The organism is Imperialibacter sp. EC-SDR9, from assembly GCF_902498805.1.
In the GTDB taxonomy this organism is placed as follows: Bacteria; Bacteroidota; Bacteroidia; order Cytophagales; family Cyclobacteriaceae; genus Imperialibacter.
The window spans coordinates 171,552-286,894 of record NZ_LR701573.1 but is presented as its reverse complement, the minus strand read 5'-3'; the positions used below and the strand labels follow the sequence as shown (position 1 = coordinate 286,894).

Below are 115,343 nucleotides of genomic sequence, written 5' to 3'. Positions count from 1 at the left end.
GTATTTATAGAAATAATTTTTGATCTCAGTAATGGACGGATTCTTAAGGTGGTCAATAGTACCAATCACTGTTTGGGTACCGTAGGGATGCTCTTTGAACAAAGCACTCAGCATCGCCTCAAATCCCTTCCAGATATCGCTGTCGAGGCTGCGGTTTTTCTCTTCATACACTGCTTCTAATTCTGTATGAAACAGGCGATTGACAATCATCTGAAACCTGTTAGATTCAATTTTCAGCCAGTTTTCCAGCTGGTTAGCTGGAATGTCGTTGATATAAACCGTGCGATCATTGGTGGTGTAAGCATTGGTGCCCTTGGCTCCGATGCCGGAAACCATCTTATCATACTCATTGGCTATCGCATATTTGGATGCTTCAATCGACACCTGATCGATAATGCGATAGTGTTTTTTGCGCTCCTCCGGATCGGAAATTTCTTTATATTGATTAAAAAGTGCCTCCACACTGTCGACCAGCACGCTTTCGGTTTTCCAGTCTTGCGTGCCGAAAGTGGCGGTACCCTTAAACATCATATGCTCCAAGTAGTGGGCCAGGCCCGTATTGTCGGCCGGGTCATTTTTACCACCAGCTTTCACTGCTATGGCTGTTTGAATGCGGGGCTCATTTTTGTAATCACTCAAATAGACTTTGAGCCCGTTGCTCAGGGTATAAATCCTGGTTTTTAAAGGATCGCCATCAACGTATTCATACGTGAAGCCGCCGCTTTCCGCCTTTTTTAATTCGTAATTTGTTTCCTTGTTTTGCGTGCAAGCCGCCAGGGCCAACAGGCAAATAATAATTCCAAGCTTGGTTTTCATGGATTTTTGTTTGGTTAATGAATGAGTATTTGAGTGTAGAGTCTTCTGAAAAAAGTAATTTTTGCTACGTGTTAAACCATGAAGATAATATTTTCCGAACTATTATTAGCCAATTAATGTCCCGTATGGATCAGTTCGCTCTGGCTCAAATGTGCCGTGTTAACAATCAAAAGGTTTTACACAGGCTATGGTTTATTTTCTATATTTGCAGTCACTTTTTGATCAGAGTATCAAATGAGAATAATAATAGCAGGGGCAGGAGACGTAGGATTTCACTTAGCAAAGCTGCTCGCCTACGAAGAACAAGACATCATTCTGATTGATCTTGACCAGGAAAAACTAAAGTATGCTGCCAACCATCTGGACGTGGCAACAATCAGGGGAAGTTCGACATCCTACAGTGTTTTACTGGATGCCAACATAAGCAAGGCAGACCTTTTGATTTCGGTTACTTCCAATGAGGAAACCAATATTGCCACATGCATTATTGGCAAAAACCTCGGTGCCAAGCGCACTGTTGCCAGGATCAGCAACATAGAGTTTCTTCTTGGCAAAGATATCCTCGACCTCAAAACAATAGGCATTGACGAAATCATTTCCCCTGAATCGTTAGCTGCAAAAGAAATTAAACGACTCCTTCGTGAGTCAGCCCTCACCGACACATTCGACTTCGACAACGGCCTCCTTTCACTGGTTGGTATTACCATCGATGACAATGGGGAACTGGCTGAGAAAACGCTCAGCGAAACCGCCTACCTCAACCCCGACAATAGCTTCACCACGGTGGCCATTTTGAGGAACAACGAGACCATCATTCCTCATGGCGAAAATTCGTTCAAGGCCAATGACCACGCCTATTTCATTGCTCAACCCGACGGCGTCGACAGAGTGATGGATCTTTCGGGCAAAAAGAGGACAGACATCAAGAATATCATGATACTTGGCGGCTCCAAAGTAGGCATCAACACGGCCAGGCGCCTTTCTAAAAAGTACAATATCAAGCTGATTGAGCAAGACAAGGAGAAGTGCTTTGAGCTCGCCGACATGCTACCAGACACGCTGATCATCAATGGCGACGGGCGTGATATCGATCTGCTGATGGAAGAAGGCATCACCGATATGGACGCCTTTATTGCCGTGACCGGGAACTCCGAAACCAATATTATTTCTTGCCTTGTGGCCAAAAACCATGGTGTGGCTAAAACAATTGCCCTGGTAGAAAACATCGACTATATCCACCTTTCACAGAATATCGGTGTGGATACGATGATCAACAAAAAATTAATCGCTGCCAACTTCATTTTCCGGTACATCAGAAAAGGAGAAGTACTCAACCTAACGAGTATTCATGGTGTGGATGCGGAAATCCTGGAGTTTGAAGTAAAGCCAGAAAGCAAGATATTGGCAGATGAATTGCGCAATCTTGACTTTCCTAAATCTGCCGTTGTGGGTGGTGTGATCAGGAGAGGAAGAGGACACACCGTGAGAGGTTCTTTCCGTTTCGAGCCCAAAGATCGGGTTGTTGTGTTGATTCGTCCCGAATGTCTTCATAAAGTAGAAAGCTTCTTTAAATGAGATTCAATGTACCGGTGATGGCGAATATCCTGAGCGTTTTGCTCATTATGAATGGGATATTGATGCTGCTCTGTATACCAATTTCTCTTCACTACAATGAGGGGGATCTCGCAGGCATCTCCCTGTCGAGCGCCATCACACTAGGCAGCGGCTTTTTAATGTGGTTTTCGACCCGGAAGATCAAAGACAAAGAACTAAAAAAACGAGATGGGTATCTCATAGTAACGCTGGGTTGGCTATTAATGTCGTTTTTTGGTTCCCTTCCCTACACCCTTAGTGGCGCCATTCCCAATTTCACCAATGCCTTTTTTGAAACGATTTCGGGCTACTCTACCACAGGCGCCTCCATTCTCACTGACATTGAGTCGGTACACAAAGGCATTCTTTTCTGGCGAAGCCTCACTCAGTGGATTGGTGGCATGGGAATTATTGTGCTGGCCGTAGCCGTTTTGCCAATATTGGGTATTGGTGGCATGCAGCTGTTCGTAGCGGAAGCTCCGGGCATTTCTCCTGACAAGCTGCAACCCCGAATTAAGGAAACTGCCAAACGTCTTTGGCTGATTTACATCGGCCTCACTGGCATTGAAACAATGCTGCTTTGGATAGGTGGCATGACCTTCTACGATGCTATCAACCACGCCCTGACAACCATGGCCACTGGTGGATTTTCTACCAAAAACGCCAGCATCGCCTACTACACTTCACCTTTTATACAGTATGTGATCATTGTGTTCATGTTTTTGGCAGGTACCAATTTCACCATGACATACTTTATTTTTAAAGGATACTTCAAAAAGGTTTTTTCCAACGAAGAGTTTAAATACTACGTGCTATTTTGCTCTTTCAATGCACTCCTGGTGGCTACGACTATTTACTTTGTAAGTGACACATCCTTTGAAAAATCCTTTCGTGACGGGCTCTTTCAAGTGGTGTCGGTGGTGACAACCACTGGCTATGTATCAGCGGACTATACCTCATGGACACCGTTTCTCACCGTGCTCTTCTTTGTGCTCATGTTCTTTGGTGCTTCGGCCGGTTCCACAGCTGGCGGAGTGAAAATTGTGCGCCATGTGATTCTTTTCAAGAACAGTGTTCTTGAGCTAAAAAGACAGATCCACCCGTCGGCAGTTATTCCGGTGCGATTCAATAAAAAGGCTATAACCAGGGACATCACCTTTAACATCCTTGCCTTTATCATGATCTATATCAGCGTGTTTGGCGTTGGGTCGGTGGTGATTGCCGCCACCGGGGTTGACTTCATGACCGCCATTGGCTCGGTGGCTACATGCCTGGGTAATATCGGCCCGGGTCTGGGCACCGTGGGGCCGGTCGACAATTTCGCTCATCTGCCCGTCGTTGCTAAGTGGATACTTTCCTTTTTAATGCTTGTAGGCAGGTTGGAATTGTTTACTGTTCTTATGTTATTTACGCCCTACTTCTGGAGAAAACACAGTTAAATCAACGTCAAAAGAATGCTATCATACCTTATTTGGAATCCCGATCCCGCAATTTTTAATATTGGAAGTTTTGATGTGCGCTGGTACGGATTGCTTTTCGCACTCGGCTTCATTGTAAGCCAGCAGGTGATGTACAAAGTGTTCAAGGCTGACGGCCGGGACGAGAAGGAAGTTGATACGCTTACCCTTTACATGGTGGTGGCGACGATAGTTGGTGCCAGACTGGGCCATGTGTTCTTTTATGACCCGATTGAGTATTTAAGTGACCCCATCAGAATTTTATATATCAGAGAAGGCGGACTTGCCAGCCACGGCGGGGCTATTGGTATTTTCATCGCCTTGTGGCTGTTTGCCAGAAAAATGAAGGGCATGTCGTACTATTGGATCCTCGATAGAGTGGCCATTGTAACGGCATTAACAGGTGCCTTTATCCGGTTCGGCAACTTTACCAATTCCGAAATTCTTGGCGAGCCAACAGAGTCCAATTACGGGGTTGTGTTTGCCACGCCGGCAGCAGATTTCCTCAAACAATACATCGTGCGGTCTGAGGAAATAGACATCAGTCGCACGACAAAGATCACCAGCGACGTGCCTGGCAGAGCGCCCATCGACGTGCTGGTGAAATACAACGAAGTGCCGGTAGACGAAGAGGTAACCCATAGCTTCTACCAAACTAAAATGCCGACCATTCTCGGCAACTCCGCTTATCTGGGCGAATACATTTGGCACAATCCCGGCGACGGCCTGAAATACGAACTCTACAAAGCCAATGGCACCACTTATGCTGAATTCTACACCTATGGCATTGTGCGGCATCCGGCTCAGCTTTATGAGTCCATTTTCTGCGTGTTTCTCACCATATTCCTCTACTATCTCTGGAGTAAGAAGAGAGCTAAAATGCCTGAAGGACTCCTTTTCGGCATATTCATGACACTACTCTTCACGTCCCGCTTTCTCATCGAATTCGTAAAAGTGTGGCAGGAAGAATTCAACAATCCGCTCCCCATCAACATGGGACAGATTCTCTCTATCCCCATGATAATGGCAGGACTTATAATTATTTGGAGCGTGACCAGGAAGAAGAAACTGACCTAGTATCCTCATCCTGAACCAAGGTCTGATTTTCCGATCCGCCTGACTATCGTCCGGCGGTGTATAATGCTTTTCGGGTGCGCACATATGCGCAATAGTCTTAGTATATTCACCTACCTAAGCAATACCCTGACTACTATGAAAATGAAAACCCATCTTCCCAAGGCACTGTTTGTCCCATTTTTTTCGCTCCTATGCGTGTATTCCTGCTCTTTCCCTGACCCTATCCAAAAAGAAAAACTTGAAATTGCTGATGCAATGGAGAAGTCGCTCACTACCGAGCTGCTCGACAAATGGTACCCCATGGATGTCGACAACGAAGACGGCGGGTTCTTGAGTAGCCTTACCTATGACTTCAAGCCGGGAGAAAACCAGGACAAAATGATTGTAACGCAGGCCAGGCATGTATGGACCAACGCCAAGGCTTTTCAGCGCTATCCTGAGAAGGCCTATTATAAAACGGGCGCTGAGCACGGCTTCAAATTCCTCCGGGACAAGATGTGGGACAAAGAAATGGGCGGCTTCTACCAGCTGGTAGACAAGCAGGGCAACCCCAAAACCATGGACAAAACGGCCTATGGCAATGCGTTTGGAATCTACGGCCTGGCCGCCTACTACATGGCCACCAAAGACGAAGAAGGCCTGGAGTTGGCGAAGAAAGCTTTCTACTGGCTGGAAGAGCACAGCCACGACCCCGATAAGCTCGGCTACTTCCAGCATCTGGAGCGTGATGGAACGCCGGTAGTTCGACCCGACACCATCGCTTCCACTTCCGACCTGGGCTACAAAGACCAGAACAGCAGCATTCATTTGCTGGAAGCAATGACAGAGCTCTACCAGGTGTGGCCCGATCCGCTGGTAAAAGAACGACTGGCGGAGCTGCTCTACCTGATTCGGGACACCATCACCAACCCCAAAGGCTATCTGGTGCTTTTCCTCACGCCGGACTGGCAGCCCGTTTCTTTCAAGGATTCTACGGAAGAGGTAATCCTTCGCCACCACAACCTCGACCATGTGTCGTTTGGTCACGATGTGGAAACAGCCTTCCTGATGCTGGAAGCAGAACATGTGCTGGGAGAGCACGACGATCCAAAAACCATGGCCATGGCTAAAACCATGGTGGATCATGCACTGAGCATTGGCTGGGACAATGAGGTCGGCGGCTTTTACGACGAAGGTTACTACTTCAAAGATGGCTTCCGCATTATCAGAGACACCAAAAACTGGTGGGCGCAAGCTGAAGGGCTTAATGCGCTGCTCATGATGTCACAGCTATTTCCTGAGGACGAGCACCAGTACTATGAAAAATTCAAGCTGTTGTGGTCATACGTTGATACCTACCTGATCGATCATGAAAATGGTGGCTGGTATTCTGGTGGCCTCGACAAGCAGCCCGACATGAAACCACGGGGCAAGGGAAATATCTGGAAATCTGCCTACCACAACTTCAGGGGAATGTCGAATTCAGTGGATATGCTGAGGGGGAGGAACTTGCTGGAATCAACGCAGCATTGAGATCAAACGGGCGCTTTTTCTAATAGCCCGGGGTTTAAACCCTGGGCTATTAGAAAAAGCTATCCATCATCATTTCAAACTCTCCAGTTTCTCATTCTCTATCCTGGACAGCTCTTTAAGCAAGCCCTTTTCAAGCTGGTCGTCCGTTTGGTGAACAGTAATTGTTGAATCGATCGGTGCGTAATTGATGTAATCCTGGAAAAGAATGCCGTCGACCGTCTGGCGGTTGTACGCCTCCCGGAAGCGGATGCCGGTTTCGTCGGTATTGTAGTAGTAAGCCAGGTAATCCAGCTGATAGGTGTCCTTGTCGAACCAGTAAATGAAGACATCTTCGAAGTCTTTCCCACCACCCTCCTGCTGAAATGTGATTTGCACTTTGTGGTAAGGCTTGCCTTTGATAGCCACCTGTCCAAGATATTTTTTTATCACTGCGGCGTCGTTGAGGCCGTAGGGCAGGAGAGCGAAATAGAGTACTGAGTTTACCGAGTTGGCATATTTGAACGCCCACTCGTCGGTAAGCTCCACGGTATCGCCATCTACCGTGCGGGTAAGCTGGGTGCTGTTGACGAGAATATCTTCCACATAGCCAATGGAGTCCTGCCACGACCGGGTGTAGACATACCGGTCAGGAAATCGTTCTACTGTATAGTGCTTTTCCCGAAAGTCGAAACCCACCGCAACAGATTCATAGGCAGTACCTCCATGCTTTGCGATAGCATTGTCCACGACCTCCTGGGCCTTTGGATCGGCGTTGGACTGCGCTTGTTCAACTTTGGTGGAACATGAGGTGACATATAATGTGATGATCAGGCTGACGGTTAGTATGTTTCTTGACATTCTTTTTTCTTTCTTAACGGAAACGTTCTGGGTCAAATTTAGTTAAGTAGTTATAGTCTTGCAGCAGACAAACAGTATTTCTTCCAATGGACGAACGACTTGAAATCATCGACTTTAGCCAAGCCAACGAGGTAATAAGTTTCACGCTATTATTATTCCTGATCGTTTTTATCCGCTATGTGATCGTCTCTGCTATCTTTTTTGGAGTCTTCTACCGATTGGGTGGGCAGAAGTTTGCCACCAGAAAAATTTCCACTGGCACCTGGAAGAAAGGTCAGTTCAAAAAAGAAATATTTTATTCGGCCCTCACCTCGTTTGTGTTTGCCCTCTCTGGCGTGGGCATGCTGTGGGCATGGCAAGCAGGGAAAACTACCATTTACACTGAGCTGTCGACCTACGGTTATTGGTATTTGCCAGTTAGTTTGGTCATCGCCCTGTTTGTACATGAAACCTACTACTACTGGGCGCACCGGCTTATGCACCTGCCCGGGCTGTTCAAAGCCGTTCACAAAACGCATCACGAAAGCCTGATTTCCTCTCCGTGGACTGCGTTCTCTTTTCATCCGTGGGAAAGTCTGCTGCAGGCCATCATTGTGCCGCTGATTGTGTGGTTTCTGCCCATGCACATCTATGTCATTCTTGCCATGTTGGTCATCATGACGGTGAGTGCAGTTGTGAACCATCTTGATATTGAGGTTTTTCCTGAGAATTTTGATGAGCATTGGCTGGGCAAATGGCTGATTGGCGCTACCCATCACAGCCTGCACCATTCGGAGTTCACCACCAATTATGGATTGTACTTCACCTTTTGGGACAAATGGATGAACACCGAAAGCGGCAAATACGAAAAGCTTTTCAGAGAAAAAACATCAAAAAAAACTAGCGTGGCCGCTCACCAATAAAGGTAACGCAGGGGAAGGAGTTCCACGAACACGGTTTGTGAAAAGTAACATTCAGTGGCTCATTGGCCTCCGCCAGCACCTCAAACACCAGGTTGGCTTCTGCCACCCATTTATCCAGGCAGGCCTTGTCGACAGCGGTATAATTCTCTGTCTTCTCAGCAAAATTGGACATCATGTAGTTGTACGAGGCTTTGTCCACTCTCTTCTCATCTACCATTACATAAAACCCTGGTTCCAGGCTAACCGAAAACTCCCCTCTTTCGTCCGCTGTCACCTCAGCCACCACTGGTGCCTCCGGGTTGTTGACCTTTCCGGACTTCAGGTAGATTACTTTCCCGGCAAGTGGTTTTGGTATTTTCATTTGGGCCAACCTGTCCTCGCTGGGCGCAGCTCCTCCGCAGTACGACTGCGTTTCGAATACTGTGCCGGTAACCACAACGGCATTTGATTGCTTTGCCGCTGGGCGTTTGCAACCAAAAACAGACAGCGCTAGCGCCAGGGAGAGAATTTTGAAGAATTGCATGGCCTCAAGATACTAAAATAGATCGCTTTACAACCACTTTTTGTGTTTCATGTACACCACCATCACCACGCTGCTCACAATCATAAAAGTCCACAGCATTGGGTAGCCATAGGGCGAATCAAGCTCAGGCATGTACTTAAAATTCATGCCGTACACCCCAGCGATAAAGGTGAGCGGAATGAAAATGGCGGCCACCACCGTCAGGGTTTTCATCACCTTGTTCATGTCGTTGCTGAGGTTGGACAGGTGCAGGTCCATGATGTCCTTCAGCATTTCACGGGAAGTTTCAAACGAGCTGATCAGGTAGTGGATGTGGTCGGCAACGTCCTGAAAATAATTCACAGAAGTTTTCTGGATGAAGTGAGAGCCCTCCACCCTCATCTTATTGAGTGCGTCCCGCAGCGGCAAGGTATATTTCCTCAGCGTGTTAATCTCCTTTTTGATTTCCATGATCTCCTCCACCACATGGAAAGAAGGGTCTTTGATAATTTCAGCTTCCAGCTTCTCTATTTTGTCACGCAACCGCTCCATAATGGTCATATAGTTGTCCACCACAGAGTCGATGATGTTGTAAAACAGGTAGTCGGCACCGTACTTTCTGATTCGCCCCTTAGCCAGTGCTATGCGGTTTCTTAGCTCATCAAACACGTCGCCGGGCAGCCCCTCCTGAAACGTGATGATGAGGTCTTCGCCCATCACAATGCTGAGGTGCTCCTGGGTTATTTTATTGGTCTCAGGGTTAAACACCAGCATTTTCAGAGTAAAGAAAAGGTACTTATCAAACACCTCGAACTTAGGCAGCTGTTCCAGGTTTTGAATATCTTCGGCCATCAGGTGGTGAATGCCGAAAAACTGGGCGGTGTCCTCTACCAGGATTTTATTAGTGATTTCCACATCAAACCAGTTGATGTGGTTGGGCTTCAAAAGCTTTGAAGCTTCGGCGGGACTAAGCCCGTCTCTCGTGGTGTAGCCCGGGTCGTTGTATTGTATAAGTGTGATCAAGGTTGGTGCAATTATGCTGTTAATTTACACCAACGTTTTGGAATCCGTGCTAGTCGCTACTCCCCCGGAAGGAATTTATTTTTGCGCACTTTGAAGAGGATGGCATTTATAGAATTGACTATCAGAAAAGTTGTCAAGTACCTCATCCTCATCTATATATATTTTCCATTCCCCGTCAACCCGTTTGAGGGTAGCATGAAACATACCGTAAAGCACCTGAGGGGGGCTTTGGGGCTTGTGCAGGCTGACACGATAATAACCGACCTCATAGGCTATGGCACCTTCCACCAGCCGGTCAATAAACCGAATCTCCAGGTTTCTCTCCCAGTCTTTCGATTGAGAAATAGAGTTACGTCGGTACTCATTTTTCCGGTAGGCAGTACCTACCATGATCTGACTACTTTCCCTTTTCACCCTGATTACGTCCGGTGTGTGCAAAGCCATGAAGGCCCGGGTGTTAAACTCATTGTAGGCCTTGATATAGGGTATCCACAACTGTTCATCAATTTGCTCAAATACTCTGTCCTGCTGCCCCCAAACCTCAACGGACAGCAAACACAGAAAGACCAATACCGTCCTCTTCATTCTTTCCTCCTTCTTCTGCCTGTGTGTTCTACAACACTTAAAGGACGTAAAGCCAGCACAATACAACCCATCGGACTGGGGTGAATTTTAGGGGGATATGTAGAAAAGAGGAGTTGAAAGCTGAGGAATTGAGGATTCGAATTGACGTTGGACTCCCGGGTCTCAACGCACCTTGTACGGATATAACAAAACGCCTTTTGGGGTCTCTCGCAGAGGACTCTGAAAGGGCGTTTTACCATGGTTTGGATGGGGCTTCACCACCATCCTGTTTTGATTACGCCCTTTCAGGGCTTGCTGCCTTAGGCACGCTGCAAGTGCCGTCAAACGCCGGGTTACCAACCTTCGTGTCTTCGTGGCTCCAGAAATGGTCGTGGTCGTTAAGGTGCCATGTCTTCACGCACCTTGTACGGATGGAACAAAACGCCTTTTGGGGTCTCTCGCAGAGGACCCTGAAAGAGCGTTTCACCCTTGTGCGGATGGGGCTCCACCGCCATCCTTTTGATATCACGCCCCTACAGGGGTGCCCGGCTCAGGGCTTGCAAGTGTCGGTACGGCCACTAGCCACTCCTGAAAGAGCCATCAAACACCGGGTTACCAACCTTTGCACCTTTAATTCTTCGTGGCCACCAAACTGATGGTTCAGGTGCCGTGTCTTCACGCACCTTTTTCTGGATGGGGCCTCACCGCCATCCTTTTGTTATCACGCCCCTTCAGGGCTGGCAGGTAGGGGTGCCCGTTTAACGGCGCCCGGCTTTAGGGGCTTCAGTCTCCAAAACGGGGATCGACCACCACAACGCTCATCAGACTCGACGACGGGACTTCATCGCCACTAAGACACAAAGAATGCACAAACCACTCACCTCCTTTTGGGGTCTCTCGCAGAGGACCCTGAAAGAGCGTTTTACCCTTGTCAGGATGGGGCTCCACCGCCATCCTGTTTTGATTACGCCCCTTCAGGGCTTGCTTGCAGGTGTCGGTACGGCCACTAGCCACGCTGCAAGTGCCGTCAGACACCGGGTCACCTTTGGGACTTCGTGGCCACCAAACTGATGGTTCAGGTGCCATGTCTTCACGCACCTTTTTCTGGATGGGGCCTCACCGCCATCCTTTTGTTATCATGGCTTGCAGGTGTCGGTACAGCCTCTAGCCAACAAAACTCCTTTTGAGGTCTCTCGCAGAGGACCCTGAAAAGGGCGTTTTACCCTTGTTCGGATGGGGTCTCTCGCAGAGGATCCTGAAAGAGCGTTTTACCCTTGTACGGGGCATCATTTTACCACCATCGCTCGCCCACCGTAACCCTCAGCGTAGGTGGGCGGCTGACGGCTCCAACGCTACTGGCCCCTTGCCGTACCGACGCCTCCTTCCAGCTCCTGTCTTCGGTCTTCCGCCTCCTATCCGAACGTCCGAACATCTGAGTGTCTGAATATCCGAACGTCTGATCGTCCACATACCTGCCTCCCACTTTCCCACCCCTCCCTTTCTTTTAAAACTAATTCCTCCCCATTTTTGTCTTAACCAAAAGCAAACTCACTCAAAACCCTTTTGCGCCTCAGCCTTCTCCATATCATACTCATTGCCATTTTAACCCTGGCAGAAACTGTCACCGCCCAGGACATCCCTGTATTCCGGTCGACGGAGGATCTCACGCTGTCCACCATTGGCATTCAGCTGCGCCAGCCCTTCGCTGGTGGCATGCACTCCGGGCAGTTTTTTATGTTTGATGCCAATGCCGATGGCGACGAAGACCTCGTCGTTTTCGACCGGGCCGGCGACGTTATTAAAGTGTTCACTACCGAAGCCGGGCAGCATGTGTACCAGCCCGACCTTGCTCAGTTTTTCCCATCCGACCTTGAGAACTGGATCATTCTGGTCGACTACAATTGCGACGGTCAAAAAGACCTGTTTACCTATTCCTCGTTCGGTGTGCGGATTTTCGTTAACACCTCCAACGCCGGCGAGTACCCTGCCTGGGAGCTCACCGAAGATCCGCTCTTCACAAAGTCGGGTAACAACACCGTGAACCTCCTGGTCAATCCGTCCGATATCCCTTCCATTCAGGACATCGATGGCGACGGTGATGTCGACATCCTTGCCTTCAACTTCAGCTCCGGGCAAACGGCCGAGCTGTATGAAAACCGTAGCGTAGACAACACAGGCAACTGCGGTCTCGACTACGTACGTACTAACCAGCGCTGGGGCGGCTTTTCTGAGTGCAACTGCGGCAACTATCAGTTCGATCCTTTTACCTGCGCCGACCCGTCCAGCAGGACGATGCACATCGAAGGAAAGGCCTTCCTTGTTGCCGATATCAACGGCGACGGGAAACTGGATGCGCTCATTGGCCAGGAGACCTGCGACGGATTGACCTACCTGATCAACCAGGGTACCGATGCCGACCCCAGCTTCGTGGAGCGGAACCTGTACCTCCCCGATTTCTCGCCAAGCCAGGGTGCCTTTTTCCCCTCTATTTTTCTCGCCGACTTCAACAAAGACGGCCAGGCCGACCTGATCCTCTCCTCGAATCACCGGGAAGACCTGACCGGCCTCGATTATAGGCAGTCGAGCTTTCTGCTTGCCAACAACGGCACCAGCGCAGCGCCTGACTTTGCCGCTCCGGAGCCTTTTTTGCAAAATGAAATGTTTGATGCGGGCGAAAATGCAGTGCCCGTTGCCTATGACGCCACCGGAGATGGGCGACCCGATCTGCTCATTGCGAACAAGGGGCTGCCAGCCCTGGACGGCAGTTTCCGGTCAACCATCACACTGCTCCAAAACAAAGGCAATGGCAGCTTTGAGCAAAGCACCTCCGATTGGATGGCCCTCAGCCAGCTGGGCGTCACCAACCTCAGCTTTCAGATGGTGGACATGAACGGTGATGGTAACGCCGACATGGTGCTCAAAGGATATGGCCTCAATACTTTCGGCCTCAAAATCTTCTGGATTCCCAATCAGGACAACACCTTCAGCGCTTCAGCAGCCCTGCCGCTCCCCATTGAAATCAACGCCACCGACTACCCCTATTTCTACGACATCAACGGCAATGGCAGACTGGACCTGCTCCTGGGCCAAAGCAACGGCCGTCTCTCGCTGTGGCTCAACAGCGGCACCAATACCGCCCCTGGCTTCAACACCAAAACCGACGCCTACCTGGGCATCGACCGCACCCCCGACCGCACCTTTCTCGTGCCCATGGTGGTCAATGAAGACGGCAACGGCTCGCCCGACCTCCTCCTGGCCGACAACTCAGGCGGACTGCGGCTAATTCACGACTTTACCTCGCCAAACACTTCTGCACCAGACGTTATCCAGCTCTACAATGCCACCCTCGACGCTACCCAGCCACTGAAAGCCGGACGCAGACTGTGGCCAGCCCTCGCCGACCTCACCGGCGACAATGCCAACGAATTGATCATCGGCACTGCCCAGGGCGGTCTCTTGGCCTTCATCGCCACCAACGAGCAGGGCAATCCCGGTGAGGAAGTAAAGCTTCAGGTCAACCTATACCCAAACCCGCTTGAAACACTCCGAACGCTCCGGGTAACCACCAACCTTGATGCTGTAGGTATACTTTACAATGTGTCGGGCCAGCGATTAAGTGGGGAGCTGTCATTCAGCCGCACTGCCACGGCGGAAATCGACCTGGGCAACTTTCCTACTGGCCTCTACTTCCTAAGGGTCCGATCCGGCAGCCAGGCCATTACCAAACGCATCATTGTAGGGCCATGACGAAAGCACTGTTTTACATTCAGCTGGGCACCAGGGAGCAAATCGGCTTCGGCCACCCCTTTGGCCCGTTGCCAGCATGGCAGGTGTACGACCTCGACAACCATGCTGACGCTACCACACTAAAATATGCCGACCGTTTACTCGGTCAAGCCGAAGAAGTAGTGCTGGTATTCAAACAACACGGGCCATACCAATCCCTGGGTGGCGTCACCGGTTTTCTCGAAAGCGTGATGCGAAGTAAGAAGGCAAACCCAACCGCCTACTCGTTGGGGCCGGTGATGTTGCCCGTTCTTGTCAATAAAAGGTTTGGGGTGCAGGAAAAGGATATTAAAAGCATAAAAGCACTGCTCAACAAACCTTTCCAACCGCCGCAAGACGCACCGCCCGCCCCTTAAAATAAAGGCTGCAGCGCTGATTTTTGCAATAAGTAAAAGAATGGTACATCTGTAGAAAGTACAGCACTTCTCCGAAAAAGGCCGGAACGAGGCGTGTTACCTTTGTCTAACACCAAAGTAAAGCACATGAAATCGGCCATTCTCTTATCCGTACTACTTATCTCTTCGCAGTTGTCATTCGGCCAGAACATGGCTGCCGAAGCAGTCCAACCCGATGCTCTACCCGTGGCTCCCCATACCAGCGACACTGCCGCCCGGGAAGATAACCAGAGCACAAACACTATCGCTTACAGCCCCACAAGCACGCCGGACAAGGCAACTGCCGAAGAAACCGTCACCCTAAGCCGCCAGGGAAAACGAAGGGCCATTCAAACACAGGAACGCTACGCCATCGCCCACCCTAAGACTTCAAAGAAAAAAAACAGGAAGAAGAAAAAGCAAGGAGCGATAAGATAACCCCTTTGCTGGTTGATCGATTACCCGTCGATTGCTGCTGCCCTTAAAAATAGCCGTCCATTATCACTCATTCGGAGCCTAATCCCTTCGAAGCTCTGACCACCACTCATCCAACAAATACCTCAATTGCTTTGGGCGTGCCCCCTTGCCGCCGGAGCGTTGCTACTCACCTGATAAACTACTTCGGCGGCAGGGGTCGGGCCTTCACCAGTCGCCGGCCAGCGCACAAAAACCCCACAGCGGGCTCCAACAATGGCTCTGTCCCTCACGCAAGGAGGCAACCGTCAATCGAAGCACCTATCACCACCCGAGTCGTCACTTCGCAGCGTAGCGGAGAAGTCTCCTGATTCCGAAGCCTAATCCTCCGAAGCAACCATTCCCACTCACCCGTCACTTTCCATACTAAGGCATTTAATAAGTATTGAGAATGCAGTAAAACGCAAACAAAGCAGTAATATCATAACAGAAATTCATTAATATTATGAACGTATAAATTACAGAAAGGGCATAAAACCGCTCAAATCGTAGAGATTCCCCTTAGAATACTTTTTCACCTTGAAAAACGAAAAGGCAACACGAATAGAAATAATCGACAACCGGCTTAAATCGGCTGGCTGGAATGTTGCTGATCGAACCCAGGTAGTTGAGGAGTTTGACATCATCGTCGACCCTAACCTGGTGGCAGAAGCCCCAACGCCTTACGGAGGCCGCCAATTCAGCGACTACGTTTTGCTTGGAAAAGACGGGAAAGCCCTCGCCGTGGTAGAAGCCAAAAAGACCTCTGCCGACGCAGCCATTGGCAGAGAGCAAGCCAAACAGTACTGCTACAACATCCAGGCTAATCAAGGAGGCGACTTGCCATTCTGCTTTTATACCAACGGGCACGAAATTCACTTCTGGGATCTGGAAAACTACCCGCCAAGAAAAGTGCATGGCTTTCCCACAAGGGAAGACCTCGAACGATACAGCTATGTGCGAAAAGCCAGAAAGCCGCTGTCGGGCGAGCTGATCAACACAAGGATCGCTGGCCGTGACTACCAAATCAGGGCCATCCGAGCGGTGATGGAAGACATCGAAAAGAAACGCAGAAAGTTCCTTCTGGTGATGGCCACAGGCACCGGCAAAACCCGAACCTGCATTGCCCTTGTTGAGGCACTTATGCGGGCAGGATGGGCCGAAAGAGTGCTGTTTTTGGTGGACAGAATTGCCCTAAGAGACCAGGCCCTGGAGGCCTTCAAAGAGCATTTGCCCAACGAACCCAGGTGGCCAAAGCAAGGAGAAAAGGACATGGTGAAGGATCGGCGGATTTATGTGGCTACTTATCCGACCATGTTGAACGTCATTCGTAACGAAGAAACAAGCCTGTCCCCACACTTCTTTGACCTGATTGTGATCGACGAAAGCCACCGAAGTATTTATAATACCTACCATGAGGTGCTCGACTACTTCAATACCATTACCCTCGGCCTGACAGCCACGCCCACAGACGTCATAGACCACAACACCTTCGACTTGCTCAATTGCGACGATGGCGTGCCCACCTTTGCCTATTCCTACGAAGAAGCGGTCAACAACATTCCTCCCTACCTGTCGAGTTTTCAGGTGATGAAAATTAAGACAAGGTTCCAGGAAGAAGGCATCAGCAAGCGTACGATTTCACTGGAAGACCAAAAACGGCTGATACTGGAAGGAAAAGAAATTGCGGAAATCAACTATGAAGGAACCGACCTCGAAAAGAGCGTCATCAACAAAGGCACCAATGCGCTGATTGTGAAGGAGTTTATGGAAGAGTGCATCAAAGACCCCAACGGTGTGCTCCCTGGCAAAACGATCTTCTTCTGCGCCAGCAAGGCCCACGCACGACGACTGGAACAAATCTTCGACTCGCTCTATCCTGAATACAATGGAGAGCTGGCAAAAGTGCTCGTGTCGGAAGACCCCAGGGTATATGGCAAAGGGGGGCTGCTGGCTCAGTTCACCCACAACGACATGCCGAGGGTGGCCATTAGTGTCGACATGCTCGACACGGGCATTGATGTGCGTGAGCTGGTGAACCTGGTTTTTGCGAAGCCTGTCTTTTCCTACACCAAATTCTGGCAAATGATTGGCCGGGGCACACGCTTGCTGGAGCCCTCCAAAATAAAGCCCTGGTGCCCGGAGAAAGACGTCTTTTTGATATTGGACTGCTGGGACAACTTTGAGTACTTCAAGCTCAACCCCAAGGGGAAAGAATTGCAAGCCCAGATTCCCGTGCCGGTAAAACTGTTTGGGCTGAGATTGGATAAAATTGAGAAGGCGGCAGAGGTGGGAAGAGAAGAAATTGCGAACGCTGAAATCGTGAAACTCAGGCGGCAGATTGAGTCGCTGCCTGCCAACTCAGTTGTCATTATGGAGGCCCGGCACGAGCTTCAGCGATTGGAAGATGAGAATTTCTGGGTAAAGCTGACAGAGGAAAAGATCGACTTCCTTAGAGCGGTAGTGAAACCCCTGATGCGCACCATTTCAGGTGAGGATTTTAAAGCCATGCGGTTCGAAAAAGATGTGGTCGAGGTTTCATTTGTAGGATTGACCGACGACAAACAAAAGTTCGACACGCTGAAAGCCAGCCTGATAGAAAAAATTTCGGAGCTGCCGCTGTCAGTCAACATTGTGGCCAGGGAAAGAGACATCATTACCCAGTCCCAAAGCAATAAATTCTGGTCGGCTATTTCGGAAGAAAAGTATGACCAGCTGATTGAGAAGCTCAGCCCGCTCATGAAGTTTATCGACTCCAGGATTTCGCCTTTGGGGCCAGCTAAGTTTGACTTTGCTGATATCACTGCCAAAAAAGAGTTTGTGGAGTTTGGCCCTCAAAATGAAGCGATCAGCATTGCAAAATACCGTGAGCTGGTGGAGGAAAAGATCAAAGAATTAATTTCCGTTAACCCCATCTTGCAGAAGATCCAAAATGGCGAACCTATCACGGAGGAAGAAGCCACCGAGCTCGCCACCGAACTGCACGAGGAAAACCCCCACATCACCATCGACCTGCTAAGGAGGGTGTACAATCACCGCAAGGCGCAATTCATTCAGTTTATCCGCCACATTCTCGGCATTGAGGTGCTCGAAAGCTTCCCTGAAACAGTGGCCAAGTCTTTCGATGCGTTCGTTCAAAACCACAGCTACCTTACCGGCAGACAACTGCAGTTTTTGGATTTATTAAAAGGGTTTATTCTGGAAAAGGGAGCGTTGAACAAAAGGAATCTGATCGAATCGCCCTTCACCATGATTCACCCCGAGGGGATCAGGGGTGTATTCAGCCCTCAGGAGATCAACGAGATACTGGTGTTAACCGAAAAAATATTGGCAGCATAATGGTAAAGACAACAACTTTTGACTTTATGCACCATGAAGCAACTCGACAATCCTGAATTTTAATTACACCGAATTCGGTGTAATTAAAATTCAGATGAGCATCTATTGATATGCCGAAGAATAAAACAATCGAAGTACAAAACATTAAAGTAGCAGTTACTTCCTTTAACGAAGAGGATTACATCTGCCTGACCGATATGGCCCAGGCAAAACTGGATGCTTCCCGTGCGGCTGACGTGATCAAGAACTGGATACGCACCCGCACCACGCTCGAGTTTTTGGGCACCTGGGAGAAGATTTACAATCCCAATTTTAAAGTGGTCGAATTTGACCACTTTAAATCGCAGGCAGGCTTACCTGCTTTTGTGTTGAGCCCTTCGCTATGGGTAGAAAAGACCAATGCTACAGGCATTTTTTCAAAAGCTGGTCGCTATGGAGGCACCTATGCGCACAAAGACATCGCTTTTGAGTTTGGCTCGGCTATTAGTGCAGAATTCAAGCTATATTTGATTAAAGAATTCCAGCGCCTCAAAGAAGAAGAAAGTGACAGGCTCAAGCTCCAATGGAACTTCCAGCGCACCCTGGCCAAAGTCAACTACCATATCCATACCGATGCGGTAAAGGAAAAGCTGATTCCAGAAAGCCTGTCGAAAGCCCAAATCAACTTTATTTACGCCAGCGAGGCCGACCTGCTCAATATGGCCCTCTTTGGCAAAACGGCCAGGCAGTGGAGAGAAGAAAATCCGGAGACAGAAGGTAATATCAGAGACCAGGCCACTATTGAACAATTGGTGGTACTTTCGAACCTCGAAAGTATCAACGCCATGCTCATTCACCAGCAGTTGCCGCCCACTGAGCGGCTTACCCAACTTAACCAAATAGCCATCACACAGATGACTTCACTCGTCAACGCCAAGCCCATTAAGCACCTGAAATAATGCTACAAAACAATTCGCAGCTCAAATCCCTCATCGACAAACTCTGGCAAAACTTCTGGGAAGGAGGCATTGCCAATCCCTTAACGGCCATTGAGCAAATCACCTACCTCATTTTCATGAAGCGGCTCGACGATTTGGAAGCCAAGCGTGAAAGAGATGCCGAGTTCACCGGTGAAACGTATACACCCCGCTTTGCAGGCACATTCAATATTCCAGGCAGCAACGACAGCATTGACAAGCAGGAGCTGCGCTGGTCGGTGTTCAAGCACAAGCCTGCCGACGAAATGCTGCTGCATGTGCAAACCAAAGTTTTCCCTTCCTGAAAACCATCCAGGGCGGTGCCTCGGGCGAGGGGCTTTTCACCAAACACATGGCCAATGCAGTGTTCATCATGCCCAAAGCCAGCTTGCTGGTGTCGGCCATCAATATTGTAGAAGACATTTTCAGGGAGATTGAAAAAGACGCCACCGAAGGCGGGCATTCCTTTCAGGACATACAGGGCGATGTGTATGAGATGCTGCTGAGTGAGATTGCCTCGGCAGGTAAAAACGGGCAGTTTCGCACGCCTCGCCACATCATCAAGCTCATGGCTGAGCTGGTGGCACCACAGCTAGGCCAGCGCATTGCCGACCCGGCTTGTGGCACAGGCGGCTTCCTGCTGGGGGCCTATCAATACATCCTCACCGACCTGGTGCGCAAGCAAGACCCTGACAAACTGAGCAAAGACGAAGACGGCTTTGAGCGGGCCGCCATTAGTGCTGTGCTCACCCAGCAGCTAAAAACCATGCTGGATAGCAGCTTTATTGGCTACGATATAGACACCACCATGGTGCGCCTGGGCCTCATGAACCTGATGATGCATGGCATAGACGAGCCGCAAATAGACTACAAAGACACGCTAAGCAAAACCTACAATGAAGACAGTCAGTTCGACATCATTATGGCGAACCCTCCTTTCACGGGCAATATCGATAAAGGCGACATTAACGAAGGACTGAAGCTGCCCACCACCAAAACCGAGCTGCTGTTTGTGGAGCGCATTTTCAATATGCTGAAAATGGGAGGCACTGCCGCTGTGATTGTGCCCAGTGGGGTGATACAAAACAGCGGCAAAGCATTTGAAGCCCTGCGAAAGCTGATCATAGAAAAAGCCGAACTCAAAGCCGTAATAGCCGTGCCCAGTGGGGTGTTTAAGCCTTACGCTGGGGTAAGCACAGCCATTTTGGTATTTACTAAAGGCGGCGAAACCGACCACGTTTGGTTTTACGACATGCAGGCCGATGGCTACACCCTGGACGACAAGCGCAACAAAATAGCCGACAGCGATTTGCCCGACATCGTGCAGCGCTACAAAGAACGTATCACCCTGAGCGCCGCCAAAGGGGACCGTACAGAAAAATACTTCATGGTGCCGAAAAAGGAGCTTGTAGAGAACAGCTACGACCTGAACCTGAGCACGTACAAAGAAGAAGTATATGAAGAGGAGGTGTATGAAAAGCCAGCTGTGATTTTTGGGAAATTAGAAATCATTGAAGCGAGTATTCAAAAGGGTTTGGCTGAATTAAAAGAGTTGGTGTGATGACTTTAGTTAAAATAGGAGACGTTTGTAATTTCCAAGGAGGAACCCAACCACCAAAAAATGAATGGAAAAGTGAGCCTGTTCCAGGTTACGTCCGAATGCTGCAAATCAGAGATTTCACACAAGGAAAGGATAAGCATATTGAATTTGTTAAGGATGGAAAAAAGCTAAATAAGTGTAAGGCTGATGATATCCTCATAGGCAGATACGGAGCCTCCGTTGGTAAAATATTAACAGGACTGGAAGGGGCGTATAATGTTGCAATAATTAAAACTGTTCCAGACGAGAGTAAAATTCATAAACGGTATCTTTATTATTTCCTTTTAAACCCAAGATTCAAAAATTTCATCACAAACATTGGTGGACGTGCTGCACAGCAAGGTTTTAACAAGGAAGACATCTCTGATTACAGATTATTTCTTCCCCCGCTACCCGACCAACTCCACATCGCCGATCTCTTAAGCAAAGCCGAAAACCTGATCGCTCAGCGCAAAGAGAGCATCCGCTTGCTCAATGAGTATTTGAAGAGCACTTTTTTCAACTTTTTCGACAATCCTGTAACAAATCGAAATAGCTACAAAGAAGTCAAACTAGGTGATCTAACCACTTTTTTAACAAGTGGTGGAAGAGGCTGGGGAAAATATTATTCAAAAACGGGTGAAAGATTTATAAGATCGTTGGACGTGCAAATGAACAATATCTTTTTCGAAGATGCTGCATTTGTTATTCCACCAGATAATCAAGAAGCTAATAGAACCAAGGTTGAACCGTTTGATGTACTCCTCACAATAACAGGCTCAAAAATTGGAAGAGTTGCTATGGTTCCCGAAAATTTCGGGACAGCTTATATAAGTCAACATGTCGCACTTATAAGGACTAATGGTATCAATCCTCTTTATTTATCCTACTATTTAAGCGATATAAATTGTGGGCAATACCTAATCAAAAAGAGCTTCTATGGCCAGACAAAACCTGGACTGAATTTCAAGCAAATTGAGAGTTTCGATATACTAGTTCCACCCATTGAACTCCAAACCCAATTTGCCCAAATCGTGAAAAAAACAGAAGCCCTCAAAATCCAATACCAACAAAGCTTGCAGGAGTTGGAGCATTTGTATGGCAGCCTGAGCCAGAAGGCCTTTCGGGGTGAGCTGGTGGCTAAAGAAACGGCGTAGCCTATGCCCGGATTGCAAACCAATGACGGCGGATTCAGACACCAGAAGCTTGCGGAGTTTCTGGAGCGCTGGCCTGTGGCCGCCCTTCGTTCCATGACCCTGGAGGAATATTCCAATGTTGGCAGCAAAGACACCTTCTGCTACTGGATCGAGTTCGAAACCGACTCACTTGGCAGAATACAGGGCAGGCCCTCCAATAAATTCGGCATTTGGAAACGGAAGTCGGACAAGCCTATCATCGGCATCGACTTTTTAACGGATGGGGAATACGCCTGGTACAAGAAATATGGTCAGAGTGCCGGAGAGTCATTTGAAACAATTAAAAGTCACGTAATCGCTGTTGCAGACAGTTCAGACCAAGGTGATTTCAAGGCTATTGACGGCATTGAACTAGATAATCTCACCAAATGGAAGATTGCTTTTCTATACTCGAATTATCGGTTGTTTCCCGTTTACAAAAAGGTGAGTGTGCGCACTATTGCACGGTATTTCGATCACCCTAACTACGAAAAGGGGCGCTTCTCAGACCTAAGTACTTTTCTCGTGGCTCAAAAGCCAGATGGTAAGGATTTCTTCGACTTTGCCTCCAGGCATTATGATCTCCTGACCATGAAAGCCGAGCGAAGCTACTACCTGATTGGCTCAAAATATGGCAATGGGGCAGATATGTTGCCACAGTTTTTGCAAAGAAGTGTTATTGCCACAGGGTTTTTCTGGAACGAGGAAGGTTTTGGAGACTTGTACGGGCATTCACGCCAGAAGATCAAAAACTGGTGTGACAAGCACCTCGACAACACCCAGGAAAAGTTCAACGCCGGTAGGCAGGCACTTTCATATTTCCTGGGGCTCAAAGAAGGGGACATCATCGCTATTAAAGCATTCGGCAGTTACGGCCGGCTGACCATAGCAGCCTATGCGCAGGTTAAAGCCGTCGACGGCAAGATCTACGAACATGACCCTGACGGGCTGGGCCACATTATCCATGTAGAGTTCCTGGAAACAGGCCTTTGGCGGGAATTGGGGCTTAACTATGCCAACACAATTCATGAAATCATCCCTGGATTAGAAAAGGGACACTTTGAACAGATATTCGGAAGCTATTCGCAGCTTGAATCATTTGACATTCAAGATGAGTCGGTCAGTGTGGTAGAAGACGAACTCCGCACCAGGATCAATGAGAAATCTGTAGAACCGCAGCAGCGAACAGTCTCCTATTCAACCATAGTAGGAAAGACCCACAATATCATTCAGGTCTCCTTTGCTCGTCACTTGCTTAAGCTATACCCTGAGGACGCTGTTATTACCGAATCAGGTTATGTTGACATAATAAGGGAGAGTAAAACAAGCATCTACCTGTATGAAGTGAAGCCATTCAATAGTGCCCATCAATGTGTTCGTGCGGGCATAGGTCAGCTGCTGGATTATTGCCACTCCAGCGCCAACAAATCCAAGGTCAAGCATTTGATCATCGTGGGCACCCCCAGTCCAACAGAGGCCGATTTGAAATTTATCGAGTTTATTAAGTCGAGCTTGAAGGTGTCTTTTGAGTACATCGCTTTTAATCCGGGTAAGGCCAATGTGTTGGAAAATCACCCATAGCTTGCGCAAGCGTTTGATCATTAGAGGTATACAACACAAAAGAAGTTATACACTATACTGTATATAGAATAGGAAGTTAGGAATAATTCCCTTATGTTTGTTTCTATATATAACATAGTGTATGATAACAAAGCTACATCTTCTCTCCGAAATACGCACGGGATATACCTTTCGGGGTCGGATTGCCTCGGAACATGGCATAGAAGACGTGGCAGTATTGCAGCCAAGAGACATAGAAAAAGGTGAGCTATTGGCGGAACCTACCATGATTGATGGCAGTCAAGTCCAATCTCTAAATAATCATCTCTTGCGCCCTGGAGATATCCTTCTCTCTAATAAAGGAACAAAATTCTCCTCGTTTTTAATTGACGGTGACGATGTTAAAAGAATAGCATCCGCTTCCTTTTTTGTCATCAAAGCCTATCCGAAAGCAATCTCTCCGAAATACCTTGCTTGGTTTCTAAGCCAAAAGCCTGCGCTCAATTACTTAAGCGCAAATGCCTCAGGTGTAACCATAACGTCATTAACAAAGAAAGCTTTGGAGGGGCTTCCAGTAGCTGTTCCTCCGGTTCATGTGCAGGAATCTATAGTTGCTATGGCCGATTTGGTGAAGAGGGAGCAAAGGGAATTACTAGAACTCATAGAGAAACGGGAGGAGTATAAAAACGCCTTCTGTTGGGAACTAATCAACCGGGCAAGTTGAATATTGTAAACAACCATATCAAGAACAACAAAGGGCAAGTCTGTCTAAATCAGCAGAGGGTAACTATCAATTTGAATATTTACATAAACTCTCCTCCGATAGAAAAGAAGAAGACATTTTTTCAAAGAATGAAGGAGATGATATCTGGAATTTTTAATTTATTAAAGTTGACCAAGGGAAACGTATGACATTTAGAGGAAGTTTTGACCATCTTTTAAAGACCACTGCTGATCTTTTAAGGTCAGCCGGAGCCAGAGAAGAGAGCTATGCAGAGTTTTTCCTTACAATGCTTTGCCTGAAATTTGCTCCGAAATTCAATTTGATACAAGATAGTTTCTTGGAGCCACCATTTGACCGAAACATTAGTCAAAGAGAACACATAGCTAATAGTATCAATGGCCTAACCGAGATTCACCCGGGGCTTTCTGTGGTGTTTGAAGACGGTAGAGGTCTTAAGGAAATTGACGATGAATTGCTCAATCGCATATTGTTTATATGGAATCATTTCTTCGAACAAAATGACAGAGGTTTAAACTGGAGTCCAGCAACTGTCGATTTATGTTTTGAGGCAATCACAGAGATTCTCATCCGAAATACTCGCCTTCCTCATCTCATTTCAACTCCGGTTGAGATCGTTTACCTAATGCGTTCCTTGATCGATATAGAAGGCAAGCATAGTATATATGACCCATATTGCCGATCCGGGCAATTCCTGAATAGTGCTATTGATAGTCTCGGTGAAGGTGCCAATGGAGCAGGTGAGGCTCGAGATAACCTTTCCTTAAAGATTTCGAAAGCCAGAAATTTTTTGTTGGCCCATGATAATATTAGTATTGAGTTCAGAAGCCCTGATGAGATCCAACAACGCAGTGAGAACTTCGACATCATTTTAACGAACCCGCCCTTCGGCGTATTTGCAAATCAAAGGAAGGCAGACCTCCGACACTTTAGTGCAAAGTTCAAAACCAATAGGCTGGAAGTTTCATATCTGACTCATGTTTTGGATCACCTTTCAGAATCTGGGCAAGCGGGTATAATTGTGCCTGACGGGCTTCTTACAAATGCTGCTATCGTTCAAGAGCTAAGGAAAGAAATAGTTGAGCGTAATATGCTGGACGCAGTTGTTCATTTACCCGCCAGAATTTTTTATGAAACTGGTGTATCATGTTCTATTTTATTACTAAATAGAAAGAGGGCCTTTGAAAATGTGTTGCTAATCGATTTGAGCAGCGATGGAGTAAAAGAAAGAGATAGGCACGTGTTGCCAGATGCGATTGTCAGAACGGCAGTCTCAAGTGTTAAGGAGTTTCGGAAATCCAGAGGAGCATCGAAAGGCGAACAACATTCAATATGCGTAAGCCCGTCAGAGTTCGCATCCAATGACTATAGTTTTAGGTTCGCTCGATACCAACCTCAATTGCTTCAGTTAGACAATACCTCAATTTCATCAGAAAAGCTTTGGAAGGAATGTATCGAAATAGAAGCTAAATTGATTTCGATAAGGAATGAATACAAATCAATCATTTAGTCTATGGAAGACCACGGTTTTCGAGTCTTTCGGAAGAATTTAAACATTTTGAGTGCGGTGATTCTGCTTTTGGCTATTTCAAATGCGGAAATGACGAAGCTTGGGCTATTCCGAATTGAACTTGAACTGGAAGGCTCCCTAGATGCAAAACATAGTAGTATAGGCTTGGAGTTTGAGAAAGCAAGAATTCGGTCAATGAAAGTAGCGCTGTTGCCAATTTCGGACGATGATGGGCTAAATTTTTCCGAAATTGTAATAGACAAACCCTTAAATACTAGTCACAATGAGTTCAGGACACACTAACCTTTTGAAACTTCACGAAGCAATAGCAGTCGTCTTACTATCATGCGAAAACCGTACAGCCAGCATCCAATATATTAGCGAAGAGATAGCCAGAAGAGGTCTCTATTTTCAAAAATCAGGTGGCATTGCACCGCCTGGCCAAATTAGGCTTAGGACACATCCCAAGACCAGGGCTGGCAAGACGTATGCGCATTTGTTTGTTTTTACCGAACCAGGCTTAGTTGGCCCTAGGCGTTAATGATGGAAGACACGAACAACCTCACCCCTCGTCAAAGCGAGTTTCTCCTCTACGTCTCTCAGAGCGGCGATGTAAAGGTGGATGTGCTGCTGCAAGACGAAACCGTTTGGTTGACTCAGAAAGCAATGCAGGAGCTTTTTGGCAAAGCCAAGCAAACCATTAGTGAACATATCAACAATGTGTTTAAAGAAGGGGAACTGCACGAACAACTGGTTGTCCGGAAATTCCGGACAACCAGTTCGCATGGGGCTATCAAAGGAAAAACTCAGGAAAATGAAGTCAACTTCTACAATCTTGATGTAATAATATCGGTAGGTTATAGGGTAAAATCCCACCAGGGTACACAGTTCCGTATCTGGGCTACCAAAGTGCTCAGGGAGTACATCATCAAGGGCTTTGCCATGGATGACCAACGCCTGAAGCAAGGCTCTACCCTTTTCGGCAAAGACTACTTTGATGAACTGCTGGAACGCATTCGTGAAATACGAGCCAGCGAAAGACGGTTCTATCAGAAAATAACGGACATCTATGCACAATGCAGCATAGATTATGACCCCAGGGCAGAAATCACCCAAACCTTCTATAAAACCGTACAGAACAAGCTCCACTGGGCCATCACCGGCCACACAGCGGCAGAAATCATAAAGGAAAGGGCTAATGCCGACAAGCCATACATGGGACTCACCACGTGGAAGAATGCCCCGCAGGGAAAAGTCCTGAAAACAGACGTGTCCGTAGCAAAGAATTATCTGAACGAAAAAGAACTCCGGGAACTCAACAGGATTGTGACCATGTACCTCGACTTTGCCGAGCTGCAGGCCGAAAGGCAAAACCCGATGAAAATGAATGATTGGGTAGGTAGGTTAGACGCTTTCCTGCAATTCAACGACTACCATGTACTGAAAGATGCAGGAAAAATTTCCGCCACCATAGCCAAACAACTGGCTGAACAGGAGTATAACAAGTTCAGGGTAGTTCAGGACAAGAATTTTGAATCAGACTTCGACAGAGAGATAAAGCGAATTGCCAAAAAGAAAAAAGACTAATCATGCAATCTGCCACTTGCTAAAAAAATAGCGCCCCAACTAGCTCTAATGAGCTCCTGCGTAGCACATAAGCCTTCAAGCTTATAAAGACGCTTCAATAATACAAACAAAAATGGCATCAGGTTTCAAAGAAGATTTTAACTGCGGCTAAAACACCCCCTACCTCACCAAGCCATTATACCGCCCTACCACTTTACGGGCATGTTTGATCGATCTTTTTTCCAGCCATATAGAAATGCCGGTGGTGATGATGGCCTGTGCCCAGCAGGGAGGACAAATCAAGTACTACGCCGGCATCGCCAGAGAGCGTGAAGTGTCACTGAGAGAAATGGTGCGGGAGATATCGTCTCGCAGCACCGTGACCACCGCCGATGCCATGGCAGTGATCGAGAACTTTCTCGAATTGGTACCCAAGTTTCTGCGCAATGGTCGCACAGTGAACCTGGGTCAGCTGGGAAGCTTTCGGGTGAATATCAGCAGCAAAGGCTACGACACGCCTGATGAAGTAGGTAACTACAGCATCAAGCGCAACAAGATCAGCTTTTTGCCCAGCGCAGAGATGAGGGAAAACATGGGTACAGTGAGGTATACCAAGTACACCGAGCTATCAAGCACCCTATTGTCGAACGAACCTGACGAAGAATGAGCAATCACCAGAGGTGTAAAAACCCAACCTAGAATCCCGCATGAGAGTGCGGGATTTTTTTTGTGGGTAATTAAAGAGGTTACTCTCTGCCAGACCTTCCATAACAACGTCATTTCGAAGTGTAGCGGAGAAATCCCCATGAGCCACAGCCGAGGCCTGATAAGGCACCTTTTCCTGTGCTGTGTAGGTAAGGGTTGTAGTCAAGCTAACTGCGCCTATGATCGTTGAACGATATATGCCGTACCTACGGCACTCGCTCTTCTTACTCTTCTGTTTCAGGCGTTACCGCCATGCCGTCCCTAACGGGACTGGTGCTGCTGCTATGGCAGGTCGAATTCGAGCCTTGTAAGGGGCCCGTACGGAGTGTGATACCCATGCGATGGGCCGTCACCCTTCGCACCAAAGCAGCCACGCCAAGGCGATACTTCATATACCGTACCTACGGCACTTGCTCTGCTTTACTCTTGGGCACAGTTGGCGTTACCGCCATGCCGTCCCTAACGGGACTGGTGGTGCCGCTGCGGCAGGTCGAATTCGAGCCCTGAAGAGGCCCGTACGGAGTGTGATACCCATGCGAAGGGTGCCAGCCCTTCGCACCGAACCAAACCGCCAAGGCGATACTCTATATACCGTACCTACGGCACTTGCTCTGCTTTACTCTTGGGCACAGTTGGCGTTACCGCCATGCCGTCCCTAACGGGACTGGTAATGCTGCTGCGGCTACCCACTTCCTAGCCCTGTAAGGGCGGCATATCCATGCGAAGGGTGCCAGCCCTTCGCACCAAAGCAAAGATCATTGTCCCAAACACTGCTGGCCGTTTCTATCGCTACTTTCTTCCTCAAAAACCAACCCCTATTTGCAAATAAAAAATAAGTACGTATTTTAATATCTCATTATATTATTTCAGCCTAGAACCTATTTTTAGCCGGATGGAGACAGTTTTACCAGGGGTTTTATATAAATCATTTTTTAAAATAGCGGGATACCATCTATTAATTTCATCTCCGCTGGCATGATATCGAAGGTATATAGCCCTGCATTTTACCTTATTTTATGGGTACTTCTGTTGGTAAATGTGCCTCAAAGCCATGCCCAGCAGGCTTCAGTCTCCCCACAGGAAGGCGACACCCTCGATAATGTCACCATATCGGAGGCCGAAGCCCGCAACATCATGAAGGGCCTGTTTGACCTGCCCCGGCTCACGCATTCCCTGGCCCTGGGCCGCATTGCTAAGGACGAGCGCCTCACCGCCTTCACTGACGGCTTCATGCAGCGCAATAATATCCAGGTGCTCACCATCGGCTATATCGAGAGCGACGAGTTCTGGCCCAGGATCTTCCGGCAGCAGCGTCTCAACAAAATCAATAAGGCTGATAACGACAACCTGCTGGCCGCCAAAATCATCTTTGTGCCTGTGGCCACCGATGGCCCTCCAACGGGCTACACCACCACCCTGGAGCTGACGGGCAAAACGTCACAGGTCTACGAGCTGCTCAGCATCAGCCAGGCCGAAGTCGATTCCATTGCCGCCTCCACCAGCCAGCAGCAGCTGGGCAGCGCCACCTTCGCCACCCCCAACGAGGCCAAAGAAACAGTGGTGAGTGCGCTAATAGCGGCGCTGGCTGATGTCGAGATCAGCCGAACTAAGAAACCATTGGTTCCAATTGACATGCTTGATAGTATTGTTATGGCAGTTATTACTGGAATGGTAGCAGATAGCCAGGCTGAAATTGATGAAAATCGAATTACTCTAGAAGAAAGATCTAACGAACTGAGAACAGAAATAGAATCTAGTGGAATGGATTATTTCATTATGGAGGGAGTTGATGGTGAATATGTCACGGAAGGGATGAGCAATCTATTTATCGTATCAGAAAGTGTTGATAATCCCAATGTTTTTGAAGAACTGTTTATCGAACTGTTCAAAAACGATAGAGCCATACAAATAATGTTGAAAAGAATAGATGCACTAACAAGTCTACTCAATCCGAAAATATTCTCGGAGGTTTTGACCGATCTTAGACCAACCCTAGAAGTTAACACTCTTTCTAATAATGATACTTTGAGCAATACTATTCGCATTGCATTAGAGAAAATAATAAAAGACACCGAAATTGATTAAAACTACCTATCCCTTCTTGGCTTTCTTTTTTCTGACTTCGCTAAATGGTTTCGCTGAGGACTCTAGTCTTTTGATTCATTTTAACAATAGCGAAGACGAGAAAGTGCTTACGAGTGCGATTATTTCTTCAGTAGATATCGACCGTTTTTTATCAGTCGCAACTCAAACTTCAGGTCAGGACACTGAAATCCAAATTGTACTCCAAGATCCAAAAGTCATTGGCAGGTTCTCTTTGATTGGAGAGCACAGTGTTGATCCAGATATTTATGTTTCAAAATGGGCACAATTGCATAACGGCAAAAGAAAACGAATTTTACTTCTTTTTCAAAAAGTTGATGGTGATTACCAATTTAGACATTTAGCAACAACTGATTTAGTGAAGCTTGCCCATATACCGGGGATTGTTAGCGACTTTATTTCTGAAAAGATCATAAAAAAGCAAGCTACGTTACTGATTTGCCTGTCGGAAGGAATGAATGCCATAATAAATGCTTATGACCAACAGTTTAAGGAAAGACTCATCCAAAATGCTCCCATTCTAATGGAGGATCAAAAATACTACAAAGGATATTCTAGTATTGATTTCAACTACTATTTCTTTGAGAGAGGTCTTTCCAACTACCCTAATGAAGGAGTAGGCTGCAATGACTTGTTTTTCGCTGACGGTTTTAGGTATTTTCCTGTAATTCCTATCATCCCACCAAAACTTAGTGTGAGCATTGAGAATCAGTATACCGTAGCTGATTATTTGAACGCAAAGCCTCTCGCATACAAGAGAATAAATTCTTTAAATGGACTTTCTGAGGATATTCAAATACTTGAATCTGACTTAGGCAAACTGTTTTATCTCGAAAATGAGGAATATGTTAATCTTCAGACAATAAGCATTGACTATGACTATTTAACTTTCAAATACCCGGAAACAACTTTTACCGGTCTATCGGATGCATCAATTGGAACGACTATGAGGCAAGATTTACATGATATTTACTGGCATCCTATGATGTTTAAAGAGTGGAAGTATAATAAAGCAAATGATAGCCCTCTAGTTTTTGAGAGTGACATCGAAGCATGCAATCTAAAGTATTCTGTTACCGTTCACAGTGGAAAGGTGACAACTCGATCCTCTCAAGTCAATGAAAAGGAAGGACTTTCGACATTCAGGTTGTCTGGTTTTAGAAATGCTCAACCCACTTGGTGCAACGTTTTTGCACGAGAGCTAAGCAACAAAGTTTTCGGGATAGACGCATTTCCTCCAAAAAGTTGTTCGGATCTCGTTAGAGAGACATTCACCGATGACACCAAGTTTATTCAATTAATTGGAAATGATAAAACCGAGGAGGCTATATGGAGTTTAATTAATAGTGGTTACACCGTCTATTTCGTTTCTTCATCTCATATTGAGACCGGCTTTCCAGATGATTTTGAGTCAACAAGTTACAGATTTAGACATGAGGGAGATAGTCGATATGACCCAGGCAAATTCAGCTCGAAGTTTGACGACAACTCTCTTCATATTTCGGATAATTCTAAAAGTATAGTTGTCGGGGCTGGAGCCTCTGTGGGGTTTAAGCAAGGTTACGATTCCTATGACTGGTTGAAGAATGAAGCATTAGTTTTTTTGTATCTTGGTTACTTATCGAATAAGTATTAGTGTATGAAGAATTCGTTGACTTTGTTACTCTTTCTATGCGTTCTTCAGAACGTAGATGGGCTCGCTCAAAGTTTTGTATATGACTTTACTAGAGTCGACTCTTTGGTTTTTCAGAAAGAGTTTGACAACTCTCATCAAATTTCTGCATATCAGAAGAACCCTTTATCAAAAGTTCAGCTAGTTTACGATGATAGTTTGATATTGGAAGCTCCTTCAATTGATTTCGACTTACTACAAGTGAATTCAAATAATGACTATTTTTTCTTTGCTGGCAGGGATAATAGCGCAATCGTGGTCAACAGGCTCAATTTACTTTCGGCGAGAATTGACACGATATTAGCAGTCTCTGATGCCGATCTTATTGGGGTCATCGATGATAGATTGATTGCGATTCAACGTGCTAATGAGGATGGTGCCGATGCTCGACCCAACGCAACTGGTGTGTCCGGCGGGGTAAAGGGCCAGAATCAATTGAGGCGAAAAGTAGTTTCTTACGATTTACAGAATTCCAAACAAGAAATTATTTTGGAACTTGATGCAGCAACTCTAAAGTATAGTGAAGATATTTTTTCAGTTTTTATCTTCCCTGGCACTAAGAAATTACTAATCCAAACTGGCGTGTATGAGAGTGGTGACTATGCACTTGAACAGCGCTTGGTTTTCGACATTGACTCAAAGTCAGTCAATTCAGTTGCACTACCTTCCTTCGTAACAGAGAGTGGCGATCCAAAATATAGGTGGGGAGAAGCGAGGAATGTTGTTTCTTATGACTCTAAAATGAGAGCTCTTTTTACTGACAGATTTATAATAAACCAAGACTTTGTAATTGAGGGGTTTTGCCTGGCTAAGAGCAGTTACAGGCTTATGGAATACTTTACAGTTGATGGAATGCCTCATGTTCCGTCAGTAATTGACGAGAAGAATGGAAATAAACAGGTGAGGGGAATAGTCCCTTTCAATGAAACAGTAGAACTTGAAACAGCCCTTTTTAAAGTATATTCTGATAGTATCCTTTTACAAAGAGATTTAGAAAAATTGAGCGAAAGCGACTTAGGAATATTGAAAAATTTAGTGTTCGCCAAACATAATTATAAATTTCAATCACTTTATTATCAGGCCATCTTTAATCTATTCGAATTCTATAATAGCGAACTGAAGAGAAAACGAAGGACAATTGACGTAAATGCACTACTCTCGGACATAGACAAGAAGAATCTAAACACCTTGCAAGTGGAACTTAAAAGGAGAGGAAAGTAGTCTCTGCTTTTGACGGCCGACTTATCAGGAGGTAATAGATAATTTTAAGCAAAAAGCATTAATAAGATTGCACGAAGTAGACTTACAGCTTTATAAAGACTTTTTTAAAACTCATTACCCTGCGGAACTTGAAAAAAAGTTTAATGACCAATTAACAAACGTGAGTTCGATATAGGAATGGAGCGAAAACATCAAATGAGGTGTCATTGCCAGCGTCATATCCATGCGACGGGCTTGCACCCTCAGCACCAAAGCAGCAATGTCACTCCCAGTCACTCCATCACCACACCAGTTTGTTACAAATGACACCTCAAGATTCCATCTATTAATGGTAAATTGAGAAACTTAAACACCCTCAATAATTGAAGATGAATCGAAGAACATTTGTTAAATCGGCTGGTGCGCTGTCGGCAGCTGCGCTGGTGCCACTCACCGGATTTTCAGCAGCCAGGAAGCCAAAATACAAAATGGGCTTGCAGCTCTTCACCATCAGAGATGCCATGGCCAAAGACCCGGTCAGCACCCTGAAGCAGGTGATGGCGCTGGGCTATCAGGACACGGAAATCTTTGGCTACGACGGCGCAAAAGGCACCTACTACGGCATGAAGGCCGCCGACTTCAAAAAGCTCCTGAACGACCTGCAACTCACCGCCACCAGCGGGCACTACGATTTTTCTTCGTATTTCAACCAGCCCATGGACACGCTGCTCGGCTACCTCGACCAGTGCATAGAAGGCGCCAAAGTGATCGACGCCAAATACATCACCTGGCCCTGGCTGGCACCAGACTACCGCACACCCGACAATTTCAAGTTGCTGGCCGACAAGCTCAACCAAATGGGTGAGCGGGTGCAGGCAGCCGGGCTCGGCTTTGCCTACCACAACCACGATTTCGAGTTTGCTCCGCACAATGGTGTTAAAGGGTATGACATCATTCTGAGCGAGACAGACCCCCAGCTTGTCAAATTACAAATGGACATGTACTGGGTGGTGCGCTCTTCCAACTCAACTCCCGCTGAACTTATTGCTGCCAACCCGGGCCGCTACGTGATGTGGCATATCAAAGACATGGACAAAGTGACCCAGGATTACTCCGAGCTGGGCAACGGCTCCATCGACTACATCAAAATGTTGTCGACCATCGACACCGATGCGCTGGAGTATTACTACCTGGAGCAGGGCGGCAACTTCGCCACCAATTCCATGCAGAGCATTGCCGACAGTGCGGCGTATTTCAAGAAGCATTTGCGGAAATACCTGTAATTCTCCACGTGTGATTCACTCCCCTTGGGGACGTCCTCCAGGAACTCTATGGGAGTCCATTACGATAAACCCTTTCAGCGTCCTCTTCGAGAGACACCAAAAGGATAATCGAAACTCACAAGTCTTCACCTCCCCCTGGGGTCTCCGTCAGGGACCCTGAGGGAGGTGCGGTTGGTGTTAAGAGGCCCTTTCTCAGGCAATAGGCCACCAACTGCGTGGTGTTTCTGCAATGGGATTTATTGAGCACATTGCGTTTGTGGGTGGTTACCGTGGTGTCGGCGATAAAAAGCTTTGCTGCGATTTCTTTTACAGCAAGGCCTTCTCCCAGTAACCTCACAATCTCAAGCTCTCTTTTGGTAAAAACCGGCTTGGTTGAACGAATGGCTGAAACCTCTCTTTCAAAAACGTCAATACTCAGGTAGGACGGCTCTCCATTGAGTCCAATGAGCGACAGCCGGTAATTGTTGGTGGAGGTAATATGCGAGATGTCGGTGTGCACGCCCATCACTTTCAATAGCGCTCCCTCTGTCGTAGTAGCCAGGGTAATAGTTTGCATATTGAACAGCTTGTAAGTGCCGTCTTTTACCCTTTCCCTGAAGCAGTAGCTGACCTTGTAATTCACCATTTTTTCAGGTGCCACCTTGTTTTTGAGGAAATAAGCCACATAATCCTCGCACTTCAAAAGAAAATCTAAATCGTCGGGGTGCACAATTTTGACCAGTTCGCTTATTGGCTTACCTGTTATATCAATGCCCAAAATGGCTGTGAGGGTGCTGCTTACCTTTTCGAAAGTGAGCGTGGGAGAATCCAAAATATAATAGTAAAAAGGCCCGGGGCAGAAAAAGGAAGCAACAAGCTCTTCTACAGGTACTTTTTGCAGGGAAGCTGACTCTTTAGCCAGGTAGTTGTCGTGTGATTCAAAAATCTGGTGAAGTATCTGGTTTTTGTCCATCCGTTTTGCTCGTTCTCAAGGGCTCAACCAGAACCCTCTTCTTTTACCGCCGTTGTTCAATACCCAGACCAGGCCAATGGTAACCTCGTGGCAGGGACAGGCAGTCGGAATAGCGGTTGCTACTTCACCTCAAACCCATCCGCCTCTTTGTAAAAAGGAAAGCGGTTTCTGAAAGCGGCCATTTCCTCGTAGTTGAGCCTGGCCTCCAGTATGCAGGACTTTCCTTCGTTGAAGACCAACTCATCACCTTTGTGATTGTACGCAGCCGAATGCCCGAGGTACTCGGCATCTACGCCGTCCACGCCAATACGGTTAACGCCTATGCAATAAGACAAGTTTTCAATGGCCCTGGCCTGGAGCAGGGTGTCCCAGGCATTGGTTCTGGGTGCTGGCCAGTTGGCCATGTACACCAGCAAGTCGAAGGCCGCCGTATCGTCCTCCCATTTGTTGCGGGCCCATACGGGGAAGCGCAGGTCGTAACAGATCATGGGGCAAATTTTCCAGCCCTTCCATTCAAAAATCAGCCGCTCAGTGCCCCGGGTAAATCCATCGGCTTCTCCAGCGAGCGCAAACAGGTGGCGCTTGTCGTACTGATGGTGGGTGCCATCGGGCAGCATGGCTATGAAGCGGTTGTAGTACTGGCCCTTTTCAGTCACTATGTAGCTGCCAAATATCGCCGCCTGAGTCTGCGCTGCCTGCTGCTTCATCCAGCGGAAGGTCTTGCTGTTCATAGGCTCAGCCAACTCCTTGGCTTTCATGCTGAAGCCGGTGGTGAACATTTCAGGCAGCACAATGATGTCCGGTTTGTTCCTGATCTTCCATATTTTTTCCTCAAACATGTGGAGGTTGGCTTCAATGCTTTCCCAGTGAAGATCGGCTTGTATGAGGGCTACTTTAAGATCCTGCATAGTTTTTCGGCTCCTTGAATGATGGTTTCGTCCTGCTTGGCAAAGCAGAATCGCAATACTTTGTGATCGGTGCGGTTGTGATAAAACACGGACACCGGGATGCTGGCCACTTTCATTTCTTTGGTCAGGCGCATGGCCAGATCGTAGTCATTCTCTTTTGTTATTTCGTCATACGACATCACCTGAAAATACGTGCCGTGGCTGGCCAGCGGTTTCCAGTCGGTGCCTTTGATACAATCGAGAAACAGGTCTCGCTTTTTCTGAAACATGGGGCCAATGCCCGAGTAATGATCGCCTGAGCTCAGGTAAGCAGCAATGCCAGCCTGCATAGGCGTGCTAACGCTAAACGTTAGGAACTGATGCACCTTTTTCATTTCCACCATCAGCTCAGGATGGGTGACCATGTAGCCTATCTTCCAGCCCGTCACATGAAAGGTTTTTCCGAAGGAAAACACGGCAATGGCCCATGGCTTCAGGTTGGGCCTTGAGAGCAGGCTGTGGTGCTTTTTTCCTTCAAAAATGATGTGTTCATAGGCCTCATCCCCCAGAATGTAAATCCCGTGCTTATGGGCCAGGCGTTCCAGCTGCTCCAGGTCACTCTCCGCCAGAATGGCGCCACTAGGGTTGTGCGGTGTATTCACCACAATCATACGGGTGCGGGGCGTAATGCTGTCTTCCACCTGGTCCCACGGAATGCTGTAATCCGGAAAATTGAGGGGAATGGGCACCATTGTGCCTCCAGCCAGGGCAATGCAGGGTTGGTACGAATCGTAAGCCGGCTCAAACACAATAACCTCGTCGCCTTCCTGTACCAGGGTAAGGATGGCACACACGATCGACTCGGTGGCGCCGGCCGTCACCATTACTTCCGTTGCCGGATCGGGCGTCCAGCCAAAGGTGTGCTGCACTTTTTCTGAAATGGCCTTCATCAGTGGCGGGTAGCCAGGCATGGGAGCGTACTGATTCAGACCGGCCTTCATGGCCTTCATCACTTCCTCTGCCAGCTCTTCCGAAATAGGGAAATCAGGGAACCCCTGCGAAAGGTTGACAGCCCCCTCATCCAGCGCCAGTTTCGACATCACTGTGAAAATACTGGTACCTACATCTGGCAGCTTCGAGGAAATGGGCGTCATGCAGTTATCTTTTCACGGGAATTTTTAAACGGTAGTCAGCAGACACCTTTCCTCTGCTGATATTCACAAGTTTATTCTTAATTATTCTCTTTTTGAAGGCCGTGAGGTGGTCGGTAAAAAGCACACCCTCAATGTGGTCGTACTCATGCTGAATAATACGGGCCTTCATGCCCTCGTACGTCTCGGTATATTCTTTCCAGTGCTCATCGTAGTAATTCACCGTTATGCTGTTGGGGCGTTGCACGTCGTCTCTCACACCGGGAATGCTCAGGCAGCCTTCCTCCATTACGATGGGCTTGCCATCTCTTTCTACAATCTTCGCATTGATGAACACCTTCCTGAATCCTGACACTTCGGGTTCTTCAAGCGGGGATCCATCCACCACAAACAGCCTGATAGACATGCCAATTTGTGGCGCCGCCAGGCCAATGCCGCTGGCACTGCGCATGGTTTCAAACATATCCAACACCAGCTGCTTCACGTCAGATCCCTTCTCTATATCAGCCGCCCTCTTCCTCAAAACGGGATCACCATATACTACTATAGGGTAAATCATAATCTATTACTCTCCATGTACGACTGCAGTATAATTACTGCACTTATTTTATCTACGTTTCCTTTAATTCTTCTGTCTTTTTTCTTCATCCCTCCGGCAATCATGGTATCCATGGCCATTTTGGAGGTGAAGCGCTCATCAATCAAATGAACGGGCATTTCCGCAAACTCTTTTTTGAGCTGCACCAGAAACCGGTTGACCAGCAGTGTGCCGTTGGTGTCGGTATTATCCAGCTTTTTTGGCATGCCTACCACGAAAGCGTCCACCGTTTCCTTTTGCAAATATTGCTTCAAAAAGGCGATAAGTTCATGCGATCGAACCATTTCGAGCGATGTGGCAATCAATTGTAAGGGATCGGTGACGGCTATACCAGTTCTTTTGCCTCCGTAGTCAATGGCAAGAATACGCCCCATGTGCTAGTTCCAGCGGATTTTTCTGTTGATCAATTCCTGCACACTCTTTTCAAGCATGAGCGCCTTGGGAAAAAGCACTTCATCCTCAATAGACGCATGTTGTATCAACTCTTTGTCAAATGCCTTGAATTCTTCATAAATAACCTTCAGGTGAAGGTCATTGTTCGGATTATGCTGGTAGTTGCTGGTTATTTCTCTTATGCCTTTCAATTCATCTTCCGTATGGTCATGATCGAGTGCCGCCTCCTGAATAGAGTACGACTCCAGCATATAGAACAATTTGCTTGAAGGCAGAGTGCCCTGCTGTACTTTATACAATGAATTAACGTAGGCGAAAAGAGTGTCCTCTTCCTCGTACACGTGGTGTATAAAGTCTTCCAGAAACAATGGAAACACAAACTTGAGGTCATCGGCCAATGTCTTGCTCACAGCAGATCGCTGATCCAGCCCATTGATAAGGCGAGCCAGATAGGGGAGTTTTTGCTTGATGAATATGTGGTGTGAATGCTTCAGGTATTCAATAATCAGATCAACCGGGTAGGTGGCAATGGTGTTTTTATCAAACTGGCTTTGCGGCTTGTAGCGTTCCATATTGCGGAGCACTTTGTCCAGAGGAAGGTTTTTTTCCTTGCAAAGGTCTTCCAGGGTATGCCCGGAGTATTTATAGAAAGCCACCCCAAAGTAGTCGAGCACTTTAGCGAACACGAAGTTCTCGTCGATGATAGAATTAATGGTTCTTTGGGCAAGCTTCACGCTACTGATTCTGATTAAGAAGCAAATATACACATTATGGTGGATGGTGTAAACGCTGAATATTAAAAACTTACCATTGCCATTGATCAACTAATCGCATAAATTTCAAGGCTATTAATAACCGAAGGCTATTAAGTTGCGTTTCAATCTAAACTGTTATCAATACGCAATACCTTTATTGAATACAGGCTGGAAAAAAGCAGAAGTCTTGATCAAATAAAAAATTATGAGCAACTCAAAGTGGGCGATCCGTTTGCCAATTATCATTACCTCAGCTGTAGCCATTGGCGTACTTCTGGGAGCTAACTTCACTACCAGCGACACCCCATCGGGCGATATGAACAAAAGCCTGTTCAAGTTCAGAGAGGTGCTGGGGTATATCGACAGAAATTATGTGGATGATGTAGACTCTGAAGAATTGGTAGAAACGGCGATTGTGAAAATGCTGGAGAAACTGGATCCGCACACGGTATACATTCCTAAAGAAGAAGCCGTGCTGGCCCAGTCTCAGCTGCAGGGCAACTTCGAGGGCATTGGTATTGAATTCAATATTTTCAAAGACACACTCTATGTTGTTACGCCACTCAGCGGCGGCCCATCCGAGAAAGTTGGACTCCAGGCCGGCGACAAGATTGTGAAGGTAGACGGGGAAAACATTGCCGGTATAGGTCTGAACAACCGAAAGGTGTTTGAAAAGCTGCGTGGACCAAAAGGCTCGGAAGCGAAATTGCAGATCATCAGAGATTCCAAAAAAGCACCCCTTGACTTCACGATCATCAGGGATAAAATACCTCAGTCATCAGTGGATGTGTCCTACATGGTCAATAAGGAGGTGGGTTATATCAAGGTGAGCCGCTTCACTGCCACTACCTACGATGAGTTTTATGCGGCCATGGAAAAACTGATTGACCAGGGCATGAAGAAGCTGGTGCTTGACCTGACCGGCAACCCTGGTGGTTACCTCGACAAGGCGGTGAACATGGCCGACGAGTTGCTCGCCGACGATGATATGATCGTTTACACCAAAGGAAAGGAAAGCCGCTACAACGATGAATACAGGGCGGTGCGAAAAGGAATTTTTGAGAAAGGGCCTGTTGTGGTAATGATTGACCAGGGAAGTGCTTCTGCCTCAGAAATTGTGGCCGGTGCCCTGCAGGACAACGACCGGGCGCTGATTGTTGGCCGCCGCTCTTTCGGCAAAGGCCTGGTGCAAATGCCGATCAACCTGAGCGATGGCGCTGAGCTAAGACTGACCATCTCGAGGTACTACACACCAAGCGGCCGTTCTATCCAAAAGCCATATGATGGAAAAGACGACGCTTATTCGCATGACCTGGCCGACAGGTACGAAAACGGTGAGCTCTTCGTGGCCGACAGTATCCATGTGAACGACACACTGGAGTACGCCACAGGTAAGGGAAGAAAAGTGTATGGCGGCGGCGGTATAGTGCCCGACTTCTTTGTGGCCATAGATACTACAGAAACGTCGAGTTACCTGACCAAGATGTACACCAGCAACTCGCTGAGGGAGTATACATTCAAATACTATGAGGCCAATAAGCAAAAGTTTGAGAAAATGGGCTTTGACGAGTTTTTTAACGACTTCAAAGTGACCGACAAAATGCTGGAGGATCTCAACAAAGTGGCGAAGGAAAATGGTGTGAAATATAACGCTGTGGATTTTGCCAAGTCGAAGGAGCTGGTGCGTATTCACATGAAAGCGCAGATAGCCCGAAGTAACTGGGGCGAAGAAGGCTTCTTCCCCGTCTTCAACCAGGCCGACGAAATTTTTATCAAAGCACTCACGCTGTTTGACCAGGCCGAGCAGTTGGCAGAAAGGAATTAAAGCATTGGAGAATTAAATTTTCGGGTGGGTGAATCCGAATTCAAAAGGCTGAATCTGACTAGCGTCGGGTTCAGCTTTTTTTTTAAGTAGACTACAAAAGTTTTGCTGGTTACCGGCAAAGTAGCTGCCGTATCCGTTGCCATAGGTTAAATAGCTTGGGATGGTGCTGCCAAACTTTTGCAGTCTTGATTATGCTCTGGAAATAATCTACCGGATGTTTTCGGTTAAAAGACATTGTTGAAATTGAGAGGCGCCTTTTTGGGAGGGGGGGCGAAAAATGGCGGCGGATGAGGGCTTTTGGCATGTGCGTTAATTTTTCGATGATTTTTGGTTACTTTTCATCAAGGAAAAGTAACAGCCTGTCCGGCTTTGAGGACATATTCATCTGTTCCGGATTCCGAAATGATTTTTTGGCGCAGCTTAGCACGCCCAAATCTTAAGACCCCTTTGCTCTATAAAGCCTGCATTGTTATGTAAATTTGACTATTAACCCTAAATGAGATGGCTTACTATTATAAACTGGGCGAAATACCCCCCAAACGACACACCCAATTCCGCCAACCCGATGGCAGCCTCTACAAAGAAGAGCTGGTAAGTTCCAAAGGCTTCTCGGGCATTTACTCTAACCTTTACCATATCAACGCCCCCACCAGGGTGAAGTCCGTTGGCAAGCCGGTTCGGTACGGGTCAAAAATTGCGGAGGACAATCCACTGCTGCAAACCCATTTGAAAACAACCGGCGTTGGCACTACTGGCGGCGACTGGCTGGAGGCCCGCAAGGTGTTGCTCAAGAACAAAGACGTGTCGATGGCCCTTTGCAACCCCAGCAGCCGAAGCATGGACTATTTCTACAAAAATGCCGAAGCAGACGAGGTTATTTTCATTCATGACGGCAGCGGCTGGCTGCTTTCTCAATTTGGCAAGCTGAGGATCACGTCAGGCGACTATGTGGTCATTCCCCGCACCACCATTTATAAGCTGCAATGGGACGAAGGCCCTTTGAGAACGCTCGTGATCGAGTCGGCGGGGCCAGTCGAAACCGTGAAGCGTTACCGCAATGAGCTGGGGCAGCTTTTGGAACATTCGCCCTACTGCGAAAGGGACATCAGGCCACCATCGGAACCGGTCACCGATTCAGCGAAAGGGGAGTTTCTGATGAAGATCAAAAAGGGCGGGTACCTGCACCAGTATGTGTACGACTACAGTCCGTTTGATGTAGTGGGCTGGGATGGCTTTCTGTACCCCTATGCCCTGAGCATTCATGATTTTGAGCCGATTACCGGGCGCATCCACCAGCCACCACCGGTGCATCAAACCTTCCAGGCCCATGGCTTTGTCATCTGCAGCTTCGTGCCCCGCCTGTTCGACTATCACCCGCTGTCGATTCCCGCTCCCTATAACCACAGCAATATCGACTCTGACGAAGTGCTCTACTATGTGGAAGGTAATTTCATGAGCCGAAAAGGGATTGAAAGAGGTTCGTTTACACTTCACCCCGGCGGCTTACCACATGGCCCTCACCCGGGCACTGTAGAAAAGAGCATTGGCGCCAAAGAAACAGAAGAGTTGGCAGTTATGCTCGACACCTTTGGGCCGCTTTACCTGACTGAGGAGGCGCTTGAATTTGTGGACCCTAACTACCCCATGAGCTGGACGGAGTAAGGAAACTGGAAGACCGAAGCAGGGGCGTCGGTACGGCGGGGATGGCGTTTGCGTGGGTGCCGTCGGCCGCCCGAAAAAGACGGGAGACGTGAGGCGTCGGTACGGCAAGCAGGCCAGCAGCGTTGGGGCCGTCAGCCGCCGGTCCCCTATTGAAGTCTCAGGTTAACAGCATTGCGAAAATGCAGCAGCCAGAAGCACTCCCCCTGCCGACTTTCTCGCCAGGCACTTTCGTACTCACCCACTCCTCATTACCTTTGACCTCAAACAAATTGTGAATGGACAACAACTTCATCGAATTTCTTTATAGCCGTTTTCTTCTATCGAGCGGTGTAAGCACCGACACCCGCACCGTGGCAGAAGGTAATCTATTCTTTGCACTGAAAGGCCCCAACTTCAATGCCAACGCCTATGCCGAAGAAGCCCTGGCCAAGGGAGCGAGTTATGCCGTAATCGACGATGTGGCATACAAAAAAGGAGACCAATATATCCTGGCAAAGGATGGCTTAAAGGCTTTGCAAGACCTCGCCACTTTCCACCGCAGCAGGTTTCACAGAAAGGTACTGGGTCTTACCGGCTCCAATGGCAAAACCACCACCAAAGAGCTGATCAATGCCGTGCTCAGCAAGAAATACATCACCCATGCCACCACCGGCAACCTCAACAACCATATCGGCGTGCCGTTGACGGTATTGGGTATCCATCCGCAGGTGGAAGTAGCCATTATTGAAATGGGAGCCAACAAGGTTGGCGATATCAAAGAGCTTTGCGACATCGCCGACCCCAACCATGCACTAATCACCAACATTGGCAAAGCACATCTGGAGGGCTTCGGCAGTATCGAAGGGGTGCTCAGGGGTAAAAGTGAGTTGTTTGACCATATCCGCAAAAACGAAGGAACGGTCTTTATCAACAGTCGGCAGCCCATGCTGCAAAACATGGCCAAACGGTTTGAGTCAGCCATTACCTTCCCTCAACCAGGCGACACTTATGAAGTGAAGTTCATTGAAGCTAACCCGTTTGTGGTGTTTCAGGTCGGCAATCGGGCGCCTGTTACAAGCCAGCTGATTGGCAGCTACAACTTCGACAATATCGCTGCCGCCATGGCCGTGGGGCAGTACTTTGAGGTGCCACTGGACAAGGCCGAGGCAGCCATTGCAGGCTACCAGCCAAAAAACAACCGTTCTCAGCTACTCAAAGCTGGCAGCAACAATATCATCCTCGATGCCTACAACGCCAATCCCGACTCCATGAAGGTGGCCATCGAGAACCTGAAGACGATGAAGGCCGACAACAAAGTAGCCATCCTCGGCGACATGCTGGAGCTAGGCGCTGATTCCGATAAGGAGCATGCCGCTATCGGTAAAGCAGCTTGCGAAGCGGGGTTCAGTCAGGTGGTTTTCTGCGGGCCTAAGATGAAACAGGCCAAAGAGGCATGTCCTTCAGCTTTGTATTTCGAAACGAGAGACGCACTACTGGATCATGTGAAGACATCGGGCTTCTCTAGCTGCACAATTTTGATCAAAGCCAGCAGAGGAATAGGGTTGGAGAAAGTGGTGAATGCTTTGGAATAAGAAATATTCAGCTTTGTCTATCCAACTCCCCCCTTTTCACCCTGCCAAAGTAATCGTTGGCAGCAGCCTTCACCTTAGGCGCCAGCAATATGGCTCCGACCATCGTGGGAATGGCCATTAGTCCAAACATCACATTGATAAAGTCGACCACCATGGTGAGTGTGGTAATGGATCCCACAATAATGATGGACACATACCAATAGTTAAAGTAGTGGGCGTATTTTGCTCCCGCCAGAAAGCTGACACATTTGGTGCCGTAGTAGCTGTAAGAGAACAGGGTAGTAAACCCAAATATCAGCACGCATAGGAATAACAGGAATGGCCCTACTGTTGGCATGGCCGCCTCAAATGCCTTGCCTGTCAGGGTAATGCCATTGGTATCTGTCGTTTGCCACACGTTGGTAGCGAGAATGGCAAAACCCGTCAGCGTGCAAACCAGCAAAGTATCAATGGCCGGCCCCATCATGGCGACCAACCCTTCTCTCACCGGCTCCTTGGTTTTAGAGGCGCCGTGCATCAACGGAGCGGTACCAATACCCGCCTCGTTGGAGAAAGAAGCTCTCTTCGCTCCCTCTATGATCAGCGCCCCAATGGCTCCTCCCATGGCGGCTTTGGCGGTAAATGCATCGCTCAGAATCATGCTGAAAATGTGTGGAATATCAAGGAAGTGAATGCCCAAGATGTATAGCACACACGCCATGTACAGCACCACCATGAACGGTACCATGCGGCTTGCCACCAGGCCAATTCTCTTGATGCCACCAAAGATAACCAGACATGTAAGCAGCGTAATAACCAAGCCCATTACCAAATTGGAGGTGAAAGAACCTGCCCAATCAAATCCAGCCGGAATAAGAAGTACGTCATTTGTAACTTGAATGACCTGATTGGCTTGAAAAATAGGTGTGGCTCCAAAAAAACAGAATACGCTGAAGAACACGGCCAACGGCTTCCACTTCTTGCCAAGACCTTCTGTAATCACATACATCGGGCCGCCCTGCACATCGCCGTTGGAGTCTTTGCCCCGGTACATCACGGCCAATGTGCAAGTGAAAAACTTGGTGGCCATTCCAAAGAACGCACTCACCCACATCCAGAAGATAACGCCCGGCCCACCCATTACAATGGCGATGGCTACGCCACTCACATTACCCATTCCAATTGTAGCTGCCAAAGCACCGGAAAGCGCCTGAAAATGGCTGACATCACCAGGAGCATCCGGGTCGTCGTATTTGCCCCTCAAGACATCGAGGGCATGTTTAAAATAGCTGAAGGGCGCAAAGCCTGAATAGAACATGAAGAAAATGCCGCCACCCATGACAAGTACCAGCAAAGGCACTCCCCACACGAAATTGGCCGCAGCAGAAATGAAACTTTCTATTTTGTCCACAGATCAAATATTGTCTTCGTCAATGATAGGTTCGAGTACAGCCCACACATTGTCCGCCAACATCTTGTGTCCTTCCGGCGTGGGATGGATACCATCCGGAAGATTCAACTCTGGAATTCCCCCCACCCCCTCCAAAATGAAAGGAATAAGTGCAGTGTTGTGCTTTTCGGCGAGCGCAGGAAAAATGCCTCTGAATCTGTCGGTGTACTCCTGCCCCATATTAGGTGGAATCTGCATACCAGCCACGATAATTTTTACCTGCGGGTTCGATTGCTTTACTTTTTCAATGATTTCTGAAAGATTCTTCTCGGTTTCATCCAGGCTAATACCTCTGAGTCCGTCGTTGCCGCCCAGCTCCAATGCAAAAATATCGACAGGAGTTTTCAGCACCCAATCAATCCTGGAAAGCCCACCGGCACTGGTTTCGCCACTCAGGCCTGCATTGATGACATTATAATCGTAGCCAAGCGAGTCGAGCCGCTCCTGAATGATGGCCGGAAAAGCCTCGGATATGTCAAGCCCGTAACCTGCGGTAATGCTGTTGCCATAGAAAAGAATGACTTTTCGTTTGTCTTCAGCAGGTTCGCTGGCAACATCCGCTTCGCTTACCTTCTCTTTTGAAGTCGTTTGTTTACTGCTATCGATGCTGTCACAGGCAAATACCCCAACAAGCAGCAGCGCTCCCAAAATACTTTTTATCATAAACACCTTCTTTTGTGTTACAAGTATACTAATTCATAAACGAAATATGCCCGAATGCCTTTAAGTTGACGAAGGGCCAAAACACCTTCAGCGTCAAAGCACTTAACGTCGGGGCTCCCCGGAAACAGCATATAAGTACCTGTTTTTAAACCAGTTTGTGCTGAAATTCCGCCGAGAACTTTATGCAATAAGAAAATCTTGGTTAACTTAACCTAACATTTACATTTGCAGCGAAAGCGCAAGTGCTAATGCGGTTTTTTGAATTTAATTGTTAGCCAAACTACCTATGGAAACGGTGAAAGTTCTCATTGTTGAGGACAAGTCTGTGGTGGCAGAGGATCTGAAATTGTGCCTTCAGGACTATGGATATGTAACACTCGGCATTTGCAGCAACGGCCACGATGCCATATTGATGGCCGACGAGCTGTCGCCGGATATTTTATTGATGGACATCAACATCAATGGGCCAATCGATGGAGTGGAAACAGTGCGGCAGATTACTTCCAAAAATACAATGCCGGTTATTTATCTAACAGCCTATAGTGATTCAGTTACTGTGGATCGGGCCAAAGCCACTCACCCAGCGGCCTACCTGGTTAAACCTTTCGATCCCATCGACCTGAAGATAGCCATTGACATCGCCATAGAGAACTTCCAGGAATACCGAAACGGCGAAGAAGTGTCAGGCGTGCCCCACTCTATACCCATCATAAATGACTCTTTTTTTATTAAGCAAGGGGAGTCTTATCACAAAGTACCATTTAGCAACATATTATATGTTGAAGCTGATGGAAGCTATACCAAAATCCACACCACGCAGGGCACTATGACTTTGTCGATGAATATGAAAGGTGTTTTGTCGAACCTTCCGCCTATTTTCTTGAAGGTGCATAGGTCATTCATCGTCAACCTTCACATGGTGGACAAGTTTGACCGGAATAATTTGTATGTGAAAGAAGTCGCAATACCTGTGAGCAATTCTAATAAAGATATTTTGACTGAAAAGTTTTTGAAAATCTCCTAGGCCATTCTGAACTTAATTTCGACTTCGGCACCCCCTCCTGCTCCATTGGAAAATTGCACCGTACCACCCAGCTCAGCAACCAGCATTTTCATGAGGTTAAGCCCAAAGTGAGCCCGACTCCTCACGAACCCCAGATCAAAACCAGGTCCATTGTCTGATATTTTTATCAGCACCTCATTACTCACCCTGGCACCTTCACATTTTACTACAAGCTTTTTTCCAGACTGATAAGCGTGCTTAAAGATATTTGAGAAAATTTCATTGACAATCAACCCAAACGTAACTGCCGTGTCCACATCTAAATCTATCTCGTCACAAGAGTTCACCCGAGTCACCTGAGATTCATCCAAATGATGAACCCTTAACAGATGGTCAAAAATATCCTCAGCATATTGCTTCATCTCAACCGATTCGTGGTTGCCCTGCTGGTAAAGTCGCTGATGCAGCAACGACATTGATTGCACTCTGTTCTGCCCCTCAAAAATTGCCTTTCTGGCATTTACATCCTCAATGCCTCTTTGCTGAAGTCTGAGAAGACTCGAAATTATTTGGAGGTTATTCTTTACCCGATGGTGAATTTCTCCGATAAGAATTTCCCTTTCTCTGGCCCTCTTCTCCAGTCTTTTGTTTTGCTCCCCAATCTGGTTTTTTTGTTCCTCAACACTTGACTTCAGAGACCTTATCCTGCCCAGGCGGTTACTAACAAAAACAAGAAGAATCAAAATCGTCAATAAGCCCCCACTTAGCAGGGTAATCACTTGCCTCTGAAGGCCAAGCACGCTTGCATCAAGGGAGGATATTCTATTCAGTTGATCAATCTCCTTTTGTTTTTCCTCCGTCTCATACTCTATTTGAAGCTTGGCAATTTCTCGGTGAGCAAGGGCATCGTTGATTATCTGGTTGAGTCTGGTCGATTCCTCCATAAAAAAAAGTGCCATTTCAAATTGGCCAGTCCTAGAATGCGCTTGAAACAAAAGCTGGGCGGCATCACGCTTGAGCTTTTTTATCTCCAACTGTGATGCCAGCTCATAGGCGTCGTCCGCCTTTTCGATTGCCATCAGCTGGTTATTAGCATCTAAATAAATTCGTCCCAACTCGATATTCAACCTTATCAGTGACAGACGATGCCCCAGGCTGTCGTTGAGGCTAACTGAAGCTTCTAAATACTCTATGGCTTTGCCGAAGTCTCCACTACTCTTAGCGATTTTGGCAAGCTCAGAGAAAGTATAGTCCAGTTGAATAAAGTATCCATTTTCGAGGTAGATTTCATGCGACTTCAAAAAATAGTCTCTTGCTTCATCCTTATTACCAAAGTCGGCAGCCACCTTTGCCAGCTTTCTGTAGCAGTCGGCCAGGAGCAGAGACTCTCCCAATTCTTTGTAGATGATTTCCGACCTGAGAAAATACTCCCTGGCTTTCTCATTTTCTTTCAAAAGATGGTACAGATTGGCGATTTCAAAAATCTTCGACACAAGTGTCAGCGAAGGTTGACTCTGATCAACCGTTTTTAGCTCATGAAGCCTCTTCTGCAAAAGCCTTCGTTTCACAAAGCCTGCTTCGCCTCCAGGTTCCTGGTCATACCGCTTGTTCGATTGCTCATAAATATTGCGAAAACTAAGATCCAGCTTCATTGCCTCAACAAAATACTTCTCCGATTGCAGGTAATCTCCCCTTGAATCGAAAATCAGACCCATGTTGTTCAAAATACGTGACAGATTAATCGTGTCCTTTGCCTTTCGAAACGCCTGCTCTGATTTATTCAGGAATTCGATTGCCCTGGTGTAATCTGCTATATAGTAGTAAACCAGTCCAATTTTATTGTACGCCTCCCCATACTCAGCTTCCATGTTATTTGCTTCGAAGAGGTTCATGGCTTTGGCATGGTAAAAAAGCGCACTATCATATCTGCCATGGGCCCAGTAGGCAATCGCCTTGTTCTGATAGGCTTTTGCTTCCCCCTTTTCATAAGCCAATTTGAGGCTCAGCTGTAGGGCTTGCTCCGCATAGCTCATTGCCATTTCGAAATTGCTCAGGTGCCTGTAGGCCGAAATAGAATTGTATACCCTCGCTCGCAAAGTATCGTCCAAATCATTTTTCAATATTTTATTGAGACTATCGATTTGTGACAAAAAAGGCTGGCATCTCAGTTCTTGAAGAAAGAAAAAAGAAAAAAAGAACACCGTAAAAGAGACCCGCCTACATGTCATAACCTCGAAAGAGTTTATGGTAATATTTCATTCACAAAAAAATTAAGATAACTCAAGAGAAAAATCTTATCACCTGCAAACATTCCCAAATCGCTATTTCAATTTCAGTATGATTTACAGGGCTTAACTAGCTGTAAATAAAGCAATAAGAGCTCATCTAAGTACTTCAATTTTTTGAGAAAAGCAATTCAAGCAAACCTGATCGCCTGTGGCCACCGTCTTTTTTTACCACTCAAAAACACCAATAAACCAGTATGAAAAGGTCATTTTTTCGATGTCGTCATTTGCTACTCAAAGACGTCGTCTGGCTTTTAGCCATGATGGCAAAGTGCGGCTCTTAATGTTGTTTGTTTCACTAGTCCCAAATTCTTTCGCCATCGCCCAATTCTCGGGGTCGGGGGCAGGAACCGAGTTAGGCAAGTAGAGGATAGCAAATATGTTAGGGGTTTATTAGGAATATCTTTGTCTTTGAAGAGGCGTCAGAAGGCTCTGCGGCCCTTTGAGACTGATCGGTGGCTGTTTCCGTGCCCTCAGAAAAAGGCGACCGCCATTAGTCGATATAAGCTTCGGCTACTCTGATTGTAACAGTCAATCCTTTTGTCGCCCGGCCTGCAAATGTTGCCTCACCGCCCAGTTCAGTGGCAAGCATTTCAACAAGCCTTAGGCCAAAACCAGTTTCATTGAAATCTATCTTTTCAGGCAAACCAGGGCCATTGTCTGTGATCCGGATGGTCAATCCATTTTCTCTTTTTATTTCCGAGTGAAGCCTCAGCACATCCACAAAAGGATAGGCATGTTTGAAAATATTCGAATACACCTCGTTGGCCATCAGCCCTATCGTAACCGCAGTGTCTATTTCGAGGCTGACATTATCAGCTTCAAAGCTGCTTTCCATCTTTTGCTTGTCCAAATTGTAGACTTTTGCCAGATGCTTGCATACGTCCGATACATAGTCGGCGATAATGATTTTACCATACGACCCGTGCTGATAAAGTCGCTGGTGAAGCAGTGACATCGCCTGCACCCTGTTTTGGCCCGCAAAAAGAGCCTCTTTGGCCACAACATTTTTTACTTTCCGCTGCTGTAGCCTCAGCATGCTGGAAACAACCTGCAGGTTGTTTTTTACCCGGTGGTGAATTTCCCCAATTAAAAGCTCACGCTCTCGGCCTCTTTTTTCGAGCTTAAAGTTTTGTGCTTCTATGTGCGCATTCTTCTCCTCAATTCCCGATTTAAGCTCTCTGATTTTGATCAGTCGATTTCTCATCACAACGAAGATGACCGCAAAAGCAGCAAAACCTCCTCCCATAAGCATCAGCAACTGCTTCTGCAAGGCCACAACGTTGCTTTGCAACTGCGACACTTCATTCAGTTGATCAATTGCCTTCTGCTTTTCTTCACTCTCGTACTGTATTTGTAGCTCGGCTATTTCCCGGTGGGTCAGCTCATCCCCAAATTTCTGCTTTAGTGAGGTGCTTTCCTCCAGATAACTCAAGGCGGTGCCCATCAGTCCGATAGCCTTGTAGCACTCATAAAGCTGCCTTGCACTCGTCTCCACCCGGGTAAGTGACCCAATTTCTCTTGCTATTTCATAGCCTGATTGGGCATAAGATAGCGCCTCCTGCTTCCTGCCTTGCTCCAATAGTATCCCTGCCAGGGCTACCTTAGTCTTTGATAAAGCTGCCCTATGACCAACACTGTCGTCGAGGGCAATTAGTCTTTTGTAATGAAGAATGGATTCCTCAATATTGCCCAGCTTATAATTTGTTTCCCCAAGCTGCGCCACAACCGCAGCTAGTCTTATGTAATTTCCCTGACTAAAATAAATTGACTCAGATTGACGAAAAACTTCCAGAGCAGTCCCGAAGTCGGCGAGCTCCACATAACATTCGGCCTGGTCACGCAAGCAATGAGCCAACAACACCTGCTCATCCAGCTCAGCGTAAATCTCGGCGGCTCTTCTGTAATAGCTCAGGGCTGAGTTGTACTCCTTCAAAACAAAGTAAATTTCTGCAGCCTCAACGCAAAGATTAGCAAGCTGCTCGACGCTTCCGCTCTCGCCCACCCGCTCAATTCTCTCCAGCCTTTGTTCCAGAATCGGCCTGTTAATGAACTCATTCTCATGTATCATTCCCTTGCCATAGGTGCGGTTCTGCTGATCACGCAACTGTCTAAAGCTCTGGCTCAGTTGCAGACTTTCTATAATGTATCGGGTGGATGCAGCATAGTCTCCTTTGGCATCATGCACAAGACCCATATTGTTCAATACCCTGGCCAAATTGGCGGTATCGCTTCTCGCTCTGTAATCCTCAATTGACCTGCTCAGGTAGCCAATTGCTTCCTCATATTCGGCCAGATAGAAGTATACAAGACCAATTTTGTTGTAGGCCTCAGCCAGCTCATTCGTCATTCCAACTGAGCGAAACATCTCAATAGATTTCTTGTGATTCTCGAGTGACTGATCATACCTGCCATTGGCCCATGAGGCTAAAGCAATATTTTGATATCCCTTGCTTACGCCATACTCATAACCAATTTCTTTAGCTCTTTGAATGGCCAGGTTGGCATAGCGAACAGCCTCTCTAAAGTTTCTTCCATGGAGCACATTCGAAATTCTATTGAGCGTGTTTACGTAGGCAGTATCTGAAATTTCAAGGGAAAGTACATACTGAAGACTGTCGATCTTTTTTTTAAATGGCTGACTATAGCTAGCCACCCCATGAAGGAGCAGTAGCATCGAAATCAGTAAAATGTTTGCCCTCGGTTTTTTCATTCACAAAAGACTTTAAGCGATTTAGAAAGTAAACGTTGCTGTTCGCAAATATTTCCAATCTGGCACCCTTTTACCACTTAACTTATTGACAATTAGTTCACTTGAGACATGCTGTCAACTTGCTGTCGAAGTACTTTTTATTTTTTGACAAAAACAATCTGGTCTTAGAAAAGGCCTATCAAGCCGGGCTCCGAAGAATCCAGGATCATACCTTAATAAACGATACTGATGAAGCGATACCTACCTTTTTTTTATCCAGGCTTAACCCAAAAATCGCTAGTTGGTGTTAGCGCTTTTGTCAGACTACTTACTGCGCTGGCTTTGTGCCTGCCGCTTCAAACTTCCCTCTCCTATGCGCAATTCTCAGGTTCGGGATCGGGAACAGAAGGCGAGCCATTTCAAATTACTACCGCTACGCATTTGAACGAAATACGAAACAACCTCAGCGCTCACTATATACTCCTCAATGATATCGATCTCACGTTCGACACCAGCGACCCAGCGGGGTTATTCTGGAATGGTGGGCTGGGGTGGGAGCCTGTTGGAGAATATATACTTGACCCATCGAATTATGATCCCTTCATAGGAAAGCTGGATGGCGGAGGCTTCAAAATTTCTGGTTTGAATATTAATAGACCCACTGCTGACTATGTTGGCTTATTTGGCCTGACAGATGGAGCAACGATAATCAACCTGGGAATCTTGGGTGCAGACATCACCGGAAAAAACAATATAGGCACATTAATCGGCTATGCTATAGCAACGACAGTGTCCAACTGTTTTATCACCGGGGAAGTGACAGGGGTGAGCCAGGTAGGTGGTTTTATTGGCTTTGTATTGCAGGTTTCCAACATAAGTCAGTGCTTTACCAACGTTGTGGTAACAGGTACCGGCTCCCAGACAGGAGGCTTTGCTGGCTATATCGACACGGGAACCGTCCTCAACAGCTACGCAACCGGTTCTGTCACCGGTGTGAGTGAGGTAGGCGGGTTTGCTGGAAAAATTTACACATACGATGGGGGCGGCTCCATCGCATCATGCTACTCCTCAAGCGCCGTTTCTGGCAGCTCTGATGTAGGCGGGTTTGCGGGGCGAGACGAAGGAACAGAAACCTCTGCCGCTTATTGGAGCACTGCTACCAGCGGTCAGGCGACGTCGGGTTCTGGCACCGGGCTCAATTCAACCGACATCAGAAAAGAAGCCAGTTTTTCCGGGTGGGATTTCGTAAGCACTTGGGAAATAGTGGAAAACAGCTCTTACCCTTTTCTTCAGAATACCCTTGAGAGCCCAGCGCCAGGCATAACTATCGCAACCTGCGGGGCTGATTTTACCGATTCGGGAGGAATTGGAGGAGACTATCAGAGCTCAGAGAATTATAATCGCACGTTCAAACCTACTACCGCTGGTGCAAAAGTGGCAGTCTCCTTCACCATGCTAAACCTGGAGGCAGATAAAGATAAGCTGGAAGTGTTTGACGGGCCATTTACATCCTCGACACTACTAACCACACTTTCAGGCACCACGGTACCCGACAACATTACAGCAACTTCACCTGGCGGCGAGTTAACCTTTCGGTTTACTTCAGACGCCAGTGCCCAATTCGGGGGCTGGACGGCCAACATCTCATGCGTCGTTGAGGCGACCGCTACTCCAGAAAAGCCAGCACAGCCAACGTTTGGAACGGTAACGGAGAACTCCATCGTAGTGAACTGGGTGGCCCCCGACGCAAATGGTTCGCCCATCACTTCCTATATGTTAGAGCAAAGGACAGCCAATGTGAGCTACAGTTCCGTTTATACAGGGCCAAACCTTACGTTCACTGCCTCCAACCTTCAATTAGGGAAGGAGTACTTTTATAGAGTGACAGCTACTAATGCGGTGGGCATGTCAGAACCAAGCGATGAAACGAGCACTACTACCCTCACTACAGTGCCCGGCCCTGCAACAAATGTGGCAGCCGAAGCACTGAGCCACAGCACAATTAAGGTAACATGGGGGTCGCCAACCCAAAGTGGAGGCCTTGTCCTCACCGGATACAAGCTGATTTACAGAAAAGCCGGCACAAGTACTTTTCAATTTGTGGAATACGGCATTGAACATAGCAGGACATTGACAAACCTGGAAATCAATACTACCTATGAGATTCAGGTAATTTGGCGCAACAGCAAAGGTGAATCAACCTACGGCGAACTAGTTACAGCTACCACGCTCAAGAGATCACAACGTATTACCTTTAATGGCATCCCTAATCAAAAGTACCTCACCGGAAAGCTTGACATTAAAAGTTATGCCAGCAGTGAATCCACCCTTCCCGTCTCTTTCGAAGTCGTATCTGGGCCAGCCACAATAGACAACAATCTAATAGAGTTTACTGGCGCCGGAAAAGTCGTAGTAAAAGCAACACAAGAAGGCAATTCAACCTTTTATGCCGCTCAACCGGTCGAAAGGGAAATACTTGTCCAAAAAGCTAATCAAACGGTTGCGTTTGCCCCAGTATCACCAATTTTTGGCACCGGCCCGGTGCCAATCCAAGCCACCGCCTCTTCTTCTCTTCCGGTCGCAATAAGCCTGCTGTCGGGTGCTGCATTGTTCGACCAAACAACCAATATGCTTACTCCAAATGCCGCCGGAGACATTGTGTTGGTGGGAAAACAACCTGGAAATGATAATTTTAATCGTGCATCCGATGTACAATTCACCGTTAGCGTGTCAAAAGGCACACAAATCATTTCCTTTACTGGAATAAGTGACTTTGCCCCGAATGAAATTATCACTTACAACCCGGCAGGCTTTGAACTAAATGCGACTTCTAACTCCGACACTCCCATCACCTATCAAATCGATAATGGAGAAGGCACTATTGAAGGGAATATCTTTAAACCCTCAACGGTCGACTCATTCACGATCACCGCATCCCAGCCGGAAACAGGCAATTGGAAAGAAGCCGTTTCTCGCTCGGTTACACTCTTCCTTATCAAAGCGCAGCAGGAAGTGGCAGTCGGATCAGTTGGCAGCAAACTCAAAACCGACCAGCCGTTCACCATTTCGGCAACTGCTTCCGCCGGAGGAAATATAACAGCTATCTCAGGTACAGGTCTCACCACCATTGAAGGGCTTACAGTAACTATTAACCCTGCAATGGCTGCCGGAAAGGAAACAATATCGGTAACAGCCCAGGAAACAGACTTGTACCACTCAATGACCACGGACATCGAGTTTTGTATCAGTCCTGCGCCACCGACTATTTCAGTCGGCCAAACCCTGGATGGCAACGTGGCGCTGGTAAGCAACAATGGGGTCGAAAGCCATCAGTGGATACTCGATGGTGAGGTAGTCGGCACAACAGAAGCTGCACAAGGTTTACCTATTAGCCAAACTGGTGTTTATAGCGCCATCGCTTTAGCCAATGGCGGTTGTCCATCAAGTGCAGCTTCCAACGAGTTGGCTGTAACAGAGGCCGTCATTAACGGCTTAACTCATCAGCTGGAGGGGCTTTCTGTCTTCCCCAACCCGGCGTCGGAATCACTGAACATATCCGTCGACAATGGAATGAGCGGAGAGGTGAATATAGCCATCCACTCAATAGACGGAAGGCTGATGTATACAGGCAGTGCAAAGAAAAACTCGAGTGATTTTCATTTCAATATTGACACTTCTGCTCTAAAAAACGGCGTGTATTTTATAAGTATAAACATGGGGCAACGCATTTCAGTCAGAAAGATTGTCAAGAGACAAAAAGGTTAATCCACAACAAAGATTACACTTCGGTGTAGTTGGCTAACACGGGATCGAATAGAGCCGACAGGATTGTCGGCTTTATTTTTTGCCCCACTGGTATAATACACGGAACAACACCCCTCCTTTTCCGTTGTTAAAGCAAATCATCTGTTGAAATTATTTTAGTTTTGGCTATTATGTCATCTATTCTTAAAGTAACCAACCTCTCCAAGTCTTATTCAAGCGCCACAGGCTCACTCACCGTTCTCGATGATGTTTCCTTCGATCTGGCAAAAGGCGAAACATTCTCCATCGTCGGCCCTTCAGGTAGTGGCAAAACAACGCTGCTCGGGCTTTGCGCCGGTCTCGACAGAGCCTCGTCAGGCGGCGTCGAGGTGTGTGGTATCAAACTCGATGCACTTGATGAAGATGACCGGGCAAGGGTACGCAACCAACACGTCGGTTTTATCTTCCAAAACTTTCAACTACTCCCCACGCTCACGGCATTGGAAAATGTGATGGTGCCGCTTGAGTTGAGAGGTGAAAAAGGCGTAGCAGCCAAAAGCATTGAGCTACTCGAAAGAGTTGGGCTCGGCAGCAGGCTTCACCATTACCCTACTCAGCTATCCGGTGGCGAACAGCAGCGGGTGGCGTTGGCCAGAGCCTTCTCCAACGACCCTGAAATCCTCTTTGCCGATGAACCCACTGGCAACCTGGATGAAGAAACCGGAATAAAAGTGGAGGAGCTTCTCTTCCAAATTAACAAGGAGCAAGGCACTACCCTGGTGCTGGTTACCCACAACATGGAACTGGCTAGAAAAACCGGCCGCATCCTCCGGCTGAAAGGGGGAAAAGTAATTGAACTCACCGAATCGGCACTGGCTGCGCAAGCGTAATGGATAGCAAAATCAGCATCAACCGACCTGAGTACAGCAAAAGTTGGCTTTGGAAAATGGCGTGGAGAGACAGCCGAAGAAGCCGCTCCCGGCTTTTTCTTTTCACCTCTTCTATCATCCTTGGCATCACCGCTCTTGTAGCCATTAACTCGTTCAAATCCTCTCTTTTCTCTGCCATCAATGACCAGGCAAAAGGACTATTAGGGGCAGACCTGGTAGTAAGATCGAGCCAGCCATTTACGGAAGACTACCAGCCGCTATTGGATTCTATTGGCACCGAGCGCTCCAGCGAATGCTACTTTGCCTCCATGATCTACTTCCCCAGGAGCCAGGGCACAAGGCTGGTGCAGGTGCGAGCTTTGGAAGGTGACTTTCCGTACTATGGGGCCATCGAAACCGACCCAGTAGAGGCTGCCAGGTCTTTCCGTGGAAAGAAGCAGGCCTTGGTTGACCAAACACTCATGCTACAATTCGGAGTAGAGGTGGGAGACGAAGTAAAAGTGGGCACGGAGTCGTTTGAGATTGTGGGTCGACTTCAGAAAATACCGGGTCAAACGGGCATCACCACGAGCGTTGCTCCGGTGGTGTATATCCCTTACGAATACGTGGAGCAAACCGGCCTCCTGCAAAAGGGCAGCCGCATCAACTACATGGAGTACTTCAGGTTCGACGACGAAGCCTATGTAAAAACCGTTGAGGAAGCGTATGAAAAAAGGTTTGACCAATTAGGTTGGAGATACGACACCGTCGAAGAACAGAAAGAAGACACGGGCCGGGCATTCAAAGACCTGACGGGCTTTCTGAACCTGGTAGCCTTTGTTGCGCTATTACTAGGCTGCATTGGCGTGGCAAGTGCCGTCCACATCTATATCAAAGAAAAAATTACGTCTGTGGCAGTTATTCGATGCCTCGGCGGCACGTCTATCCAGGCCTTCTTTATTTTCCTTATCCAAATTGCATCAATCGGTTTGCTGGGCGGCATCATTGGAAGCGTGCTGGGATCAGTCCTGCAAATGTACCTGCCAGGTGTACTCAAAGACTTCCTTCCAGTCACTGTCGATTTTGCCCTTTCGTGGTCAGCCATTCTGCAGGGCATTGCGCTGGGTTTGTCAATCTCCGTGCTATTTGCGCTTCCTCCGCTTCTTCGCATCCGTAAGGTAGCTCCTTTGCAGGCAATAAGGGCGGGAATTGATGGAGCCGTTCCTGATTCTACTCGTGGCATCTACCCCGTTTATGCGGCAATCCTGGCTTTCATTCTTGGCTTTGCCTGGTGGCAAATTGGCTCTATTCTCGATGCCTTGTCGTTTACAGGAGGTCTGATTGCAGCTTTTCTTTTGCTTGCTGGTGTAGCCAGGCTAATCACATGGTCAGTAAAAAAGTTTTTTCCTATCACCTGGAGTTATGTGTGGCGGCAAGGCCTGGCCAACCTTTTCCGGCCTCAGAACCAAACAATGATCTTGATTATCACAGTTGGCCTTGGCACAGCCCTCATTTCAACGCTTTACCTTGTTCAGCAGTCTCTCATCAGTCAGGTAAGCATCACCGGTGCGGGCGACCGGCCCAACATGGTGCTTTTCGATATACAGTCCGATCAAAAAGATGCCATCAAAGCGATGACCCTTGACTACGATCTCCCGGTAATACAGGACGTGCCAGTGGTGACCATGCGGCTCGAAGAATTAAAAGGCCACACCAAAAAAGAAGCGGAGGCTGACACCACCCTTGGCCTCCCCGACTGGGCTTACAATCGAGAGTATAGAATTACTTATAGAGATTCGCTCATCGACTCAGAAGAGATCATTGCAGGCAAATGGCTTGGCAAAATGGAGAGCCCCAACGACACCATTTTTATTTCCATGAGCGACGGCTATGCCGAAAACCTGGGAGTGAAAGTGGGTGATGAAATGCTGTTCAATGTGCAGGGCGCTCTCATCAAGACCTACGTGGGCAGCCTCAGGCGCATCGATTGGAACAGGGTGCAAACCAATTTCCTGGTTATCTTTCCTGAAGGAGTACTCGAAAAAGCGCCTCAATTTCACGTACTGATAACCAGGGTTGAAAACAACGAGCTTTCGGCCAGGTTTCAGCAGGCAGTGGTAAGGAATTACCCCAACGTTTCCATCATCGATCTTCAGCTGATCCTGTCAACACTCGACGATATTTTGGGAAAGGTGTCCTTCGTTATTCAGTTCATGGCACTCTTGAGCATTTCAACCGGCATTTTGGTCCTCATTGCCTCTGTTGTCATTAGCAAGTTTCAGCGCATACAGGAAGGTGTTCTTCTCCGAACGCTGGGTGCTAGCCGCAGGCAGGTGCTGACAATAGCAGGCCTCGAATACTTGTTTCTGGGAGTTTTCGCCTCGTGCTCTGGCATCTTACTGTCACTAGCCGGATCCTGGGCCCTGTCCTACTTCCTCTTCGAGTCCACTTTCAGCCCTGTGTGGTTGCCTCTTCTTGCAATAATTGGAGGCATTACAGCACTGACAGTAGCCATAGGCGTGACTAACAGCAGGGAAGTAGTGAATAATCCTCCTCTTGAAGTTTTAAGACGTGAAATCTAATTTAACCCAAATATGAATCGTTTTTTGGCCATCGCAGCAATAATCGTGTGTGCAGCCAGTTCGGTAACAGCACAAAAGAAAACCAAGTTTTCGGCCGATCAGAAGGAGGTGCTTTCAGTGGTTTTCAACATGTTTGAAGGCATGAGGAAGGCTGACACCACCGGCTACCACAAAATGTTTACACCCAATGCACAGCTTCATACCGTAATGGACAGAGAGGCTGGAAAAGAAAGTCTCAGGTCAGATGATATGACCAAATTTTTTGAGGCCATGGCTAAACCCAGGGAAGTCATGTACGATGAACCACTTTGGGATATTAGGGTAGAAATAGATGGCAGGCTGGCCCAGGTTTGGACTAAGTACGCCTTCTTCGCTGGCGACAAATTTTCCCATTGTGGAGTCGACGCTTTTCTTCTATTCAAAGACAAAGATGGCAACTGGAAGATTTTCGAGTTAGTGGACACAAGGCACTTTGGTGAGGAGAACTGCAACCTTCCGAAGAAGTTTCTGAGAGCACTTTCAGACCTGTAACATTTATCAAAATCGTTTTTTTTTTGCAAAAAAGAACCCTGCTGAAAGATTCAACAGGGTCCCTGAAATTGATAAGCACAAAACAGAAAAGTTATGTCCAGATGACAGTATTCTCTGTTGCGTACCAAGTTTGCAAATTTTCTTCGTATTTCCCTTCTAAAACATTTCTTTTTATGCTCATTTTGGGCGTCAATATGCCATTTTCCATCGTCCAGGGCTCCTTCATCACAATCACCTTCCTCACTCTTTCGTAGTCTACCAAGTCTTTGTTCACCATGTTCATGGTATCCGCAAGCGATTTTTCTATTTCAGCTCTATTCTTTTTAAGTGCCTTGTCTGAAATCACCACCAATGCCACTGGCTGCGGGAGCCCCCTGCCCAAAACACATATTTGTTCTATGAACCCATTGAGCGAGTAACCCCATTCAATAGGCCCCGGCACTATGTATTCGCCTTTGGCTGTTTTAAAAGTGTCTTTTACCCGTCCTGTAATTTTCAGGAAACCATCACTGTCAATCTCTCCCATATCACCTGTATGCAGCCAACCATTTTTGAGCACCGAAGCCGTCATTGCGGGTTCTTTATAGTATCCCTGCATCAACCATGGAGCCTTCATAAGAATCTCACCAGTTTCAGCCTCTATTTTGAGTTCAGAACCACGATAAGGCAGGCCAACAGTACCCATTTTAACATTGTCAGGGTGCATCAGCGTGCAGGCACCAACGTTTTCCGTCATACCGTACAGCTCAAGCAACTGAATGTCCAGCGCATTGTACCACTTGTGGAGTGACGGTGGACAGGGAGCGGCGGCAGTAAGGCAATACTCTGCCTCATTGAGACCAAGGCCCGTCCGAATTTTCTTTTTCACAATTCCTGAAATAATTGGCAGCTTCAATAGAAAATCCAGCCTCGACTGTGGCATTTTTTCCCAAACGCCCATTTGAAATTTGGTCCAGATACGAGGCACGGCAAAAAACATGGTAGGCTGTGCATTTGAAAGGTTCTGCATGAACGTATCCAACGATTCAGCAAATGAAATAACTCCGCCACAATGGAGGGCACCCAACTCAATAATCATTCGCTCTGCCACATGGCACAATGGAAGGTAGGAGAAATAACGATGACGCTTATCTCCAAAATTTATCACATACTTTGCGGCAGCGGCAGTGAACTTCAGTTGCTTGTGGTTATACATGACACCTTTCGGCGAACCGGTCGTTCCCGATGTGTAAATAATGGTGCACAAATCCAGCTCATCCGGAATATTGCTTTCTGTCAAAGGATCATTCATTGCGATAATGTCCTGCCACTTGTCGTAGTCGTCTACATGGCTTTCAGGTAAAGTCAGGCAAGGCAGTGTTTCAGGAATACCCTTCTTCATACTGTCCCACTCATCTACTTTTCCAACAAAAAGCAGCTTCACTTCGCTGTGTTCCAGCACCTGGTTCAGCTGCTCGCCTACCAGATTTGGGTATAGGGGAACTGAGATATAACCGCCCATCATGATCGCCAGGTCGGCAATAATCCAGTGGGAGCAGTTCTTGGAAATCAACCCAACATGGTCTCCCTTTACAAGGCCCTGGCTCTTTAAATAAGAAGTCATTCTGCGGGCTTCGGCCCCCACTTGTTTCCAGGTGTATTCGATCCATTGATCCCCATTGGGTTGTCGTAAAAAAACACGATCAGGTGTCTCTTTTTCCCAATGAAAAAACCATTCTACGAGTGATCTTGGATCATACTTAGACCTGATGTTTTCAGGAATTTCAATTGCTTCAGTCGAGATCATACGGATGTTGTTTCCTGAATTTATGAAAATTGATCTAAAACTTGGAGAATTTTCCATGAAAGTAAGTCCCAAGTAATTTCCCGGCTGCGGATTCACAGGCTATAGCCGGTTTGCTGGTCAGCTAAAACTACAAGTTTAACAACAAAGCTGTACACTCCTGAAAGAAAAGTGTTGCAAAAACGGACACAGACAGTTCGCTACAAATATTCAAATAACTGATTACCAAGTATTTGCAATTTTTGGCATAGCAATTGGCTAACATGTTACAGGTCAACAACTCAAAATAATCAGGACATCAAATTTTAAATGAAATGTTACGGCAAATGTTACTCAGTAAAAATGTGTGGGCTAGTCTGGCAATTATGCTTGGCCTAACAATACTGTGGGAGGCTAGCCAGGGTCAACCATCAGCTAATGCCAAGCACAACTTAACCCATCAGGTTGCCAAAAGATAATGACGAAATGGCGGTCGTTAAAGCGACCTAAAAAAGAAAAACTCAAAAATAAATTCTGACTAAGGACTAATCAATCTCTAAACAACCGGGCAGACTACTGTCCGGTTTGTTTTTTGTAGCCAAACATAAAAAATAACAAGGTTAATAGACCCGAAAGTGTTTATTTTGAGGCAAAATCCTAGCACACAGGATACATGTACATTAGAGATATCTCACATTATATTCCCAGCCAGCGAGTTACGAATCAATACTTCGCCGATCTAAACGGCCTTACAAACGAGTGGATCGTAGAAAGAACTGGCATTTCTGAAAGGCGAAAGGCCGGTGTGGAAGAAAACACGGCAACAATGGCTCTTGAGGCCGTCAAAGCGCTCGAAAAACAAATAGATTTTCCTCTTCAGCAAGTCGATCTGATCGTAGGCGCTTCTTACACTCCTTACGACACCATCGTTACACTTGCCCACAAGACACAGCATTACCTCAATGCAACGAATGCAGCAGTGGTCTACATTTCATCTGCCTGCTCTTCGTTCCTCAACGCCATGGAGATTGTGGAGGGTTATATGGCAATGGGAAAGTCAAAAAATGCGCTTGTTGTCCTTTCCGAGCATAACACGGCCTACCACAACGAACATGACCACAAAGCCGGCCATCTTTGGGGTGATGGTGCCAGTGCCTTGCTGGTGACCAAAGACAAGCCAACTACTCCAAGTTTGGCTGTGAAAGAAATTTTCACCAGAGGTGCCGCCCATGTGGGAAGGGGCCTGGAGGGAGTTACTTTGAGACCCCTCCACGGTGGTATTGAAATGCCCTATGGAAAAGATGTGTTTCTAAACGCCTGTTCTTATATGGCATCGGCCACCAGAGACATCATTGAAAGGAATAACTACACACTTGATGATCTTTCTTACCTGATACCTCACCAGGCCAACCACAGGATAACAAAGAATGTGGCGGAAAACCTGAAGCTATCACCTGAGAAAGCTATTTCAAACGTACAGTACCTTGGCAACACCGGGTGCGCAGGTGCTGCAATTGGCATATCCGAGCACTGGCAGGAGTTCAAAAACGAAGACAAAATAGTGGTAACCGTTTTTGGTGGTGGCTATAGCTACGGAGCCATGCTTCTCGTGAAAGAGTAGTGGTACGTAAAACCATTTTTAATGGTTGCACTGTACATCACCGGCCTATGCCTGTATCATTTTCGGACAGTCCGCCAGGATAACATACATGACCTATCACACAAATAACTGTTTTTCAGCTACTTACAAAAGTTGGCACGTCGTTTGGCTATTAACAGGTGTCTGCAATCAGGCAGGCAAAAAGGTCAAGAACTCAAAATAGAAAATAACAATACGCAAAGTGGATACTGAACGACAACAACGGAAAAATCTACTCTGCCACGAATCTCAAGGTTAAAATATACTCCTGCGTCTCGGGATTTTAAGCAGTTACTTAACACCCGCATACTGGCAAAAGGATATAGTTTTTAGTTTACGGTTGGTTGATGGAAAAGGGAGGGCACAAGCCCTTCTTTTTTTTATTCTACTGCCTCAAGCATTTCCTCCTCCACTTCCACTTCGCTGTCAACATAAACCTCGTCTTTTCTTGGACGTCCTTTAAATGTGGTGTCCGGCTTAAATCCATTTTTGTAGCGTCGCTTCCTGATCTTCCAAACCTTGTAGTTGTCTTTGTTTCCGTTCTCAAACTGGAAAGCCATGTGTTCAGAAGAACTTACCCACTCCAGGTTGGTCGAGTCGTTGTTGCGGGGATTATTGTCAAGATGAATAATCATATTGTATTCATCCGGAAGAACATTGATACAATAAGCTTTTGCAACTTCCTTGTGCGGATAAACAGTTCTCCTTTTCCCGTCATCATTGAGAAGGTCCAGGAAAAAGCACTTACACGATTTATTCCATCGTTGCTTCATCACCTTGCCTTTCACCTTCATCATCGTTTGGCTTCCCCTGTGAAAAGTCTCACGGTCTTTGCTTCTGATACGACCCCTGTTGGATACTTCGTAGTTCGAAAATTCATCAATGGGCTTCCACACCTCTTCTATACGTTCAATTCTTTGAATGCTCATAGCGTGTGTTAGTAAAATCTTAAACTAATGTTGTCTATTTTATAAATACTTCAATAACGACGGTCAATTACCCCCGTTTGAAGAGAATATTTCAAATATAGCATTTTGTTGGTAGGAGAAAATCAAAATGGGGAGAGGGCAAAAAAATATTTTTGCTGTCAACAAAAATTAATACGTACATAGATGTTATATAAAATAACAGGCCATGATAAAAAATACTATATGGAGGACAAAGAAAATATATTCATAAAAGATTACATAAAAACTTCCACATATCGGCTCTATATAAAAATATAAAATTTATAGCGCAAACGATTGCAAAATTTGTTGATCGGGCAGACATGGTGGCAACACCGGTCAAAACCATACGAGCCAGTCGGTGCTGAACGCAAAACTCAGCCCCAAGTGAAAAACCCCTTTCATATCAGCACTATTTAAAATAGTGCCTAATGAAGAAATATGGAAACAATTTTTCCTATTGATGATTTTACCACTCAATACTGGCTCAGTAATTTCTTCCTTAAAAAAATAGTTATAATTTACCTAGCGCATTGGAGACCCTACATATATACCTACTAAGCACCCTACTATGAGCACGACCAAAGGCCAGGAAGCAAAAGCTGTAAAAGCATTAAAGAGAATTGGCAAAAAGGAAATGAAAGACACCCTTCTTGTGGAGATAGCCTGGGAGGTCCTTAATCAGGTGGGTGGAATCTATACAGTAATACGCTCCAAGGTACCGGCCACCATGCCCAAATGGGGAGACAACTACTGCCTGCTGGGGCCGTACTTTAAGCACCAGGTATCAGCTGAATTTGACCCAATTGACGATTTCTCTGACCCTTTTGGTAAGGCCGTTCTTAAAATGCGGGAAAAGGGATTTGAAGTACACTATGGCCATTGGCTTGTGACAGGGCGCCCAAAAGCTGTTCTATTTAACCTCGGCAGCATTTGGAACAAGCTTGGTGAAATCAAATACTTACTGTGGGAACACCATGGGATCACCACGCCTGCCGAGGATCACCTGATTGACCAGGTGGTTGCCTTTGGAGAGTGTGTTAAAATCTTCCTGGAAGAACTGTCGCTGGGTGCCGCCAAAAAGAAAAAGATCATAGCGCACTTTCACGAATGGATGGCTGCGTCATGCATTCCGGACATCAGAAGGCAGAAGATGCCAATATCAACGGTGTTTACAACTCACGCCACCTTACTGGGCCGCTACCTTGCCATGAACAGTGCCGACTTCTACCAGCACCTCCCATTCATGGACTGGTCCAAAGAGGCAACCAATTTCAACGTAGAGGCCATCGCCAACCTGGAAAGAGCAGCGGCTCACGGAGCTCAGGTGTTCACCACAGTTTCTGACGTTACAGCGCAGGAGTGCAAGTACCTGCTTGGCAGAACGCCCGATGTAATCCTGCCCAACGGCATTAACAATCAACGGTTTGAGGCACTGCATGAATTCCAGAACCTTCACCGGGAGTACAAGGAAAAAATACACCAGTTTGCTATGGCTCACTTCTTCAAGAGCTACACTTTCGACCTGGACAATACACTGTATTTCTTTACCTCGGGCAGGTATGAATACAAAAACAAAGGGTTTGATCTGGCCCTTGAGGCGCTGGCTCGCCTCAACTGGAGGCTGAAAAATGAAGGCAGCGAAATGACCGTCGTCATGTTTTTCATCACAAAGCAGCCATTCCACAGCATCAATCCGGATATTCTGCACAGCCGGGCTGTGCTCGAAGAGTTGCGCCAAACAACAGACGCTATCAAAAAACAGGTAGGCGAAAGATTGTTCTACTCGGCCGCCTCCAGCAGCGACCACCGTTTACCCATGCTCAACGACTTTGTTGATGACTATTGGAGATTGCGCTACAGAAGACTTTTGCAAAGCTGGAAGACGGATCAATTACCGCCGGTGGTCACTCACAACCTGGTAGACGATGGTGGCGACGATATCCTTAACTTTCTTAGAACATCCAGCCTTCTCAACCATGAGGATGACAGAGTGAAAATTGTGTATCACCCCGACTTTGTAAACTCCACCAACCCGCTGTTTGGCATGGAGTATGGCCAGTTTGTACGAGGTTGTCACATGGGCGTTTTCCCAAGCTACTACGAGCCCTGGGGCTACACTCCGCTTGAATGTATTGCCAGCGGGGTACCTGCCATCACAAGCGACCTGGCTGGGTTTGGCGACTACGTATTGCATAACATGAAAGACCATGCCAGCAACGGGATTTATGTGGTAAACCGGCAGAAAAGAAACTTCAATCAGTCGGCCGACCAGCTTGCTTACCAAATGTACAAGTTTATCAATATGAACCGGAGGGAAAGAATCACCTTGCGAAACAAGGTAGAGAGCACGTCGGTGTATTTCGACTGGACTACCCTAACGAAGTATTATGATCAAGCCTATCAGTTGGCGCTTGACAGGTTGAAGGCTTGACAATAAAAAAGCGTCCTCAAATGAGGGCGCTTTTGCTATCTATTAATGATAATATAAAATTTAACCGATTGAAATTCTCTTAAACGAAGTGACAGTCAATCCCTTTTGAACGCTATCAAGGTATTGAGCGATCGTTTTGGAGTTGTCTTTTACAAAAGCCTGGCTAAGCAATGTGCTTTCTTTGAAGAACTTGTTGAGCTTGCCAAGAGCAATTTTCTCTACCATTTCATCTGGCTTACCCTCCTGACGAGCGATGTCTTTTCCAATCTCGATTTCCTTCTCAATAACGGCTTTGTCAACGCTGTTTTGATCCACTGCAATTGGGTTCATGGCTGCAATCTGCATACCCACGTCACGACCAGCGTCAATCACGTCGGCGCTGTTTCCGCCTTTTAGGGCTACCAAAACGCCAAGTTTGCTGCCTGCGTGGATATAAGAAACTACTGTTTCGGCTTCCATCACTTCGTAAGCAGAAATTTCAAGCTTCTCACCAATCTTACCAACAAGCTCTATGATCTTCTCGTCGACTGTAAGATCGCCAGCCTTAAGTGCCTTCAAATCTTCTACCGAAGCTGGAGACTTAGCAAATGCAAGGTCGATTATCGTATTCCCAAGCTTAACGAACTCTTCGTTTTTAGCAACAAAATCTGTTTCGCAAGTGAGGGAGATGAGAACTGCTTTTGTATTGCTGTCGTTAGTGCGCACAAAAACGGATCCTTCTGTAGTTTCACGATCAGAGCGGGAAGCAGAAACCTTCTGTCCCTTTTTCCGCAAAATCTCTATTGCTTTTTCGAAGTCACCGTCCGATTCTGTAAGTGCTTTCTTACAATCCATCATGCCGGCGCCAGTCATTTGCCGTAACTTGTTTACGTCTTGTGCAGTGATTGCCATTGTTATTTATCCTTTAATGTTTTTTGAAATGCTTTAAACAAAAATTGAACACCGAAGGATCTCCGATGTTCAATTTTTAAAATCTATCCGTTTCCGGATACACTATTTATAAATTAATCTTTTGATTCTTCTACTGCCTCTACTTCATCTACCCGACGCTTCTCATCTTCGTCTTCTTTAGACTTTGCATCGTCTTTTTCTCTCTTGCGCTCGTTGAGACCTTCCTCAATTACTTCAGAGATGTAAGATAAAATTAGTTTCACAGACTTGTAAGCATCATCGTTGCCTGGGATAGGGAAATCAACCTCGTTAGGGTTTGAGTTAGTATCCACAATAGCAAACACAGGAATGTTCAGCTTTTGAGCTTCTTTCACTGCTATGTGCTCACGCTTGATATCCACGATGAAAAGAGCTGCAGGAAGACGAGTAAGGTCAGCGATACCGCCAAGCACTCTTTCCAGTTTCTCCTTTTCACGAGTCACCATCAAACGCTCTCTCTTGGCAAGGCCGGTGAAGCTTTCTTCCTTCATCAACTTGTCAATACCCTGCATTTTCTTCAATGACTTGCGGATAGTAGCAAAGTTTGTAAGCATACCGCCCAACCAGCGCTCAGTAGCATAAGGCATCTTCAGCCTTCTTGCTTCATCAGCCACCAGGTCTTTGGCCTGCTTCTTCGTAGCCACGAACATCACCTTACGGCCTGAACGTACTACTTGCTTGAGTGCTTTAGACGCTTCTTCGAGGCACACAAGCGTTTTGTTAAGATCGATAATATGGATTCCATTCTTCTCCATGAAAATATATGGAGCCATTTGGGGATCCCACTTTCTCGTTAAGTGTCCGAAATGAACACCAGCGTCTAGTAAGTCCTTGTATTCTAGATTAGCCATTAATTATATATAAAGTATATGAAATACTGATTAACGCTTACTGAACTGGAATCTTCTACGAGCCTTAGCACGACCGTATTTCTTACGTTCAACCATACGAGGGTCTCTGGTAAGAAAGCCTTCCTTCTTCAATGCCGGACGGAACTCCTCGCTGATTTCGCAAAGTGCCCTGGAAATTGCCAAACGAATCGCTTCTGCCTGACCTTTGATTCCACCACCGTCAACATTGATTTTGATATCATACTTGCCCGACTCGCTGGTAAGTTCAAGAGGCTGCTGAACAATCAGACGAAGAATTTCTGAAGGGAAGTATTCTTCAAGGCTTCTTTCGTTTACGTTGAAAGTACCTTTTCCGCTCTGAAGATATAGTCTCGCTACGGAGGTCTTTCTTCTGCCTATGGTATTGATTACGTCCATTAACTAAATACTAATATGTTACCTTGATTTCTTTTGGTTGTTGTGCAGCATGAGGGTGCTCAGTGCCTGCATAAACATAAAGGTTACGGAATTGCTCTCTGCCCAAGCTATTCTTTGGAAGCATTCCTCTTACCGCCATCTCCACAAGTCTTCTTGGGTCTTTTTCCAACACCATTCTAGGTGAAGCAAAACGCTGACCACCCGGATAACCTGTGTGACGGATGTATGTTTTGTTGTTCATTTTCTTACCAGTAAGGCGAACCTTCTCGGCATTCAAAATGATCACGTTATCTCCACAGTCCGCATTCGGAGTGTAGCTAGCTTTTGTCTTTCCACGAAGAACATTAGCCACCCGGCTTGAAAAACGACCAAGAATCTGATCAGCAGCGTCAATCACTACCCAGTTCTTCTCAATTTTCGCCTTGCTTAGAGACTGTGTTTTGTAGCTTATCGTATCCATTTATCGAAACAGCTTTAATTTCTTTATTGTGTACAGAATATACCTTGCCCTCAAAAAGGGACACAAAGATAGAAGTATAAAAATTGAATTACAATAATGCCCTGAAAATATTTAAGTTAGCTCCGGCCGCTTGCCAAAATCAACTTCTCAGGGGTCAGCTATTCTTCTCCAACTGCTTGATCAGCACCTCAAAGTCCTTTGGGTATGGTGCCACAGCTCCCACTTTTTTTCCATCCAGGTCTTTGAAGACCAATTCATGAGCGTGCAACGCATAACGCTTGATCAAGGGTTGCTCTTCTTCGAACTTCCCAATATTAAACTTGCGTTTAAGGCTGGACAAGTAAAGCCACTTGCCACCGTATAGCTCATCGCAGGCAATAGGCGCTCCGGCATAAGCACAATGCACTCTTACCTGATGCATCCGACCCGTCAGTGGCTTGCAGCTTAACAAGGTGTGGTTGGAAAACGCTTTTATAGAATTCAATATCGTCTCTGATGCCTTTCCTTTTCGACTGGGCTTCACCTCACCTTTTCCGGTGGTAAGCAAAGGAACAGCCACTTTGTGGTCTTCAAACTTGTGGATGCCATCCGTCAGCGCATGATATATTTTATACACTTTCCTTTTTTCAAACTGGATGGCCAGGCTTCTATAAGCCTCGGGGTTTTTAGCGATAGCGATTACTCCCGATGTGTTTTTGTCGAGCCGGTGCGCTACCTGAGCATCAGTCACGTAGCCTCTTGCCAAATCGAGTACATTGCGTTCGCTCTGCCTGTCCATGAGGGTAGAAAGAAAAGGAGGCTTGTTTACCAGCAGGTAGTTCTCATTTTCAAACAAAATCCAGTCTTCAAATTTCTCTTTCTTCATGAACCAAAACTAATTCCGGCCACAAAGCTATCACACAAAGAGCAAAAAGCCTCCAATGGTTGAATTAAGGTTGCCAATAGATGATATTTATCCTTCTTTGTTGAAAAGAACCCAATATGAAAAGATCAACCTTCCTGTTTCTTACCGCATTGCTATGCCAGCAGGCTTTCGGCCAACAGAATGAATTTCTGGCAAAAGTGAAAACAGCCTATGACGACTTCGCTGAGAAAAGCATCTCAGTAAGGCGGTTCAAACACGGCGACGTGGAGCCACTTCTTTTGAACCTTAAGACAAAACAAGGCTTCTCTGTTACCAAAGCAGGTGAGAGCATAGAGGGCCGGAGCATCTATTTGGCGAAAGCCGGTACGGGCCCTGTAAAAGTTTTGCTTTGGTCACAAATGCACGGGGACGAAACAACCGCTACGAGGGTGCTGCTCGACCTTTTCAACTTCCTTTCTGACAAAAGCACATTTGCTAAAGAAAAGGAGGCCTTATTAAAAGGCGTCACTTTGTACTTCATTCCCATGCTCAATCCTGATGGGGCGGAGCAGTTTCAAAGAAGAAATGCCCTGGGTATTGACATCAACAGAGATGCTGTAAGGCTACAGTCGCCGGAAGCAAGGTTATTAAAGCATGTCAGAGACAGCCTGAATCCTGATTTCGGCTTCAACCTACACGACCAGAATTCGGCAACCAGTGCTGGCAGCACCGGAAAGCCAGCGTCTCTGTCTTTTTTGGCACCCGCCTATAACGAAGCAAAAGACATTAATGAATCAAGAAAGGCCGCCCTGCAAGTCGTGGTCAAACTTAACAACCTGGTGCAAAACTACATGCCCGGCCACACCGCCAGGTACGACGACACCTTTGAGCCGAGGGCGTTTGGTGACAACATTCAGAAGTGGGGAACCAGCACAATACTAATCGAATGCGGTGCCTACGCTGACGACCCTGAAAAGCAAGTAATCAGAAAGGTGCATTTTCTTGCTCTGTTGGGCACTCTGCAAAGCATAGCCGACGGCAGTTACAAAAAGCTTGATAGCAACGACTATTTCAAAATACCTGAAAACGGCCGGTACTACGTAGACCTGCTGGTTAAAAATGGGCAGCTAGCGCTTGAAAACAGCTGGTACACTATGGACTTGGCAATAAGACTCAGGGAGAACACCCGTGAAGACCTTAGAACCTATGACGTGGCGGGTTATATTGAAGACTTTGGCGACATGTCGGTCTATTTTGGCTACGACGAAATTGATGCGACCGGAATGACGATCGTGCCAGGGAAAGTTTACCCGGACATTTTCGAAACAATAGAGGCCATTCCAGCAGACAACATCGACAACTGGCTACAGGAAGGGTACACTTATGTGAAGGTGAGAAAGCTGGTTGGGAGATATGTTGACTTGCCGATCAACATTATCGGCGCTTACCAAACACCTGATGAAAGCATCTCATTCGGTGATCCTGCCACATTTATCATCACCAAAGATGGAAGGGTTATGTTCACTGTAGTGAATGGGATGGTTTATAACCCTGCTGCCAACGACAAAGGAATAAAAAACGGAATAGTAGTAAGGTAGCACATGCAGTGTCGAGCTTCTACGTAATTAATGGATGGCGGCGCAGTCTCAACCACTACATTAAACTATTTCAATTTTTTCACAAAAAATTTGAGAATTTCATAAAATTACACAACCCGCACTAATCTCCTCTCTACTCACATAGCCTTTCCATTAAGAATCACTATTTTTGGAAGCCCTAATTTACACTCAGTCGGCTTGAGCCCCGGTAAAGGCCATGCCGATCTAAAAAATTATAGTTGTATGAGAGACGTGCTGGAACAGGTAAGGATTGAACTTGGCAAGCCTTACGAAGATTTGACCTTTTTACTGGAAGCCCTTAAGGATTCGCTATCCGAAAACGGAGAAGAAGCCATTGCTTCCAAGATTCCCTGGATAAACAAAATAAATTTTAGCAATACTGATCAACTTACCGAAAAGGAGATTCAGCTCTACTCACTGGTGTTTCAAATAGTAAACATGGTTGAGGTGAATGCCGCTGTGCAGAGTCGCAGGCATTTGGAAGACCAGTCGCTACCAAGCATCAGTGGTTTGTGGGCCAAAAATTTACAATCGCTCAAGGAGGCTGGAGTCAGCCCAAAAGACATTGCCAGCAAACTCGCCGAGATTTCAATTGAGCCGGTGCTCACGGCACACCCAACGGAAGCCAAACGTGCATCCGTTCTCGAGCACCACAGGGAGCTTTACCTCCTCATTGTGCAGCGTGAAAACCAGATGTACACGAAAAAGGAGAAGGACAATATCAGACATAATATCAAGCTGGTATTGTATCGCCTTTGGAAAACAGGAGAGATTTATGTTGAGAAACCAGACGTAGCCTCGGAATTAAGGAATATACTTCACTATCTCGTAAATGTGTTTCCTGACGTGATACCGGTGCTTGACCGTCGAATGATACAAGCGTGGGACGACGCAGGTTTTGAGAGGTCTCTTCTCCTCAACAACGCCGCCTTTCCGAAGATCAGCTTTGGTGACTGGGTGGGCGGAGACAGAGATGGTCACCCCCTGGTGACTGCCCAGGTGACCGCCGAAACGCTACAGACCTTAAGACTCAATGCCATCGTGGTAGTTCGCCGCCGGTTGCTTATGCTCGTAAAGCACCTTAGCCTGGCCTGCGATATTGATAAAGTGTACCCCCCACTAAGAGAGAGGGCTTACCACCTGATGCATGAGTTGGGTGAGAAAGGAATTGAAGCTTTGCAACGCAATAAAGGTGAAGCATTTCGCCAGTTCGTCAATATTCTGATGGCCCGACTGCCCATTGACACCAAAAGGGGGCATGCCACTGAGCTACAAGACTTCAAAGGCGCCTATGCGGGTTCAAAAGAGCTCATAGACGATCTCACCATTTTAAAAGACGCCTTGATAGACTATGGTGCCAAATCTATTGCCTTTGATGAGGTGATAGGAGCCATTAGGATCGTAGAAACGTTTGGCCTACACCTGGCCCGCCTCGACATTCGGCAAAACAGCGCATTTCACGACAAGGCTATTTCTCAGCTGATGGACGCCGCCGGGCTGAAAGGAGCAGAGTACCTCCAGTGGAACGAAGAAGAGAGACTGGCGTTTCTCAACAAAGAGCTAGCCTCCAACCGGCCGTTTGCCAACAAGAATATTCCTGTGGGTGAAAACGCCCAGGCGGTGGTGGAGTGCCTCAAGGTGGTGGAGCAACATATTTCAAAGTACGGTTCAGAAGGCATTGGTTCACTCATTGTCAGCATGACCAGGAGTGTTTCCGATTTGCTAGCCGTTTATCTGCTGGCGAGAGAAGCAGGACTAACAACCCAATCGGAAGAAGGGCTCGTTTGTATTTTGCCTGTGGTTCCATTGCTTGAAACGATCGAAGACCTTGAAAACGGTGGCCAAATTTTACAAGGCTTTTTGGAACATCCTTTCACCAAAAGAAGCATTAAATACATAAAAACTAAGAATCAGGCCAGCTCGCTCTTCCAGCAAGTAATGGTAGGATATAGCGACAGCAACAAAGATGGTGGCATCATGGCCAGCCAGTGGAACCTGTACAAAGCACAGTCTCGGTTGAGCCAAATTGGACGTGATCTGGGCGTGAAAATTGTGTTCTTCCACGGCAAAGGTGGATCAATCAGCCGGGGCGCTGGACCGACGCACTATTTCGTTAACGCCCTTCCCCATTCTTCCCTGCAGGGTGCCATCCGATTGACGGAGCAAGGCGAAACCATAGCGCAAAAATACGCCAATAAGGTAAACGCCGAATACAACCTGGAGCTGCTGGTTGCAAGCACTGCGGCCAGAACTATTTTGGACGGAGTGACCGAAAGAAAGTATCACCCAATGGCTGAAATTCTTGAAAAGCTTGCCAACGAAAGCAAAGGCTACTACGAGAACTTAATGCACGAAGAAGGATTTATACAGTTTTTCAGAGAAGCTACACCTATCGATGCTATTGAATCCAGTAAAATTGGCTCACGACCTGCGAGAAGGTCCGGTGCCAAATCGCTTGAGGATCTGAGAGCCATTCCGTGGGTATTTAGCTGGAGCCAGTCGAGGTACAATATGACTAGCTGGTTTGGCGTTGGTTCTACCCTACAGAATTTGAGAGATAATCAGCCCGAAATCTATGCGGAGTTCAAGAAAGCTATCAAGTTTGATCCTCTCATCCGTTATGTTTTCACCAACATCGACACCAGCCTTGCTTCGACCGATGAATCGATCATGAGGGAGTATGCTTCGCTGGTAACTGATGACAAAGTGAGAGACAAATTCCTCAACATCTTTATTTCAGAGTTAAAGAAAACAAGTGAAGCACTTGAAGGCCTTTTGGGAAGACCAATGAAGGAAAGGCGTAGAAACCACTACTACTCCAGTCTTTTGAGAGCTTCGCTAATGGACAACCTTCACAAAACACAGGTGAGCTTGCTTAAAAAGTGGCGCAAAGAGAAAGAGGAAGGATCAGACAAGACGGAGGTAACCCTCACTCACTTGCTCATTACCATCAATGCCATAGCAAGCGCCATGCGAAATACCGGTTGATGAATGATTTGAATTGCGCCTGAAAAGTGTCATATTTCTCAATATTTCGCCTTCAGGCTATGAATCATCTTAAACTCTCTGTACTTGTCTCAGCATTTATCGCCACGACGCTGTCTGGTTGTTATATGCAAAACGCCCCAGTCCATTTGGGGCAAAAGATAAGCGGTGTGTCTTTGGTGGCCGGCAGAGAGGTAAGTCCGGGGGAAGAGCTTGAGCACTTAGACAGCGTGGGTGCCAAATGGGTAGCCATTATTCCCTTTGCCTTTGCTCCCGGTCATTCTTCAGAGCTGCACTTCAATCATTCCCGTCAGTGGGGAGGGGAAACGACTAATGGCGTTGCTCAACAGATTGTGGCTGCCCATAGAAAAGGCCTTAAAGTCATGGTGAAACCGCATGTTTGGGTGCGGGGTGACGGCTGGCCCGGGGATTTCATACTGGAAACAGAGGCAGAGTGGGCAGCCTGGGAAGAAAATTACCTCAGCTATGTGATGACCTACCTAAAGGTGGCAGATTCTCTCAATGCTGAAATTTTTTGCATTGGCACGGAATTCAATCAGGCAGTCATTCACAGACCTGACTTTTGGATAAAGCTTGCCTCTGCGTGCCGAGCCAACTTCAAAGGTAAACTAACGTATGCTGCCAACTGGGACAATTATATGGAGGTGAGCTGCTGGGAACAGGTGGACTACATCGGCATTGATGCATACTTCCCCATTAGCGACGAAAAAACGCCTTCCGTAAAACAACTAAAGAAAAATTGGACGGAGCCGAAAAAGTCGCTGGAAAAACTTTCACAAAAATTTAACCGACCCATTCTGTTCACTGAATATGGCTACCGTAGCGCTGACTATGCAGCAGCTAAGCATTGGGAATTGAACGAGAAAGAACAGCCACTAAACCTGCAGGCCCAAAGCAATACGTATGAAGCGCTCTTCCAGTCTTTCTGGGACGAGCCATGGTTTTCTGGCGGGTTTCTTTGGAAATGGTATCCTGATCATCCTAAGGCTGGCGGAATGGAGAACAACGACTACACGCCACAAAACAAGCCGACAGAAGTTGTGATCAAAAAGTGGTACACCAGAGAAGCTAATATCCCTCAGGCAGGCAACTAGTCCAGTGCTTTCGCTTTGGGGCTCGCCATGGCCAACACCTTGAACATCCACTTGGCCAACGGCTTGTTTCCCTTTCGCTTCGTAAGATCCAAAAACCAACCATATTTCTTCATGATAGGGATTTTGTGAGTTTCCACCAACTCTATCAGGGCTCCGTCAGGGTCTTCCACATAGGCAAACCGGCCTCCGGCTTCTCCCATGGCAAAAGTGCCTTTGCTGTCAATGGTAAATTTGTGACCAGCTTTGTTCAGCACGTTCTGGAGAGGCTCCATATCCAGCACGTCGAAGCAAAGGTGGATGAATCCACAGTCGCCCCAATATCTGGTATCGTCAAAAATTCTTTTTCCTGCTTCGTCTTTCCTTTCAACAAGCTCAAGCTCTATCCCTCCAAGTAGCTGACTAAATGCCCCCACTTGTCCGGGAGTTTTACTTAACACCAGCCGCCTGACGGCTGGCGATCCAGTATCGACGAACTTATCTCCATTGGCCTCTTCATCGAACACTACGCCTGACGTGCCAAGCAAAGTCTGGTAAAATGGAAGCGATTTGTCCACTGACGAAACCCCAATAACGGCTCCGAAAATACCCCCGGTTAGGTTACCATTCTCCCCGAACCAGCCTTCTGAAATCTCAACAACCTGGAATATATTGTCCATCGGATCCTTTACCCAGGCATACCCTCTCCCCTTAGCGTCCGTCAGAATCTCTGACACCTCCGCTTTGGCACTTTGAGCAAGTGCTACAAACGATTTAATGTTTCGGGTTTTGATCTTTAGGGCAAAAAGGCCCAGGTCGCCATACACCGGGTTAAAAGAGCAGTTACCGGGTGTTCTGCTTGTAAACTGCCAAATTTCCGCACCGCCACCGCCTGCCATGTTCAAGGCCAGCACGGCCCTTCTGGAATGCACCTCTCCGCCGGTGTAGGGCGTCATAAGTGCCGCTTCAGCCCTATCGTCGAAGATGGCAACAGACAGCCCAAACATTTTACTATACCAGGGCCAGTATTTATCGATATCCGGCACACCTATGCCTGCTTGCTGAACTCCAGTGATGTAACTTTCCATAGAACCTATTGATCAGTCTTGAGTAGTTTTTTATAAAGGCTTGTCAGCCTATGCTGAGAAGCGCCCCAAAAATACATGCTAAAAACTAAAAAGTTAGCAAATTGAACCCGAAGGTAGCTATTGGCGTCATATTTTCTTGCTGACACTACTATCTCCCTGGGTATGACCCGGAAGCTGCTTTTTTTCTTTATCCGTTCTATGATGTCATAGTCCTCCATGATCCGATAGTCCTCCTGAAAGCCACCCAAATTCCAAAAAAGCTCCTTTGTGATAAAAAGCGTTTGATCACCACCCCGACACCAAAGAAATGGGAACCTCGTAAAAAAAGCATTGATTCTGAGCGACACACTATTCGAATTGAAGCGATAGCGATAACAGCCGCTTTCGTAATCCAGTGAGAGCGATTGGGAGATGTCGGTCACATAGTCGGGCTCAACAACAACATCGGCGTGCACAAAGTAGAGCACATCGCCGCTGGCTTTTTCAGCCCCCAGATTCATTTGCACCGATCGCCGTCTAATGGCAGTTTTAACCACAACCGCCCCGGCAGCCGCCGCTAATCGGGCAGTGGCGTCACTGCTCCCTCCATCCACAACAATTATTTCCCTACTTCTGTCATCACCGTGCCGTTTCAGGCTTTCAATCAGACGAACGATATTCTGCTCTTCATTATAGGTTGGAATGATTACACTGATTGTCATTGATGGGTTGGGTTGTTCGGGTCTGCTTGTCCATTTGAAACTTGCCTAGTCGGTATTTGTTCACGCCACGTGAATGCTATTTCCGTCCAGCAGGTGTCATCAGACTTACGGCAGTATAGCTGCTTCAAAAGCATCACCCAAAATTTAACCTATTATTTTTTCGTAGCGGCAGTTACTACTCGTCCTCGTCTGGTGAGTCGTCACGGAGTACTTCAATTTCCTCCACGTCGCTCTTGCGGAGTTTAAAAAAGAAAGTGGAGCCTTTGCCTACTGTGCTGGTAACGCTGACTTTGCTGCCATGGGCTTCGATAATGTGCTTGACGATGGCAAGCCCCAGACCAGTCCCCCCCTTCTCTTTCGACCGGCTCTTCTCCACCCTATAAAAGCGTTCAAAAACCCTCTTCAAGTCTTCAGGGGGTATTCCACGCCCGGTGTCTTTCACGAATACCGTTACATCATGCTTTCCCTCTTCAAAATCGATCTCCACCATACCTTCATCCTTGGTATACTTGATACCATTCGAAATGAGGTTAGTCAGCACCTGATAGATTCTCTGAAAATCAGCGTGAACATAAATCGGGGCCTTCCCCAACTTCGTATAACAAAGCTTGATGTTTTTCTTCTCTGCTTTGTCTTCAAACTGTTCGAATATTTCCTCGGTAAGCTCCCGAACGTCAAAGTCCTCAAAGTGCATTTTTATTTCACCGGTCTCCATTTGGGAGATGGTTAACAGGTCGTGCACCAGAATATCCAGGCCATCCAGGCTCTTGGCGGCCTTCTTCAGGAACTTGATTCTAACAGACTTGTCTTCTACCGCCCCATCCAAAAGTGTGTGCACAAATCCCTGAGCGGCAAAAATGGGTGTCTTCAGCTCGTGGGAAACATCAGCAAGAAACTCCCTTCTGAAAGCCTCCATCTTTTTCAACTCGTCAATTTCCCTCTGCTTGATTTTTGCGTAGGAATAAATCTCTTCGTTGATTCTATTAAGCGGACTAAGGGGATTCGAAGAGGGATCATCTACTTCCGTGAAATCTTTTTTCCTTATGTTTTCAAATGCTTCGTTAATGCCATTGATTTCCTTAAAAAAAAGAAATTCGAGCACGAGGCTAATCAAGAGATAGGAGGATGAAAACGAAAGCCCAAATGCCACAAAAAGGGCTGTGACGGTTACCTGAGGCACCAGGTACAAAAAAGCGGTAGTAATAACGGATATAGAAACAGATAGCAGCAGCGCAAGAGCCCGGGAGTTAAGCAACATAAAAGCCTAGTTAGCCTCAAACTTATATCCAACGCCTTTTACGGTAGATATATATCCTTCTCCTATTTTCTCTCTGACTTTTCTGATATGCACATCTACTGTGCGTGCCAACACATAAACGTCGGTGCCCCAAATGTTCTGCAACAGATCATCCCGGCTGAACACTTTTCCGGGGTTTTGGGCGAGAAAGTACAGCAGCTCAAATTCCTTTTTTGGGAGGTTGATTTTGTCTTCTCCAATTGTGGCAGTGTAGCTTGTGCGGTCAATACTCAAATCACCCGCCGATACCTGATTGTTGTCCTTCTTCTTTTTAGAATCTCTTCTGAACAAGGCGTTTATCCTGCTCATTAAAGCCCTCGGCTTTATCGGCTTTGTAATATAATCGTCGGCTCCGATATCAAAAGCTGCTACCTCCGAGTACTCTTCAGACCGTGCCGTTAGGAAAATAACGAATGAGTTATTGAGCTCTGGTATTTCTCTTAGCTGCCTGCATGTCTCCACACCATCCTGATGAGGCATCATTATGTCCAGCAGAATGAGGTCAGGATGGTAGGTTTTGGCAATTTCAACAGCCTTTCTACCATCGAGTGACGTCTTTACGTCATAACCTTCTTTGGCCAGATTGTACTTTAGCAGCTCTAAAATGTCAGCTTCATCGTCTACTACCAGTACCTTTTGCGATTGCTTATTTCCCATTGTTCAAAGGGGATTACGATAATTTAAAACCAGGTCTTAGTGCTGTTTTTCTATAACTCAACTGAAAAATACCAGCTACGAATACTAAAGACGGGTTAAAAGTAGACAATAAAGAACTGAATGTAAAAGCGGTAACAATTTGTTAATACTACTCTTCAACGACCGCCAGCTTAGACTTAATATTCTTTGCGTCGGTGATATCAATATCAACCGAACCCACTAAAAACATCTTAGCTCTCACTTTTAATGGAATCTTGTTGGCGTCGTCAGACATCCATAGCAAGATTGCATCTTCCCCCTCAAAAATACTGTTTTCGGGCATGACCGGGGCGAATACCAAGGTTTTGATCTTGCCGAGTTTAGTCTTCAGCACTTCCCGCCTTACAAACCTGATTTTCATATCGAAAAGCTCTTTGTCGAAAAAGGCTTTTACATGAAGAGTATCGTTAGGCTGAGTTTTTGAAAAATCAAGCGTGCGGATGTAGTAGTAACCGCTTACCAGATCCTGAATATTGGACGGTATGTCATACATTTTTGTGTCCTTGGGCTTAAAGGTATGCTTGTCCAGCGTGGTCACCTTGGCCTTTTCATTCTGGTGATCAAAATCAACCACTTCGTATTTTCTGTACCTTCCTTCCTGAATATTCCTGTAAAACTGATGGGGCACAAGAGAGGCGGTGTCATAGTAAGTGCCCCAGTTGTCTTTTACACTGTACAAGAAATCGGCCAGGCCTGTAGTCTTTCCGTAGACGTCGATGCGGTAGCAAGGCCTCCCGTTGCGCCTTTCGATATCCGGCAGAATGCTCATGGTAGCTTCACCGGCGGTCAGCATGCCAATGTGCAGCCTGTACTCCAAAAGCTCACCCTTTTTGAAACTTCGGTTACTAAGAGTTCTAAATGCACGATCACCAGCGTACTGACCGAACGCTGAAAAAATTCCTGCGAGTGCTATTAACCCACCTATTTTTGTCAGTATATTTTTCATAACGAAGGATATACTCCTTTTAAATAAGTCACATATGCCCTAAGGTCACCCCCAAACCTCTCTTGCAATTCGTTTTCGAAACTGGTCATCTTCCCACGGTACCTCAGGTATGACATAAAGAAGGTATTGTTGGGCAACCTGTTCTCAGCTTTCCACTGAAACGGCTTTCTTTCTTCGAAGCGCAGGGTGTCCAGGTTTTTCATAATGTCATAAATCATGTCCTTTTTTTGCTCACTTTTCATGGCAACAGACATTGATTCGTCCATAGTTTTATATAAGCTATCCAATTTTCGTGCCCCATTCAAATAGTGGCGGTAGATCTTTTCGTAATCGACCTCTGAATTTACATACGATGTAACTTCAGCTGAGTTTTGCCCAAACCGGTTCTTTAAGAACTGAATGGCACCCACTCTTCCCACAAAGCTGGCCAGGTTCTCATTAAACTCCACACTGTCTTTAACGTAAAGCGTGCCGTGTGTAAGCTCATGGATGATCAATTCAGCCAAATCACCCTCAGACCTCTCCAGCATTTTGCTCAAAATCGGATCCTTAAACCAGCCGAGTGTGGACCAACCGCTTACCATGCCGATATGCGTGTCGTAGCCAGCTGAGTCCAGCCTCTCCCTTTCAAGCTTCGCCTTTTCCAGATCAAAATACCCCTTGTAGGGAAACGACCCCAGAAACGGAAACTTCCAGCGATAAGGCAACAGGGCGAATGGCTCTGCAGCAGTTACGTTCCAGAGTAAATTTTCACCCTTCTGATTGTACATCGTCGTGTAGTTGTCAGAAGGGGAAATGCCCAGGGAGTCGACGGCAAAAGACCTTATCTGCTGAATGAGCCTTAGCTTGGCCTTTAAAGAATCCGGGAAGTCGGGCGACTCGAGAAATTCCCCAATCGGTTGAGCTTCCCACAAGATCTCAAACTGCCCTTTGCCCTGCATCCACCCATAGCTGATCAAATCTCTATAATAGATCAATGCCGCTACCAAAAGCAGAACGATCGTTAAAACAATCTTTTTCTTCACGATTCCAATTTAGCTCTTCAACACCTAACGACGAAAAATATTGTATAGGAAGCAAATCGCCCAACCATTTAGAGTGTCAAGCGTATAATACCTTGTAAAACATAGTACTAATCATTACCTTGTCTATATGAAGTCTCCTGAACAATTTCAAAGGCACAATAAGATCATCGGAAAAATTCTGATTGTCGTATCACTTCTGCACCTTGTGTTCTCAGCTTTTATGTACAACGCTGTCTATTTTTTCGATAGCTGGGAAATATTTAGTGATATCCATATAGGTGGGCTTACGCTCAGACATCCTGCTGCCCTTATGTATGCCTTCCCGTTTTTCTATGTTGGGCTGGCCCTTATTGAGTTTGTGTTGGCGGCCGGCATTCTGGCTAACCAGAAATGGGCACAAAAAGCGTCGATGGCTCCTGCAGTTTTCTACTTCTTCAATTTTCCGCTGGGCACAGCATTTTGTATTTATATCTTCCTCACTTTCTGGGAAACACCCACAGCCGCTGAGATGGAAGTCAGTCAAAAGGCGGAAGAGAATAGCTGAAGGCTATTGTTGTGTGACAGGGTAAATCTGCCCCTGATAGCGTTGGTATTTGAGGCGAATCATAGTAAATTCACAGCCCCAATACTCAATATTTTAATCACATATCATGAGCGATAAAACTGAAAAACTGAAGGCGCTGGCGCTGACCATCGACAAACTTGAAAAAACTTACGGCAAAGGCACCATCATGAAGCTAAGTGATGAGCGAGTGGTTGACGTGCCAGCCATTTCTACAGGCTCTTTGGGGCTTGATATCGCTCTTGGTGTTGGTGGAATTCCAAGGGGTAGAGTAATCGAAATTTACGGACCGGAATCATCAGGTAAAACCACCCTTTCAATGCACTGCATAGCAGAAGCTCAAAAGAAAGGCGGGCTTGCGGCTTTTATTGATGCGGAGCATGCCTTCGATAAATCCTACGCAGAAAAGCTAGGCATTGACACCGAGAACCTGCTCATTTCTCAACCCGACAATGGAGAGCAGGCGCTTGAAATTACAGAACACCTGATCCGTTCAGGCGCTATTGACATCATCGTGATTGACTCCGTAGCTGCCCTTGTGCCAAAAGGAGAACTTGAGGGAGAAATGGGTGATAGCAAAATGGGTTTACAAGCCAGGTTGATGTCTCAGGCATTGAGAAAGCTGACAGGTACTATCAACAAAACAGGCTGCTCATGTATCTTCATCAACCAGTTGAGAGAGAAAATAGGCGTGATGTTCGGTAACCCTGAAACAACCACTGGTGGTAATGCGCTGAAGTTTTATGCTTCGGTGAGGCTTGACATTCGCCGTGTAGGTCAAATCAAAGAGGGCGCTGACAACGTGACTGGAAACCGCACCAGGGTGAAAGTGGTAAAGAACAAAGTGGCGCCGCCATTCAAGATTGTTGAGTTCGACATCATGTACGGCAAGGGCATCTCCAAAGTGGGCGAGATCATCGACATTGGCGTTGACCTGGACATTGTGAAAAAATCAGGCTCGTGGTTCTCGTACCAGGAAACCAAGCTGGGCCAGGGAAGGGACTCAGTGAAGGAATTGTTGCTTGACAACCCTGAACTGATGGAAGAAATAGAAAAGAAAATCAAAGAAAAAATTGCTGGTGTTGCTGCTCCGGCTCCTGCAGTGGCAGAAAAAGAATAAACAAACAAAAAGCCTTTAGTTTTCCGACCCTCGACGGCTTAAAACTAAAGGCTTAATTTTTTTAACAGAATACCGGTCTACTTGGCGTAGGCAATCGATCTCATCTCACGAATTACAGTCACCTTTATCTGTCCCGGGTACTGCATATCTCTCTCTATCTTCTGGCTAATCTCAAACGACATGTCCCCAGCTCTCTGGTCAGACACCGAATCAGCGTCCACAATCACCCTGAGCTCACGGCCGGCCTGAATGGCATAGCACTTGTTCACACCGTCAAACTCCAGCGCCAAAGCTTCCAGCTCCTTCAGTCGACGGATATACGACTCCATCACCTCACGGCGGGCACCCGGCCTTGATCCTGAAATAGCGTCACATGCCTGAATGATAGGTGAAATCATCGCAGTCATCTCGACTTCATCATGGTGAGCGCCAATGGCGTTGCAAACATCAGGATGCTCTTTGTATTTCTTGGCCAGCTCCATGCCCAGGATCGCATGTGGCTGCTCTGGCTCTTCCGGCCACACCTTGCCAATATCATGTAGCAGACCTGCTCTCTTGGCCATCTTGGCGTTCAAACCAAGCTCGGCCGCAAGTGTGGCGCAGAGCTTCGCAACCTCTCTTGAGTGCTGGAGCAGGTTTTGCCCGTAAGATGAGCGGAATCGCATTCTACCCACCATTTTAATCAATTCAGGGTGCACCCCATGAATCCCCAACTCAATCACAGTTTTCTCACCAATTTCTACAATTTCGTCGTCGATGTTCTTGGCAGTTTTGGCTACAATTTCTTCAATACGGGCCGGGTGAATCCTGCCGTCCTGCACCAGGCGGTGCAAAGACAATCTGGCCACTTCACGGCGAACCGGATCAAAGCCCGAGATGATGATGGCTTCTGGTGTATCGTCAACAATGATCTCCACTCCTGTGGCTGCTTCCAATGCCCGGATGTTTCTACCCTCACGGCCAATGATCTTGCCTTTGATGTCGTCACTTTCAATATTGAAAATAGAAACACAGTTTTCTATGGCATGCTCCGTAGCAGTCCGCTGAATTGTCTGGAGAACGATCTTCTTTGCCTCCTTGGTAGCGGTCAGCTTCGACTCTTCAATAATCTCTTTAATATGAGAAGACGCCTTGGAGCGAGCTTCATCTTTCAGCGTTTCCACCAGCTGCTCTCTTGCTTCGTCGGCAGTGAGGCTTGAAATTTTTTCGAGGATCTCCACTTGCTGCTGTCTGATTTTATCCAGCTCTTCCTTCCTCTTTTTCATTATCTCCATTTGTGCGTTCAGATTCTCCTTGGCAGAGTCCAGCTCAGCCTCGGTTCTCTTGTTCTGCTCAAACTGCTTCGACAGCGCCTGCTCTCTTTGCTTGATCTTGTTTTCGTTGGAGATGATGATGGCCTTTTTCTTATTAGACTCCTCCTCAAATTCCTCCCTTAGCTTCAGGAATCTTTCTTTGGCTTCAAGAATTTTATTCTTCTTGATGTTCTCAGCTTCAATCTCAGCTTCCTTTACAAGTAGCTTACTCTTTTCTGCAATGTCCGATTCCTTAGACGCATAGGATTTCTTAAGAGCCATTCTCCCCACGAGAAAGCCTGCCACAATCCCCACAAAGGCAAATAGGATGATATATACGGTTGTGTCCATAACATTTAATATAAGGTGTATACTATTACTAGTTAGCACCAGCAGAAATTGCTACAGAAGCACAGTGTAAAAAATGATATGCAGGTTTATAAGGCCTGGGTGATCAGATGATTTAGGTGAGTAATCTTTTCTAGTGTTACCTGATCATTGTCTACAACAGTCTCGTCGACTTTCAGTTTTTCAATAAGCAAGTCGAAGGACACCATTGCCAGCAAGTCTTGTGGATCGTCGATGCCAAATTGTTCCTTGTACGACTTCATCCTTTCATTCAATTGCTTGCCTGCCTGACGTACCATGCCCTCTTCATGAGCCGATACCTTCATTGGGTATTCTCTGTTGCCTATTTTTATCCGTATCGAAAGCTGTTCCCCCATCACTTATCCTTACAGGTTATTGACTCAAATGAGCAATGCACCTATCTATCTCCTTAATATATTCATTTAATACTTGTTTGAGTTCTGTCGAGTCGTCTCCGCTCAATGCCAAACTATCAGCAATCTTACTAATTTTAAATTTATTTTGGAAGTCGCTTATCTGATGTTCCTTCGAACTCAAAACACTACGGAGCTCGTCATTCTCCGTTTTGGTATGATCTAACTCCTTTTTCAGGTTTTTATATTCATTTAAAAGAAGAGAAATCTTTCTTTCCAATGAGTTTAATTCCGAGTTGAGTTGGTTTGAGTTCATAGTAATCACTTCCTTATTATTGCGCCAAGCTGACTTTCAAAAGCAGCTATCAACGCATTCATTGTTTTGTCAATTTGTTTGTCCTTCAGCGTTTCCTTCTCATCCTGAAGAGTGAAACTGATGGCGTAAGACTTTTTGCCGGCCTCCAGTTTATCTCCCTCATACACGCTAAAAACATTCAACCCTTTAATAAGCCGACGCTCCGCTTGCCTCGCTACTCTCTCCACCTGCGAAAAACTCACTGACTTATCCAGCACTATTGACAAGTCACGACGCACTTCCGGAAACTTGGGCACCTCAGTATAATCAATTGTGCCTTTGTACCACTTCAGCAATTGCTTCCAGTCGATGTCAGCATAAAAAACCGGCTGTCTCACCTCTGCCAGCTTTAGCGCCTTCTTGTTTACCTGCCCAATGCTTGCAAACACTTTCCCGTTCAGCGAAAAATCAAGGCCCGACTCAAATGTCTTGTCTGAGGTGGGTTGAGTCTCGTATCCTGAGATGTTCAATTTATTTAAAATTTGCTGCAAAGCAGCGGACAAATCGTAGAATTCTATCGCCTTGGTTGGCTGTCTCCAGGTTTCCTCATGAGAGGCACCTGTTGCAAACAATGCAAGCCTATTTTGCTCCCGGTATTTTCCACTGTCCTTCTTATGATAGGTCTTTCCAAACTCAAAAAACTTCAAGTTGGCTTGGCGGTGGTTGTTGTTGTAAGCCACCACTTCCAATCCACTGAAAAGCATCGACTGACGCATCACGCCAAGCTCTTCACTCAACTTGTTAAGAATAACAACATTCTGCTCTTCCTCGTACAATCCTGACTTGATGCCATATTCAGCGTTGGTCAGTGAGTTGGTGATGATTTCGTAAAAAGACCTTGCGGCCAGGAACTCCGAAATTTTAAGCTGAAGCTTGTTGTCGTCCACCGTCGGGAATTCCGACAAAGTTGCGGCACCAATAGTCGCCGATAATTCAATATTATCGATGCCATATACTCTTAACACCTCTTCGACGACGTCAATTTCTCGCTGCACGTCGACACGGTAAGGCGGCACAACAGCGGTGAAATCATCAGCAGTTAAATCCTCAATACCTATATGTAGGTTTTTCAAAATTTTCAGAATAGCCTCTTTGCCGATATCTTTCCCCATCAGCATATTGACCCTGGCAAAGCGAACTTTGAACCTGAAGTCGGCAATGGGCTGCGGGTAGATATCAACTACCTCAGAGCTAATACTTCCTCCAGCCACTTCTTTAATAAGCAGTGCAGCATGTTTCAAAGCATTTACGGCCACATTTGGATCGATACCTCGTTCAAACCTGAAAGAAGCATCAGTTTTCAGACCATGCAAGATGGCAGTTCTTCGCACGTAGTCAGGAGAGAAGTAGGCGGACTCGAGAAAGATACTTGTTGTGGTGTCGGACACGCCCGAGTGTGTACCACCGAAAACGCCTGCTATACACATTCCTTCCTCTGCATCGCAAATCATCAGGTCATTGGCCGAAAGTTTCCTCTCTTTCTCATCCAATGTGGTAAACTTAGTGCCTTCGGAAAGCGTCTTGACAACCACCTTTCCTCCCTTGATTTTCGCAGCGTCGAAAGCATGAAGCGGCTGGCCGACGCCGTGGCAGATATAATTAGTTACGTCAACTATATTGTTGATGGGAGTGAGTCCTATGGCCTCAAGGCGAGCTTTTAGCCATGACGGCGAAGGACCAACTGTTAAACCGGTTAATGTAACACCAGCATACCTTGGACAGGCCTCAGTATTCTCGACAGAGACATCTATTGAAAGCGACTTATTGTCTGTTTTGAATGTGTCAATAGTGGGAAATTTCAAAAGCCTTCCGTAAAAAGCTGCCAGATCTCTGGCTGTGCCGTAGTGCGAGGTGGCATCAGCCCTGTTGGGCGTCAGGCCAATTTCGAATACATAGTCTGTGGTTGGCTTAAAGTAATCTGCAGCTGGCGTGCCATTGGGTAACTGCGTATCCAGTACAATCACGCCACCGTGGTCGCTGCTCAGGCCTATTTCGTCCTCTGCGCAGATCATCCCGTTCGACTCTTCGCCCCTTATCTTTGCTTTCTTGATTTGGAAAGGCTCACCTGTCTTGGGGTGTATGGTTGTGCCGTTGGTAGCCACCACTACCCGCTGCCCTTTTGCTACATTGGGAGCGCCGCAGACAATGCCTAACAGTTCGGGCCCACCCACATCAACTTTGGTTAGTTTCAGCTTGTCAGCATTGGGGTGGGGTTCGCATGCCACCACTTCGCCCAGCACCAGGCCCTCCATACTTCCGGGAATCTCCTCATGAAATTCCAACCCTTCCACTTCCAGCCCCAGCCCGGTAAGCACCTTTGAGACCTCCTCGGGCTTCTCTGTCAGATCAATATATTCCTTCAGCCAATTATATGAAATCTTCATCCCTTGCTTCTGTTCTTCCTTATTTAACTCGTTTCAAAAAAAACGAAGGGGTAAAATTAACCAAATAGCGTCAAGTAGTAGGCGAGCTAGTAGTTTTTTTCGCCTGCCTCTATAGCGATGTCCAAAACATTCTCTTTCAAAGGAAGGGGGCATGAATAACTGCTGTTGTACTCACAGTATGGATTGTAGGCCAAATTGAAATCCAGCAGAATTTGTCTGGCATTTTTTACCGACACGTCGAGATAGCGACCCCCGCCATAAGTTGACTCTCCGCTGGTAGCGTCGGCAAAAGCCAGGAAGGTCACATTTTGCATGCCTGGCCCCGCTTGCCTCAGCAAGGTCAACTTTTTCCGCTGACCTTTGATCTCGAACTCAACGAAAGCAAATTTTTGATACTGCTGCGTTTTTCCGTCGCTAGTTCCCAGTGTTACAAGCTCCCTGGCTTCCAACTGATTAACATTCGCCATAACTTTGTAGGCAGGGTCAGCAGGGAAGTATTTTAGCTCGGTAAACTCTTTCCCTTTGAATGGAGAGTCAGACGAACTCCGCATAAATTCGTTCTTCTCCTGACGCTCCTTTTCAATAGAAGCTATGTACTCTTCTGGTGATTCGTCGCCGGAGTTGGCTAAAAAAATAACCACGCCAACCACGACTGCAAGAATACTGATAATCAACTTCGGCCCTTTCATCTTATCTATAATGTTGCTTCGTCTGCAAAACTATAATATCCCTCGTCACAAAAAATCAAATGGTCAAGTACATGTATCTGAAGCAGCTCACCGGCAGCTTTCATAGATTTAGTGAGCCTGATATCTTCCTGACTTGGCCTCGAGTTTCCTGACGGGTGATTATGTGCCAGAATTATGCCTGTGCAGCCAGGCAACTCCAATGCCTTTTTATAGATAACTCTGGGGTCAGCTACGGTGCCACTAATACCTCCCAAACTCACTTGTTGCACAGAAATTACCTTGCCTCCACGGCCAAGAAAAATAATCCAAAATTCTTCATGGGCCAGGTCAAGCAAATAGGGCCGCATGAAATTGTAGGCCTCTTTACTGGTGATTATAACGGGTTTTGCTTCTGTAGCTTGCTCCTTCCTTCGCCGACCCAACTCAAGTGCGCTCATGATGGTAATGGCTCTGGCCTCGCCAATGCCTTCAAAGCCGGTGAAGTCTGCCATACTAAATTTTCCCAACGCATTCAGGTCGTTGTTTGCCTTTTGGAGGATCATTTTGGCGAGGTCGACTGCAGAGTGCCTTTTAGTACCCGAGTTGATAAGAATGGCAAGCAATTCGGCATCTGACAATACCGACTTGCCTTTCGACATGAGTTTTTCCCTGGGCCGATCATCTTCTGACCAGCTTTTTATTGACAACCGTTGCATGTAGTCACCTTCGGACATACTTGATTGATTTGTTTCTTAAGGTAACCAAAAACAATAAATCAACAACCAATAAAAACAAAAAGCCCCATCAAATTGAAGGGGCTCCTTAAATATTAGGGTAAATTGGTGTTTAGTCTAGCGCATTAACCAGCTTAGCCAATTTTGATTTTTTGTTAGAAGCATTATTTTTATGAATAATGTTTCTCTTAGCAAGCTTGTCAATCATGCCTGAAACTTTTTTGTAAAGCTCAGTGGCTTCTGCTTTATCAGTTGCTCCAACAAGCTTTTTGATAAAGGTACGAGTCGTTTTGTGCTGATAACGATTTCTCAACCTTTTAGCTTCTGTAGAACGAATTCTTTTTAACGAGGATTTATGATTAGCCATACTATTTTAGTACTTGCGGTAAACAGTTCATTTTTAGAGAGCGCAAAGATAAAAGTATTGTTTGAATTTACAAAACCCTCTCGGAATATAATCTCCAGTTAAGCAACTGAAAGCCTATGCGCCCCAACAGTAAAGTGATAACATTCTCAGCTTCATTTAAAGCTACTTGGCTATTAGTCGTTTTAGGGACGTTAATCGCAAATATATCATTTTCGAACCCGAGCAGCGGCCGATGGGGATTTTTTGCTCACCAAAAAATAAACCACCTGGCTGTTTACACATTACCTCCGGAATTAGGGGTTTTCTTTAAATACCATATTCAATATGTGGAGGAAAATGCTGTTAATCCTGACAGACGGAGGTATGCGATTCCGGAAGAAGCGGCCAGGCACTATATAGATATCGACATTTATGGAGACAGCGCCGTTTACAAGATGCCAAGATATTGGAATGAAGCCGTTGAAAAGTATAGTGAAGACACGCTCCAGGCATACGGCATCGTTCCCTGGCACATTGCAACGATAAAGAACTTCCTGACAAAAGCTTTTCGGGAAAAAGACATCGATCGCATTCTTCGCTATGCAACAGACCTGGGGCATTACATAGGCGACGCCAACGTGCCTTTGCACACGACAGAGAATTACAATGGACAGCTAACCAATCAATATGGCATACATGGCTTCTGGGAATCGAGGCTACCGGAACTATTCTTTGAGGATTACGACTTTTTTGTTGGCAAGGCCGAATACATAAAAAATCCCCAGATGGAGGCCTGGAAGGCGGTCACAAATGCCCACCTGGCGCTCGATTCGGTGCTGAGGTTCGAGAAGCAACTAAATGCTCAGTTTGCCGAAGACAAAAAATACACGTTTGAAGAGAGAGGAGGCAGCATGACTCAAACTTACTCACGTGAATACGCAGCGGCTTTTCACCAAATGCTGGGGGCACAAGTCGAAAACAGAATGCGGGCCTCGATAAAGATGGTAGGTGATTTTTGGTTTACCTGTTGGGTAGATGCCGGTCAACCGGATATGTATGAGTTAGTTAAAATCCAATTGACAGAAAAACAAAGAAAAGAGCTTGAGACGGAATTGGATGCCTGGAAAATACGAAAGGTAATTGCCAGGGAGCACGAAGATGGCGGCAATTGACTATCTCTTTCACCCAAATAATCTCCTGTCTCCTGAATCGTAACATGAACAGTTAACCACTTGTCGGCCAAACGACAAGTAATTCATTGCTGATCCTATTCCTTTATAAAAAATTGCACTATGAAGAGATTATATATTGTTTTAATTATCTCGTCTGCTTTGGTAAATCAGCTCTCAGCTCAGGTAGCAGACAATAATATCGATATTGGGCTAGGCATCGGGGGCTCTGAAGGAAGCTTGAGTACTTCGTATGTACACAATTGGCAGCTAGGTAAGAAAAAAAAGTGGTCTCTGGGAGTGGGGGGCAGGCTAACGAACTACCTTGGCAAAAACCAATACTATTTGACAGCACCGGCTTCAATCACATCAGGAGAGACAGGGCCACAGGTATTCTTTATCGAAAACATTATCGAAAATATCGACTCTGTTCAGTTTGCATCCGCTCAAGTGAATTCCCTAAACGCATCCTTTAACGTCGGCTATCAGGTTCATCCAAAGGTCTTTGTTGGATTTAACATCGACCTTTTTGGTGTTTCCTTTGGTGCGAAACAGGATGGTAGGTATTTCGAAGGAAACTCCGGCAATACCACTTCGGGAAAGCCCACATCGCTAAATGTGCTGCTTATTTCTGACAATGATATAGGAAGCCTGAACTCGGAACTGTTTGCCAGATACAGCCTGAATGCTACCTGGGGGATAAAGGCTGGTTTCCAGTTCCTTTTTACTGAATACTCCACGGACACGGAAGTGCAACAATCGCCTGAGCCAAATGATCGATTCAGAAACAAATCGGCTATGTTCACGGCTGGAGTTACATACTTTATTAACAAAAAGTAATTTAAATGAAAGCATTCAAATACTTAAGACCTTTAGCACTGCTTGTATTGTTCGCTTGTGGTGGGGAAGAAGAGACTCCCACTGAACCGATTGAGGACGATTTCAATCCATCTGAAGCTGCGATTGTTTTAAAAGAGGGATCATTTGTTGATGTGGTTCACAAAGTGTCGGGTAGTGCAAAAATTTACTCAAGCAACGGCACAAGAACTTTAGTGCTTGATCCCTTTAGCACTGAGAATGGGCCCGATTTGTACGTCTATTTAACCAATGATGCAAAAGCTACAAAATTTGTTAGTCTGGGAAAACTCAAGTCTACCACTGGCAAACAATCATATGAAATTGAAGAAGCTGTTGTGCTCGACGACTTTTCTTACGTCATCATTTGGTGCCAGGACTTCTCCGTAAATTTTGGTCATGCTGAATTAAAATAAAAATGTCGGTACTAAAAACTGTGTTAGCATTTCTCGCTGTAGCGCTGTCACCTTCGGTTTTTGGACAAGGTTACGTTCCGGCATCAAACGGAACTGCCATCACCTTTTCCATAAAGAACTTTGGCATCAATGTGGAGGGCGCCATGAACGAAATAGCTGGTCAAATTACATTTGACCCAACCAATTTAACGAAATCAATGTTCGACGTGACACTTCAAACGAGCTCTCTCAATACGGGTATTGACCTGAGAGACTCGCACCTGAAGAAAGAAGAGTACTTCGATGTTGAAAATTACCCTTCTATTCGATTCATTTCATCAACTATCGTCAAACTAAGCGATAGTGGCTACCGTGTGACCGGTCTACTCAAGATTAAAGAGACAGAGAAGGAAGTCATTTTCCCATTTACTGTGCAAAAGTCGACAAAGAACGACGATACTGTTATCGTCTTCTCAGGTAGTTTTGCCATAAACCGCAGAGACTTTGGGGTTGGGGGGAGAAGCTTTAGCATGGCCGACGAGGTTCAAATCGACTTGAAAGTGAATACCATGCCATCGGGTAGTTAAAACTGTATGATCAGGTGTTTCGCCGCCATTATTCTTAATATTTCGATCTGCTTTATGTCAGATGCCCAGGAGGTTATCGAAAGCATTGAAATCAAAGGAATTAAAAGAACGGAGGAGCAATATCTAAGGCAGTTCATCTACTCCCGGCCAGGCGAAACCTATGACTCCTTAAAGGTTGAAAACGACAGGCAACGGCTTGCTAATCTTCCTACAATCGGTGAGGTAAGTGTTACATACATACTGGAAACCGGGGCGTATCGGCTAACCTTTACTTGCAGCGAACTTCTTAGTGTGGAACCAATTTTTGGTTTAGGTAAGTCCTATAAAAACTTTTGGTGCAGAGTAGGTGTGCAAGACTCAAACATTAGCGGCAAGGGGCATGAGCTCATTGCCTACTACCAGTACTACGATAGACACTCCGCAGTGCTGAAGTATCGTTTGAATAGAATCCATGGTACCCCCTGGAGTTTTACAAGCAGCCTGACAAAGTGGTCCACCGTTGAGCCAATTACAATCGATGGATCTGATGGCACATATGACTATGACAATTTGAATTTGGGCATCTCTTCGATTAGGCACTTTTCGTTTCAACAGAGCCTTGAAGTGGGGGTTTCAGGGCTGGATGAAAAGTATATGGAAAGGGATGATAATGGAAACAAAAAAGCCCTGATGTTTCGCAGAGCTGGTCTACAGGCAAAAGCAGCCTTCACAAGCAATTACCTCAACTACAACCTCTTCTATATAAAAGGATGGTTTAATCAACTAAATGTCCAGACCATCGACCGATTTGCGAGCACAGAAAGGTTTGACCTATTTTTTAACGACCTAAAGTTCTTTTCAAAGCCTTACAAAAGTGCCAACATAGCCGTGAGGTTAAGGATAGGGCTGTCCACCAACGTGAACCGTCCTTTCGCTCCGTTCGTGCTCGACAATTTCGTAAATATCAGGGGCGTGGGTAACAGGGTAGACCGAGGGACAGGCTCGGTGGTACTAAACGCAGAATTCCGACAGACCATCTTCGATGGCAACAAGATAGCAGGCCAGGGGGTAGTGTTTACAGATCTGGGGACATGGCGCCTGCCCGGTGGCAATTTCAAGGATTTTACTATGAGTAAAAACATGAAGAGTTTCAGCGGAGCTGGCCTTCGACTAATTTACAAGCATGGATTTGATACAGTGTTGAGAATTGATTACGGTCATGACTTTAGAGAAAGTGGTGACTTTGTGTTTGGGATAGGTCAATACTTTTGATCACTCTTCCATCCTCCTCTTGAGTTTGACAGGATTTCTGGCTTTTCGCATCCTCATATTAATGACTTCTACAACCAGGGCGAAGAACACCGCAAAGTAGATGTACCCTTTCGGCACGTGGTAATGCCAGCCTTCGATGAATAACATAAATCCGATTAAGATGAGGAAGGAAAGTGCCAGTACTTCCAGTGTGGGGTGATTATGAATAAAGTTGCTGATAGACCCTGCGAACACCATCATTACGCCCATGGAAATAACAACGGCTATGATCATCAGCAGCAGGTGCTCAGTGAGCCCAACGGCGGTAAGGATCGAATCGAAAGAGAAAATCATGTCGAGCAACACAATTTGAACAATGACATTGAGCAAGGTTGCCGACTTGGACGCCTTTTCTGAGTCGTCTCCCTCCATTTTCTGGTGCACCTCCATGACCGACTTAAATACCAGAAACATACCACCAGCCATCAGCACAAGATCCCTTCCGCTAAGGTCGGTGCCAAAAAGTGAGAAAAGTGGGTTGATAAGCCGTGTGATATAGTTGATGCCAAATAACAGACCAATGCGCATTACCAGCGCAAGGCCAAGCCCAACAGTCCTGGCTCTCTTTTGCTGGAGGTCAGGCAGCCCTTTTGAGACAATGGAAATAAAGAGGATATTATCTATCCCTAGAACAATCTCAAGAAAAGTGAGGGTGAGAAGGGCAATCCACGAAGATGGTTGAAGGAAAATATCAAAGCTCATAATAAACAACTGGTTTCAATCTGCTACAAAAGTAATAAGCAGATCAGTGAAGCTCTGATATTTTCCAACTAATAAGTCAATTTTTCAACAATGAAACTTAAACAACCGGAGCCCAGCCCTTCTGATATTCTCTGCTCCAATTTTTAAGCGCTTCTTTGTCATTCAAGATCTGCCCTTTAGCAGGATCAATGTTCAGGGTTCTTCCTGTTTCCTGAGAAATATTTCCAAAGTGACAAAGCTGAGTACTAATGGAAGCATCAGCAATGGGAGCGTTCAACGTTTTGCCTTCACGAATGGCGTCTGCAAAATTGTTAAAATGATACACATCCAAAATGCCTTCGCCCATTGTGTTGGTCGTAGCGCTTTCAGCGCCTTCCTTCACTTCTTTCACCAGCTTACCTGACATGTCAAATAACTGATAGGAGTTTCTGTCGAGTAGGATTGTTCCTTCTGTGCCATGGATGGTTACGCCTCTGCCTCTGTTGTAAACGTCAAACCCGTTGCAGCTCCTGCCTTCCCAGGTAATCATTTTACCGCCTTCGAACTCATAGTTAACCATTTGAGTATCATAGTATTCCCAATCATCCTGAAACGCATAGCGACCACCGGACGAGGAAACTTTTGTGGGATAATCGACGCCAAGCGCCCAACGGCTTATGTCTATTTCATGAGTTCCATTGTTATGCAGCTCACCAGTGCCCCAGTGCTTGAACCAATGCCAGTTATAATGCACTACGTTGTCCTTGAATTCCTTCCGGGGGGCCGGGCCTTGCCAAAGCTCCCAGTCTAGCCACTCCGGCACCGGAGCAGGCTTGCCCACGCCTATCGACTTGCGAGCATTTGCATACCAGGCTTTGCACGCATAGGCTTTGCCAATGATTCCATTTCTGATGTCACTTATGGCTTCCTTTGACGCTAACCCTGAGCGCTGCTGGTTACCCATTTGCATCACAATTTTGTTTTTCTTTTGTGATGCAACCAACATACCCGTTTCATTCGGATTATGGCTGCAAGGCTTTTCGATGTATACGTGTTTGCCGGCGTTAGCGCCCATGATGCCCATCGGTGCATGCCAGTGCTCAGGGGTGGCTATAGTAATGGCGTCAACATCTTTGTTCTCAAGGAGCTTACGAAAATCCTTCTCTGTTTTGGCTTTTTTGCCCATCGCCTTTTCTATGTGAGCACCCGCTGAGTCAAATACCCTGGAGTCAACATCGCACAGATAACCCAGGCTGGCATTGTTCACTTTCGAAATGGCCGAAATATGGGCCCTGCCTCTGCTATTGGCTCCCACCACTGCAAAGTTCACACGATCGTTGGCTCCAAGAATGGAGCCATAGCTTCTGGCTGACATGGCAAATGAAAGGCCGACGGTCCCCAAAGCTGTTTTCTTGATGAATTCTCTTCTTTCGTTATTAGTAGGCATCGCTTTGAAATTTTATAATTCTCTGATTCTAATATTCTTATAACTCACTTCGTTTCCGTGATCTTGAAGCAGGATGTGACCTACTGGCCACCTGCCAAACTCCGGCCACTTGCTGTACTTGCTGTAAGCGACCAGGGCTCTAAACATTTGCGAGAAGCGCTCGTATTCCACCACCTTGGTGCCGTTCAGCCAGTGTTCCACATGGCCATCCTTTGAAACTACTTTTGCGGTATTCCAGGTGCCCACACCATTGAACGGCACTGGCTGCCCCGGATCAGACAAATTCTCCGCTGTAATCAAATCGTACAATGACGATAATGTACGGTTTCCGTTCACACCCATTTTAGCATCGGGATGCAGCTCGTCGTCAAGCACCTGAAACTCGCAGCCAATAGCCGAACCTGAGCCTTTGTTCATTTCAGGATCCACAAAATACTTGATGCCACTGTTGGCTCCGGGAGTAATTTTGAACTCTAATTGCAGCTCAAAATTTCCATACGTTTTGTCAGTAACAATATCGCCGGGGCCTGTCGCTTCGGCACCGTCGGTTGCCAATATCGTCAGCACGCCGTCTTTCATTTGCCAGCCCTTGGTAGGAAACTTATCAAGCTTGGCTCCTCTCCAACCTTCGGTCGTTTTGCCATCCCACAGTAATTTCCATCCATCGCTGATCTCCTGATCGGTCAGTTTGATGGTTTGATTTTGAGCGCAAGATTGCGTAAAACCAAAAATCGTTAATACAAAGAGTGTTGTTAGTGTCGTGTTTTTCATTTTCATACCCGATTGAATCTATGAAGGTAATAAAATATAAGGCTCAGGAGAATACCGTTCATCCTTTCCCGTTGTTTGCAATAAAAAAAGCTGCCGAAAACCAGCAGCTTCAAAATAACTCTTCAGGAAACATTATCCAATTCTCACCCGCTACTTAGTCATCTTTCGGTATTTGATTCTGGTAGGCATAATATCACCGCCAAGGCGAGCTTTTCTATTTTCCTCATAGTCCGTGTAGTTGCCTTCAAACCAATAGACCTGGCTATCTCCTTCAAACGCCAGAATATGCGTACAAATTCTGTCCAGGAACCACCTATCGTGAGAAATAATGACGGCGCAGCCTGCAAAATCTTCCAGCGCATCCTCAAGTGCCCGCAACGTGTTTACATCCAGGTCGTTGGTAGGTTCATCAAGCAGCAACAAGTTAGCGCCCATTTTTAGCGTTAATGCCAGGTGCACCCGGTTTCTTTCGCCCCCGGAAAGCACTCCAACCTTTTTCTCCTGATCATTGCCTGCAAAATTGAACTTGCTTACGTATGCTCGTGAATTAAGCTGCTTGCCTCCCAATTCCATCAATTCATTTCCTTCGGAAATCGTCTGCCACACCGTTTTGTTGGGATCAAGGTTATCGTGCTCCTGATCGACATAACCAGTCACCACTGTGGAACCCACTTCAAATGACCCGGCGTCAGGCTGAAGCTTCCCGGTTATCAATTTGAAGAGCGTCGTTTTACCAGCACCGTTAGGCCCAATAATGCCGACTATTCCCGCAGGTGGCAATGCGAACGACAGGTTCTCAAAAAGCAGCTTATCACCAAATGCCTTTGAAAGCCCTGTTGCCTCAATGACTTTATTGCCCAACCTTGGCCCATTCGGAATAAAAAGATCCAGCTTAGCTTCTTTTTCTTTGACTTCCTCGCCAGCCATTTTATCGTAGGCATTCAAACGAGCCTTTCCTTTCGCTTGTCGAGCCTTAGGTGACATCCTGATCCATTCCAACTCACGCTGTAAAGTCTTCTGACGCTTCGATTCTGTCTTTTCCTCCTTGGCCATTCTCTGCTGCTTTTGCTCCAGCCAGGACGAATAATTGCCTTTCCACGGTATGCCTTCGCCACGATCAAGCTCCAGTATCCATCCTGCTACATTGTCGAGGAAATAACGGTCGTGGGTCACAGCGATGACCGTCCCTTTGTAGTTCTGCAAATGCTGCTCCAGCCAATGCACCGATTCAGCGTCAAGGTGGTTGGTAGGCTCATCCAGCAATAGCACGTCCGGCTCTTTCAAAAGCAAGCGACACAACGCTACTCGTCTTTTTTCACCGCCAGAAAGGTTCTTGATAAGCGCATCACCCGGAGGTGTCCGCAAAGCATCCATGGCAATCTCCAACTTGCTATCCAACTCCCAGGCGTTTACATGGTCAAGTTTCTCCTGCACCTCTCCCTGGCGCTGAATCAGCTTATCCATAGCGTCGGGGTCGTCAAGCACCTCCGGATCTGCAAATTTCTCATTGATTAGCTCAAACTCCTTTAGCAAATCAACAATCTCCTGAGCCCCTTCTTCCACAATGTCTTTTACGGTTTTATTGGGGTCAAACTGCGGCTCCTGCTCCAGCATTCCCACGGTGTATCCCGGCGAGAAAACCACCTCCCCCTGAAACTCCTTGTCTACCCCTGCTATAATTTTAAGCAACGAAGACTTGCCTGAACCGTTCAAACCAAGGACACCTATCTTGGCACCGTAGAAAAATGAAAGGTAAATGTTCTTTAAAACCTGTTTTTTCGGGGGGTGAATTTTGCTCACACCCGCCATTGAAAAGATTATTTTTTCTGCACTCATTGTATAGGGTATTATTGATTCAAAGATGGTAAAAATTATTACCAATGATTCATCTTTGATTTATATTAGTTATTTTGCACCAAATGCTCATTTATCCGCAACATTATAATTATTTAGGAACTTGGAAAGACGAGACATACCCTTTGGGTATATAGCAGACGAAAAAGTTTACCTGTCGGCCTACATGGAATTTTCTGACAGGCAAATTGGCGAAGTAAAAGAAAGTGAAGAGAAAACCATCCAATACTTTTTGGATCGCTTTCAACACCTCGTACAGAAGATTGATGAGCTCGAAAAAGCCATCAACGAAAGCGAAAATAAGGGCTCGTACCTTATGAAGCTCCTTCATATGAAGGAATCCCTTGGCAATTACGACGGACTTGGAGATTACCATCCGCTCTTTGAAAGGCTTACAGTGCTGGAAGAAGATTTGAATGTAGCCATTGCCAAAAACAGGGAAAGAAATAGTGAAATAAAAACAGCATTACTGGAGGAATTGGATCAGGCACTAGCTGAGAGCGACTGGCGTGAAGCCACTGATAAAGTGCTTGACGTGAAGGATCGCTGGATCAAAACAGGAAATGCTAAAAAGGAAATAAACGCTGAACTGGATTTAAGTTTTCAAACGAAACTTACTGATTTTTTTGACAGAAAGCAGGTCTATTTTGAGGACAGAAGAAAGGCATTTGATGTTCGCATTCAAAAATGCGAAGACTATATCAACGAATTGAAGTCGTTGAAACCAAAGAAAGCCGAACCAGGCACTATTGACCGGGTTCGTGAGATTCAAAGGGAGTGGAGAAACGTGGGTGAGCTGCCAGCCAGAGAAAAGCGTAGACTAGACAAAGATTTGCGCTATCACACCAACTATTTCTTCCGCAGACCAGACGCACCCACCGGAAGCTTCCAAAGCAGAGGTGGCTTTCAGGGGCGGAGCGGGCCTCCGGCAAGAACGATGTACGGCGGTGGTGGCAGGCCACAAGACGGGGCCAGACCAGCCTATAGCGCCCGGCCCAATGTGATGCCATCTCCAGAGGAGCTTGAGAGTAATTTGGTAAGAAAAGTTGCTCTTATTCAAGAGGCGGAAACCCTGGCTGACTTAGGCACCCGTGAAAGTGTGGACGAGCTTAGAAAACTGCAGCAGATATGGAAGGGCATTGGCATGGTGCCAAAAGAAAGAGCCAAAGAAGTAACAGAGCACTTCCTGATTCTCTGTGATCGGGGCCAGGAGAGAATCTTCCTCGAAAACCTGGCGGCCAACAAAGACCCTGAATACACCAAGAAGAACAATCGGGAGAAGACACGATTCAAGATGAAGCTTATTCGTGACCTTCTGGTAAGAGACGAGCAGGATTTGCAGACCTATCAGGAAAATCTTGACAGGCTCAATGCCACCAAACAGGCATTCGACAAGATGCTTCACAATAAATACCTCAACCAGAAGCGCAAAGTGATTGTGAAAAGGCAGCTGTTACAAGAGCTAAAAGTGTCGCTGGATCAAATTTGAAGCTTTTTGAAACTTTTATTGGATAATTTTGTATTTATCCATAAAATGAAGCCATCAGTGCTGCGATTGAGCGTGCCTATTTTGCCTCTTTCCTGCAATTCAGAGCCGATTTAACTTATTGTGTATGAGAAATTTAATAAAGGCCTTTGATTACAAAAACTGATGACTAATTTTGCGCACTATTTGAAAAACAGAACAAAATTGGAGGTATAGATCATGTATTGGACACTTGAACTGGCTTCGTATCTTGAAGACGCCCCATGGCCCGCCACCAAGGACGAATTAATTGACTACTCCATTAGATCAGGAGCACCACTAGAAGTAGTAGAAAACCTGCAAGAGCTAGAAGATGATGGTCAGCCGTACGAAAGCATTGAAGAAATATGGCCGGACTACCCGACCAAAGAAGATTTCTTTTTCAACGAGGACGAGTATTAATACCCGTCGTCAATAGAAATAATGGCTAAAATAATGGCCCGGTAGCTTATATCGGGCTTTTTTTGTTTTTCAGGAATGCTTCCGCAATCAGCAAATCGGCAGGATGGGTAATTTTTATGTTTGCCTCGTTGCCCTCTATAAGCACTATTGATTCTCCAGCCGACTCCACCACACTGGCATCGTCGGTAAACAGGGGACGTTCGGGCTGCGTGTAAGCCTTCTTGATCACGCCAATGTCGAATGTCTGAGGAGTTTGGACCAATCTGTATTTGGATCGATCACGTGCTGCCGACTTATTACCAGAGCCAGACACCTCACGAATCGACTCCTTCAGCGGTAAGGAGACTATCGCATTGCCTTGTTTCGATGCTACTTCAAACCCCTGAGCAATAACCTCAGCCGATACAAACGGACGAACTCCATCGTGAATGGCCACTAGTCCTTTGTCTGGCAAGTGCTCTAACCCATTTCTCACTGATTGAAACCTGGAAGCACCACCCGCCACTATTTGATGTGCAGGCAAAAATCCATGCTCTTCGCAGAGCTCTTTCCAAAGAGCCATGTTGCTTTGAGGCAACACCAGGATGACGGCTATGGAAGGATCGAAGGAGAAAAATACTTCTATTGTACGCATGAGTATCGGACGGCCCTGCACCTCCAGAAACTGTTTGGGCAGTGCACCGCCCATTCTGCTTCCGGAGCCCCCCGCTACTATGATCACGTACTTTTCAGGCATAAAAAAGCTCCTGTTTGTTAAACCTTCGAAAGATAACGCCGAAGTTTTGTAAACAGGAGCTTCTTAAAAGAAATCTGCTTCGTTACAGGATCAGCATGGCATCGCCATAGCTGAAGAAACGATATTTTTCTTTGATTGCCACACGGTAAGCTTCCATCACGAGGTCATAGCCTCCGAATGCACTTGCCATCATCAACAGGGTTGATTCAGGCATGTGGAAGTTAGAAATCAAAGCGTTGCAAATCTTGAATTCGTAGGGAGGAAAAATGAATTTATCCGTCCAGCCTTCATTAGGCTTTAGGCGGTTGCTGGCAGAAACCGAAGACTCCAGCGATCTCATCACCGTAGTACCTACTGCCACCACTCTTTTCTTCTCATCGATAGCTTTGTTGACCATGTCCACCGTTGGCTGGCGCACGAAGAAGTTCTCTGAATCCATTTTGTGTTTCGTCAGGTCTTCAACGTCTACAGGGCGGAAAGTGCCCAAGCCAATGTGCAGGGTGATCGGGTTGATTTCCACACCCTTGATCTCCAGGCGCTTCATCAGCTGCTTGGTGAAGTGCAAACCTGCAGTGGGTGCCGCTACAGCTCCTACATTTTCTGCATAAATAGTTTGGAAACGCTCTCTATCGTCTGGCTCAGCTTTTCTTTTGATATACTTTGGAAGTGGTGTTTCTCCAAGGGTATCGATCATCTTGTAGAAGTCAACGCCTTCGCCATCATAAAGGAACCTGATGGTTCTTCCTCTTGAAGTAGTGTTATCAATAACTTCTGCGACAAGGTCTCCATCACCAAAGTAGAGCTTGTTGCCGACCCTGATCTTACGTGCAGGATCCACAAGCACATCCCATAAGTGCAACTCTTTGTTGAGTTCTCTTAGAAGAAATACTTCAATTTTAGCACCTGTCTTTTCCTTGTTACCGTATAACCTCGCAGGGAAAACCTTTGTGTCGTTAATGATAAAGTTGTCTCCCTCATCGAAGTAGTCAACTATGTCCTTAAAAGTTTTGTGTTCAATTTTTCCTGAATCTCTGTGCAAAACCATTAAACGAGATTCATCTCTGTTTTCAGAGGGATAGAGGGCAACCAGCCCCGCAGGGAGGTCAAATTTAAATTCTGATAATTTCATTTAATATTACGGTATTAAATTGTGAAGGAGGTGGTAGTCCGTCAAATAAAGGATGCAAAGATATAGAAAGTTTCAGTACGATGTAATTATTTGTATTGAATGTCAACTAATAAAATAAAAAGCCTTGCTGATCATCCGCTTAACACTCGAAAGCTTCAGGTTTGCCTGGAACGCTCTTAGATCCAATCTCCTGAGAACTATTCTTTCCTTATTGGGGGTGACCATTGGCATCTTCGCCATCATTGCCGTGTTCACGATTGTGGACAGCCTTGAACGCAGCGTTAAAGACAGCCTTAACTTTCTTGGGTCAGATAATATCAACGTCGAGAAATGGCCGTACGGGTTTGGTGGCGGGCCATACCCCTGGTGGAAATACATGAACCGGCCACAGCCTACCTATGCTGATTATCAATTTCTACTGGAAAATGGTGACAGCTTCGAAGCCATAACTATCTCTGCCCGAAGAGGTGGTGTTACGGCCAAACAAAAAAATAATTCGACCTCCTCCGACCTTATGGGCGTTGCTTTTGACCACAAGGATGTATATGAAATACCTCTTGAGAAAGGCAGGTATTTCACCCGACTGGAAGCCGATGCCGCCCGCAATGTGGCCATTATTGGCGCACGAATTGCGAAAGATCTTTTTCCCTACGAGGATCCTGTAGGCAAAACAATAGCCATGCGAGGCCTGAAGTACTACGTGATTGGCACTATAAAAGAAGAGGGTGAGGGATTCCTCGGGACTCCCAGCAACGACGACAATATATATGTTCCTTATAAGACATTTCTTAAGCTCTACTACAGCGGTGCCAGAGATGGAATAGGCTCATCAATTACGGCAAAAGGCAAATCTTCAGACATCGGGTTGGTCGAGCTCGAATACGAGCTGCGAGGGCTCATGCGCCAAAGGCGGGGACTCAAGCCGAAACAGGAAGATGACTTTGCGCTCAATCGCCCCGAAGCACTGGTGAACTTTATCAGCTCGACTTTTGATGTGCTGAGTGTTGCAGGCTGGGTAATAGGTAGCTTTTCAATTCTCGTAGGTGGCTTTGGCATTGCCAATATCATGTTTGTGTCCGTAAAAGAGCGAACCAATATTATTGGTATTCAAAAGTCGCTCGGAGCCAAAAACTATTTTATCCTATTCCAATTCCTGTTTGAAGCCATCTTCCTCAGCGTGATTGGAGGCGGAACTGGTATCTTCCTGGTCTATCTGATATCCTTTGTGAGCCTGGGAACGCTCGACCTGCAACTTACGGTAGGCAACATTATTCTTGGCCTGGGCGTATCGGCTGTTATTGGTATGGCGTCGGGCATCATACCTGCTGCTACCGCCTCAAGGCTGGATCCTGTTATTGCCATTCGAACGCAGTAAAGGCACATACCTCACCTAACAAATTGTTCATAAGCTCTTTGCTGATGTGATCAGTGTGTTATTTTCTTATTTTTTTGCGGATAACTGGCAACTGTTTGGTGCTAAAGCGTGTTGAATACGCTTTGCTCACCAAAGCCTGATCTAACTTTATCATGTCGAAGGAAAAAATCATCCTTTTTACCCTTGCCGGAATAAATTTCACTCATATTATGGACTTCATGATCATTATGCCCCTTGGGGATTTGCTCATGAAAGTGTTTGAGATTACTCCCCAGCAGTTTAGCCTCATTGTCTCCAGCTATACATTTACAGCTGGCATATTCGGATTTATGGCGGCCTTTGTCATCGATAGATTTGACCGAAGAAAGGCACTCCTGTTTCTTAATGTTGGATTTGTGGTCGGCACCATTGCATGTGCCCTTGCCCCAACTTACGTCGTTCTTCTTTTTGCAAGAAGCCTTACCGGCGCTTTTGGTGGAGTTTTGGGGGCATTGATATTGTCGGTGGTGGCCGATGTGACGCCGGATGAACGCAGAGGACAAGGCATGGGGATTGTGATGGCGGCGTTTTCAGTGGCATCAGTGGCGGGAGTACCTTTTGGTTATTTCCTCGCAGAAAAGTTTAGTTGGCATGCTCCATTCCTACTTTTGGCTGGCATGGGCACTTTGATTACCCTGGCGATATTCAAATTTATCCCTTCACTCACAGGACATATGGTGAAAAAATCGGATCGCCCCAGCCCCGCTAAAGTATTAACAAATGCGATCTCGTTACCCAACCAGAAGCTGGCACTGCTTTTCATGCTGACACTAATACTGGGGCAGTTCTCGATTATCCCATTTATTGCTCCTTACATGATTCGAAATGTAGGTTTTGAGGGCGATCAAATAACTTACATCTACCTGGTAGGCGGCGGAATGACCATTTTCACCTCTCCCTTGATTGGGAGGCTTGCTGATAAATTTGGGAAAAAGACAGTCTTTATAGTTTGTGCCAGCGCTGCCATTATCCCAGTCTTCCTGATCACTAACATGCCGCCGGTTCCTGTGGCAGCGGCACTAGTAGCTACGGGGCTTTTCTTTGTATTGGGTGGAGGCAGGATGATCCCAGCGATGGCAATGATTACCTCTTCGGTGAAACCACAGAACAGAGGGAGCTTCATGAGCATTAGCTCATCGGTACAGCAGCTGGCGGCTGGCTTGGCCTCACTGATTGCCGGAGTGATTGTGATTGACAACGGGGGAAGCCTGGCCAGGTACAATTGGGTTGGCTATTTTGCCATTGCCGTTACTGTGGTTTGTATTTTCCTTGGCTCAAGAATTAAGTCTGTCGAGCAATTGGCGGCTGACGACGCTTCTGTAGCGAAAGAAAAGGAAGCGCTTGCTGAAGCATGATAAGAAAATACATTGGCTCTGAAATGGAAAGCCTTCCGTTCTTAAGTGAAACGGAAGGCTTTTTTTAACCGGTCCCGGAAAGGTTACTTGAATTTAGGATGCTTCATGCCAGGAAAGTTCTTGTCGAAGAACTCACCATAATCCTTGATGATTTGAGGCATCTCCTTCCTTAGCCACAAAATGCCGATTAGGTTTGGGATGGTCATCAGGGCAATAGTGATGCCTGATAACGTCCAGATGATAGTGGTGTCGGTAAACGAAGCAAAGAAAAAGGCAATGGTATAAATAATGTGATATGGCATCACTGACTTAGGCCCAAGCAGGAAGGTCATGGCTCTGTCGCCATAATATGACCAGGAAATAGCCGTGCTAAAAGCAAAAAGCAGCAGCCCGATAGCGACAATATACTGTCCGGCATCTCCAAAGAAACTCCTGGTAAAGGCGATGGTAGTAAGTGGGGCGCTATGTACCAGCGATTTTCCTTCGACCAAAAGGTCGCCTGAAGGATCAACAAGATTACCGTTTTGCACTTTGACAGATCCGGTGAAAGGGCTGCCTGCTTTTGAAATCTTTACATCTTCGGCTATGGAGCGTGCGTGAATGATTGACAGGTTGTTGGTCACCGAGCCATCCTGCACATTCAGGTCACCGTTGTATAAGGCAACAGCGCCTTTGTTGGTAAGGTGTCCGAAGAGCTTTTCCTGATCCTGCGGATTATTTTCGTCGTAAACGCCGTTAAGCACAAACATGTCCGTTTGTTGAAAAACATTTTGGTGCTTTTCATTCCAAACGCCACTTGAGAGTAGCACAAGGCCAGTAACGGTACAGATGATTATTGTATCAATAAAAGGTTCCAGAATGGCCACCATACCTTCCGAAAGAGGCTCATTGGCTTTCGCTGAAGCGTGAGCAATAGGTGCAGAACCCTGACCAGCTTCGTTGGAGAATAAGCCCCTGTTCACACCTCTATTAAATGCATAGGCCAACGTAGCTCCTAAAAAGCCGCCTGTGGCAGCCGAGCCAGTAAACACATCAGCAAAAATGGAAACGAAGGAAGGAATGATATTCCCAGCGTTGTAGAAAATAACAGCAAAAGCACCAATGAAGTAAATGATTGCCATGGCTGGTACCAGCTTAGAAGTAACGGCAGCAATTCTTTTGATCCCACCGATAATGACCATTCCAAGGAAAATAGATAGCACAAGACCTGTGATCCAATGCTCGATGCCGAACGTGGCAAACACAGAGTTGGAAATACTATTTATTTGAGGCAAGCTGCCGGTACCAAATGAAGACAATACAGTGGCTATGGCAAAAAGAGTAGCCACCCAACCCAGGCTCACTTTTTTGCCAAACAACATAAAATTGGCATTCTTCATATAATACATGGGGCCACCTGCTTGTGAACCATCTGCAACAGTTTCCCGGTATTTGTGAGAGAGCGTTACCTCCACAAATTTGGTGGTCATGCCCAGGGCAGCAGTCATCAACATCCAGAACAGGGCAGCCGGGCCTCCAAGGTGGATGGCCAGGGCCACACCAGCAATGTTTCCTGTGCCTACAGTGCCTGAAAGTGCCGTGGAAAGCGCCTGAAAATGGGAAGTATCTCCAGGCAGGTCAGATTTATCGTATTTACCTGACACCACCCGCAATGCATGGCGGAAGAAGCGTATCTGAGGAAACTTGAGGTAAATGGTAAAGAAGAGGCCGGTTCCAAGCAGGAAGTAAACAAACCAATCGGCACTGCCGATAAAGCTGTCGATAAGAACCAGAAAATCGTTGATTTGCTGCATCATACGGGATAGGTTAATAGTAGAATCGTTGGGAATGAGTTTTGTACAATCGACAAAAATAAGAATAATAGCTTCTGGTGAAAGGAGCATTATATAAAAACAGTATTCACCGGCCCATTTGGAGGAATCACGCCTGTGCGACACTTTCGGCCCGAAGGCACTTTATAGCAAGAATCAGGTTTTCAAGCTCTAGGCAAGCGCTCAATTTTGATGAAAAATTGAATCTTACTTATGAAAACCTATTCGACGCTTTTTTTCATGGCCTGCATTTTACTACTGCTTCAGCCTCAAAATACTAAAAGTCAAGACATTTTTTCGCCACCCGACGAGAAGCTCTCCGTTAAGGCAATGCTTGCCACCGACAAAATTGTCATCGATGGCATACTGAATGAAAGCGCCTGGACAACGGCAGATTCTCTCAGTGACTTCACCCAGATTGAGCCTTTTCAAGGCAAAGCAGCCGAGAACAAAACATCTGTTCGAGTCCTTTTCGATAGCGAGTTTCTCTATGTTGGCGTAAAATGCTTTGACCAGCTGGGTAAGGAGGCCATTCGGGTTCCCGACCTCAAGAGGGATTTCTATTGGAGAGCTCACGATACTTTTGCCATCTGCATTGACGGCTTCAACGACAACCGAAATAGTATGTCCTTCGTGACAAACCCCTATGGAGCTCAAAAAGACTACCTTTCCTTTGACGCTGTGCTTTTCGACAGTGATTGGAATGGTCTCTGGAAGGTACGGACGTCTATCACGGACACAGGTTGGTTTGCAGAATTTCAGATCCCCTGGAAGAGCATCCGATATACCAAAGGATCTGGAGATGTACAATCCTGGGGGCTCAATTTTTTAAGGCTGAGAAGGGCCAGCAACGAGATTTCGGCATGGTCCCCTTATCCACGTTCTTTCAGCTTCAACCGGATGGAATATTCAGGGCAACTAACCCAAATTCAGCCTCCGCCACCGTCCACGAATATTCAGGTTAATCCATATGCGCTGGTTTCAACTAATAAGCTTATCGATGCGGGCAAACCCAATCATGTTGATGCGAACTATAAAATTGGCGCTGACGTGAAGTGGGCCATGAATTCTAACACAATCGGAGATTTGACCATTAATACAGATTTTGCACAAGCAGACGCTGACGTGCAGGTAAATAATGTAAGCAGGTTTTCAGTACTGTTTCCGGAAAAAAGACAGTTTTTCCTGGAAAACGCCTCCCTTTTTGGGCCAGGACTGATAGCTGATGGGAACACCGGAGGTAAAATGCAGATTCTACCGTTTTTTAGCCGAAGAATTGGCCTGGGCCAACAGGGGCGGCCACTGCCCATCGACGGTGGTTTGAGGTTGGTGAGCAGGTCGCTAAAACAAAACTTTGGCTTGATGGCCGTCCGTCAGCGATCCTACGACACGCTACCATCGGCCAATTTTGCTGTTGGCCGATATTCACGAAACTTTGGGAGGCAAAGCCGCCTGGGAACAATCGCCACTATGAAATCTACTACCGGAAGCCACACCAACCTAACCGGTGGCCTTGACGGATTCCTCAGGTTTGGGAACTCAAACTCATTAAACTTCATGGCGTTGGAGTCAGTTAATGACAATGGAACAGGCAAAGGGTTTAGTGGGTATTCTCAATACTTCTATACCAGCAACAAAATCACGGCATGGTGGACTGAATCAATCGTAACCAGGAATTTCGCTTCAGAAATGGGCTTTCTGTCAAGAACCGATGTAATTAGTACAAACCCAGGCACCGTCGCCAACCTAAGAGGCAAACACCTACCCTTTCAAAAATTCATTCGTTCATTCCAACCTGCCATCAATGCGGCGTGGTATCATCAGGCATCGTCAAAAACGCTTATTGAAAGAGAAATAAAGCTCACTCCTTTCTGGCTTGAAATGCAGGATGGAGGCTTCTATGGTTTTACCTGGAGCAGTCAGCACCAAAACCTGGTTTCCAGTTTTTTTCCATTAGGGATATCCATAGACCCTGACCAATATGATTACCTCAGATATTCATTCACAGCCGGTAGTGACCCCTCGAGAAAAATTTCTTATAGTCTACAGTATGAGTTTGGCGACTATTATAACGGAAAACTTAAAACTTCTGATCTGGCTGTCTCAATCATACCTATTCCTCACATATCACTTAAGGCAAGCATCAACCGAAATCAGTTTGAATCGGTCGGCACAAATTCAGACACAAAGGAAGTATTTCTTTATACTTTGCAAGGGAGGTTCGCCGTAAACCCGAGGATTCAGCTTGTAGGACTTTACCAAAAGAACTCACAAAACACGCTTGATTCGTTTAACATCAGATTTGCCTGGGAATATAGCCCACTATCTTATGTCTATCTTGTTTTAAACAGTAGGGAAACGCTTGGGGACGACTTTGTGAGGCAGACTGAGCAGCAAGGTATTTTCAAGATAAGCTACCTTAAGCAGTTCTAATCGTCCGAGGCTTGCGTTAAAGAGTTGGGCGCTCGGTCCTTTTTTCTAGAATTTTTTAAATGCTTACTAGTCAGGGTTGACGAAATTGGTTAATGATCAAAATAATGGCAACAAAATTAAGACAGCCATTCTATTGAAAGATGTATTTTGGTCACGAATGGAGGCGGAAAAACATATTGACAATTGGCTCAATGTTTTAGCAAAGGAGCAGCAGCAAGCAAGGTATCTCGGCTTGCCGCTTGGCTGTGTTCCGTCGGTTCGAAGCTATCCAATACTCAAGATTAGCCGAAACGACCCCAATGTCTTTTTTCCGGCTTTGATCGCAAGTAAACTACAAGAATGGAAGCACCTGATGAGCTCCTCCCAAACCGAACGGGCTGATAAGATTGTCGCCGGTATCGTCGACACCTTTCCGCTCTACAAAAGCCGCCGAGGCCGGATGCACTACAACTTCTGGCCAACCAATCCCGACATCCCTTTTCCAAATGGGAAAGTGCTGCATCGGTTCGATTTTTTTCGCTTACCCGACGATATTGATGACACAGCCCTGGTTTATTCGGCACTGTCATCAGACAAGCCAACCGTACTCAGCCTACAGCAGGACATTGACGAGCATTTTCTCCGACATTATCCTAAGCAGCCCCGGATGTACGCTGCCTGGCTGGGCGACAAAATGCCATGGGTGGTGGATGCGTGTGCCATGATTAACCTGTTGAGCCTGTTTCAGCATCATAAGCTCTTACCGACAGCGTTCACGGGAACTTCAGAAGCCTATTTAAAAGACATCATTCTGACCAAAAGTTATATAAAAACACCCTATGAGGTGGCACCCTACTACCCAGATAGCGCCGTCATTGCCTACCACCTCGCCAAATGGCTTAGTGGGGATCGAGAGAAATTGGAGCACCTGATCGCAGTTTTCGTGTCTGATATTGAAGCGCTTTTAGCGACGGAATGGAACGACTTTAAGGCTATGCTCTATGCCATCAGCTTGCTAAAACTTGGTGTAAGACCTTTGCGAGAAATCGAGTTATACCGGTTGGAGGGAGACAGCTATCCATGGTTCTATGGCTCAATGCTTTCGGCGGTAAAGCCGAGTTGGCTCCAAAAAATGGGCCGTTTCAGGCTTTTTCACATTGCCCATTCCTGCCCGCCATGGAATCACACACTTTGGGTAGAATACACGTTGCTGAAAAAAATGATAGAAAAGCGAAACATTATATCGTAATATTACGATTAATAGACATGTCGGTCAGTCCGGCTTATTTTTTATCACTAACCATCGTAATAATACGATTAATCATGAGAACACATGAACTACTGTCATTGCTTAGGTCAGCAAAAGGAAACAACCTTGAGTTTGAGTATGCCCCTGGCCAATTCGTTCCAGCCACTTTTCACATCACGGAGGTAAAGAACCAAAAGATCACGTCGGTAGATTGTGGAGGAAGAAAACTGGCGTTCAACCAAACGGTTGTGCAGCTTTACGTAAATGATCTGGAGGCTATAAGAAAACCCTGGACCACCGACAAGGCACTTTCCATATTAGATTTGGTCGACACAAAAGATCCGATGGACAAAGAGGCCGAAGTGTTTTTCGAATGGGGACACGGTGATCTCAGAACGTCGGTTTACAGCGTGGAACAAATAGAAAATGATGAGGACACCCTGCGCATCAAGTTATTTGCTCAGCCTACGGTTTGCAAACCAAGCCTGGAACTTGCCTTATCAGCAGCGTCGTGCTGTAATTGATTTTTGCTTAGCTTGGCTGACATGTGCTGCCAGCGCCAACTGAGAACTGTGCGTGGCACTAAAAATTTCTTCAAATGAAACCTGAGATAGCTGAAATGGTGCCCGCCGACTGGCCAGAGGTAGAACGCATCTACCTGGAGGGCATTGAAACGGGGCTGGCGACGTTTGAAACTCAAAGTCCCGGCTGGGAAAACTGGGATGCCGGGCATATTCAGGAATGTCGGCTGGTTGCCAAAGTAAATGGGCAGATCGTTGGCTGGGCGGCGCTAAGTCCGGTCTCGATGCGGCAGGTTTACAAAGGCGTGGCTGAGGTGAGTATCTACGTCAAAAATGACTTCAAGGGAAAAGGGCTGGGGAAAGTGCTCTTTCAGGAATTGATCGTTGCGGCGGAGTCGGAGGGCCTCTGGACTTTGCAGTCTTCCGTTTTCAGAGAGAATGTGGCTACCATCGCCCTGCACAAATGCATGGGCTTTCGGGAAATTGGCTACCGTGAAAAGGTTGGACAGCTTCATGGGATATGGAGAGACACTGTGCTATTAGAAAGAAGGAGTAAGACGGTGGTATAATGCAGGCTTAAAGGAGGAGCCACTAGCTAGCGCTATGGGCACCACTGCTAATACCCATACTTCTCTTTCCACAGAGTCCGCAGCTGCTTTCTCATTTCTTCCTCACGGACGTTCTTCCCGGGGTCATATAGTTTCGTGCCTTTGATTTCTTCGGGTAAAAACTCCATCTCGGCAAAGTTGCCCTTGTGGCTATGAGCATATTGGTAGTCCTTGCCATAATTGAGGTCTTTCATCAGCTTGGTAGGCGCATTGCGAATGGCCAGAGGAACAGAAAGGTCTCCCGTTTGATTCACAAGGGAAATGGCGCTGTTGATGGCCTCGTAGCTGGTGTTGCTTTTTGGCGAACAGGCCAGGTAAGTAGCACATTGAGAAAGGATAATACGTGATTCTGGATAGCCAATCATAGTCACTGCCTGAAAAGCGGATGTGGCGAGCAGAAGTGCATTCGGGTTCGCATTGCCAATGTCTTCCGAAGCGAGAATCAGCAGGCGGCGGGCAATGAACTTGACGTCCTCACCCCCTTCAATCATGCGAGCAAGGTAATATACAGCTGCATTGGGGTCGCTGCCCCTGATGGATTTGATGAAGGCGGAAATAATATCATAGTGCTGCTCGCCGGACTTGTCGTAGATACTGATCCGCTGCTGTGCAGTGCTGGTCACCATCTCGTCGGTGATTTCCAGCGGGTCGTCCGGATACTGGTCGGTGACCAGCTCAAACAAATTCAGAAGTTTCCTGGCATCACCGCCTGATAGCCGAAACAAAGCCGCCTTCTCCTTCAGCTTGATCTTCCTGTCCTTCAATTTTTCGTCCGCCTTCATGGCATTGGCCAGCAAATTCTCCAGGTCTTCTATTTCAAGAGCCTTCAACGTATACACCTGGCAGCGGCTGAGCAATGCCGAGTTGACTTCAAAGCTTGGGTTTTCAGTAGTGGCGCCAATGAGGGTAATTTTACCTTTCTCTACAGCACCCAACAGTGCATCCTGCTGTGATTTGTTGAAGCGGTGTATTTCATCAATGAACAGCACAGTTCGGATGCCCGGTCTTGCTTTTTGAATGACTTCCCTCACGTCTTTCACACCGGCATTCACCGCACTTAGCGTTTCAAACGGCACCTTCAGTGTATTGGCAATAATATTGGCCATGGTGGTTTTGCCCACACCGGGAGGACCCCACAAGATCATCGAGGGGATTTGCCCGGAAAGAATCACCTTCCTCAAAATACCCTTCTCCCCCACCAGGTGCTCCTGCCCGATCAGCTGATCGAGAGTGGTTGGGCGCATGCGTTCGGCGAGGGGGAAAGTGTTTTGGAACATGTTGGTGTTTTGGCGTTTTACCGGGGAAACAAAGTAAGCAAATTTGATCTAAACAGTCGTGTAGCACAGGCATGAAACAGGTAAAAAAAAAGCCTCTGCGTCCAAGCGGAATAGTTTCTCGCAAAGGCGCAGAGGCGCAAAGAAAATCTGAAACTTAGTTTAGTTCAACAACATCGCCGACTTCACCAGATTGATAAATTCTATGCGGTAACCGTTTTTGTCCTGGCCTTTGGCTTCGTTTGCCAGCGACACCACCTGGTCGTAGGTAATGTCACCTTTGAACTCAGAGTTTCTCAGCATCATGCCAAAACCAGCAACAGCAGCTGACCATCTGTAATTCTCCGAGGTTTTGGCTGTTGGCTTGTCCATGATCGTGTTGACCAAAAGCTTGCTGGTGTCGCCATCTGGCTGCTTGTAACGAAGCTTCACTGTCATCAGCTCGTTAGTTTTGGCAGCCTCAGGTATGACAGTGTTCTGCTGATACTTCAAAGGATCGACGGGCAGGAAGCTGCTATTGACTCCTACTGGAATGATTTCGTAGAGAGCGGTTACCGTATGGCCCGAGCCAAGCTCGCCAGCGTCTTTCTTGTCATCATTAAAATCCTCTTTGTTCAGCAACCTGTTTTCATAGCCAATTAACCTATAAGCTTGCACTTTCGCTGGATTGAACTCCACCTGTATTTTCACATCTTTAGCAATGGTGAACAGCGTACCGCCAAATTCGTTTACCAATACTTTCTTCGCTTCTAGAATATTATCGATATAGGCATAGTTGCCATTTCCCTTGTCGGCCAGAATCTCCATTTTGGAATCTTTGTAGTTGCCCATTCCGAAGCCAAGAACCGTTAGGAAGATGCCATCATTTCTTTTCTGCTCAATCAATCTTTCCATGCTGGCATCGCTCGACTCCCCTACATTGAAGTCGCCGTCCGTAGCGAGAATCACACGGTTGTTCCCACCTTCGACAAGATTTTCAAGAGCCGTTTTGTACGCCAAATGTATTCCAGCGCCTCCTGCGGTGGAGCCGCCAGCCTGTAGTTTATCAAAAGCTTCCATAATGGTTTGCTTATCGCTTCCACTTGTGGGAGGCAACACAAGTCCAGCCGCACCGGCATACACCACAATAGCAACCTTATCGACCGGACGTAATTGTTCCGTCAAAAGTTTGAAGGACGACTTCAACAAGGGCAACTTGTTGGGGTCGCTCATAGAACCTGACACATCGATCAGAAACACCAGGTTGCTTGGAGGTAGATTGTCGGTTGGTATAACTTTGCCTTGCAGGCCGATGTGCACGAGGTAATGTTTGGAGTTCCAGGGAGCATAAGACAATTCGGTGTTGATGGAAAAAGGGTCGTTTCCTTCTGGTTGTGGATAGTCGTAGTCGAAGTAGTTAACCATTTCCTCAATGCGGACGGCGTCTACCGGGGGCTTTTGGCCCTGGCTCAGGAACCGACGCATGTTGGAGTAAGAAGCTGCGTCAACATCGATCGAGAAGGTAGAAAGCGGCTCGTTCAGCGGCTGATGGAAAACGTTCTCGTGGATGGTAGCATAGCCTTCGGTGTTGTGAACCACAGGTGCAGGCTCCATATGATAGGCTGTACTGTAAGCCGCTCCCATCGCCATTGACTTCTTCATGCTTCTTTCCATGGGTTGACTAACCGCCATATCAAAGACAATCTCTTCTTCGTCAGCCACTTCCTTTAGTTCCGGTTTCGGCGCAATGGTCGGCTTCCAACTGGGATCAGCTTTCATCTTCACCTCCAGCAACTTTCTTCCGACCACGGCTACCTCCTTATTAAAAAATCCTGGTCTGGCAAAAATGAGCACATCGTTCTCAGTAGGCACAAAAATTTCAAATTCACCTTTCTGATTAGTGACTGTGGTCTTGCCAGTTGTTTTGACTGCAACATTTACATCAGTCAGCGGCTTGCCATCTTTTTCATTCAGCACCGTTCCATTAACCTTTATAGACGCCGGGCTGTAGGCAGTAAATGAAGATAGCACCAGGGCTATCAGTACGAGGGGTTTTGCTACATTTTTCATTGTCATCATTGTTTGA

At 46.5% G+C, this 115,343-nt stretch carries 98 protein-coding genes (1 of these 98 only partly in view); 53 read left to right on the top strand and 45 right to left on the bottom strand.

The features are described 5' to 3' along the window. Positions 1-816, bottom strand: the beginning of a protein-coding gene (locus GC130_RS01305) for a pitrilysin family protein (RefSeq protein WP_151996431.1). The gene continues 2,151 nt to the left of window position 1, outside the view; only the first 816 of its 2,967 coding nucleotides appear in the window; the start codon lies at positions 814-816; the stop codon falls past the left edge of the window. Between the two features lie 234 nt (positions 817-1,050). Between GC130_RS01305 and trkA the strand changes: the two genes are divergently transcribed. The 4 genes from trkA (at position 1,051) to GC130_RS01285 (ending at position 6,455) form a co-directional block, all read left to right on the top strand. Next, positions 1,051-2,391 carry a Trk system potassium transporter TrkA gene (trkA, locus tag GC130_RS01300; protein WP_151996430.1) on the top strand — a complete coding sequence of 447 codons (1,341 nt, stop codon included), beginning with the start codon at positions 1,051-1,053 and terminating at the stop codon, positions 2,389-2,391. Continuing rightward, positions 2,388-3,848, top strand: a complete 1,461-nt coding sequence (locus GC130_RS01295) for a TrkH family potassium uptake protein (protein ID WP_151996429.1) — start codon at positions 2,388-2,390, stop codon at positions 3,846-3,848. Before trkA ends, GC130_RS01295 begins: the two co-directional genes overlap by 4 nt. A gap of 15 nt (positions 3,849-3,863) precedes the next feature. Further along, complete coding sequence (locus GC130_RS01290; protein WP_151996428.1) at positions 3,864-4,943, top strand: prolipoprotein diacylglyceryl transferase; 1,080 nt, start codon at positions 3,864-3,866, stop codon at positions 4,941-4,943. A gap of 141 nt (positions 4,944-5,084) precedes the next feature. Next, a complete protein-coding gene (locus GC130_RS01285; RefSeq protein WP_151996427.1) occupies positions 5,085-6,455 on the top strand; it encodes an AGE family epimerase/isomerase in 1,371 nt (456 codons plus the stop codon). 69 nt (positions 6,456-6,524) lie between these two features. Here GC130_RS01285 and GC130_RS01280 read toward each other — a convergent pair whose 3' ends face one another. Continuing rightward, positions 6,525-7,292, bottom strand: a complete 768-nt coding sequence (locus GC130_RS01280) for a DUF6503 family protein (RefSeq protein WP_226940358.1) — start codon at positions 7,290-7,292, stop codon at positions 6,525-6,527. 86 nt (positions 7,293-7,378) lie between these two features. Between GC130_RS01280 and GC130_RS01275 the strand changes: the two genes are divergently transcribed. Beyond that, on the top strand, positions 7,379-8,194 hold the full coding sequence (locus GC130_RS01275; RefSeq protein ID WP_151996426.1) for a sterol desaturase family protein: 816 nt from the start codon (positions 7,379-7,381) through the stop codon (positions 8,192-8,194). Here the strand turns inward: GC130_RS01275 and GC130_RS01270 are convergent. The 3 genes from GC130_RS01270 to GC130_RS01260 all read right to left on the bottom strand — a co-directional run bounded on the left by GC130_RS01270 (position 8,172) and on the right by GC130_RS01260 (position 10,304). After that, positions 8,172-8,717: a hypothetical protein gene (locus GC130_RS01270; RefSeq protein ID WP_151996425.1), complete on the bottom strand. Its 546-nt coding sequence runs from the start codon at positions 8,715-8,717 to the stop codon at positions 8,172-8,174. The genes GC130_RS01275 and GC130_RS01270 overlap by 23 nt on opposite strands. Before the next feature lie 27 nt (positions 8,718-8,744). Continuing rightward, positions 8,745-9,719, bottom strand: a complete 975-nt coding sequence (gene corA, locus GC130_RS01265; protein ID WP_193217723.1) for a magnesium/cobalt transporter CorA — start codon at positions 9,717-9,719, stop codon at positions 8,745-8,747. A 75-nt stretch (positions 9,720-9,794) separates the two neighbouring features. After that, positions 9,795-10,304, bottom strand: a complete 510-nt coding sequence (locus tag GC130_RS01260; protein ID WP_151996423.1) for a nuclear transport factor 2 family protein — start codon at positions 10,302-10,304, stop codon at positions 9,795-9,797. 197 nt (positions 10,305-10,501) lie between these two features. On the opposite strand from GC130_RS01260, the gene GC130_RS01255 reads away from it, so the two are divergent. After that, positions 10,502-10,939: a hypothetical protein gene (locus GC130_RS01255; protein WP_151996422.1), complete on the top strand. Its 438-nt coding sequence runs from the start codon at positions 10,502-10,504 to the stop codon at positions 10,937-10,939. A gap of 127 nt (positions 10,940-11,066) precedes the next feature. On the opposite strand, the gene GC130_RS01250 is transcribed toward GC130_RS01255, so the two are convergent. Then, on the bottom strand, positions 11,067-11,369 hold the full coding sequence (locus tag GC130_RS01250; RefSeq protein WP_151996421.1) for a hypothetical protein: 303 nt from the start codon (positions 11,367-11,369) through the stop codon (positions 11,067-11,069). Positions 11,370-11,846: 477 nt separating this feature from the next. Here GC130_RS01250 and GC130_RS01245 point away from each other — a divergent pair, with 477 nt between their 5' ends. The 15 genes from GC130_RS01245 (at position 11,847) to GC130_RS01180 (ending at position 28,535) form a co-directional block, all read left to right on the top strand. Beyond that, a complete protein-coding gene (locus tag GC130_RS01245; protein ID WP_151996420.1) occupies positions 11,847-14,030 on the top strand; it encodes a T9SS type A sorting domain-containing protein in 2,184 nt (727 codons plus the stop codon). Then, the gene (locus GC130_RS01240; RefSeq protein WP_151996419.1) at positions 14,027-14,425 is read left to right on the top strand and encodes a hypothetical protein; all 399 of its coding nucleotides are present in this window, start codon (positions 14,027-14,029) and stop codon (positions 14,423-14,425) included. Before GC130_RS01245 ends, GC130_RS01240 begins: the two co-directional genes overlap by 4 nt. A gap of 126 nt (positions 14,426-14,551) precedes the next feature. After that, a complete protein-coding gene (locus tag GC130_RS01235; RefSeq protein WP_151996418.1) occupies positions 14,552-14,881 on the top strand; it encodes a hypothetical protein in 330 nt (109 codons plus the stop codon). A 555-nt stretch (positions 14,882-15,436) separates the two neighbouring features. Then, positions 15,437-18,235 (top strand): DEAD/DEAH box helicase family protein, encoded by a 2,799-nt coding sequence (locus GC130_RS01230; protein WP_151996417.1) that lies wholly within the window; start codon positions 15,437-15,439, stop codon positions 18,233-18,235. Positions 18,236-18,345: 110 nt separating this feature from the next. Further along, a complete protein-coding gene (locus GC130_RS01225) occupies positions 18,346-19,173 on the top strand; it encodes a KilA-N domain-containing protein (RefSeq protein WP_151996416.1) in 828 nt (275 codons plus the stop codon). Next, positions 19,173-19,496 (top strand): type I restriction-modification system subunit M N-terminal domain-containing protein, encoded by a 324-nt coding sequence (locus GC130_RS28800; RefSeq protein WP_201568628.1) that lies wholly within the window; start codon positions 19,173-19,175, stop codon positions 19,494-19,496. Before GC130_RS01225 ends, GC130_RS28800 begins: the two co-directional genes overlap by 1 nt. A 47-nt stretch (positions 19,497-19,543) precedes the next feature. Then, on the top strand, positions 19,544-20,752 hold the full coding sequence (locus tag GC130_RS01220; protein ID WP_201568626.1) for a class I SAM-dependent DNA methyltransferase: 1,209 nt from the start codon (positions 19,544-19,546) through the stop codon (positions 20,750-20,752). Beyond that, positions 20,752-21,927, top strand: coding sequence for a restriction endonuclease subunit S (locus tag GC130_RS01215; RefSeq protein ID WP_151996415.1), 1,176 nt, complete (start codon positions 20,752-20,754; stop codon positions 21,925-21,927). The genes GC130_RS01220 and GC130_RS01215 overlap by 1 nt, the downstream gene beginning before the upstream one ends. Positions 21,928-21,930: 3 nt before the next feature. Next, positions 21,931-23,526 (top strand): hypothetical protein, encoded by a 1,596-nt coding sequence (locus GC130_RS01210; RefSeq protein ID WP_151996414.1) that lies wholly within the window; start codon positions 21,931-21,933, stop codon positions 23,524-23,526. A gap of 121 nt (positions 23,527-23,647) precedes the next feature. Beyond that, on the top strand, positions 23,648-24,229 hold the full coding sequence (locus tag GC130_RS01205; protein ID WP_151996413.1) for a restriction endonuclease subunit S: 582 nt from the start codon (positions 23,648-23,650) through the stop codon (positions 24,227-24,229). 184 nt (positions 24,230-24,413) lie between these two features. Further along, positions 24,414-25,757, top strand: a complete 1,344-nt coding sequence (locus GC130_RS01200; protein WP_151996412.1) for a class I SAM-dependent DNA methyltransferase — start codon at positions 24,414-24,416, stop codon at positions 25,755-25,757. A gap of 3 nt (positions 25,758-25,760) precedes the next feature. Further along, the gene (locus tag GC130_RS01195; protein WP_151996411.1) at positions 25,761-26,060 is read left to right on the top strand and encodes a hypothetical protein; all 300 of its coding nucleotides are present in this window, start codon (positions 25,761-25,763) and stop codon (positions 26,058-26,060) included. 240 nt (positions 26,061-26,300) lie between these two features. Next, positions 26,301-27,344, top strand: a complete 1,044-nt coding sequence (locus tag GC130_RS01190) for a virulence RhuM family protein (RefSeq protein ID WP_151996480.1) — start codon at positions 26,301-26,303, stop codon at positions 27,342-27,344. A 205-nt stretch (positions 27,345-27,549) separates the two neighbouring features. Beyond that, positions 27,550-27,990 carry an HU family DNA-binding protein gene (locus tag GC130_RS01185; RefSeq protein ID WP_151996410.1) on the top strand — a complete coding sequence of 147 codons (441 nt, stop codon included), beginning with the start codon at positions 27,550-27,552 and terminating at the stop codon, positions 27,988-27,990. A 224-nt stretch (positions 27,991-28,214) separates the two neighbouring features. After that, positions 28,215-28,535, top strand: a complete 321-nt coding sequence (locus GC130_RS01180) for a hypothetical protein (protein ID WP_151996409.1) — start codon at positions 28,215-28,217, stop codon at positions 28,533-28,535. A gap of 175 nt (positions 28,536-28,710) precedes the next feature. On the opposite strand, the gene GC130_RS29040 is transcribed toward GC130_RS01180, so the two are convergent. Then, positions 28,711-28,833, bottom strand: coding sequence for a hypothetical protein (locus tag GC130_RS29040; protein ID WP_255471482.1), 123 nt, complete (start codon positions 28,831-28,833; stop codon positions 28,711-28,713). Between the two features lie 170 nt (positions 28,834-29,003). On the opposite strand from GC130_RS29040, the gene GC130_RS01175 reads away from it, so the two are divergent. The 4 genes from GC130_RS01175 (at position 29,004) to GC130_RS01160 (ending at position 34,286) form a co-directional block, all read left to right on the top strand. Continuing rightward, on the top strand, positions 29,004-30,113 hold the full coding sequence (locus tag GC130_RS01175) for a hypothetical protein (protein ID WP_151996408.1): 1,110 nt from the start codon (positions 29,004-29,006) through the stop codon (positions 30,111-30,113). Beyond that, entirely contained in the window at positions 30,106-31,767 is a 1,662-nt protein-coding gene (locus tag GC130_RS01170) for a hypothetical protein (RefSeq protein WP_151996407.1), read from the top strand. Before GC130_RS01175 ends, GC130_RS01170 begins: the two co-directional genes overlap by 8 nt. Positions 31,768-31,770: 3 nt before the next feature. Further along, positions 31,771-33,024, top strand: a complete 1,254-nt coding sequence (locus tag GC130_RS01165) for a YARHG domain-containing protein (RefSeq protein ID WP_151996406.1) — start codon at positions 31,771-31,773, stop codon at positions 33,022-33,024. Between the two features lie 368 nt (positions 33,025-33,392). Then, positions 33,393-34,286: a sugar phosphate isomerase/epimerase gene (locus tag GC130_RS01160; RefSeq protein ID WP_151996405.1), complete on the top strand. Its 894-nt coding sequence runs from the start codon at positions 33,393-33,395 to the stop codon at positions 34,284-34,286. 115 nt (positions 34,287-34,401) lie between these two features. Here GC130_RS01160 and GC130_RS01155 read toward each other — a convergent pair whose 3' ends face one another. The 6 genes from GC130_RS01155 to GC130_RS01130 all read right to left on the bottom strand — a co-directional run bounded on the left by GC130_RS01155 (position 34,402) and on the right by GC130_RS01130 (position 39,001). Then, complete coding sequence (locus GC130_RS01155) at positions 34,402-35,238, bottom strand: response regulator transcription factor (protein WP_151996404.1); 837 nt, start codon at positions 35,236-35,238, stop codon at positions 34,402-34,404. A gap of 119 nt (positions 35,239-35,357) precedes the next feature. Further along, the gene (locus tag GC130_RS01150) at positions 35,358-36,146 is read right to left on the bottom strand and encodes an amidohydrolase (protein ID WP_151996403.1); all 789 of its coding nucleotides are present in this window, start codon (positions 36,144-36,146) and stop codon (positions 35,358-35,360) included. Then, a complete protein-coding gene (locus GC130_RS01145; RefSeq protein WP_151996402.1) occupies positions 36,128-37,279 on the bottom strand; it encodes a methionine aminotransferase in 1,152 nt (383 codons plus the stop codon). The genes GC130_RS01150 and GC130_RS01145 overlap by 19 nt, the downstream gene beginning before the upstream one ends. A 4-nt stretch (positions 37,280-37,283) precedes the next feature. Further along, positions 37,284-37,835 (bottom strand): peptide deformylase, encoded by a 552-nt coding sequence (def, locus tag GC130_RS01140; RefSeq protein WP_151996401.1) that lies wholly within the window; start codon positions 37,833-37,835, stop codon positions 37,284-37,286. Further along, positions 37,832-38,248, bottom strand: a complete 417-nt coding sequence (ruvX, locus tag GC130_RS01135) for a Holliday junction resolvase RuvX (RefSeq protein ID WP_151996400.1) — start codon at positions 38,246-38,248, stop codon at positions 37,832-37,834. The genes def and ruvX overlap by 4 nt, the downstream gene beginning before the upstream one ends. 3 nt (positions 38,249-38,251) lie before the next feature. Beyond that, positions 38,252-39,001: an iron-sulfur cluster repair di-iron protein gene (locus GC130_RS01130; RefSeq protein WP_151996399.1), complete on the bottom strand. Its 750-nt coding sequence runs from the start codon at positions 38,999-39,001 to the stop codon at positions 38,252-38,254. Between the two features lie 226 nt (positions 39,002-39,227). On the opposite strand from GC130_RS01130, the gene GC130_RS01125 reads away from it, so the two are divergent. From GC130_RS01125 to murF, 3 genes are all read left to right on the top strand, one after another. Further along, positions 39,228-40,847, top strand: a complete 1,620-nt coding sequence (locus GC130_RS01125) for a S41 family peptidase (RefSeq protein WP_151996398.1) — start codon at positions 39,228-39,230, stop codon at positions 40,845-40,847. A 501-nt stretch (positions 40,848-41,348) separates the two neighbouring features. Then, the gene (locus GC130_RS01120; RefSeq protein ID WP_151996397.1) at positions 41,349-42,509 is read left to right on the top strand and encodes a homogentisate 1,2-dioxygenase; all 1,161 of its coding nucleotides are present in this window, start codon (positions 41,349-41,351) and stop codon (positions 42,507-42,509) included. A gap of 275 nt (positions 42,510-42,784) precedes the next feature. Beyond that, a complete protein-coding gene (gene murF, locus GC130_RS01115) occupies positions 42,785-44,080 on the top strand; it encodes a UDP-N-acetylmuramoyl-tripeptide--D-alanyl-D-alanine ligase (protein ID WP_151996396.1) in 1,296 nt (431 codons plus the stop codon). A 7-nt stretch (positions 44,081-44,087) separates the two neighbouring features. Here murF and GC130_RS01110 read toward each other — a convergent pair whose 3' ends face one another. Continuing rightward, positions 44,088-45,461, bottom strand: coding sequence for an alanine/glycine:cation symporter family protein (locus GC130_RS01110; protein WP_370455725.1), 1,374 nt, complete (start codon positions 45,459-45,461; stop codon positions 44,088-44,090). Positions 45,462-45,473: 12 nt separating this feature from the next. Next, positions 45,474-46,172, bottom strand: coding sequence for an arylesterase (locus tag GC130_RS01105; RefSeq protein WP_151996394.1), 699 nt, complete (start codon positions 46,170-46,172; stop codon positions 45,474-45,476). 286 nt (positions 46,173-46,458) lie between these two features. Here GC130_RS01105 and GC130_RS01100 point away from each other — a divergent pair, with 286 nt between their 5' ends. Next, positions 46,459-47,196 (top strand): LytTR family DNA-binding domain-containing protein, encoded by a 738-nt coding sequence (locus tag GC130_RS01100; protein WP_151996393.1) that lies wholly within the window; start codon positions 46,459-46,461, stop codon positions 47,194-47,196. Here the strand turns inward: GC130_RS01100 and GC130_RS01095 are convergent. Both GC130_RS01095 and GC130_RS01090 read right to left on the bottom strand, forming a co-directional pair. Further along, entirely contained in the window at positions 47,193-49,295 is a 2,103-nt protein-coding gene (locus GC130_RS01095; RefSeq protein ID WP_193217722.1) for a tetratricopeptide repeat protein, read from the bottom strand. The genes GC130_RS01100 and GC130_RS01095 overlap by 4 nt on opposite strands. Before the next feature lie 658 nt (positions 49,296-49,953). Next, positions 49,954-52,173, bottom strand: a complete 2,220-nt coding sequence (locus tag GC130_RS01090; RefSeq protein ID WP_151996391.1) for a tetratricopeptide repeat protein — start codon at positions 52,171-52,173, stop codon at positions 49,954-49,956. A 228-nt stretch (positions 52,174-52,401) separates the two neighbouring features. Here GC130_RS01090 and GC130_RS01085 point away from each other — a divergent pair, with 228 nt between their 5' ends. From GC130_RS01085 to GC130_RS01070, 4 genes are all read left to right on the top strand, one after another. Then, entirely contained in the window at positions 52,402-55,917 is a 3,516-nt protein-coding gene (locus GC130_RS01085) for a fibronectin type III domain-containing protein (RefSeq protein WP_151996390.1), read from the top strand. A 170-nt stretch (positions 55,918-56,087) separates the two neighbouring features. Beyond that, the gene (locus tag GC130_RS01080) at positions 56,088-56,786 is read left to right on the top strand and encodes an ABC transporter ATP-binding protein (RefSeq protein ID WP_151996389.1); all 699 of its coding nucleotides are present in this window, start codon (positions 56,088-56,090) and stop codon (positions 56,784-56,786) included. Continuing rightward, positions 56,786-59,347, top strand: coding sequence for an ABC transporter permease (locus tag GC130_RS01075; protein WP_151996388.1), 2,562 nt, complete (start codon positions 56,786-56,788; stop codon positions 59,345-59,347). The genes GC130_RS01080 and GC130_RS01075 overlap by 1 nt, the downstream gene beginning before the upstream one ends. A 12-nt stretch (positions 59,348-59,359) precedes the next feature. After that, positions 59,360-59,878, top strand: coding sequence for a nuclear transport factor 2 family protein (locus GC130_RS01070; RefSeq protein WP_151996387.1), 519 nt, complete (start codon positions 59,360-59,362; stop codon positions 59,876-59,878). A gap of 91 nt (positions 59,879-59,969) precedes the next feature. On the opposite strand, the gene GC130_RS01065 is transcribed toward GC130_RS01070, so the two are convergent. Next, complete coding sequence (locus GC130_RS01065; protein WP_151996386.1) at positions 59,970-61,664, bottom strand: AMP-binding protein; 1,695 nt, start codon at positions 61,662-61,664, stop codon at positions 59,970-59,972. Positions 61,665-62,313: 649 nt separating this feature from the next. On the opposite strand from GC130_RS01065, the gene GC130_RS01060 reads away from it, so the two are divergent. Beyond that, positions 62,314-63,261, top strand: coding sequence for a 3-oxoacyl-ACP synthase III family protein (locus GC130_RS01060; protein WP_151996385.1), 948 nt, complete (start codon positions 62,314-62,316; stop codon positions 63,259-63,261). Between the two features lie 398 nt (positions 63,262-63,659). Here the strand turns inward: GC130_RS01060 and GC130_RS01055 are convergent, their stop codons facing one another. Then, positions 63,660-64,208, bottom strand: a complete 549-nt coding sequence (locus tag GC130_RS01055) for an NUMOD4 domain-containing protein (RefSeq protein ID WP_151996384.1) — start codon at positions 64,206-64,208, stop codon at positions 63,660-63,662. 589 nt (positions 64,209-64,797) lie between these two features. Between GC130_RS01055 and GC130_RS01050 the strand changes: the two genes are divergently transcribed. Continuing rightward, positions 64,798-66,660, top strand: a complete 1,863-nt coding sequence (locus tag GC130_RS01050) for a glycosyltransferase (RefSeq protein ID WP_151996383.1) — start codon at positions 64,798-64,800, stop codon at positions 66,658-66,660. Between the two features lie 60 nt (positions 66,661-66,720). On the opposite strand, the gene tsf is transcribed toward GC130_RS01050, so the two are convergent. The 5 genes from tsf to GC130_RS01025 all read right to left on the bottom strand — a co-directional run bounded on the left by tsf (position 66,721) and on the right by GC130_RS01025 (position 70,183). Then, complete coding sequence (tsf, locus tag GC130_RS01045) at positions 66,721-67,551, bottom strand: translation elongation factor Ts (protein ID WP_151996382.1); 831 nt, start codon at positions 67,549-67,551, stop codon at positions 66,721-66,723. A gap of 113 nt (positions 67,552-67,664) precedes the next feature. Continuing rightward, the gene (rpsB, locus tag GC130_RS01040) at positions 67,665-68,441 is read right to left on the bottom strand and encodes a 30S ribosomal protein S2 (RefSeq protein WP_151996381.1); all 777 of its coding nucleotides are present in this window, start codon (positions 68,439-68,441) and stop codon (positions 67,665-67,667) included. 30 nt (positions 68,442-68,471) lie between these two features. Further along, positions 68,472-68,858, bottom strand: coding sequence for a 30S ribosomal protein S9 (gene rpsI, locus GC130_RS01035; protein WP_151996380.1), 387 nt, complete (start codon positions 68,856-68,858; stop codon positions 68,472-68,474). A 10-nt stretch (positions 68,859-68,868) separates the two neighbouring features. Beyond that, positions 68,869-69,318 (bottom strand): 50S ribosomal protein L13, encoded by a 450-nt coding sequence (rplM, locus tag GC130_RS01030; RefSeq protein WP_151996379.1) that lies wholly within the window; start codon positions 69,316-69,318, stop codon positions 68,869-68,871. Positions 69,319-69,472: 154 nt separating this feature from the next. Continuing rightward, the gene (locus GC130_RS01025; protein WP_151996378.1) at positions 69,473-70,183 is read right to left on the bottom strand and encodes an RluA family pseudouridine synthase; all 711 of its coding nucleotides are present in this window, start codon (positions 70,181-70,183) and stop codon (positions 69,473-69,475) included. A 116-nt stretch (positions 70,184-70,299) separates the two neighbouring features. Between GC130_RS01025 and GC130_RS01020 the strand changes: the two genes are divergently transcribed. The 3 genes from GC130_RS01020 (at position 70,300) to GC130_RS01010 (ending at position 75,881) form a co-directional block, all read left to right on the top strand. Then, the gene (locus GC130_RS01020; RefSeq protein WP_151996377.1) at positions 70,300-71,760 is read left to right on the top strand and encodes a M14 metallopeptidase family protein; all 1,461 of its coding nucleotides are present in this window, start codon (positions 70,300-70,302) and stop codon (positions 71,758-71,760) included. A gap of 243 nt (positions 71,761-72,003) precedes the next feature. Then, a complete protein-coding gene (locus GC130_RS01015) occupies positions 72,004-74,769 on the top strand; it encodes a phosphoenolpyruvate carboxylase (protein ID WP_151996376.1) in 2,766 nt (921 codons plus the stop codon). Between the two features lie 59 nt (positions 74,770-74,828). Continuing rightward, positions 74,829-75,881: a hypothetical protein gene (locus tag GC130_RS01010; protein ID WP_151996375.1), complete on the top strand. Its 1,053-nt coding sequence runs from the start codon at positions 74,829-74,831 to the stop codon at positions 75,879-75,881. Here the strand turns inward: GC130_RS01010 and GC130_RS01005 are convergent. The 6 genes from GC130_RS01005 to GC130_RS00980 all read right to left on the bottom strand — a co-directional run bounded on the left by GC130_RS01005 (position 75,878) and on the right by GC130_RS00980 (position 81,610). After that, the gene (locus tag GC130_RS01005) at positions 75,878-76,945 is read right to left on the bottom strand and encodes a VOC family protein (RefSeq protein WP_151996374.1); all 1,068 of its coding nucleotides are present in this window, start codon (positions 76,943-76,945) and stop codon (positions 75,878-75,880) included. The genes GC130_RS01010 and GC130_RS01005 overlap by 4 nt on opposite strands. Before the next feature lie 5 nt (positions 76,946-76,950). Then, positions 76,951-77,646 carry a TIGR04283 family arsenosugar biosynthesis glycosyltransferase gene (locus tag GC130_RS01000; RefSeq protein WP_151996373.1) on the bottom strand — a complete coding sequence of 232 codons (696 nt, stop codon included), beginning with the start codon at positions 77,644-77,646 and terminating at the stop codon, positions 76,951-76,953. Positions 77,647-77,821: 175 nt separating this feature from the next. Further along, a complete protein-coding gene (locus tag GC130_RS00995; protein ID WP_151996372.1) occupies positions 77,822-78,904 on the bottom strand; it encodes a cell wall metabolism sensor histidine kinase WalK in 1,083 nt (360 codons plus the stop codon). A gap of 6 nt (positions 78,905-78,910) precedes the next feature. Next, positions 78,911-79,600 carry a response regulator transcription factor gene (locus GC130_RS00990; RefSeq protein WP_151996371.1) on the bottom strand — a complete coding sequence of 230 codons (690 nt, stop codon included), beginning with the start codon at positions 79,598-79,600 and terminating at the stop codon, positions 78,911-78,913. A gap of 148 nt (positions 79,601-79,748) precedes the next feature. Beyond that, positions 79,749-80,585 carry a DUF3108 domain-containing protein gene (locus GC130_RS00985; RefSeq protein WP_151996370.1) on the bottom strand — a complete coding sequence of 279 codons (837 nt, stop codon included), beginning with the start codon at positions 80,583-80,585 and terminating at the stop codon, positions 79,749-79,751. Next, positions 80,582-81,610 (bottom strand): aminopeptidase, encoded by a 1,029-nt coding sequence (locus tag GC130_RS00980; RefSeq protein ID WP_226940356.1) that lies wholly within the window; start codon positions 81,608-81,610, stop codon positions 80,582-80,584. The genes GC130_RS00985 and GC130_RS00980 overlap by 4 nt, the downstream gene beginning before the upstream one ends. A gap of 127 nt (positions 81,611-81,737) precedes the next feature. On the opposite strand from GC130_RS00980, the gene GC130_RS00975 reads away from it, so the two are divergent. Together GC130_RS00975 and recA are read left to right on the top strand one after the other, a co-directional pair. Next, positions 81,738-82,154: a hypothetical protein gene (locus tag GC130_RS00975; RefSeq protein ID WP_151996369.1), complete on the top strand. Its 417-nt coding sequence runs from the start codon at positions 81,738-81,740 to the stop codon at positions 82,152-82,154. A gap of 106 nt (positions 82,155-82,260) precedes the next feature. Then, on the top strand, positions 82,261-83,292 hold the full coding sequence (gene recA, locus GC130_RS00970; protein ID WP_151996368.1) for a recombinase RecA: 1,032 nt from the start codon (positions 82,261-82,263) through the stop codon (positions 83,290-83,292). Positions 83,293-83,369: 77 nt separating this feature from the next. Here the strand turns inward: recA and rny are convergent, their stop codons facing one another. The 6 genes from rny to rpsT all read right to left on the bottom strand — a co-directional run bounded on the left by rny (position 83,370) and on the right by rpsT (position 89,814). Further along, on the bottom strand, positions 83,370-84,935 hold the full coding sequence (rny, locus tag GC130_RS00965; protein WP_151996367.1) for a ribonuclease Y: 1,566 nt from the start codon (positions 84,933-84,935) through the stop codon (positions 83,370-83,372). Positions 84,936-85,021: 86 nt separating this feature from the next. After that, complete coding sequence (locus GC130_RS00960) at positions 85,022-85,309, bottom strand: cell division protein ZapA (protein WP_151996366.1); 288 nt, start codon at positions 85,307-85,309, stop codon at positions 85,022-85,024. Between the two features lie 318 nt (positions 85,310-85,627). After that, the gene (gene pheT, locus GC130_RS00950) at positions 85,628-88,045 is read right to left on the bottom strand and encodes a phenylalanine--tRNA ligase subunit beta (protein ID WP_151996364.1); all 2,418 of its coding nucleotides are present in this window, start codon (positions 88,043-88,045) and stop codon (positions 85,628-85,630) included. Positions 88,046-88,131: 86 nt separating this feature from the next. Then, positions 88,132-88,734, bottom strand: coding sequence for a DUF1684 domain-containing protein (locus GC130_RS00945; RefSeq protein ID WP_151996363.1), 603 nt, complete (start codon positions 88,732-88,734; stop codon positions 88,132-88,134). 5 nt (positions 88,735-88,739) lie between these two features. Then, the gene (gene radC / locus GC130_RS00940) at positions 88,740-89,447 is read right to left on the bottom strand and encodes a DNA repair protein RadC (protein WP_151996362.1); all 708 of its coding nucleotides are present in this window, start codon (positions 89,445-89,447) and stop codon (positions 88,740-88,742) included. Between the two features lie 112 nt (positions 89,448-89,559). After that, positions 89,560-89,814: a 30S ribosomal protein S20 gene (gene rpsT, locus GC130_RS00935; RefSeq protein ID WP_151996361.1), complete on the bottom strand. Its 255-nt coding sequence runs from the start codon at positions 89,812-89,814 to the stop codon at positions 89,560-89,562. 326 nt (positions 89,815-90,140) lie between these two features. On the opposite strand from rpsT, the gene GC130_RS00930 reads away from it, so the two are divergent. From GC130_RS00930 to GC130_RS00910, 5 genes are all read left to right on the top strand, one after another. Next, a complete protein-coding gene (locus tag GC130_RS00930; RefSeq protein WP_201568624.1) occupies positions 90,141-90,965 on the top strand; it encodes a zinc dependent phospholipase C family protein in 825 nt (274 codons plus the stop codon). A gap of 120 nt (positions 90,966-91,085) precedes the next feature. After that, on the top strand, positions 91,086-91,802 hold the full coding sequence (locus GC130_RS00925) for a hypothetical protein (RefSeq protein ID WP_151996360.1): 717 nt from the start codon (positions 91,086-91,088) through the stop codon (positions 91,800-91,802). Positions 91,803-91,807: 5 nt separating this feature from the next. Continuing rightward, positions 91,808-92,233, top strand: coding sequence for a DM13 domain-containing protein (locus GC130_RS00920; protein ID WP_151996359.1), 426 nt, complete (start codon positions 91,808-91,810; stop codon positions 92,231-92,233). Positions 92,234-92,235: 2 nt separating this feature from the next. Continuing rightward, complete coding sequence (locus GC130_RS00915) at positions 92,236-92,799, top strand: YceI family protein (RefSeq protein WP_151996358.1); 564 nt, start codon at positions 92,236-92,238, stop codon at positions 92,797-92,799. A 6-nt stretch (positions 92,800-92,805) separates the two neighbouring features. Further along, positions 92,806-94,050, top strand: a complete 1,245-nt coding sequence (locus GC130_RS00910) for a POTRA domain-containing protein (RefSeq protein WP_151996357.1) — start codon at positions 92,806-92,808, stop codon at positions 94,048-94,050. Here the strand turns inward: GC130_RS00910 and GC130_RS00905 are convergent, their stop codons facing one another. The 4 genes from GC130_RS00905 to ettA form a co-directional block, all read right to left on the bottom strand. Continuing rightward, positions 94,051-94,791: a TerC family protein gene (locus GC130_RS00905; RefSeq protein ID WP_151996356.1), complete on the bottom strand. Its 741-nt coding sequence runs from the start codon at positions 94,789-94,791 to the stop codon at positions 94,051-94,053. It lies immediately after the preceding gene. 97 nt (positions 94,792-94,888) lie between these two features. Next, positions 94,889-96,217, bottom strand: coding sequence for a Gfo/Idh/MocA family protein (locus GC130_RS00900; protein ID WP_151996355.1), 1,329 nt, complete (start codon positions 96,215-96,217; stop codon positions 94,889-94,891). A gap of 12 nt (positions 96,218-96,229) precedes the next feature. Next, on the bottom strand, positions 96,230-96,988 hold the full coding sequence (locus tag GC130_RS00895; protein ID WP_151996354.1) for a DUF1080 domain-containing protein: 759 nt from the start codon (positions 96,986-96,988) through the stop codon (positions 96,230-96,232). A gap of 150 nt (positions 96,989-97,138) precedes the next feature. Further along, positions 97,139-98,824, bottom strand: a complete 1,686-nt coding sequence (ettA, locus tag GC130_RS00890; RefSeq protein WP_151996353.1) for an energy-dependent translational throttle protein EttA — start codon at positions 98,822-98,824, stop codon at positions 97,139-97,141. Positions 98,825-98,945: 121 nt separating this feature from the next. Between ettA and GC130_RS00885 the strand changes: the two genes are divergently transcribed. After that, positions 98,946-100,331: a DUF349 domain-containing protein gene (locus tag GC130_RS00885; protein ID WP_151996352.1), complete on the top strand. Its 1,386-nt coding sequence runs from the start codon at positions 98,946-98,948 to the stop codon at positions 100,329-100,331. A 216-nt stretch (positions 100,332-100,547) separates the two neighbouring features. Continuing rightward, entirely contained in the window at positions 100,548-100,769 is a 222-nt protein-coding gene (locus GC130_RS00880) for a DUF2795 domain-containing protein (protein ID WP_039751840.1), read from the top strand. 46 nt (positions 100,770-100,815) lie between these two features. Here GC130_RS00880 and GC130_RS00875 read toward each other — a convergent pair whose 3' ends face one another. Then, complete coding sequence (locus GC130_RS00875; RefSeq protein WP_151996351.1) at positions 100,816-101,505, bottom strand: 2-C-methyl-D-erythritol 4-phosphate cytidylyltransferase; 690 nt, start codon at positions 101,503-101,505, stop codon at positions 100,816-100,818. A gap of 82 nt (positions 101,506-101,587) precedes the next feature. After that, the gene (gene queA / locus GC130_RS00870; RefSeq protein WP_151996350.1) at positions 101,588-102,634 is read right to left on the bottom strand and encodes a tRNA preQ1(34) S-adenosylmethionine ribosyltransferase-isomerase QueA; all 1,047 of its coding nucleotides are present in this window, start codon (positions 102,632-102,634) and stop codon (positions 101,588-101,590) included. Between the two features lie 124 nt (positions 102,635-102,758). On the opposite strand from queA, the gene GC130_RS00865 reads away from it, so the two are divergent. Both GC130_RS00865 and GC130_RS00860 read left to right on the top strand, forming a co-directional pair. Continuing rightward, positions 102,759-104,009 carry an ABC transporter permease gene (locus tag GC130_RS00865; RefSeq protein ID WP_151996349.1) on the top strand — a complete coding sequence of 417 codons (1,251 nt, stop codon included), beginning with the start codon at positions 102,759-102,761 and terminating at the stop codon, positions 104,007-104,009. Positions 104,010-104,161: 152 nt separating this feature from the next. After that, positions 104,162-105,403 carry an MFS transporter gene (locus GC130_RS00860; RefSeq protein WP_151996348.1) on the top strand — a complete coding sequence of 414 codons (1,242 nt, stop codon included), beginning with the start codon at positions 104,162-104,164 and terminating at the stop codon, positions 105,401-105,403. An 83-nt stretch (positions 105,404-105,486) separates the two neighbouring features. Here the strand turns inward: GC130_RS00860 and GC130_RS00855 are convergent, their stop codons facing one another. After that, entirely contained in the window at positions 105,487-107,199 is a 1,713-nt protein-coding gene (locus GC130_RS00855) for a sodium:alanine symporter family protein (protein WP_226940354.1), read from the bottom strand. A 228-nt stretch (positions 107,200-107,427) separates the two neighbouring features. Between GC130_RS00855 and GC130_RS00850 the strand changes: the two genes are divergently transcribed. From GC130_RS00850 to GC130_RS00835, 4 genes are all read left to right on the top strand, one after another. Further along, positions 107,428-109,647, top strand: a complete 2,220-nt coding sequence (locus tag GC130_RS00850) for a carbohydrate binding family 9 domain-containing protein (RefSeq protein ID WP_151996347.1) — start codon at positions 107,428-107,430, stop codon at positions 109,645-109,647. Positions 109,648-109,780: 133 nt separating this feature from the next. Beyond that, on the top strand, positions 109,781-110,875 hold the full coding sequence (locus GC130_RS00845; RefSeq protein WP_151996346.1) for a hypothetical protein: 1,095 nt from the start codon (positions 109,781-109,783) through the stop codon (positions 110,873-110,875). 74 nt (positions 110,876-110,949) lie between these two features. Further along, on the top strand, positions 110,950-111,399 hold the full coding sequence (locus tag GC130_RS00840) for a DUF6428 family protein (protein WP_151996345.1): 450 nt from the start codon (positions 110,950-110,952) through the stop codon (positions 111,397-111,399). A gap of 74 nt (positions 111,400-111,473) precedes the next feature. Further along, complete coding sequence (locus GC130_RS00835; RefSeq protein WP_151996344.1) at positions 111,474-111,965, top strand: GNAT family N-acetyltransferase; 492 nt, start codon at positions 111,474-111,476, stop codon at positions 111,963-111,965. A 47-nt stretch (positions 111,966-112,012) separates the two neighbouring features. On the opposite strand, the gene GC130_RS00830 is transcribed toward GC130_RS00835, so the two are convergent. Beyond that, positions 112,013-113,281 carry a replication-associated recombination protein A gene (locus GC130_RS00830; RefSeq protein ID WP_151996343.1) on the bottom strand — a complete coding sequence of 423 codons (1,269 nt, stop codon included), beginning with the start codon at positions 113,279-113,281 and terminating at the stop codon, positions 112,013-112,015. 159 nt (positions 113,282-113,440) lie between these two features. Further along, positions 113,441-115,327, bottom strand: a complete 1,887-nt coding sequence (locus GC130_RS00825; RefSeq protein ID WP_151996342.1) for a VWA domain-containing protein — start codon at positions 115,325-115,327, stop codon at positions 113,441-113,443. Positions 115,328-115,343 lie beyond the last annotated feature (16 nt).

Coding starts and splice junctions, on each gene's coding strand:
- trkA (WP_151996430.1), top strand. CDS start 1,051: ATGAGAATAATAATAGCAGGGGCAGGAGACGTAGGATTTCACTTAGCA.
- GC130_RS01295 (WP_151996429.1), top strand. CDS start 2,388: ATGAGATTCAATGTACCGGTGATGGCGAATATCCTGAGCGTTTTGCTC.
- GC130_RS01290 (WP_151996428.1), top strand. CDS start 3,864: ATGCTATCATACCTTATTTGGAATCCCGATCCCGCAATTTTTAATATT.
- GC130_RS01285 (WP_151996427.1), top strand. CDS start 5,085: ATGAAAACCCATCTTCCCAAGGCACTGTTTGTCCCATTTTTTTCGCTC.
- GC130_RS01280 (WP_226940358.1), bottom strand. CDS start 7,292: ATGTCAAGAAACATACTAACCGTCAGCCTGATCATCACATTATATGTC.
- GC130_RS01275 (WP_151996426.1), top strand. CDS start 7,379: ATGGACGAACGACTTGAAATCATCGACTTTAGCCAAGCCAACGAGGTA.
- GC130_RS01270 (WP_151996425.1), bottom strand. CDS start 8,717: ATGCAATTCTTCAAAATTCTCTCCCTGGCGCTAGCGCTGTCTGTTTTT.
- GC130_RS01260 (WP_151996423.1), bottom strand. CDS start 10,304: ATGAAGAGGACGGTATTGGTCTTTCTGTGTTTGCTGTCCGTTGAGGTT.
- GC130_RS01250 (WP_151996421.1), bottom strand. CDS start 11,369: ATGGCACCTGAACCATCAGTTTGGTGGCCACGAAGTCCCAAAGGTGAC.
- GC130_RS01240 (WP_151996419.1), top strand. CDS start 14,027: ATGACGAAAGCACTGTTTTACATTCAGCTGGGCACCAGGGAGCAAATC.
- GC130_RS01235 (WP_151996418.1), top strand. CDS start 14,552: ATGAAATCGGCCATTCTCTTATCCGTACTACTTATCTCTTCGCAGTTG.
- GC130_RS01225 (WP_151996416.1), top strand. CDS start 18,346: ATGCCGAAGAATAAAACAATCGAAGTACAAAACATTAAAGTAGCAGTT.
- GC130_RS28800 (WP_201568628.1), top strand. CDS start 19,173: ATGCTACAAAACAATTCGCAGCTCAAATCCCTCATCGACAAACTCTGG.
- GC130_RS01220 (WP_201568626.1), top strand. CDS start 19,544: ATGGCCAATGCAGTGTTCATCATGCCCAAAGCCAGCTTGCTGGTGTCG.
- GC130_RS01215 (WP_151996415.1), top strand. CDS start 20,752: ATGACTTTAGTTAAAATAGGAGACGTTTGTAATTTCCAAGGAGGAACC.
- GC130_RS01210 (WP_151996414.1), top strand. CDS start 21,931: ATGCCCGGATTGCAAACCAATGACGGCGGATTCAGACACCAGAAGCTT.
- GC130_RS01205 (WP_151996413.1), top strand. CDS start 23,648: ATGATAACAAAGCTACATCTTCTCTCCGAAATACGCACGGGATATACC.
- GC130_RS01200 (WP_151996412.1), top strand. CDS start 24,414: ATGACATTTAGAGGAAGTTTTGACCATCTTTTAAAGACCACTGCTGAT.
- GC130_RS01195 (WP_151996411.1), top strand. CDS start 25,761: ATGGAAGACCACGGTTTTCGAGTCTTTCGGAAGAATTTAAACATTTTG.
- GC130_RS01190 (WP_151996480.1), top strand. CDS start 26,301: ATGGAAGACACGAACAACCTCACCCCTCGTCAAAGCGAGTTTCTCCTC.
- GC130_RS01175 (WP_151996408.1), top strand. CDS start 29,004: ATGATATCGAAGGTATATAGCCCTGCATTTTACCTTATTTTATGGGTA.
- GC130_RS01165 (WP_151996406.1), top strand. CDS start 31,771: ATGAAGAATTCGTTGACTTTGTTACTCTTTCTATGCGTTCTTCAGAAC.
- GC130_RS01160 (WP_151996405.1), top strand. CDS start 33,393: ATGAATCGAAGAACATTTGTTAAATCGGCTGGTGCGCTGTCGGCAGCT.
- GC130_RS01155 (WP_151996404.1), bottom strand. CDS start 35,238: ATGGACAAAAACCAGATACTTCACCAGATTTTTGAATCACACGACAAC.
- GC130_RS01150 (WP_151996403.1), bottom strand. CDS start 36,146: ATGCAGGATCTTAAAGTAGCCCTCATACAAGCCGATCTTCACTGGGAA.
- GC130_RS01145 (WP_151996402.1), bottom strand. CDS start 37,279: ATGACGCCCATTTCCTCGAAGCTGCCAGATGTAGGTACCAGTATTTTC.
- def (WP_151996401.1), bottom strand. CDS start 37,835: ATGATTTACCCTATAGTAGTATATGGTGATCCCGTTTTGAGGAAGAGG.
- ruvX (WP_151996400.1), bottom strand. CDS start 38,248: ATGGGGCGTATTCTTGCCATTGACTACGGAGGCAAAAGAACTGGTATA.
- GC130_RS01125 (WP_151996398.1), top strand. CDS start 39,228: ATGAGCAACTCAAAGTGGGCGATCCGTTTGCCAATTATCATTACCTCA.
- GC130_RS01120 (WP_151996397.1), top strand. CDS start 41,349: ATGGCTTACTATTATAAACTGGGCGAAATACCCCCCAAACGACACACC.
- murF (WP_151996396.1), top strand. CDS start 42,785: ATGGACAACAACTTCATCGAATTTCTTTATAGCCGTTTTCTTCTATCG.
- GC130_RS01105 (WP_151996394.1), bottom strand. CDS start 46,172: ATGATAAAAAGTATTTTGGGAGCGCTGCTGCTTGTTGGGGTATTTGCC.
- GC130_RS01100 (WP_151996393.1), top strand. CDS start 46,459: ATGGAAACGGTGAAAGTTCTCATTGTTGAGGACAAGTCTGTGGTGGCA.
- GC130_RS01090 (WP_151996391.1), bottom strand. CDS start 52,173: ATGAAAAAACCGAGGGCAAACATTTTACTGATTTCGATGCTACTGCTC.
- GC130_RS01085 (WP_151996390.1), top strand. CDS start 52,402: ATGAAGCGATACCTACCTTTTTTTTATCCAGGCTTAACCCAAAAATCG.
- GC130_RS01080 (WP_151996389.1), top strand. CDS start 56,088: ATGTCATCTATTCTTAAAGTAACCAACCTCTCCAAGTCTTATTCAAGC.
- GC130_RS01075 (WP_151996388.1), top strand. CDS start 56,786: ATGGATAGCAAAATCAGCATCAACCGACCTGAGTACAGCAAAAGTTGG.
- GC130_RS01070 (WP_151996387.1), top strand. CDS start 59,360: ATGAATCGTTTTTTGGCCATCGCAGCAATAATCGTGTGTGCAGCCAGT.
- GC130_RS01065 (WP_151996386.1), bottom strand. CDS start 61,664: ATGATCTCGACTGAAGCAATTGAAATTCCTGAAAACATCAGGTCTAAG.
- GC130_RS01060 (WP_151996385.1), top strand. CDS start 62,314: ATGTACATTAGAGATATCTCACATTATATTCCCAGCCAGCGAGTTACG.
- GC130_RS01055 (WP_151996384.1), bottom strand. CDS start 64,208: ATGAGCATTCAAAGAATTGAACGTATAGAAGAGGTGTGGAAGCCCATT.
- GC130_RS01050 (WP_151996383.1), top strand. CDS start 64,798: ATGAGCACGACCAAAGGCCAGGAAGCAAAAGCTGTAAAAGCATTAAAG.
- tsf (WP_151996382.1), bottom strand. CDS start 67,551: ATGGCAATCACTGCACAAGACGTAAACAAGTTACGGCAAATGACTGGC.
- rpsB (WP_151996381.1), bottom strand. CDS start 68,441: ATGGCTAATCTAGAATACAAGGACTTACTAGACGCTGGTGTTCATTTC.
- rpsI (WP_151996380.1), bottom strand. CDS start 68,858: ATGGACGTAATCAATACCATAGGCAGAAGAAAGACCTCCGTAGCGAGA.
- rplM (WP_151996379.1), bottom strand. CDS start 69,318: ATGGATACGATAAGCTACAAAACACAGTCTCTAAGCAAGGCGAAAATT.
- GC130_RS01025 (WP_151996378.1), bottom strand. CDS start 70,183: ATGAAGAAAGAGAAATTTGAAGACTGGATTTTGTTTGAAAATGAGAAC.
- GC130_RS01020 (WP_151996377.1), top strand. CDS start 70,300: ATGAAAAGATCAACCTTCCTGTTTCTTACCGCATTGCTATGCCAGCAG.
- GC130_RS01015 (WP_151996376.1), top strand. CDS start 72,004: ATGAGAGACGTGCTGGAACAGGTAAGGATTGAACTTGGCAAGCCTTAC.
- GC130_RS01010 (WP_151996375.1), top strand. CDS start 74,829: ATGAATCATCTTAAACTCTCTGTACTTGTCTCAGCATTTATCGCCACG.
- GC130_RS01005 (WP_151996374.1), bottom strand. CDS start 76,945: ATGGAAAGTTACATCACTGGAGTTCAGCAAGCAGGCATAGGTGTGCCG.
- GC130_RS01000 (WP_151996373.1), bottom strand. CDS start 77,646: ATGACAATCAGTGTAATCATTCCAACCTATAATGAAGAGCAGAATATC.
- GC130_RS00995 (WP_151996372.1), bottom strand. CDS start 78,904: ATGTTGCTTAACTCCCGGGCTCTTGCGCTGCTGCTATCTGTTTCTATA.
- GC130_RS00990 (WP_151996371.1), bottom strand. CDS start 79,600: ATGGGAAATAAGCAATCGCAAAAGGTACTGGTAGTAGACGATGAAGCT.
- GC130_RS00985 (WP_151996370.1), bottom strand. CDS start 80,585: ATGAAAAATATACTGACAAAAATAGGTGGGTTAATAGCACTCGCAGGA.
- GC130_RS00975 (WP_151996369.1), top strand. CDS start 81,738: ATGAAGTCTCCTGAACAATTTCAAAGGCACAATAAGATCATCGGAAAA.
- recA (WP_151996368.1), top strand. CDS start 82,261: ATGAGCGATAAAACTGAAAAACTGAAGGCGCTGGCGCTGACCATCGAC.
- rny (WP_151996367.1), bottom strand. CDS start 84,935: ATGGACACAACCGTATATATCATCCTATTTGCCTTTGTGGGGATTGTG.
- GC130_RS00960 (WP_151996366.1), bottom strand. CDS start 85,309: ATGGGGGAACAGCTTTCGATACGGATAAAAATAGGCAACAGAGAATAC.
- pheT (WP_151996364.1), bottom strand. CDS start 88,045: ATGAAGATTTCATATAATTGGCTGAAGGAATATATTGATCTGACAGAG.
- GC130_RS00945 (WP_151996363.1), bottom strand. CDS start 88,734: ATGAAAGGGCCGAAGTTGATTATCAGTATTCTTGCAGTCGTGGTTGGC.
- radC (WP_151996362.1), bottom strand. CDS start 89,447: ATGTCCGAAGGTGACTACATGCAACGGTTGTCAATAAAAAGCTGGTCA.
- rpsT (WP_151996361.1), bottom strand. CDS start 89,814: ATGGCTAATCATAAATCCTCGTTAAAAAGAATTCGTTCTACAGAAGCT.
- GC130_RS00925 (WP_151996360.1), top strand. CDS start 91,086: ATGAAGAGATTATATATTGTTTTAATTATCTCGTCTGCTTTGGTAAAT.
- GC130_RS00920 (WP_151996359.1), top strand. CDS start 91,808: ATGAAAGCATTCAAATACTTAAGACCTTTAGCACTGCTTGTATTGTTC.
- GC130_RS00915 (WP_151996358.1), top strand. CDS start 92,236: ATGTCGGTACTAAAAACTGTGTTAGCATTTCTCGCTGTAGCGCTGTCA.
- GC130_RS00910 (WP_151996357.1), top strand. CDS start 92,806: ATGATCAGGTGTTTCGCCGCCATTATTCTTAATATTTCGATCTGCTTT.
- GC130_RS00905 (WP_151996356.1), bottom strand. CDS start 94,791: ATGAGCTTTGATATTTTCCTTCAACCATCTTCGTGGATTGCCCTTCTC.
- GC130_RS00900 (WP_151996355.1), bottom strand. CDS start 96,217: ATGCCTACTAATAACGAAAGAAGAGAATTCATCAAGAAAACAGCTTTG.
- GC130_RS00895 (WP_151996354.1), bottom strand. CDS start 96,988: ATGAAAAACACGACACTAACAACACTCTTTGTATTAACGATTTTTGGT.
- ettA (WP_151996353.1), bottom strand. CDS start 98,824: ATGAGTGCAGAAAAAATAATCTTTTCAATGGCGGGTGTGAGCAAAATT.
- GC130_RS00880 (WP_039751840.1), top strand. CDS start 100,548: ATGTATTGGACACTTGAACTGGCTTCGTATCTTGAAGACGCCCCATGG.
- GC130_RS00875 (WP_151996351.1), bottom strand. CDS start 101,505: ATGCCTGAAAAGTACGTGATCATAGTAGCGGGGGGCTCCGGAAGCAGA.
- queA (WP_151996350.1), bottom strand. CDS start 102,634: ATGAAATTATCAGAATTTAAATTTGACCTCCCTGCGGGGCTGGTTGCC.
- GC130_RS00860 (WP_151996348.1), top strand. CDS start 104,162: ATGTCGAAGGAAAAAATCATCCTTTTTACCCTTGCCGGAATAAATTTC.
- GC130_RS00855 (WP_226940354.1), bottom strand. CDS start 107,199: ATGATGCAGCAAATCAACGATTTTCTGGTTCTTATCGACAGCTTTATC.
- GC130_RS00850 (WP_151996347.1), top strand. CDS start 107,428: ATGAAAACCTATTCGACGCTTTTTTTCATGGCCTGCATTTTACTACTG.
- GC130_RS00840 (WP_151996345.1), top strand. CDS start 110,950: ATGAGAACACATGAACTACTGTCATTGCTTAGGTCAGCAAAAGGAAAC.
- GC130_RS00835 (WP_151996344.1), top strand. CDS start 111,474: ATGAAACCTGAGATAGCTGAAATGGTGCCCGCCGACTGGCCAGAGGTA.
- GC130_RS00830 (WP_151996343.1), bottom strand. CDS start 113,281: ATGTTCCAAAACACTTTCCCCCTCGCCGAACGCATGCGCCCAACCACT.
- GC130_RS00825 (WP_151996342.1), bottom strand. CDS start 115,327: ATGAAAAATGTAGCAAAACCCCTCGTACTGATAGCCCTGGTGCTATCT.